The sequence below is a fragment of the Fictibacillus sp. S7 genome (assembly GCF_004127935.1).
Taxonomy (GTDB): Bacteria; Bacillota; Bacilli; order Bacillales; family Fictibacillaceae; genus Fictibacillus_C; species Fictibacillus_C enclensis.
This window is the reverse complement of sequence record NZ_QJKL01000001.1, coordinates 1,184,098-1,299,440: the sequence shown is the minus strand read 5'-3', so window position 1 is coordinate 1,299,440 and position 115,343 is coordinate 1,184,098. Positions and strand designations below refer to the sequence as shown.

At 45.6% G+C, this 115,343-nt stretch carries 118 protein-coding genes, 1 riboswitch and 1 other annotated feature (2 of these 120 only partly in view); of the genes, 115 read left to right on the top strand and 3 right to left on the bottom strand.

Annotated elements, in window-relative coordinates:
* The 47 genes from DMO16_RS06550 to DMO16_RS06320 all read left to right on the top strand — a co-directional run.
* Window positions 1-20 carry the 3' end of an acetyl-CoA carboxylase biotin carboxylase subunit gene (locus DMO16_RS06550; protein ID WP_129476098.1) on the top strand. The gene continues 1,333 nt to the left of window position 1, outside the view, so 20 of the gene's 1,353 nt are visible here — the last part of the coding sequence; its start codon lies off the left edge, out of view; its stop codon occupies window positions 18-20.
* Between the two features lie 17 nt (window positions 21-37).
* Window positions 38-250 (top strand): acetyl-CoA carboxylase biotin carboxyl carrier protein subunit, encoded by a 213-nt coding sequence (locus DMO16_RS06545; RefSeq protein WP_061969239.1) that lies wholly within the window; start codon window positions 38-40, stop codon window positions 248-250.
* A gap of 56 nt (window positions 251-306) precedes the next feature.
* Window positions 307-1,848 (top strand): acyl-CoA carboxylase subunit beta, encoded by a 1,542-nt coding sequence (locus DMO16_RS06540; protein WP_129476095.1) that lies wholly within the window; start codon window positions 307-309, stop codon window positions 1,846-1,848.
* A 144-nt stretch (window positions 1,849-1,992) separates the two neighbouring features.
* Window positions 1,993-2,895 carry a 2-dehydropantoate 2-reductase gene (locus DMO16_RS06535; RefSeq protein WP_164988869.1) on the top strand — a complete coding sequence of 301 codons (903 nt, stop codon included), beginning with the start codon at window positions 1,993-1,995 and terminating at the stop codon, window positions 2,893-2,895.
* A 146-nt stretch (window positions 2,896-3,041) separates the two neighbouring features.
* Window positions 3,042-4,670: a bacillithiol biosynthesis cysteine-adding enzyme BshC gene (gene bshC, locus DMO16_RS06530; RefSeq protein WP_129476089.1), complete on the top strand. Its 1,629-nt coding sequence runs from the start codon at window positions 3,042-3,044 to the stop codon at window positions 4,668-4,670.
* Window positions 4,671-4,815: 145 nt separating this feature from the next.
* On the top strand, window positions 4,816-5,247 hold the full coding sequence (gene mraZ, locus DMO16_RS06525) for a division/cell wall cluster transcriptional repressor MraZ (protein ID WP_090233143.1): 432 nt from the start codon (window positions 4,816-4,818) through the stop codon (window positions 5,245-5,247).
* 43 nt (window positions 5,248-5,290) lie between these two features.
* Window positions 5,291-6,223, top strand: a complete 933-nt coding sequence (rsmH, locus tag DMO16_RS06520; protein ID WP_061969249.1) for a 16S rRNA (cytosine(1402)-N(4))-methyltransferase RsmH — start codon at window positions 5,291-5,293, stop codon at window positions 6,221-6,223.
* 13 nt (window positions 6,224-6,236) lie between these two features.
* The gene (ftsL, locus tag DMO16_RS06515) at window positions 6,237-6,605 is read left to right on the top strand and encodes a cell division protein FtsL (RefSeq protein WP_061969251.1); all 369 of its coding nucleotides are present in this window, start codon (window positions 6,237-6,239) and stop codon (window positions 6,603-6,605) included.
* Window positions 6,606-6,625: 20 nt separating this feature from the next.
* The gene (locus tag DMO16_RS06510) at window positions 6,626-8,791 is read left to right on the top strand and encodes a penicillin-binding protein (protein WP_129476086.1); all 2,166 of its coding nucleotides are present in this window, start codon (window positions 6,626-6,628) and stop codon (window positions 8,789-8,791) included.
* A gap of 92 nt (window positions 8,792-8,883) precedes the next feature.
* Window positions 8,884-10,818, top strand: coding sequence for a stage V sporulation protein D (locus DMO16_RS06505; protein ID WP_061969254.1), 1,935 nt, complete (start codon window positions 8,884-8,886; stop codon window positions 10,816-10,818).
* Between the two features lie 82 nt (window positions 10,819-10,900).
* Window positions 10,901-12,367 (top strand): UDP-N-acetylmuramoyl-L-alanyl-D-glutamate--2,6-diaminopimelate ligase, encoded by a 1,467-nt coding sequence (locus tag DMO16_RS06500; protein WP_129476083.1) that lies wholly within the window; start codon window positions 10,901-10,903, stop codon window positions 12,365-12,367.
* Window positions 12,368-12,369: 2 nt separating this feature from the next.
* The gene (locus DMO16_RS06495; protein WP_129476080.1) at window positions 12,370-13,752 is read left to right on the top strand and encodes a UDP-N-acetylmuramoyl-tripeptide--D-alanyl-D-alanine ligase; all 1,383 of its coding nucleotides are present in this window, start codon (window positions 12,370-12,372) and stop codon (window positions 13,750-13,752) included.
* Window positions 13,749-14,723: a phospho-N-acetylmuramoyl-pentapeptide-transferase gene (mraY, locus tag DMO16_RS06490; protein WP_061969260.1), complete on the top strand. Its 975-nt coding sequence runs from the start codon at window positions 13,749-13,751 to the stop codon at window positions 14,721-14,723. Before DMO16_RS06495 ends, mraY begins: the two co-directional genes overlap by 4 nt.
* Before the next feature lies 1 nt (window position 14,724).
* Window positions 14,725-16,077 (top strand): UDP-N-acetylmuramoyl-L-alanine--D-glutamate ligase, encoded by a 1,353-nt coding sequence (murD, locus tag DMO16_RS06485; RefSeq protein ID WP_061969262.1) that lies wholly within the window; start codon window positions 14,725-14,727, stop codon window positions 16,075-16,077.
* Between the two features lie 56 nt (window positions 16,078-16,133).
* The gene (gene spoVE, locus DMO16_RS06480; RefSeq protein ID WP_061969264.1) at window positions 16,134-17,234 is read left to right on the top strand and encodes a stage V sporulation protein E; all 1,101 of its coding nucleotides are present in this window, start codon (window positions 16,134-16,136) and stop codon (window positions 17,232-17,234) included.
* A gap of 159 nt (window positions 17,235-17,393) precedes the next feature.
* Entirely contained in the window at window positions 17,394-18,485 is a 1,092-nt protein-coding gene (murG, locus tag DMO16_RS06475) for an undecaprenyldiphospho-muramoylpentapeptide beta-N-acetylglucosaminyltransferase (RefSeq protein ID WP_061969266.1), read from the top strand.
* A 34-nt stretch (window positions 18,486-18,519) separates the two neighbouring features.
* Window positions 18,520-19,428 carry a UDP-N-acetylmuramate dehydrogenase gene (murB, locus tag DMO16_RS06470; RefSeq protein WP_129476077.1) on the top strand — a complete coding sequence of 303 codons (909 nt, stop codon included), beginning with the start codon at window positions 18,520-18,522 and terminating at the stop codon, window positions 19,426-19,428.
* A gap of 168 nt (window positions 19,429-19,596) precedes the next feature.
* On the top strand, window positions 19,597-20,364 hold the full coding sequence (locus tag DMO16_RS06465; protein WP_164988868.1) for a cell division protein FtsQ/DivIB: 768 nt from the start codon (window positions 19,597-19,599) through the stop codon (window positions 20,362-20,364).
* Window positions 20,361-21,053 carry a DUF881 domain-containing protein gene (locus DMO16_RS06460; protein WP_241840472.1) on the top strand — a complete coding sequence of 231 codons (693 nt, stop codon included), beginning with the start codon at window positions 20,361-20,363 and terminating at the stop codon, window positions 21,051-21,053. The genes DMO16_RS06465 and DMO16_RS06460 overlap by 4 nt, the downstream gene beginning before the upstream one ends.
* 5 nt (window positions 21,054-21,058) lie before the next feature.
* Window positions 21,059-21,751: a DUF881 domain-containing protein gene (locus DMO16_RS06455; RefSeq protein WP_061969269.1), complete on the top strand. Its 693-nt coding sequence runs from the start codon at window positions 21,059-21,061 to the stop codon at window positions 21,749-21,751.
* Window positions 21,752-22,105, top strand: coding sequence for a small basic family protein (locus DMO16_RS06450; protein WP_061969271.1), 354 nt, complete (start codon window positions 21,752-21,754; stop codon window positions 22,103-22,105). It begins immediately after the preceding gene.
* A 151-nt stretch (window positions 22,106-22,256) separates the two neighbouring features.
* Complete coding sequence (gene ftsA / locus DMO16_RS06445; protein WP_061969273.1) at window positions 22,257-23,537, top strand: cell division protein FtsA; 1,281 nt, start codon at window positions 22,257-22,259, stop codon at window positions 23,535-23,537.
* Window positions 23,538-23,572: 35 nt separating this feature from the next.
* On the top strand, window positions 23,573-24,724 hold the full coding sequence (gene ftsZ / locus DMO16_RS06440) for a cell division protein FtsZ (protein ID WP_061969275.1): 1,152 nt from the start codon (window positions 23,573-23,575) through the stop codon (window positions 24,722-24,724).
* A gap of 182 nt (window positions 24,725-24,906) precedes the next feature.
* A complete protein-coding gene (spoIIGA, locus tag DMO16_RS06435) occupies window positions 24,907-25,833 on the top strand; it encodes a sigma-E processing peptidase SpoIIGA (RefSeq protein WP_061969277.1) in 927 nt (308 codons plus the stop codon).
* Between the two features lie 54 nt (window positions 25,834-25,887).
* The gene (gene sigE / locus DMO16_RS06430; RefSeq protein WP_061969279.1) at window positions 25,888-26,607 is read left to right on the top strand and encodes an RNA polymerase sporulation sigma factor SigE; all 720 of its coding nucleotides are present in this window, start codon (window positions 25,888-25,890) and stop codon (window positions 26,605-26,607) included.
* A gap of 176 nt (window positions 26,608-26,783) precedes the next feature.
* Window positions 26,784-27,566 carry an RNA polymerase sporulation sigma factor SigG gene (gene sigG, locus DMO16_RS06425; protein ID WP_061969281.1) on the top strand — a complete coding sequence of 261 codons (783 nt, stop codon included), beginning with the start codon at window positions 26,784-26,786 and terminating at the stop codon, window positions 27,564-27,566.
* An 87-nt stretch (window positions 27,567-27,653) separates the two neighbouring features.
* A complete protein-coding gene (locus tag DMO16_RS06420; protein WP_061969283.1) occupies window positions 27,654-27,941 on the top strand; it encodes a YlmC/YmxH family sporulation protein in 288 nt (95 codons plus the stop codon).
* A 100-nt stretch (window positions 27,942-28,041) separates the two neighbouring features.
* On the top strand, window positions 28,042-28,920 hold the full coding sequence (pgeF, locus tag DMO16_RS06415; RefSeq protein WP_074440474.1) for a peptidoglycan editing factor PgeF: 879 nt from the start codon (window positions 28,042-28,044) through the stop codon (window positions 28,918-28,920).
* Window positions 28,874-29,551, top strand: coding sequence for a YggS family pyridoxal phosphate-dependent enzyme (locus DMO16_RS06410; RefSeq protein WP_061969284.1), 678 nt, complete (start codon window positions 28,874-28,876; stop codon window positions 29,549-29,551). Before pgeF ends, DMO16_RS06410 begins: the two co-directional genes overlap by 47 nt.
* Before the next feature lie 13 nt (window positions 29,552-29,564).
* The gene (locus DMO16_RS06405; protein ID WP_061969286.1) at window positions 29,565-29,993 is read left to right on the top strand and encodes a cell division protein SepF; all 429 of its coding nucleotides are present in this window, start codon (window positions 29,565-29,567) and stop codon (window positions 29,991-29,993) included.
* A gap of 24 nt (window positions 29,994-30,017) precedes the next feature.
* On the top strand, window positions 30,018-30,299 hold the full coding sequence (locus tag DMO16_RS06400) for a YggT family protein (RefSeq protein WP_061969288.1): 282 nt from the start codon (window positions 30,018-30,020) through the stop codon (window positions 30,297-30,299).
* A gap of 15 nt (window positions 30,300-30,314) precedes the next feature.
* Window positions 30,315-31,088: an RNA-binding protein gene (locus DMO16_RS06395; protein ID WP_061969289.1), complete on the top strand. Its 774-nt coding sequence runs from the start codon at window positions 30,315-30,317 to the stop codon at window positions 31,086-31,088.
* A gap of 82 nt (window positions 31,089-31,170) precedes the next feature.
* Window positions 31,171-31,668, top strand: coding sequence for a DivIVA domain-containing protein (locus DMO16_RS06390; RefSeq protein ID WP_061969291.1), 498 nt, complete (start codon window positions 31,171-31,173; stop codon window positions 31,666-31,668).
* Window positions 31,669-31,722: 54 nt separating this feature from the next.
* Window positions 31,723-31,950 (top strand) — a binding site (T-box leader).
* Window positions 31,951-32,012: 62 nt separating this feature from the next.
* Window positions 32,013-34,781 carry an isoleucine--tRNA ligase gene (gene ileS, locus DMO16_RS06385; protein WP_061969293.1) on the top strand — a complete coding sequence of 923 codons (2,769 nt, stop codon included), beginning with the start codon at window positions 32,013-32,015 and terminating at the stop codon, window positions 34,779-34,781.
* A 162-nt stretch (window positions 34,782-34,943) separates the two neighbouring features.
* Window positions 34,944-35,426 carry a signal peptidase II gene (lspA, locus tag DMO16_RS06380; protein ID WP_061969295.1) on the top strand — a complete coding sequence of 161 codons (483 nt, stop codon included), beginning with the start codon at window positions 34,944-34,946 and terminating at the stop codon, window positions 35,424-35,426.
* Entirely contained in the window at window positions 35,407-36,324 is a 918-nt protein-coding gene (locus DMO16_RS06375; protein WP_061969297.1) for an RluA family pseudouridine synthase, read from the top strand. Before lspA ends, DMO16_RS06375 begins: the two co-directional genes overlap by 20 nt.
* A gap of 201 nt (window positions 36,325-36,525) precedes the next feature.
* Entirely contained in the window at window positions 36,526-37,062 is a 537-nt protein-coding gene (pyrR, locus tag DMO16_RS06370) for a bifunctional pyr operon transcriptional regulator/uracil phosphoribosyltransferase PyrR (protein WP_061969299.1), read from the top strand.
* Between the two features lie 133 nt (window positions 37,063-37,195).
* Window positions 37,196-38,539: a solute carrier family 23 protein gene (locus DMO16_RS06365; protein ID WP_061971568.1), complete on the top strand. Its 1,344-nt coding sequence runs from the start codon at window positions 37,196-37,198 to the stop codon at window positions 38,537-38,539.
* Window positions 38,540-38,685: 146 nt separating this feature from the next.
* Window positions 38,686-39,612, top strand: a complete 927-nt coding sequence (locus DMO16_RS06360; RefSeq protein ID WP_129476071.1) for an aspartate carbamoyltransferase catalytic subunit — start codon at window positions 38,686-38,688, stop codon at window positions 39,610-39,612.
* Window positions 39,587-40,873, top strand: coding sequence for a dihydroorotase (locus DMO16_RS06355; protein WP_129476068.1), 1,287 nt, complete (start codon window positions 39,587-39,589; stop codon window positions 40,871-40,873). Before DMO16_RS06360 ends, DMO16_RS06355 begins: the two co-directional genes overlap by 26 nt.
* Window positions 40,870-41,973, top strand: a complete 1,104-nt coding sequence (locus DMO16_RS06350) for a carbamoyl phosphate synthase small subunit (RefSeq protein WP_129476065.1) — start codon at window positions 40,870-40,872, stop codon at window positions 41,971-41,973. Before DMO16_RS06355 ends, DMO16_RS06350 begins: the two co-directional genes overlap by 4 nt.
* Window positions 41,958-45,161 carry a carbamoyl-phosphate synthase large subunit gene (gene carB / locus DMO16_RS06345; RefSeq protein WP_129476062.1) on the top strand — a complete coding sequence of 1,068 codons (3,204 nt, stop codon included), beginning with the start codon at window positions 41,958-41,960 and terminating at the stop codon, window positions 45,159-45,161. Before DMO16_RS06350 ends, carB begins: the two co-directional genes overlap by 16 nt.
* Complete coding sequence (locus DMO16_RS06340) at window positions 45,158-45,931, top strand: dihydroorotate dehydrogenase electron transfer subunit (RefSeq protein WP_061969310.1); 774 nt, start codon at window positions 45,158-45,160, stop codon at window positions 45,929-45,931. The genes carB and DMO16_RS06340 overlap by 4 nt, the downstream gene beginning before the upstream one ends.
* Complete coding sequence (locus DMO16_RS06335) at window positions 45,928-46,866, top strand: dihydroorotate dehydrogenase (protein WP_061969312.1); 939 nt, start codon at window positions 45,928-45,930, stop codon at window positions 46,864-46,866. The genes DMO16_RS06340 and DMO16_RS06335 overlap by 4 nt, the downstream gene beginning before the upstream one ends.
* Entirely contained in the window at window positions 46,839-47,612 is a 774-nt protein-coding gene (gene pyrF, locus DMO16_RS06330; protein ID WP_129476060.1) for an orotidine-5'-phosphate decarboxylase, read from the top strand. The genes DMO16_RS06335 and pyrF overlap by 28 nt, the downstream gene beginning before the upstream one ends.
* Window positions 47,593-48,222: an orotate phosphoribosyltransferase gene (pyrE, locus tag DMO16_RS06325; protein WP_061969316.1), complete on the top strand. Its 630-nt coding sequence runs from the start codon at window positions 47,593-47,595 to the stop codon at window positions 48,220-48,222. Before pyrF ends, pyrE begins: the two co-directional genes overlap by 20 nt.
* A gap of 35 nt (window positions 48,223-48,257) precedes the next feature.
* Complete coding sequence (locus DMO16_RS06320; protein WP_240482283.1) at window positions 48,258-48,905, top strand: class I SAM-dependent methyltransferase; 648 nt, start codon at window positions 48,258-48,260, stop codon at window positions 48,903-48,905.
* Window positions 48,906-48,925: 20 nt separating this feature from the next.
* On the opposite strand, the gene DMO16_RS06315 is transcribed toward DMO16_RS06320, so the two are convergent.
* A complete protein-coding gene (locus DMO16_RS06315) occupies window positions 48,926-50,629 on the bottom strand; it encodes an Rqc2 family fibronectin-binding protein (RefSeq protein WP_129476057.1) in 1,704 nt (567 codons plus the stop codon).
* A 95-nt stretch (window positions 50,630-50,724) separates the two neighbouring features.
* On the opposite strand from DMO16_RS06315, the gene DMO16_RS06310 reads away from it, so the two are divergent.
* From DMO16_RS06310 to spoVM, 17 genes are all read left to right on the top strand, one after another.
* Window positions 50,725-53,391, top strand: coding sequence for a calcium-translocating P-type ATPase, SERCA-type (locus tag DMO16_RS06310; protein ID WP_129476054.1), 2,667 nt, complete (start codon window positions 50,725-50,727; stop codon window positions 53,389-53,391).
* A 223-nt stretch (window positions 53,392-53,614) separates the two neighbouring features.
* Window positions 53,615-53,878, top strand: coding sequence for an extracellular matrix/biofilm regulator RemA (gene remA, locus DMO16_RS06305; protein WP_061971570.1), 264 nt, complete (start codon window positions 53,615-53,617; stop codon window positions 53,876-53,878).
* Between the two features lie 12 nt (window positions 53,879-53,890).
* Entirely contained in the window at window positions 53,891-54,505 is a 615-nt protein-coding gene (gene gmk, locus DMO16_RS06300; protein ID WP_061969324.1) for a guanylate kinase, read from the top strand.
* A 2-nt stretch (window positions 54,506-54,507) separates the two neighbouring features.
* Window positions 54,508-54,711, top strand: coding sequence for a DNA-directed RNA polymerase subunit omega (gene rpoZ, locus DMO16_RS06295; RefSeq protein WP_061969326.1), 204 nt, complete (start codon window positions 54,508-54,510; stop codon window positions 54,709-54,711).
* 109 nt (window positions 54,712-54,820) lie between these two features.
* Window positions 54,821-56,035, top strand: a complete 1,215-nt coding sequence (coaBC, locus tag DMO16_RS06290) for a bifunctional phosphopantothenoylcysteine decarboxylase/phosphopantothenate--cysteine ligase CoaBC (RefSeq protein ID WP_129476051.1) — start codon at window positions 54,821-54,823, stop codon at window positions 56,033-56,035.
* Window positions 56,032-58,449, top strand: a complete 2,418-nt coding sequence (gene priA / locus DMO16_RS06285; protein ID WP_129476049.1) for a primosomal protein N' — start codon at window positions 56,032-56,034, stop codon at window positions 58,447-58,449. The genes coaBC and priA overlap by 4 nt, the downstream gene beginning before the upstream one ends.
* Before the next feature lie 24 nt (window positions 58,450-58,473).
* Entirely contained in the window at window positions 58,474-58,947 is a 474-nt protein-coding gene (gene def, locus DMO16_RS06280; protein WP_061969332.1) for a peptide deformylase, read from the top strand.
* Window positions 58,948-58,956: 9 nt separating this feature from the next.
* Complete coding sequence (gene fmt, locus DMO16_RS06275; RefSeq protein ID WP_241840470.1) at window positions 58,957-59,892, top strand: methionyl-tRNA formyltransferase; 936 nt, start codon at window positions 58,957-58,959, stop codon at window positions 59,890-59,892.
* On the top strand, window positions 59,889-61,262 hold the full coding sequence (gene rsmB / locus DMO16_RS06270; RefSeq protein ID WP_061969336.1) for a 16S rRNA (cytosine(967)-C(5))-methyltransferase RsmB: 1,374 nt from the start codon (window positions 59,889-59,891) through the stop codon (window positions 61,260-61,262). The genes fmt and rsmB overlap by 4 nt, the downstream gene beginning before the upstream one ends.
* Window positions 61,256-62,341: a 23S rRNA (adenine(2503)-C(2))-methyltransferase RlmN gene (gene rlmN / locus DMO16_RS06265; RefSeq protein ID WP_061969338.1), complete on the top strand. Its 1,086-nt coding sequence runs from the start codon at window positions 61,256-61,258 to the stop codon at window positions 62,339-62,341. The genes rsmB and rlmN overlap by 7 nt, the downstream gene beginning before the upstream one ends.
* A 6-nt stretch (window positions 62,342-62,347) precedes the next feature.
* Window positions 62,348-63,112, top strand: a complete 765-nt coding sequence (locus DMO16_RS06260; protein WP_061969340.1) for a Stp1/IreP family PP2C-type Ser/Thr phosphatase — start codon at window positions 62,348-62,350, stop codon at window positions 63,110-63,112.
* Between the two features lies 1 nt (window position 63,113).
* On the top strand, window positions 63,114-65,150 hold the full coding sequence (gene pknB, locus DMO16_RS06255; protein ID WP_129476045.1) for a Stk1 family PASTA domain-containing Ser/Thr kinase: 2,037 nt from the start codon (window positions 63,114-63,116) through the stop codon (window positions 65,148-65,150).
* Entirely contained in the window at window positions 65,143-66,036 is an 894-nt protein-coding gene (gene rsgA, locus DMO16_RS06250) for a ribosome small subunit-dependent GTPase A (protein ID WP_061969344.1), read from the top strand. Before pknB ends, rsgA begins: the two co-directional genes overlap by 8 nt.
* A 1-nt stretch (window position 66,037) precedes the next feature.
* Window positions 66,038-66,685 carry a ribulose-phosphate 3-epimerase gene (gene rpe / locus DMO16_RS06245; protein WP_061969346.1) on the top strand — a complete coding sequence of 216 codons (648 nt, stop codon included), beginning with the start codon at window positions 66,038-66,040 and terminating at the stop codon, window positions 66,683-66,685.
* A gap of 25 nt (window positions 66,686-66,710) precedes the next feature.
* Window positions 66,711-66,818, top strand: a riboswitch (TPP riboswitch).
* 74 nt (window positions 66,819-66,892) lie between these two features.
* Complete coding sequence (gene thiT / locus DMO16_RS06240; protein ID WP_061969349.1) at window positions 66,893-67,465, top strand: energy-coupled thiamine transporter ThiT; 573 nt, start codon at window positions 66,893-66,895, stop codon at window positions 67,463-67,465.
* Window positions 67,462-68,103 carry a thiamine diphosphokinase gene (locus tag DMO16_RS06235; RefSeq protein ID WP_061969351.1) on the top strand — a complete coding sequence of 214 codons (642 nt, stop codon included), beginning with the start codon at window positions 67,462-67,464 and terminating at the stop codon, window positions 68,101-68,103. Before thiT ends, DMO16_RS06235 begins: the two co-directional genes overlap by 4 nt.
* A 98-nt stretch (window positions 68,104-68,201) precedes the next feature.
* On the top strand, window positions 68,202-68,282 hold the full coding sequence (gene spoVM / locus DMO16_RS06230) for a stage V sporulation protein SpoVM (RefSeq protein ID WP_061969353.1): 81 nt from the start codon (window positions 68,202-68,204) through the stop codon (window positions 68,280-68,282).
* 131 nt (window positions 68,283-68,413) lie between these two features.
* Here the strand turns inward: spoVM and rpmB are convergent, their stop codons facing one another.
* Window positions 68,414-68,602, bottom strand: a complete 189-nt coding sequence (gene rpmB / locus DMO16_RS06225; RefSeq protein ID WP_061969354.1) for a 50S ribosomal protein L28 — start codon at window positions 68,600-68,602, stop codon at window positions 68,414-68,416.
* Between the two features lie 233 nt (window positions 68,603-68,835).
* Between rpmB and DMO16_RS06220 the strand changes: the two genes are divergently transcribed.
* From DMO16_RS06220 to rnc, 11 genes are all read left to right on the top strand, one after another.
* Entirely contained in the window at window positions 68,836-69,198 is a 363-nt protein-coding gene (locus DMO16_RS06220; RefSeq protein WP_061969356.1) for an Asp23/Gls24 family envelope stress response protein, read from the top strand.
* A 15-nt stretch (window positions 69,199-69,213) separates the two neighbouring features.
* Complete coding sequence (locus DMO16_RS06215; RefSeq protein ID WP_129476043.1) at window positions 69,214-70,896, top strand: DAK2 domain-containing protein; 1,683 nt, start codon at window positions 69,214-69,216, stop codon at window positions 70,894-70,896.
* Between the two features lie 89 nt (window positions 70,897-70,985).
* A complete protein-coding gene (sdaAB, locus tag DMO16_RS06210) occupies window positions 70,986-71,648 on the top strand; it encodes an L-serine ammonia-lyase, iron-sulfur-dependent subunit beta (protein WP_129476040.1) in 663 nt (220 codons plus the stop codon).
* A 21-nt stretch (window positions 71,649-71,669) separates the two neighbouring features.
* A complete protein-coding gene (gene sdaAA, locus DMO16_RS06205; protein ID WP_129476037.1) occupies window positions 71,670-72,557 on the top strand; it encodes an L-serine ammonia-lyase, iron-sulfur-dependent, subunit alpha in 888 nt (295 codons plus the stop codon).
* Window positions 72,554-74,596 carry an ATP-dependent DNA helicase RecG gene (recG, locus tag DMO16_RS06200; protein ID WP_129476034.1) on the top strand — a complete coding sequence of 681 codons (2,043 nt, stop codon included), beginning with the start codon at window positions 72,554-72,556 and terminating at the stop codon, window positions 74,594-74,596. Before sdaAA ends, recG begins: the two co-directional genes overlap by 4 nt.
* A 148-nt stretch (window positions 74,597-74,744) precedes the next feature.
* Window positions 74,745-75,323 carry a transcription factor FapR gene (fapR, locus tag DMO16_RS06195; RefSeq protein WP_061969367.1) on the top strand — a complete coding sequence of 193 codons (579 nt, stop codon included), beginning with the start codon at window positions 74,745-74,747 and terminating at the stop codon, window positions 75,321-75,323.
* Complete coding sequence (gene plsX, locus DMO16_RS06190; protein ID WP_129476031.1) at window positions 75,320-76,327, top strand: phosphate acyltransferase PlsX; 1,008 nt, start codon at window positions 75,320-75,322, stop codon at window positions 76,325-76,327. The genes fapR and plsX overlap by 4 nt, the downstream gene beginning before the upstream one ends.
* Window positions 76,327-77,265 (top strand): ACP S-malonyltransferase, encoded by a 939-nt coding sequence (fabD, locus tag DMO16_RS06185; protein WP_129476028.1) that lies wholly within the window; start codon window positions 76,327-76,329, stop codon window positions 77,263-77,265. The genes plsX and fabD overlap by 1 nt, the downstream gene beginning before the upstream one ends.
* 4 nt (window positions 77,266-77,269) lie before the next feature.
* Window positions 77,270-78,010 (top strand): 3-oxoacyl-[acyl-carrier-protein] reductase, encoded by a 741-nt coding sequence (gene fabG, locus DMO16_RS06180; protein ID WP_129476025.1) that lies wholly within the window; start codon window positions 77,270-77,272, stop codon window positions 78,008-78,010.
* A gap of 69 nt (window positions 78,011-78,079) precedes the next feature.
* Window positions 78,080-78,316 (top strand): acyl carrier protein, encoded by a 237-nt coding sequence (acpP, locus tag DMO16_RS06175; protein ID WP_061969375.1) that lies wholly within the window; start codon window positions 78,080-78,082, stop codon window positions 78,314-78,316.
* 174 nt (window positions 78,317-78,490) lie between these two features.
* The gene (gene rnc, locus DMO16_RS06170; RefSeq protein ID WP_129480320.1) at window positions 78,491-79,198 is read left to right on the top strand and encodes a ribonuclease III; all 708 of its coding nucleotides are present in this window, start codon (window positions 78,491-78,493) and stop codon (window positions 79,196-79,198) included.
* 40 nt (window positions 79,199-79,238) lie between these two features.
* On the opposite strand, the gene DMO16_RS06165 is transcribed toward rnc, so the two are convergent.
* Window positions 79,239-79,463, bottom strand: coding sequence for a DUF1128 domain-containing protein (locus tag DMO16_RS06165; protein ID WP_061971574.1), 225 nt, complete (start codon window positions 79,461-79,463; stop codon window positions 79,239-79,241).
* Window positions 79,464-79,572: 109 nt separating this feature from the next.
* Here DMO16_RS06165 and smc point away from each other — a divergent pair, with 109 nt between their 5' ends.
* From smc to DMO16_RS05965, 40 genes are all read left to right on the top strand, one after another.
* Window positions 79,573-83,139: a chromosome segregation protein SMC gene (gene smc / locus DMO16_RS06160; RefSeq protein ID WP_129476022.1), complete on the top strand. Its 3,567-nt coding sequence runs from the start codon at window positions 79,573-79,575 to the stop codon at window positions 83,137-83,139.
* 25 nt (window positions 83,140-83,164) lie between these two features.
* A complete protein-coding gene (gene ftsY, locus DMO16_RS06155; protein WP_061969379.1) occupies window positions 83,165-84,154 on the top strand; it encodes a signal recognition particle-docking protein FtsY in 990 nt (329 codons plus the stop codon).
* A gap of 656 nt (window positions 84,155-84,810) precedes the next feature.
* On the top strand, window positions 84,811-85,134 hold the full coding sequence (locus DMO16_RS06150) for a putative DNA-binding protein (protein WP_061969381.1): 324 nt from the start codon (window positions 84,811-84,813) through the stop codon (window positions 85,132-85,134).
* 14 nt (window positions 85,135-85,148) lie between these two features.
* Window positions 85,149-86,492, top strand: coding sequence for a signal recognition particle protein (gene ffh / locus DMO16_RS06145; RefSeq protein ID WP_061969383.1), 1,344 nt, complete (start codon window positions 85,149-85,151; stop codon window positions 86,490-86,492).
* A gap of 88 nt (window positions 86,493-86,580) precedes the next feature.
* The gene (rpsP, locus tag DMO16_RS06140) at window positions 86,581-86,853 is read left to right on the top strand and encodes a 30S ribosomal protein S16 (RefSeq protein WP_061969385.1); all 273 of its coding nucleotides are present in this window, start codon (window positions 86,581-86,583) and stop codon (window positions 86,851-86,853) included.
* A 14-nt stretch (window positions 86,854-86,867) separates the two neighbouring features.
* Window positions 86,868-87,095, top strand: a complete 228-nt coding sequence (locus DMO16_RS06135) for a KH domain-containing protein (protein ID WP_061969387.1) — start codon at window positions 86,868-86,870, stop codon at window positions 87,093-87,095.
* Between the two features lie 146 nt (window positions 87,096-87,241).
* Window positions 87,242-87,757, top strand: a complete 516-nt coding sequence (gene rimM, locus DMO16_RS06130; protein WP_129476018.1) for a ribosome maturation factor RimM — start codon at window positions 87,242-87,244, stop codon at window positions 87,755-87,757.
* Window positions 87,758-88,492 carry a tRNA (guanosine(37)-N1)-methyltransferase TrmD gene (gene trmD / locus DMO16_RS06125; RefSeq protein WP_129476016.1) on the top strand — a complete coding sequence of 245 codons (735 nt, stop codon included), beginning with the start codon at window positions 87,758-87,760 and terminating at the stop codon, window positions 88,490-88,492.
* 131 nt (window positions 88,493-88,623) lie between these two features.
* A complete protein-coding gene (gene rplS / locus DMO16_RS06120; protein WP_061969393.1) occupies window positions 88,624-88,968 on the top strand; it encodes a 50S ribosomal protein L19 in 345 nt (114 codons plus the stop codon).
* Between the two features lie 77 nt (window positions 88,969-89,045).
* Entirely contained in the window at window positions 89,046-89,585 is a 540-nt protein-coding gene (lepB, locus tag DMO16_RS06115) for a signal peptidase I (RefSeq protein WP_061969396.1), read from the top strand.
* A 16-nt stretch (window positions 89,586-89,601) separates the two neighbouring features.
* Entirely contained in the window at window positions 89,602-90,456 is an 855-nt protein-coding gene (ylqF, locus tag DMO16_RS06110; protein WP_061969398.1) for a ribosome biogenesis GTPase YlqF, read from the top strand.
* A gap of 79 nt (window positions 90,457-90,535) precedes the next feature.
* Window positions 90,536-91,318 (top strand): ribonuclease HII, encoded by a 783-nt coding sequence (locus tag DMO16_RS06105; RefSeq protein WP_129476014.1) that lies wholly within the window; start codon window positions 90,536-90,538, stop codon window positions 91,316-91,318.
* A 60-nt stretch (window positions 91,319-91,378) separates the two neighbouring features.
* The gene (locus tag DMO16_RS06100; protein ID WP_061969402.1) at window positions 91,379-91,561 is read left to right on the top strand and encodes a hypothetical protein; all 183 of its coding nucleotides are present in this window, start codon (window positions 91,379-91,381) and stop codon (window positions 91,559-91,561) included.
* A gap of 192 nt (window positions 91,562-91,753) precedes the next feature.
* A complete protein-coding gene (sucC, locus tag DMO16_RS06095) occupies window positions 91,754-92,914 on the top strand; it encodes an ADP-forming succinate--CoA ligase subunit beta (protein WP_061969404.1) in 1,161 nt (386 codons plus the stop codon).
* A gap of 34 nt (window positions 92,915-92,948) precedes the next feature.
* The gene (gene sucD / locus DMO16_RS06090; protein ID WP_061969406.1) at window positions 92,949-93,863 is read left to right on the top strand and encodes a succinate--CoA ligase subunit alpha; all 915 of its coding nucleotides are present in this window, start codon (window positions 92,949-92,951) and stop codon (window positions 93,861-93,863) included.
* Window positions 93,864-94,015: 152 nt separating this feature from the next.
* Complete coding sequence (gene dprA, locus DMO16_RS06085) at window positions 94,016-94,891, top strand: DNA-processing protein DprA (RefSeq protein ID WP_129476011.1); 876 nt, start codon at window positions 94,016-94,018, stop codon at window positions 94,889-94,891.
* 135 nt (window positions 94,892-95,026) lie between these two features.
* A complete protein-coding gene (gene topA, locus DMO16_RS06080) occupies window positions 95,027-97,102 on the top strand; it encodes a type I DNA topoisomerase (RefSeq protein ID WP_061969410.1) in 2,076 nt (691 codons plus the stop codon).
* An 18-nt stretch (window positions 97,103-97,120) separates the two neighbouring features.
* Window positions 97,121-98,425 carry an FADH(2)-oxidizing methylenetetrahydrofolate--tRNA-(uracil(54)-C(5))-methyltransferase TrmFO gene (gene trmFO, locus DMO16_RS06075; protein WP_061969412.1) on the top strand — a complete coding sequence of 435 codons (1,305 nt, stop codon included), beginning with the start codon at window positions 97,121-97,123 and terminating at the stop codon, window positions 98,423-98,425.
* A gap of 60 nt (window positions 98,426-98,485) precedes the next feature.
* Entirely contained in the window at window positions 98,486-99,388 is a 903-nt protein-coding gene (gene xerC / locus DMO16_RS06070; protein ID WP_082635707.1) for a tyrosine recombinase XerC, read from the top strand.
* A gap of 25 nt (window positions 99,389-99,413) precedes the next feature.
* Entirely contained in the window at window positions 99,414-99,956 is a 543-nt protein-coding gene (gene hslV / locus DMO16_RS06065) for an ATP-dependent protease subunit HslV (protein WP_061969414.1), read from the top strand.
* Between the two features lie 17 nt (window positions 99,957-99,973).
* Entirely contained in the window at window positions 99,974-101,368 is a 1,395-nt protein-coding gene (hslU, locus tag DMO16_RS06060) for an HslU--HslV peptidase ATPase subunit (protein WP_061969415.1), read from the top strand.
* Window positions 101,369-101,380: 12 nt separating this feature from the next.
* Window positions 101,381-102,160 (top strand): GTP-sensing pleiotropic transcriptional regulator CodY, encoded by a 780-nt coding sequence (gene codY, locus DMO16_RS06055; RefSeq protein WP_061969417.1) that lies wholly within the window; start codon window positions 101,381-101,383, stop codon window positions 102,158-102,160.
* A gap of 332 nt (window positions 102,161-102,492) precedes the next feature.
* Window positions 102,493-102,852 carry a flagellar basal body rod protein FlgB gene (gene flgB, locus DMO16_RS06050; protein WP_425590019.1) on the top strand — a complete coding sequence of 120 codons (360 nt, stop codon included), beginning with the start codon at window positions 102,493-102,495 and terminating at the stop codon, window positions 102,850-102,852.
* Window position 102,853: 1 nt separating this feature from the next.
* Window positions 102,854-103,291: a flagellar basal body rod protein FlgC gene (gene flgC / locus DMO16_RS06045; RefSeq protein ID WP_061969421.1), complete on the top strand. Its 438-nt coding sequence runs from the start codon at window positions 102,854-102,856 to the stop codon at window positions 103,289-103,291.
* 9 nt (window positions 103,292-103,300) lie between these two features.
* Window positions 103,301-103,603, top strand: coding sequence for a flagellar hook-basal body complex protein FliE (fliE, locus tag DMO16_RS06040; RefSeq protein ID WP_061969423.1), 303 nt, complete (start codon window positions 103,301-103,303; stop codon window positions 103,601-103,603).
* 109 nt (window positions 103,604-103,712) lie between these two features.
* Complete coding sequence (fliF, locus tag DMO16_RS06035) at window positions 103,713-105,299, top strand: flagellar basal-body MS-ring/collar protein FliF (protein ID WP_129476004.1); 1,587 nt, start codon at window positions 103,713-103,715, stop codon at window positions 105,297-105,299.
* Between the two features lie 10 nt (window positions 105,300-105,309).
* Complete coding sequence (gene fliG / locus DMO16_RS06030; RefSeq protein ID WP_241840468.1) at window positions 105,310-106,323, top strand: flagellar motor switch protein FliG; 1,014 nt, start codon at window positions 105,310-105,312, stop codon at window positions 106,321-106,323.
* A complete protein-coding gene (gene fliH / locus DMO16_RS06025; protein ID WP_164988867.1) occupies window positions 106,316-107,092 on the top strand; it encodes a flagellar assembly protein FliH in 777 nt (258 codons plus the stop codon). The genes fliG and fliH overlap by 8 nt, the downstream gene beginning before the upstream one ends.
* On the top strand, window positions 107,076-108,389 hold the full coding sequence (gene fliI, locus DMO16_RS06020; RefSeq protein WP_129475996.1) for a flagellar protein export ATPase FliI: 1,314 nt from the start codon (window positions 107,076-107,078) through the stop codon (window positions 108,387-108,389). The genes fliH and fliI overlap by 17 nt, the downstream gene beginning before the upstream one ends.
* A 2-nt stretch (window positions 108,390-108,391) precedes the next feature.
* Entirely contained in the window at window positions 108,392-108,829 is a 438-nt protein-coding gene (fliJ, locus tag DMO16_RS06015; RefSeq protein ID WP_129475994.1) for a flagellar export protein FliJ, read from the top strand.
* Between the two features lie 15 nt (window positions 108,830-108,844).
* Window positions 108,845-109,441: a MotE family protein gene (locus tag DMO16_RS06010; protein WP_129475992.1), complete on the top strand. Its 597-nt coding sequence runs from the start codon at window positions 108,845-108,847 to the stop codon at window positions 109,439-109,441.
* A gap of 21 nt (window positions 109,442-109,462) precedes the next feature.
* Window positions 109,463-110,659: a flagellar hook-length control protein FliK gene (locus DMO16_RS06005; protein ID WP_241840656.1), complete on the top strand. Its 1,197-nt coding sequence runs from the start codon at window positions 109,463-109,465 to the stop codon at window positions 110,657-110,659.
* A 2-nt stretch (window positions 110,660-110,661) separates the two neighbouring features.
* Complete coding sequence (gene flgD, locus DMO16_RS06000) at window positions 110,662-111,117, top strand: flagellar hook assembly protein FlgD (protein ID WP_129475988.1); 456 nt, start codon at window positions 110,662-110,664, stop codon at window positions 111,115-111,117.
* Between the two features lie 30 nt (window positions 111,118-111,147).
* Window positions 111,148-111,912 (top strand): flagellar basal body rod protein FlgG, encoded by a 765-nt coding sequence (flgG, locus tag DMO16_RS05995; RefSeq protein WP_129475986.1) that lies wholly within the window; start codon window positions 111,148-111,150, stop codon window positions 111,910-111,912.
* 47 nt (window positions 111,913-111,959) lie between these two features.
* Entirely contained in the window at window positions 111,960-112,175 is a 216-nt protein-coding gene (locus tag DMO16_RS05990) for a flagellar FlbD family protein (protein WP_129475984.1), read from the top strand.
* A complete protein-coding gene (fliL, locus tag DMO16_RS05985; RefSeq protein ID WP_061969442.1) occupies window positions 112,176-112,616 on the top strand; it encodes a flagellar basal body-associated protein FliL in 441 nt (146 codons plus the stop codon).
* A 30-nt stretch (window positions 112,617-112,646) separates the two neighbouring features.
* On the top strand, window positions 112,647-113,630 hold the full coding sequence (fliM, locus tag DMO16_RS05980; protein WP_061969444.1) for a flagellar motor switch protein FliM: 984 nt from the start codon (window positions 112,647-112,649) through the stop codon (window positions 113,628-113,630).
* Window positions 113,631-114,746 carry a flagellar motor switch phosphatase FliY gene (gene fliY, locus DMO16_RS05975; RefSeq protein WP_129475982.1) on the top strand — a complete coding sequence of 372 codons (1,116 nt, stop codon included), beginning with the start codon at window positions 113,631-113,633 and terminating at the stop codon, window positions 114,744-114,746.
* Window positions 114,747-114,764: 18 nt separating this feature from the next.
* Window positions 114,765-115,127 carry a response regulator gene (locus DMO16_RS05970; protein ID WP_061969449.1) on the top strand — a complete coding sequence of 121 codons (363 nt, stop codon included), beginning with the start codon at window positions 114,765-114,767 and terminating at the stop codon, window positions 115,125-115,127.
* Window positions 115,128-115,145: 18 nt separating this feature from the next.
* A protein-coding gene (locus DMO16_RS05965; RefSeq protein ID WP_129475980.1) for a flagellar biosynthetic protein FliO crosses the window boundary here: on the top strand, window positions 115,146-115,343 show its beginning. 423 nt of this gene lie beyond the right edge of the window; 198 of the gene's 621 nt are visible here — the first part of the coding sequence; the start codon lies at window positions 115,146-115,148; its stop codon lies off the right edge, out of view.

Here is a 115,343-nt window from a genome sequence, read left to right as displayed (position 1 = left end):
TGATTGAACAAAACCAATAAGAGTGGAGTGTTTGAACATGAAACAGGTAACAGCATCTATGGCAGGAACAGTATGGAATATCGCGGTTTCAGAGGGGGATCAAGTCACTGCCGGGCAAAGTGTGGTTGTTCTTGAATCCATGAAAATGGAAATTCCTATTGAAGCGGAAGCAGCAGGTACGGTAGAAGAAATAAAAGTAGCCGTTGGGGATTTCGTAAATGAAGGAGATGTGCTGGTCACTCTGGCCTGATGGGTTGGATATGAACTGAACGAGCGCTCACTCTTTAATGCAAACGGAGGGATACCATGGATTCTACAAAAACAGATGTGTCGTACGAAACACTAGTCAGCAAGATTAAGGAAGGCGGGGCACAAAAGTATCACGCCAAAAATGCTTCTCAAAATAAACTATTTGCCAGAGAGCGCCTTTCGCTATTATTTGATGAAGGGGAATTTTATGAGGAAGATGGATTGTTCGCCAATAATCAGGCTGGCGATCTTCCGGCAGACGGAGTCATTACGGTAACAGGAAAAATAAACGGTCAGACCGTTTGTGCCATGGCTAACGATTCGACTGTCAAAGCGGGGTCATGGGGAGCGCGGACAGTTGAAAAAATTATCCGCATTCAGGAAACGGCACAGCGCCTGAAGGTTCCAATGCTCTATTTGGTCGACTCTGCCGGTGCACGGATTACAGACCAAATTGATATGTTTCCCAACCGCCGGGGGGCAGGAAGAATATTTTACAACCAGGTGAAAATGTCCGGCATGGTTCCGCAGGTCTGCCTGTTATTTGGACCTTCAGCAGCAGGAGGGGCTTATATCCCTGCGTTTTGTGACGTGGTCATCATGGTGGATCAAAATGCTTCCATGTATCTTGGATCACCGAGAATGGCGGAAAAAGTCATTGGAGAAAAAGTGACGCTGGAAGAAATGGGCGGAGCAAGAATGCATTGTACAGTAAGCGGGTGCGGAGATATTCTCGCAGCGGATGAAAAGGAAGCCATCGCTCATGCAAGAACCTATTTATCGTATTTTCCAGCCAATTATAAGCACAAGCCGGAAATTACGGAGGAAAAACCACCTGCGCCCGGAAGGGAAATTGGCGAGATCGTACCCAAAAACCAGAACGTTCCTTTTGATATGTACGAGTTTATCAACAGGGTAGCGGATGAAGGCAGCTTTTTTGAAATCAAGAAACTTTTTGCGGCCGAACTTGTCACCGGCTTTGCAAGGATCAAAGGTCGGCCGGTAGGATTGATCGCCAACCAGCCGAAAGTAAAAGGCGGCGTGCTGTTTGTTGACTCTGCTGATAAAGCAGCTAAATTTATCACGCTATGCGACGCGTTTAACATTCCGGTCCTCTTTCTCGCGGATGTACCAGGCTTCATGATTGGTACAAAAGTGGAGCGTGCAGGAATTATCCGCCACGGAGCGAAGCTTATTGCCGCGATGAGTGATGTGACTGTGCCTAAAATTTCCGTTATTGTGCGGAAGGCCTATGGAGCAGGCCTTTATGCGATGGCCGGCCCGGCGTTTGAACCGGACTGCTGTATTGCCCTGCCTACTGCACAGATTGCTGTAATGGGACCGGAGGCAGCTGTTAATGCCGTATACTCCAACAAGATCAATGAAATTGAAGATCCGAAAGAACGCGTGATGTATGTTCAGCAAAAGCAGCAGGAGTACAAAGAACATATTGACGTTTATAAGCTCGCATCCGAGCTGATCATCGATGATATTGTTGAGCCGTCTCATTTAAGAGAAACGCTTTATCAACGACTTGTTTTCTTTGCTTCAAAAGAAATGGTATTCAGCGAAAGAAAGCATCCTGTTTACCCTGTATAACATAAATGTTGCCCCGCTGCTGGTAAGCAGCGGGGCTTTTTTCGTTGATGGCGGGAATATCCCTTTGAAAGATTTAGCACACTAACTGAAATCTTTCTTTGTGATAAGATGAAGAATAATACAAAAAGACAGGGGTCGAACAAAATGAAGGTTGCGGTCATAGGAGGGGGGGCTATTGGACTTCTTTTTGCGTCCTTTTTCAGTCAAGAGGGATTGGACGTAACAGTATGTACAAGAACAAAAGATCAAGCAGATCTTCTAAATAAAGACGGGATTAGCGTAAAAACGGGAACAGAGGAAGAGGAGAATTACAAAATTTGTGCAGTTGTTCTGTCCGAGTACCATGAACTCCCGGATTATGCGGTTGTTTGTGTGAAGCAGAATGGATTGGAAACTGTTATTTGTGATTTGCGCCAAAGGCAGGTATTTCAGAGAAGCACCCTGGTTTTTATCCAGAACGGAATGAGTCATCTTGAAAAGCTGCAAACCTTGCCACAGGATAACATCATCGCAGCTGTAGTGGAGCACGGGGTGAGCAAAATGAGTGAAAGCAAGGTAAACCATACCGGATGGGGGAAAGTGAGGGCATCTTCCTTCAGAGGAAGCATCGAGTGGCTGTTTTGGGAAAGAATGAAAAAGTATGGCTTCGAAGTGGCACTGGCAGAGCAATTGTCTGGAATCATGCAGGAAAAGCTGGTCGTAAACAGTGTGATTAACCCGATCACTGCCTTGTTCGGCGTAAAGAATGGCGAAGTGTTGACCAACCCTCATTTAACAATACTGGCAGAAAGGCTTTTTGATGAAGCCTACATCACTCTAGGAAGAACCGATCGGCAGTCTCTCTGGTCGTATGTTCTGAAAATCTGCACAAAAACAGGAGAAAACCGGTCATCCATGCTCAGGGACATAGATAATGGACGTGAGACAGAGATAGACGCAATCAGCGGTTACCTGATGTCGCAGGGCAAAAAGCAAGGTTTTGATCTCCCGTATACCTCATTTGTTTATTACGGGATAAAAGCACTTGAGCAGAAGAACAAAGAGTAATCGGGTGATTGCTGCCCCTTCTTTTGCATACAGTGACAGTAAGAAAATAACGTGTGCTGAAAACGCGAGCATTTCATTTTGGTGGAGATACTGTAGTTTGCTATACTCTATAAGCAGTTGCATACATAGAGAAAGGACGTACTTTTATGAGGATCGATGAATTCCCTCTGCAAGATAAAAATCAAATAGCATCAACTTATTCAGCTGCTGCCCCTACAGTTGAGCACCTCTATGACTATCCTCGGTTTTCCCAGGATATCATGGAACAAAGAATGCGGGATCTCAGCAGCCGTGAGTTTGAGCGTGAAAAATTGGCGAATTATCTTTCTGATTATAATTTTCAATTTTCCTGCTCAAAACAAACTCTGCGCAATATTGATAAACTGAAAGATCCTAAAACAGTAGCGGTTATCGGCGGGCAGCAGGCCGGCCTATTGACCGGGCCTCTTCTTACTGTTCATAAGTGCATCAGTATCATCCAGTTTGCCAGATTGCAGGAACGTCAGCTCGGAGTTCCTGTTGTCCCTGTGTTCTGGATTGCGGGGGAAGATCATGATTATGATGAAATTAACCATGTGAATGTCCTGAAAAATGGGCATCCGGAAAAAATTTCATTGCCTCCTCTAAATTCGTTGAAAACGTCTGCCACATTAATGGAATGGGACAGCGGGAAAGCGGCCGAGTGGGCAGAAACGGTGTTTAGGGAATTCGGAGAGACGGCTGAAACCAAAACGCTTCTTTCAAAGGTAAAAGAAACCTTTGCCTCTTCAAAAACTGTCGTTCATTCCTTTGCTCAATTAATTTCAGAACTGTTTGGGGAGTTCGGCTTAATTGTGGTGGATTCCGGTGAACCTCATTTCAAGCGGCTTCAAACTGGCATGCTGGAAAAAATGGTGTCCCGGAACAAGGACCTTGATCAGGCATTTGTAAAAGGGATGGAAAAACTCGCTGAACAAGGGCTGCCAGCACCGGTGGAGCTTCAGGAAAATAATGCCCATCTGTTTATTTATCATAATCAGGAGAGGCAGCTGTTGTTCCGGAACGAAAACGGAGATTTTCACACGAAAAGCAATGAAGTTTCGTATAGTGCCCAGGAGCTTTTGTCCTGTACGAAAGATAAGCCAGAACTGTTCAGCAACAATGTGGTTACACGTCCCGTCATGCAGGAAAGCTTGTTTCCAACCTTGGCTTTCATAGCCGGTTCTGGTGAAATTGCCTATTGGTCGGCGCTGAAAGAAGTATTTCATCTTTTTGGCTTTAAAATGCCTCCGCTCGTTCCAAGGCTGTCCATTACACTTATTACCGAGAAAAACGAGAAACAGATGCAAGAAACGGGTTTAACGCCAAGAAAAGTTCTTCAGCAAGGAACAGATTCCAGTAAACAGGAGTGGTATGAAACCCACAAGCCGTATGAAACGGAAAAGATGTATGCGGAGACGATTGCCGAAATGGAAAGGGCGCATGAACGCATGAGATCATTGGCAACTGAGATCAGCCCTTCCCTTCAAAAGGTGTCGGAAGTCAATTTGAACCGCATTAAAAAAGAAATCGCGTATTTACACACCAAGATGGACCATGCGGTTCGAAAGCAATTTGTGGAGCCTCTCTCGGTTTTTGATCAGCTTCAAAATGACCTTGCTCCATCGGGTGTGCTTCAGGAAAGAGTTTGGAATGCCTTCCTTTATATCAACCAGTATGGGAGCGGCTGGATCGGACGGCTCGCAAACGAAAACCTTGAGTTTAACGGCATGCATAAGCTGGTGTACCTGCCATAGTTTGGCAGTTCAAAATGAAACATAATTATCCTGTAAAAAAATCCTGCTGCGACAGCAGGATTCTTTTTTTTGTCGGCGAATAATTTGGTAGTGGTGGAAAGTGGGGGGTTGTGGTAGAGTTAGGGGAGAAAGTGGGGGATGTCCTATGTTCATGGGTGAATATCAACATAACATCGATGAAAAAGGACGCATGATCATCCCTGCTAAGTTCCGTGAGAGCCTGGGCTCAACCTTTATTCTTACACGAGGTATGGATCAGTGTATCTTCGGCTACCCCCTGGAAGAATGGCAGGTTATTGAAGAAAAGCTGAAAAGTCTGCCCTTTACCAAAAAAGATGCACGAGCTTTCACCCGCTTCTTCTTTTCCGGTGCAGCAGAATGCCAGTTGGACAAACAGGGGAGAGTAAATGTAGCTCCACAGCTCAGAGAATACGCCAAACTAGAAAAAGATTGCGTAGTGATAGGTGTATCGAATAGAATTGAGATTTGGAGCAAACCAATTTGGGAGAACTATTTTGCAGCTTCCGAGGAATCTTTTGGTGAAATTGCCGAGAGCCTTATGGATTTTGACCTGTAACAGTTCCCAAGCTCTCTGACTACATACAAGGAAGGATAACAACATGTTTGACCATATAACTGTACTGAAAGAAGAAGCCGTTGACGCATTGAATGTGAAACCAGACGGAGTTTATGTTGATTGCACTCTTGGAGGAGCAGGACACAGCGCATTAATACTCTCAAAACTGACATCAGGCCACTTGTTTGCTTTCGACCAGGATGACACGGCCATTGACCATGCAAAAGCTGCACTTCAAGAATATGAAGGAAACTTCACCATCATCAAAAGCAATTTCCGCTACATTAAAGAAGAACTGAAGGAACGTGGAGTTACAAAAGTGGATGGAATTTTGTTTGATCTTGGCGTCTCTTCTCCTCAATTGGATGAAGCAGACAGGGGGTTCAGCTATCAGTATGATGCGCCGCTAGATATGAGAATGGATCAAAGCGCAGCCTTATCAGCTCATGAAGTCGTAAATGAATGGCCGTATGAAAAGCTTGTTAAGATTATTTTTCAATATGGCGAAGAGAAGTTCGCAAAGCAAATCGCAAGGAAAATTGAGGCTGCCCGCAAAAGTCATGTGATAGAGTCGACCGGTGAGCTGGTTGAATTGATTAAAGATGCAATACCTGCACCGGCCAGAAGGACTGGAGGACATCCGGCAAAGCGAACCTTTCAAGCCATACGGATAGCGGTAAATGATGAATTGAAGGCATTCGAAGAAGCACTTGAAAATTCTGTTGAACTGCTGTCGGTGGGAGGCAGGCTCAGTGTCATCACCTTCCATTCACTCGAAGACAGAGCCTGCAAAACGATTATCAAAAAACACAGCACAGGCCCAGCATTACCGCCGGGGCTACCCATCATACCGGAGGAATACCAACCGGTGTTAAAGAACATCACGAGAAAGCCGATACTACCACGTGAAGAAGAAATTGATGTCAACAGACGTTCACGTTCGGCCAAACTGCGAATCGCAGAAAAACAAAAATAAAGGAGAGTTATGGGTGAGTAATTTAGCGTATCAAACACAGAGACAACAACAAGAACCGAAACAAACTTACGTGCAACAGCCTCAGGCACAGCCGAGAGTCAGAACCTCACGTGTAACAAAAGGGGAAAAAATTCTATGGAGTTTTGCCTCCCTATTATTGATTGCCGGTGCGATCCTTATGGTTTCCAACTATGCCTCCATCTACAAAGTGAACGCCAGCATTCAATCGGTTGAACGTTCAATTTCTTACGAAAACAAAGTGGTGGACGACCTAAAGCTCCAGGTTACTGAACTCAGTGCACCAAACCGCATTCTAAAAATCGCTAAAGAAAAGCTGGGGATGACTCTTAACGATAAAAACGTAAAAGTGCTGGAAAACTAAGCGGGATTCAGGTGTTGAAAATGGAGAAAAAATTCAAATTCAATTGGGGAGCAGGGGCGATATTAGCTGTTTTTATCCTGCTCTTTTTTGTATTGATGGGAAGGTTTTTCTATATTGCCTATACAAAGAATATAGAGAATGTCGATTTGGTCGCCTATGCAGAAAAAAAGTGGACACGGTATCAGACACTGGATGCAAACCGCGGGACAATCTACGACCACCGCGGACAGCCGCTTGCTGAGGACATTCCTTCTTATACGCTCTATGCCGTTTTGGATAAAAAGTTTCAGCATATTAAAGATCCCGAAAAAACGGCGGAGCAGTTAGCTCCCATTCTGGATCGGGAGCCGGATGAAATTGAAGAAACACTTTCCAAACCGAAACGGTTTGAAGTACAGGTACCAGGAGGAAGACAGTTAAGCCACAGCAAAAAGGAGAAAATCGACAAACTGAAAATTGACGGCCTGGAGTTCAAAGAAGAAACCAAGAGATATTACCCGAATCAAACGTTTGCTCCCTTTGTCCTCGGTTATACCAATGAAACCGGTCAGAATGAGATCACAGGGGCATTGGGGCTCGAAAAGACGCTTGATAAATACTTAAAAGAAACCAATGGAAGCCTGTCGTTTAAAAGCGATACAAAAGGTGTGAAGCTTCCAGATCCGAAAGAAAAAGTGAAAAAGCCTAAAAATGGATCAAATGTATACCTGACGCTGGATGAAAAAATACAGCTTGTCCTGGAACAGGCCATGACGAAGGCTGATAAGAAATACAACCCAGAGAAGATCATCGGCATCGTGGCAGATCCAAAAACTGGGAAGATTCTTGCCATGAGCAACAGGCCTGCATTTAATCCGAACAAGCGAGATATTAAAGATTTTACAAACCGTGCCATTTCGGATCCATATGAACCCGGTTCCACAATGAAAATCTTTACACTGGCCGCAGCGATTGAAGAGGGCGTTTACAACGGTAACGAAACCTACAAATCCGGGCAATATAAAATTCCTCACAACCGCCCGATCAGTGACCATAATAAGGTGGGCTGGGGAACCATAACCTTCAATGAAGGGGTCCAAAACTCTTCCAATGTTCTGTTCTCCAAACTTGCAAGGGAGAAGCTGGGCTATGACCGGCTGTTGAACTATTTGAAAAAGTTCGGACTCGACAAGCCGACAGGAATTGATTTGCCGAACGAAAAATCCGGAAGAATTCTATATAATTATGAAATTGAAAAGTTGACAACCGCCTTCGGACAAGGTACCACGGTTACGCCAATCCAACAGATCCAGGCGGCCACTGCGATTGCCAACGGAGGCAAGATGATGAAGCCGTTTGTAATCGACAAGGTGGTAGATCCGGCAACCAAAAAAGTCCTGATGCAGCATAAACCGGAAGTTGTTGGAAATCCTATTTCGGCAGAAACAGCAAAAGAAGAAAGAGATATCCTGGAAACGGTTGTAACAAAAGGGACCGGAAAGCCCTACCAAATTAAGGGATATTCCATCGCCGGAAAAACGGGAACCGCACAGGTGGTAGATAAAGAGACGGGTCAATATGCACATGGTTGGGGACAAAACATATTCTCCTTCATGGGGATGGCCCCGAAAGATGATCCTAAATTGCTTGTTTATGTGGCGGTGGATCGGCCTCATCTTAAGCCGACGGAGCTGGGTTCCTACCCTGTTGCCGATATTTTTACGACCGTTATGAAAAACAGTCTGCAATATATGAACATTGAGCCGGAAGAAGAAAAGAAAGAGAAAAAAACGGTATCTGACAGCTCTGTCAAAATAAATGATTATACGAATAAAGCGGCATCCGCTGCTGAAAGTGAACTGAAGAGCTCAGGGATGAAACCTGTGACGCTGGGAAGTGGTTCAGAAGTGGTTTCCCAACAGCCTGCCGCAGGGGAGCGCCTGCTTCCTGGAGAGAGGGTTATTTTGCGCACGGATGGTAATGTGCAAATGCCGGATCTTACGGGCTGGTCACTCTCCGACGTTTTGAAATTTTCCAAGATGATGGATCTGGATGCATCGGTTAAAGGAACCGGCTACGCCGTTAGCCAAAGCCTGAAAAAGGGTTCAATCGTCAAAGAGAAGGATTATCTCACCGTTGATTTTCAAAAACCGGAAATGCCGTCTGTCAATTTGAGTGACGAAGAGGAAAGCGGAACATCTCAATAGCAACGATGAAGGACTGATCAGGACTTGTCCTTCGTTCTAATCGCCTATGTACAAGCATATATTGGAACGAGCCATGTGGAGGAGGTAATCATGTGCGTGTTTCAAATGTGACGGTGCGTAGGCGATTAATTTTGGTGTTAACTTTCGGTCTTTGTATCTTTTTTATCATCGGTGTCCGCCTGGGATATGTGCAATTTGTGATTGGTGACTGGCTTACGGGAAAAGCCTTGGACTCATGGAGCCGGAACATCCCGTTTGAACCGCAGCGGGGTGAAATTTTGGACAGGAATGATGTACCACTGGCGACCAATGTCAGTGCCCCCACCGTTTTTGTCATCCCCAAACAGATTTCGGAGCCTGTGGAAACATCAAAAAAACTTGCTGCTGTGCTGGATATTTCCCAGCTTGATGTATATAAAAAAATAACAAAAAAGTCTTCCATCATCCGCATGGATCAGGGTGGGAGAAAAATCAGCAATGAAAAGGCAAACCAAGTGAGGGAGCTTAACCTCTCCGGCGTCTTTATTGCAGAAGACAGCAAAAGACATTATCCTTTTGGCAGCTATCTGTCCCATGTTCTCGGATTTGCCGGGATCGACAACCAGGGGCTTATGGGGCTTGAAGCCTATTATGACAAAGAACTAAAAGGCACAAAGGGGCATGTCTCGTTTTTCTCTGATGCAAGGGGACGCCGAATGCCTTCGCTTTCCGATGATTATGAACGCCCGAAAGATGGATACAACCTTAAATTGACCATTGATTCCAAAGTACAAACGATCATTGAACGGGAGCTGGACATTGCACAGGCAAAATATAATCCAGACGGCGCTGTAGCGATTGCGATGAACCCGAATACAGGGGAAATTCTGGGCATGACGAGCCGGCCGGATTTTAATCCTGAAGAATACCGGAAAGTATCGCCGGAGGTTTATAACCGGAATTTGCCGGTTTGGGCGAACTATGAGCCAGGATCTACGTTTAAAATTATAACTTTGGCAGCGGCCATTGAAGAAAATAAGGTCGACCTTGAAAAGGATCACTTTCATGATCCCGGTTCCATTGAAGTGGGAGGCAGAAAGCTGCGCTGCTGGAAAAGAGGAGGACACGGCAGCCAGTCATTTTTAGAAGGTGTACAGAATTCATGCAACCCCGGCTTCGTCATTCTCGGTCAGCGGCTGGGCAAGGAAAAACTGTTTTCCTATATCAAAAATTTTGGCTTCGGCCAGAAAACGGGCATCGATCTTCAGGGAGAAGGAACAGGAATTTTGTTTAATTTAAAAAATGTTGGACCCCTTGAACTCGCGACCACAGCTTTTGGCCAGGGGGTGTCGGTGACACCGATTCAACAGGTCACTGCGGTATCTGCAGCCATAAATGGCGGCTTTCTGTATGAACCCTATATTGCCAAAGAACTCGTCGACCCGGCAACAGGGAAAACCGTGATGAAGCAAACGCCTAAACTGAAGAGGAGGGTTATCTCGGAAAAAACATCTGAAGAAGTCCGCCATGCACTGGAGACAGTAGTTGCCCAAGGAACTGGTGGCAATGCCTTTGTCGATGGCTACAGGGTTGGAGGCAAAACAGGAACAGCACAGAAAGCCAAAGACGGGAAATATCTTCAAAACAATCATATTGTATCGTTTATCGGTATGGCGCCGGCGGATGACCCACAGCTGGTTGTGTATGTAGCGGTCGATAACCCGAAAGACACCATACAGTTCGGTGGTACAGTGGCTGCTCCAATTGTAGGGAAAATCATCGATGACAGCCTGCGCGCCATGGGGGTTGAAAAAAGAAAGAATCAGATCGAAAAGAAAAAATCCTGGCTGGATCAGGAGCTGATCAAGGTTCCAAACCTGGTTGGAAAAACAGCCAAAGAAATAAAGGGTTCATTGTATGATTTGAAAATCCAGAGTTCGGGTAGCGGAAAGTATGTTGTTAAACAGGCACCTGCTCCTGGCGTAAAATTGAAACCCGGATCGGTTATTCGCCTGTTTATGGGTGACAAACCGGGTTCGGAGGATTAAAATAGATAAGAATGCAAAATAGCCGGGCGCAAGCCATGGCTTCTTTTTCTGATGAGAACACTTTTAGAAAGGTCTTGATAACGTGGAACTTAAAACACTAGTAAATCATTTAATAAACTATAAAACAGATGATGAAATGAACGTGGAAATTACATCGATTGAAATGGATTCAAGAACAGCAGGGCCAGGAAGTCTGTTTGTATGCATCGAGGGCTACACCGTAGATGGGCATAACTATGCCAGGCAGGCGGTTGAAAACGGTGCTTCAGCGATTCTTGCTGAAAAACCGCTTGAGGAAATTGATTCTGTGCCGGTCGTTATCGTTAATGATACCAAAAGGTCTCTGGCGGTTCTGGCCAATGTCTTCTATGATCATCCCACTACGAAACTTCATTTGATCGGCGTGACGGGCACAAATGGGAAAACAACAACCTCCCATCTGATTGAGCAGATATTTGCAGATGCGGGCAAAAGAACAGGAATGATCGGTACCATCGACATGAAAATAAACGGTGTGAGCCATAAAGTCTCCAATACCACACCCGAATCTCTTTTTCTGCAAAAGGCATTCAAAGAAATGAATGACCAGAAAGTGGAAGCCGCCGTTATGGAAGTTTCATCCCATGCTCTTGATATGGGCCGTGTGCGGGGCTGTGATTACGATATTGCGGTATTTACCAATTTAACACAGGATCACCTGGACTATCACAAGGATATGGAAACCTACTTGAGGGCAAAAGGCCTTCTGTTCGCACAGCTTGGCAATACATACGCCGGGAAGAAGGAAAAAATCGCGATTCTAAACCGAGATGACAAAGCATCCAAAGAATTTGAGAAAATGACAGCCGCTCAAATTTTAACCTACGGTATTGAACAAAAAAGTGATATTATGGCGAAGGATATTAAGGTGACCGGAAAAGGCACGACCTTTACGCTGGTTACACCTTTTGAAGAAAAACAGGTCTCACTGAAGCTTGTTGGGAAATTTTCAGTATACAATGTTCTGGCTGCTGTTTCGGCCACGCTTTTATCCGGAATTCCGATTGACTCCATCATCAGAACCATGGAAAATGTTAAGGGAGTACCGGGGCGGTTTGAAACGGTGGATGAAGGCCAATGTTTCACGGTTATTGTGGATTATGCCCATACACCCGACAGCCTGGAGAATGCTCTCGTTACCGTGAAGGAGTTTGCGGTCGGAAAAGTGATTTCAGTAGTAGGCTGCGGCGGAGACCGTGACCGCACTAAACGGCCGCTGATGGCAAAGATTGCGGCGGAGTATTCCGACATCGCCATCTTTACTTCAGATAATCCACGGACAGAAGATCCAGAAGCCATATTGCAGGATATGCAAGCCGGAGTGGAAGACAGAGAATATAAAGTCATACTGGACCGCAGAGATGCGATCAACTATGCAGTTAACCTGGCAGAAGAAAATGATATTATCTTAATTGCCGGAAAAGGACATGAAACCTACCAGATCATCGGAAAAGATGTGCTGGATTTTGATGACCGGAAAGTAGCTGCAGAAGCGATTGGAGCGAAATAGTAATGAAACTCGATTTAAAAGAATTGATAGGGATAGCTGCGTCCACACGCGGAAATATTGAGAGTACAGTGATTCAGGAAGTAACCAAGGATTCAAGGGAGAACTCCCCTCAGTCGCTGTACATTCCGATTGCAGGAGAGAAATTTGATGGGCATAACTTCTTATTACAGGCGATTGAGCAGGGAGCGGTAGCCTCACTTTGGCAGGAAGGTACGCCGATTCCCCAAGAGCTGGACCCAGCGTTTCCTCTTCTCATTGTGAAGGACACCATTGAAGCGCTTCAGCAGGCGGCCAGGGTATTTTTGAAAAAGGTCAAACCAGTTGTGATTGGTGTAACAGGCTCCAATGGGAAAACAACAACAAAAGATCTGCTTGAAGCGGTAGTTTCCACCTCCTTTAAGACACACAAAACCAAAGGCAATTATAACAATCATATTGGTCTGCCACTTACGATTTTATCCATGGACAATGATACGCAAGTGATCATTCTTGAAATGGGAATGAGCAACTTCGGGGAAATATCACTGCTCAGCAAGCTGTCACAGCCCGACTTGGCGATTGTGACCAACATCGGTGAGTCGCATATTGAATATTTGGGGAGCAGGGAAGGTATCGCAAAAGCGAAACTCGAGATTAAAGATGGTTTGAAAGAAGGCGGCCTTTTAATCGTAGATGGAGATGAGCCTTTGCTTTCCCATCTTTCCTCACCGAACGTTCTCAAATGCGGATATGATGAAGACTGCACGGTGAAAATTGTGAATCAGGAAGGCGACGAAGATGGATTCACGTTTGGCCTTGAGGGAGAATCAACGATCTATTCCTTGCCGCTTTTAGGTACACATAATGTGAAGAATGCTGCCTATGCCATTGCGGTCGGTCACTATTTGAATATCGAAGACAGCGCGATTAATGAAGGACTGAAAAATATTACCCTCACGAACATGCGTCTGGAAAAATATCGCGGGCAGCACGGAGCACTTTTAATCAATGATGCTTACAATGCGAGCCCGACCAGTATGATAGCTGCGATCCAGGCTGTTAAAGACTTGCCAAATTACAAGAAAAAAGTATTGGTGCTTGGGGACATGTATGAGCTTGGCCCTTCCGAGGAAGAGATGCACCGGAAAGTCGCTGCCCATATTGACGAAACCATTTCAGAGGTCATAACGGTAGGGGAAAAAGGCAAATGGATTGGCGAAGAGATTAAGAAAAAAAATATTCCGGGCCAGAATGTTTCTGTTTTCCTTACCAAAGAAGAAGCAGCCGGGGCCATTTCCTCTCTTTTATCAGAAGACACGGTTGTGTTGTTTAAAGCATCACGCGGTATGGCGCTTGAATCGATTGTGAAACCATTTATTGATGATGTCCAGGAGGCAGGAAAATGATTGAACAAGTATTATTATTTACACTTCTTGCTTCTTTTCTCATTGCTGTATTAAGCTCGCCATTTTTTATTCCTTTCTTGCGAAAATTGAAATTCGGGCAAAGCATTCGTGAAGAGGGGCCGAAATCGCATCAAAAAAAGTCAGGTACGCCAACAATGGGCGGCATTATTATCATTGTCGCGCTCGCGCTTGCCACTTATATCATGACATGGAAGTTCTTCGGATTGAAAACAGAAACATACCTCCTTCTGCTGGTGACCATCGGGTATGGCATTGTCGGTTTTCTTGATGATTTTATTAAAGTGGCCAAGAAAAGAAATCTGGGGCTTACCTCCAAGCAAAAGCTGGTGGGCCAGCTGGTTATTGCAGCCATCTTCTACATTGGCTTGATCAAAACCGGCTTTTCAACTGAAATTAATGTACCGGGAACCGATTTTTCTTTTGATGTCGGCTGGTTTTATCCTGTTCTCGTTGTCGTTATGCTGATTGGGGCTAGCAACGCTGTCAATTTGACCGACGGACTTGACGGGCTTCTTTCCGGTACAGCTGCAATTGCCTTTGGCGCTTTTGCAGTGCTTGCATCGAACCTTCATCATTATGAAACTGCTCTGTTTTCTGTGGCAGTGGTTGGTGGCGTTTTGGGCTTCCTTGTATTTAATGCACATCCTGCAAAAGTATTTATGGGAGACACCGGGTCGCTCGCGCTTGGCGGAGCGATTAGTGCCATCGCCATTATTTTAAAGCTGGAGCTGCTCTTAGTGATTATCGGCGGGGTATTTGTCATTGAAACCTTGTCGGTTATGCTTCAGGTTGCGTCATTTAAGACGAGAGGAAAACGAATCTTTAAAATGAGTCCTCTTCACCACCATTATGAACTTAGCGGCTGGTCGGAGTGGAGAATTGTAGTAACGTTCTGGAGCGTTGGTCTGCTGTTTGCAGCCCTTGGAATCTATTTAGAGGTGTGGGTATAAAATGAATGAAATGAATGCTTTTCAAGGGAAACATGTGCTGGTTCTCGGGTTGGCTAAAAGCGGTTTTGCTGCAGCCAAACTTCTTAAGTCCTATGGAGCTCAAGTCGTTGTTAATGACCGAACTCCATTCGAAGAAAATGAGCAGGCTAAGGTTTTGTCCAATGAAGGATATGAGGTGATTTGCGGAGAACATCCTCTTTCCTTATTGGACCGTCCTACTGATTTTGTGGTTAAGAATCCTGGAATCCCTTATAGCAATCCAATTGTGAGTGAAGCCGTAAAGCGGGAGATTCCTGTGATCACTGAGGTAGAGATCGCAGGGCTGGTGTCGCGTGCGGAAATGATCGGCATTACAGGATCAAATGGCAAAACAACGACGACAACCCTTATTGGAGAAATGCTGAAAAACAGCGGTCGAGAACCGGTTGTTGCCGGGAATATTGGCACCGTTCTTAGTGAGGTGGCCGATCGTTCCAAGGCATCGGAAATTATTGTGGCAGAGCTGTCCAGTTTTCAATTGATGGGCACCCAAGCCTTTGCACCAAAAATTGCAGTGCTTCTTAATCTGTTTGAGGCCCACCTTGACTATCATGGGTCTTTTGAAGACTATGCAGCTGCCAAAGGGAAAATTTTCGGCAACCAGCAGGAAAGCGATTTTGCCGTTTATAACCAGGACGATGAAGCGGTGTTAAATCTTGTTCTTCAGTCAAAAGGAACAAAAGTACCGTTTTCTGTGAAGTCGGAATGTCCGGAAGGGGCATACATAAAAGCAGGAAGCCTTTACTTTAAAGGTGAAGAAATCATTTCATTGAAAGAGATCGTGCTGCCAGGTCAGCACAATTTGGAGAACATTCTTGCAGCGGTTGCAGCTTCCAAGCTGGCGGGTGCGAAAAATGAGCAGATCCGAAAGACATTAAAAACCTTTACCGGAGTTAAACACCGCCTTCAATATGTGGATACCATTCAGGGACGAAAGTTCTATAACGACTCTAAGGCCACAAACATTCTGGCTACACAAAAGGCGATTTCGGCATTTGGCCAAAAAATCATCCTGCTTGCCGGCGGGCTGGACAGAGGAAATGAATTTGACGATCTCGTTCCGCAGCTGAAGCAGGTCAAGACGATCGTTTTGTTCGGCCAGACTGCTCCAAAGCTTGAGCGTGCAGCCAAAGCTGCGGGAATAGAAGACATCAAACTGGTTGATAATGTGGAGGAAGCCGTTCCTGCCGCTTATCAGAGCTCTACTGAAGGCGACGTTATCCTTCTTTCCCCGGCTTGTGCAAGCTGGGACCAGTTTAAAACTTTTGAACAAAGAGGGGACATCTTTATCAACTCTGTGCATAAACTTAAATAGAGTTTGTACATGCTGGTTTTGGAACGAGCAAATACAGTAGAGTTGAGGTGTTTCTTTTGCCTGCGACACGAAGCACACCGGATATTATTTTAATTGGCACCACCTTGCTTTTGTTATCTATAGGTATCGTAATGGTATACAGCGCCAGTGCGGACTGGGCTTTAGTAAAGTTCAATGATCCGTTCTTCTTTGCCAAACGGCAGTTGCTTTTTGCCGGGGTAGGGGTGGCTGCTATGTTTTTCATCATGAATGTCAATTATATGACCTGGCGCACCTGGGCCAAGATCCTTTTAATTATTTGTTTTGTCTTGCTCATTGGTGTGTTGATTCCCGGTGTGGGAATGGTGCGCGGAGGCGCAAGAAGCTGGATTGGCGTTGGCGCATTTTCCATTCAGCCTTCAGAATTTATGAAACTTGCAATGATCACTTTTTTGGCTAAATATTTGGCAGAACACCAGAAAAAGATTACATCCTTTAAGAAAGGGCTGATTCCAACACTTGGACTCGTCATGATTGCTTTCGCCATGATCATGCTGCAGCCTGACCTCGGAACAGGCTCGGTGATGGTCGGTACGAGCATTGTCATGATTTTTGTAGCAGGAGCAAGAATCTCCCATTTTGTTGGCTTGGGATTTGTAGGGCTGGTTGGATTTGCCGGCCTGATTATCTCAGCTCCTTACCGCATTAAAAGGATCACGTCCTTTCTGGATCCATGGAGCGATGAACTGGGCAGCGGTTTTCAGATTATCCAGTCGCTTTATTCATTGGGACCGGGCGGTTTGATGGGGCTTGGACTCGGACAAAGCCGGCAGAAGTTTGGCTATTTGCCCGAGCCGCAGACCGATTTTATTTTTGCGATTCTATCAGAAGAATTAGGCTTCATCGGCGGGGCACTCGTCCTTCTTTTGTTCAGCATTTTGCTGTGGCGTGGTGTACGTATAGCTCTTGGGGCTCCGGATTTGTTCGGCAGTTTTTTGGCGATTGGGATCATCGGAATGGTTGCCATTCAGGTAATGATCAATATAGGGGTTGTTACAGGCTTGATACCAGTAACAGGGATTACGCTCCCGCTGATCAGCTATGGAGGATCGTCGTTGACATTGATGCTTGCCTCCATCGGTGTTTTGCTGAACATCAGTCGGTACGCCAAGCATTAAATGCAACAAATAGTGCCGGAATTTTATGGACAAAGAAGTGAAACAGCTGCAGTTTCAGGGTCAACGGTGTTAGCGGCTATAACTTATTTGTCTTTCACATGCCCTGTCATTGTGATGACAGGGCTGTCTTGTTTTTATATACGGTAACGGAGGTGCTTTATGAGAATTGTATTGAGCGGCGGTGGTACAGGGGGACATATATATCCTGCACTTGCACTGGCCAAGGAAATTAAAAAAATTCATCCGGATGCGGAGATCTTATATATTGGCACGGAAAAAGGCTTGGAGAGCAAGCTTGTGCCCAGGGAGAACATCCCTTTTAATAGCATTCACATTACCGGCTTCAAGAGAAGCCTTTCAATGGAAAACGCCAAAACTGTGATGCGGTTTTTAAAAGGAGTTTCAAAGTGCAAGAAAATTATGAAGGAATTTAAGCCGGATGTGGTAGTAGGAACAGGGGGATATGTGTGCGGACCGGTTGTATATGCAGCAAGCAGTCTGAACATCCCTTCCTTGATCCACGAACAAAACAGTGTGCCGGGCCTTACGAATAAATTCTTGAGCCGTTATGTGAAGAAGATTGCGATTTCGTTCGAAGAGAGTGCATCATTCTTTCCACAGGAAAAGGTGGTATTTACCGGTAATCCTCGTGCATCTGAAGTGATGGGCACGGACGGCGCAAAAGGGAAACGGTCTTTAAACCTTGATCCCGGGAAAAAGACGGTATTGATTGTCGGAGGAAGCCGCGGGGCACGGCCGATCAACGAAGCCTTTCTTGATGTGCTCTCCGAAGCAGGCCAAAAAAGCTACCAGTTCGTTTATGTGACAGGAGATGTCCATTACGAAAATGTACTTAAAGCCGTGAACGAGTCAGGCAGTCCGGCGAACGTGACCATTGTTCCTTTCGTTCACAATATGCCGGAACTTCTTGCAGGGGTGGACCTGGTGGTGGCCCGTGCCGGCGCAACCTCCATCGCGGAATTGACGGCGCTCGGAATTCCTAGTATTTTAATACCGAGTCCTTATGTAACCAACAACCATCAGGAAAAGAACGCGCGTGCTCTGGAAAAAAATGGGGCAGCGGTTGTAGTCCTTGAAAAGGATATGAACGGTTCCCGTCTGCTTGAAGAAGTAGACCGTATTTTGGATAACCAGGAAAACTGGAGCCATATGCACCAGGCATCCAAAGAGCTTGGAATGCCACAGGCGGCAGCCAACGTGGTTAAACTTATGGAAAACATAAAACGCTAAAGCGTTGATATAAAAGAATATAGGGGGGATTTTTTTGACGACACTTGCAGAACAGCTGCGGGGCGAGAACTTGGGAAAAGTTCTGGAAAACGAACCGCTGAAACATCATACAACATTAAAAATCGGAGGACCTGCCGATCTGTTTTTTGAACCAAACAGCACAAATTCTCTGAAAAAAGGAATGACCTATATTAAGGATTCAGGTGTTCCTTTCCGGGCGATCGGGAGAGGATCTAACCTGCTCGTTTCCGATGAAGGAATCGAGGGAGTTGTCATTAAGCTCGGGGACGGGCTGGACGGACTTGAACGAAATGGGGATGAATTTACAGTTGGTGGCGGATATTCCATCGTAAAACTGGCAACGGTATTGTCCAGAGAGGGATACTCCGGTCTTGAATTTTCCGCAGGAATCCCTGGCTCAGTCGGTGGGGCGGTCTTCATGAATGCCGGTGCCCACGGCTCCGATATGTCAAAAATTCTGAAGAAAGCTCTCGTACTCTTACCTGATGGAGATTTAAAGTGGTATACGAACGAAGAAATGAAATTTTCATACCGAACCTCCATCCTTCAAAAAACAGGAGGAATCTGTGTGGAAGCGGTGCTGGTATTGGAAAAAGGCGACCGTGAAACCATTATGGCGGAGCTGAAAAAGAACAAGGATTACCGCAGAAATACACAGCCTTGGAATTACCCTTGCTGTGGAAGTGTGTTTCGAAATCCGCTCCCTAATTATGCCGGCCAGCTGATCGAATCTTCGGGATTAAAAGGAACCTCAGTGGGAGGTGCACAAATCTCGGATATGCATGCCAACTTTATTGTGAACACAGGGGATGCTAAGGCCGCAGATGTGCTGGGGCTGATTTCTCTCATTAAGAAAAAAATCAAAGAGCTCCATAATATTGATATCGAAACCGAAGTGGAGATAATCGGCAGGAAAAGCTAAAAAATGCCACATCGAGCCCTTCGAATTATGTTATAATTTAATAGACTTGACTCAAACTGGATGTTGACCTTTGAAGAAGAAGAAGAACAGCTGACAAAACGCTGTTTTTCTTCCTCTTTCCATAATAAGGAAAGTGTTCAGTTATTTGCATTTACATGGGGGAAGGACATGGACAAGCATAAGGTTGTGCCGATTGAAGACCGTATTCCCAAATTAAAGACACAACGGAAACAAAAAACGAACAGAAGAATGGTTATTTACTTGTCCCTTTTCTTTTTGCTGATCATGATTTTTGTTTATTTTCAATCCAGTTTCAGTGATGTAAAAAAAATAACGGTAACCGGAAATGAAAATATTAGCGACGAGGCGATTATCAAGGCCGGAAAAATCGAACCCCATACCAGTTTCCTGAATCTTTCGGATAAAGATATCGAAAAAAATATTGGCAAACTGCAGGAAATTTCCTCTGTTGCAGTACATAAATCGTTTTATAATCATCTCCAAATTCAAGTGAAGGAATATCATAGAGTGGCTTACCTGGAGGAGAAAAGCAAATATTATCCTGTGTTGGAAAGCGGTAAAGCACTGGCTCCCATGGGTAAGAAATTCATGCCTGTAAACGCACCGATCATTGCGGACTGGAAGGATAAAGGCCAGCTGAAATCAATGGCAAAGGAGCTGGCAAAACTATCACAGGGGGTGGCACACCGTATTTCCGAGATTCATTTGGACAGCAAGGATAAGGCTGGCAAAAAAGTCATTTTATACATGACGGATGGCTACGTGGTCCGTTCTTCCATCAGCCATTTCTCACGAAAAATGGAGGAATACCCTTCGATTGTCCAGCAGCTTGGCCCGCATCGGAAAGGGGTCATCAATATGGATATTAGTACGTACTTCCGCGAATACGGCGATGAGGAGGCACCGAAAGAGTGAGACCGACTGGCAAGTACGTTTTTTTTTCGATCATCATGCTCGTGACTGGCTTTTTTTTATCGTATTCTTACCAGACGACGAAGAAAGAAGCGGGTACACATGAGACCAGCAGCGAGTGGAAACAGGAAGACAGCTTACGCAGTGAAATCTTGAAAACCCAGAAAACGAACAGAGAGTTAAACAATGAATTAAAAAAAATCCAGCTTCAGATTCAAAACCGGGAAAACAAATTGGCCGATCAGGAGAAAAAATCGTTTAACCTTGTGGAGGATTTGAAGAAATTGAGAGAAGTAACCGGCGGAATAAAAGTTAAAGGTCCTGGAATTGAAGTGACCTTATCGGATGCTTCCTATGTTCCGGAAGGAGAAAATCCAAACAATTATATCGTTCATGAAGAACATATTCGAAGCGTCATTTATGAAATGCTCGTGTCTGGTGCCGAAGCGGTAGCGGTCAACGGGCAGAGAATATCCCATACCAGCTATATCAGCTGCATCGGACCTGTAGTCAGTGTGGACGGAAACCAGTATCCGGCACCGTTTACGATTACGGCGATTGGCGACAAAACTGTCCTTGAAAAATCCCTGAACCTTTCTGTCGTCAATGAACTGGTCAATGATGGGGTAGAGGTTCGAATCGCAAAGAAGGATGAAATTACAATGGATCCTTATTTAAGCAAAGAAGGATGAGTAAATTGAACAGAAAAAGAAGGGCAGTGTTTTCTGGTGTTGCCTGTGTGCTCGGCCTGATGCTTGCTGTTCAGTTTCAGACAACCAACAATCCGGTCACACGGGACACCAGAGACACCTGGGAGCTTCGTGCGGATTTGGAAAAGGAAAAACAGCGGCAGCAGGATTTGAATAATGAAATCAAGAAATACCAGGCCCTGCTCGACAATTATGAGCAATCACGGAAGAAAGAAAAAATAGAGGCCATGCAAAAAGCCCTCGATGATTTAAAAGAAGAAGCAGGTTTGACAGAAGTGAGCGGACAAGGAATTGTAATCACCATCGAACCCTTTAATGAGGGTGAAATGCCTAAAGTGTATCCAGAATTAATCAGAAGGTTAATCAATGAGTTGAACAGATATGATGCTAAAGATATTTCAGTCGATGGACAGCGGATCATCACGACCACGCCCATCCGGGAGGTAAATGGGGAAACGTATATTAACAACCAGCCCATTTCATCCTTCCCAATTGAGATAAAAGTGCTGTCTGATGATGCACAGAAACTTCAGAATAAGATTATTGCCTCAGAATCTGCCGAAGACTTTGTTAGGGAAAACCTCTATATTGATTCAAAGCCTGAAAACCAGCTGACACTGCCCGCTTATGACAAACCCATTCGTGTGAAATACATGAAGCAGGCAAAGGAGGAATTGTAAATGTGGCTGCCGGTCTTGGCTTTAATCATTGGTTTGGTTTTGGGGTTTTTATCAGAGATACGTATTCCCCTCGAATATTCCAATTACCTGTCCATTGCAGTACTGGCAGCGCTGGACACATTGTTCGGCGGTATCCGTGCCCATTTGCAGGGGAACTTTGAAGATAAAGTATTTATCAGCGGATTTTTCTTCAATATTTTGCTTGCTGCAGCACTGGCTTATCTTGGTGTGCATCTTGGAATAGATTTATATTTAGCTGCTATATTTGCATTTGGCGTGAGATTGTTTAATAATATAGCTGTCATTCGGCGGCTTGTTATTTCGAAATGGAGCGATTCAAGAAAAAAGAGTTAACTTTTCTTAAAAACTTAAGAAAAAAAAGAGGGAATATTCCTTGTTTGTGGAATTTATTTCTTAATTAACCCACTCGTATACCGATATAATTACATAACGGATAAACGAATATTGTATAACGGACATTTTAAACTTAGGGAGGTGCCAAAGAATGAACAGCAATGAGATTTATGTTAGTTTAGACATCGGTACATCCAATATTAAAGTTATCATTGGAGAAATGACCAGTGAATCCTTTAATGTAATTGGTGTAGGTCACTCAAAATCAGCAGGAATAAAAAAGGGATCTATTGTTGATATCGATGAAACAGTTCGTTCCATAAAAAAAGCGGTAGATCAAGCAGAGCGAATGCTTGGTATACCGATTAATGCAGTAATAGTAGGTGTAAAAGGAAACCACATCCAGCTTCAGCCATGCCATGGTGTTGTCGCCGTTTCCAGCGAGGACCGGGAGATCGGAGATGAAGACATTGCACGTGTGATTGATGCAGCGCAAGTGGTTTCAATTCCTCCTGAACGGGAAATTATTGATGTCATACCTGGCCAGTTTATTGTAGATGGTACAGATGAAATTATTGATCCACGCGGAATGCTTGGAGTCAGGCTTGAAATGGAAGGTACAATTGTAACAGGATCCAAGACCATATTACATAATTTATTAAGGTGTGTGGAAAGAGCCGGGTTGCAGGTGGCGGATATCTGCCTTGAACCGCTGGCGACTGCATCCATTGCCCTGACACGAGATGAAATGGATTTGGGTACGGCGTTAATTGATATCGGAGGCGGTTCCACTACGGTCTCGGTCTTCGATCAAGGCACCATGCAGATGACCACTGTCCTTCCTTTTGGCGGCGAATTCATTTCCAAAGATATTTCGATCGGCCTCAGGACGACGGCAGAAGATGCAGAAAAAATCAAACTGAAACATGGACATGCATTTGTGGACCATGCGTCCAAGGATGAAACGTTTTCAGTAGCTCAAATCGGATCATCATCAGAACAGGAAATCAGCCAGTATGATTTGGCTTTAATTATTGAAGCACGTATCGCTGAAATGCTTGAATTGGCGGATGAAGAGCTGATTCGGCAAGGTTATGGCGATCTTCCGGGAGGATTTGTTATCACCGGAGGCGTAGCAGCCATGCCTGGCCTGCTTGAGCTGGCACAGGAAATCTTCCAAAATAATGTCAGAGTTTCCTTGCCGGATTATATTGGGGTGAGAGAGCCGCAATATACTACAGGAATCGGTCTCATACAGTTTACGTACCGAAATATTAAGGTACAGGGTAAAGAGGTCGCTTCTGCTCTTACAGAGGGTGCAGAAATCCAGCAGCACCGCAAGAAACAGCCACAGCCCGCCAAGCAAAGCGAAAAAGCTGGAGGCGGCATGAAATCCAAAGTGAAAAACTGGTTTGGTTTATTTTTCGAATAAGAGACAGGGTTAACTAGTCATTAGGAGGAACGCTCATGTTAGAGTTTGATATGAACATGGATTCATTAGCGACAATTAAAGTAATCGGAGTTGGGGGCGGCGGAAGCAACGCTGTTAACCGTATGATTGAGCATGGAGTACAGGGTGTAGAATTTATTTGCGTCAATACGGACGCACAGGCGCTTAATCTTTCTAAAGCTCAGATCAAAATGCAAATCGGTTCCAAATTGACAAGAGGATTGGGAGCCGGGGCAAATCCTGACATCGGGAAAAAAGCGGCGGAAGAAAGCAGGGAACAGGTTGAAGAAGCCTTGCGTGGAGCCGATATGGTCTTTGTTACAGCAGGAATGGGAGGCGGAACCGGAACAGGCGCAGCTCCGGTTATTGCTGAAATCGCCAAGGAAATGGGCGCATTGACGGTAGGCGTAGTAACACGCCCGTTTACTTTTGAAGGACGCAAGCGTTCCACTCAAGCCATTGGCGGAATCAGCGTTTTTAAAGAAAAAGTAGATACATTGATTGTGATTCCAAATGACAGATTGCTAGAGATTGTGGATAAAAACACACCGATGCTTGAAGCATTTCGTGAAGCAGATAATGTATTGCGCCAAGGTGTTCAGGGGATTTCCGACCTGATTGCCGTTCCTGGACTAATCAACCTTGACTTTGCCGATGTTAAAACCATCATGACGGAAAAAGGTTCCGCACTGATGGGTATCGGGATTGCGACAGGTGAAAATCGTGCAGCTGAAGCGGCGCGTAAAGCCATTTCTTCACCATTGCTTGAGACATCGATCGACGGTGCAAAAGGCGTGCTGATGAATATTACTGGCGGGGCGAACCTCAGCCTTTATGAAGTCAACGAAGCGGCGGATATTGTTTCTACAGCATCCGATCCTGAAGTCAACATGATCTTTGGTTCCGTGATTAACGAGGAATTAAAAGATGAGATCCTGGTTACGGTAATTGCTACCGGATTTGATGAAAGAGAAAACATGCAGGCTATGCAGGCACAGGCTCAACGCCCTAAATTTCAGCAGCAGCCTCCGAAAGCACCGGCAAGCCAGAACGGCCAGCGCGAGGAAGTAACTAACGAAAGCAGACAGGCTCCGCCTTCCCAGCATGAAGCGGACACGCTTGATATTCCTACATTCCTGCGCAACCGTAACCGAAATCGCAGAAGATAACAGGAAAGTGAACGATTAAAGAACGCCTTACTCCATGAGTAAGGTGTTTTTTTTTGCTGTTATGAATAAAAAAATTGTGACAAAATCTCTTAAAATTACAAGAAATCTTGTCTCATGAATTGACAGACTTCCTGTTATGCCTGTTTTATACTAGGTTCATCTCATAGGAAAGGAGAAAACAAATGGCACTATACCTCGATGTCATTTGGTTTCTTAATTTTTGCATCGATTTTCTGCTGATTGTTCTTACTGGGATGGTGTTAAAACGAAAAATGCAAAAATGGAGACTGATTACAGGTTCCTTGATCGGTTCTTTGTATGTATTGCTGCTTTTCGTTCCAAGTGAAATCAGCATGTACCATCCATTGATTAAATTTGGTTTTTCGCTCCTCATCATGGCCGTTTCATTCGGGTTTCAAAAGTTCTCATACTTTTTTAAAAATGTTGCCATGTTTTACTTTGTAAGCTTTGTAACCGGAGGGGGATTGTTTGCCGCACATTATTTTTTGCAGAGTGATTTATCCATTATGAATGGGATGGTGGCCACGAAGGGGACTGGAATGGGGGACGTGCTAAGCTGGGCGTTTGTCTGCATTGGATTTCCGGCAGTCTGGTTGTTTTCAAAAAAGAGGGTTGATGATATCAAGGTACAAAAACTCCATTATACCGAATTGGTCCAGGTGGAGATTCGCATGGATGACACCACCATACATGCGACAGGCCTGATCGACAGCGGAAATAAACTTCATGACCCGATCACCAAGGTCCCTGTCATGATTCTGGATATGAATCAGCATGATAAGCACTTTCCAGAGGAAATCATTTCTTTCTCAAAGGATATTCATGCATTTCCTGACGGTGAAGCCTGTGCCCATCCTTGGGAAGCCCGGTTGAGAATTGTTCCGTTTCGTGCGGTGGGGAAAGACAATGAATTTCTTCCCGCCATAAAGCCTGATGAAGTGAGGATCAACAGCAGAGCAGGAGAGTTTTCATGCACAAAAGTGCTGATTGGCCTTAGCTATACAAGCCTGTCCAGTGAGAACAATTTCAGTTGTATTGTTCATCCTGAGGTGATGTCAAACGGAATGGAACAAATTGCTGCATCATAGAGCAGTCATGGTGGACAAACGCTTATGATTTTAGGGAGAGGGGAGAAGAGCAACATGAAAAAAATCCGGCTGAGACTGACACTATTGTGGTACAAACTGTTAATGAAACTGGGGATCAAAACAGAGGAAATCCACTATATTGGCGGCCACGAGGCACTTCCGCCGCCACTTAGCAAGGAAGAAGAAGCCGTTCTGCTGGAAAAGCTGCCTACTGGGGATAAAGCAGCAAAATCCTTGCTGATTGAGCGGAATTTACGGTTGGTGGTTTATATTGCAAGAAAGTTTGAAAATACAGGAATCAACATTGAAGATTTGATCAGCATAGGGACCATCGGTTTGATCAAAGCCGTCAACACGTTTAATCCCGAGAAAAAAATAAAACTGGCTACATATGCATCCCGATGCATAGAAAATGAAATTCTGATGTATTTGCGCAGAAACAATAAAACGAGGTCTGAAGTGTCATTTGATGAACCTCTGAATGTAGACTGGGACGGAAACGAGCTGTTGCTGTCCGATGTGCTTGGGACGGAAGAGGATATTATTACGAGGAGACTAGAGGCCAATGTGGATCGCAAATTGCTGCTAAAAGCCTTGTTTACTCTGAATGACCGGGAAAAACAGATCATGGAGCTCCGGTTTGGGCTTTCCGGAGGAGAAGAAAAAACTCAAAAAGACGTCGCCGATATGCTCGGAATTTCGCAATCCTATATTTCCAGACTGGAAAAGAGGATCATCAAACGGCTTCAAAAGGAATTCAACAAAATGGTTTAAAAAGGGGCAGCCGCCTCTTTTTTTATTTTGAAATATATTTCCATATTGATCCGCCTTACAGATACATGAATTGCTGCTGTTTTTTTAACTGAAGGCGATGCAGTGCCGCTGCATAAAAATTCCTGCCGGGGAGATACTGATTTTGACTTAAAAACTCCCGGTAGGAGGGAAATCCATTGACCCGAAACAAAGTAGAGATCTGCGGAGTGGACACATCCAAACTTCCAGTATTAAAGAACCCCGAGATGCGTGAACTGTTCACCAAAATGCAGAATGGGGATCCTACTGCCCGCGAAACGCTTGTAAACGGCAACCTTCGCTTAGTGCTGAGCGTTATACAGCGATTTAACAACCGCGGGGAGTTTGTAGACGATTTGTTCCAGGTAGGATGCATCGGCCTCATGAAATCCATTGATAATTTTGACCTGGGACAGAATGTAAAGTTCTCCACTTACGCTGTTCCAATGATCATCGGAGAAATTCGCAGATATTTGCGGGATAACAATCCCATTCGGGTATCCCGTTCACTTCGTGATATTGCTTATAAAGCATTGCAGGTAAGGGATCAGTTAATGAACAAGCTTTCCAGGGAACCAACAGCACAGCAGATCGCCGAGGTGCTTGATGTGCCGAAGGAGGAAGTGGTTTTTGCCCTGGATGCCATCCAGGATCCCGTTTCCCTTTTCGAACCGATCTATAATGATGGCGGAGATCCGATTTATGTAATGGATCAGATTTCTGATGATAAAGCGAAAGACTTTCAATGGATTGAGGAAATCGCACTGAAAGAGGCCATGCGCCGGCTGAATGAACGTGAAAAAATGATTCTGACCATGAGATTCTTCCAGGGCAAGACACAAATGGAAGTAGCAGATGAGATTGGAATCTCCCAAGCTCAGGTATCAAGGCTTGAAAAAGCGGCCATCTCTCAAATGAACAAAAATATTCAAAGCAGTTAATCGCAGCCCGCTTATGCAAGCGGGCTGTTTGTTGTACATGAAAAGGACTGCGCGCTCATATAGTGGTAACAGAAGGGCGGGGATATCATGATCAAAATTTCTGATTTTCAGGTCAAAGACGTTGTGAACATGTCAAACGGCAAAAAGCTTGGACACATTGCAGACTTGGAAATAAATTTAAATACAGGCAAAATAGAAGCTCTGATCATCCCGGGGCCGGGAAAGATGCTAGGCTTTTTCGCAAGGGAGAGCGACATTGTCATTCCTTGGCGAAATATCGTGAAGATTGGAACAGATGTCATACTTGTTCGCTATATGGATGCCCAGGAAGCGACAGAGTATATTAAAGAGCCATTTGACCAGCTGAAAAAATAAATAGCATTATACGCACATGGCCGTTCTATGATAAAATAAATAGCATAATAACCCAATATTCCTTGTAAAAGGAGAAAATTTTCAGAAGGAAGTGTGTGTGTTGAAAGCTGAACCATTTGTACAGCAAGATAGCTTGTTCAAACTGGATGACTGGATGAGTCAGCTGCCCGGTTTAACAGCAGGAATTACATCACGGCATGATGGTTTTAGCCAGACTCCGTATTCCTCCCTGAATATGGGGTTCCATGTTGGAGACGATCCATCAAATGTTCTGAAAAACCGACAAAGCGCGAGTAAGGCCATTCATGTCCCGCTAGAGTGTTGGGTGGGGACAGAACAGGTTCATGATTCGGTGATCCAAAAAGTGACCAAAATGGATATCGGAAAAGGCGCAAAAGACTTGGAAAGCGCAATAAAAGGCACCGATGGAATATATACAGCAGAACAAGACGTGCTATTAACTTCCTTATACGCCGACTGTGTGCCGCTTTTCTTTATGAGTCCCTCCCGACAGCTTGTCGGTCTTGCTCATGCAGGCTGGAAAGGTACAGTAGGGAGAATCGGGGCTAAAATGGTTGATTTATGGGTAAAGAATGAAGGGGTTCCGTCTGATGACATTTTTGCTGCAATGGGCCCATCCATTGGCAGCTGCTGTTACGAGGTAGATGATTATGTGATGGAAAGAGTGCAGCAAGTCCTGCCAAAAGACAAGGTGGCACTTGTCTATGAGTCAAAAGGCGGTGGTCATTACATGCTCAATCTCAGGGAAGTCAACAAGCAAATCCTGATTCAGTCCGGAATTCATGAAAGCAGAATCATCGAAACTTCCTATTGTACGAGCTGCAGCAACCATCACTTCTTTTCCCACCGCAGGGAAAATGGAAAAGCAGGCAGAATCATGAGCTACATCGGTCGTTTGAAAGGAGCAGAAAGTGAATATCCAGCAGAATCTGTCAGTCATTCAAAACAATATATCTGAAGCTTGCAAGAAAAAAAACAGAAATCCACAGGACGTTAAAATCATTGCAGTTACGAAATATGTGAGTACAGAAACAGCACAGGAGGCAGTCTCCTCCGGAGTGGAACACATTGGTGAAAACCGCCAGGAAGGGCTTTTGGAAAAGCATAATGCCCTCGGCAGAGATGCCACCTGGCACTTTATCGGTTCACTTCAGTCCAGAAAGGTGAAGGAAATCCTTCCGTATGTCGATTATATCCATTCCCTGGACAGGCTTTCCCTGGCCAAGGAAATTGAAAAAAGAGCAGACCGGACCATTAACTGTTTTATTCAGGTTAATGTATCCAAAGAAGAATCAAAACACGGATTGCCGGCTGAAGATCTTGTCAGTTTTGTCGATAAAATAAAAGAGTATCCTCACATCCGGATTGTCGGGCTGATGACCATGGCGCCGCATACCGGAAATGAAGAGATCCTTCGTTCTGTATTCTCAACACTTAAACAGCTGCAGCAGGACATCCAGTCAAAGCAATACGAGCATGCGCCATGCACGGAATTATCCATGGGAATGTCCAATGATTACGAAATAGCTGTCCAGGAAGGAGCAACCTTCGTCAGAATTGGGACCAGCCTGGTCGGCAAAGAATTTTAGGAGGTGCCAATCCATGAGTATAAAAAACAAATTCAAGAGGTTCTTCGATCTTGAAGAAGACGAATATGTATATGAAGAGGTTGTAGAAGAAAACGGGGCGGAAATGGAAGAAGGTGAAACCATGCCTGCCCACAGCAAAAAAAACAAGCAGAATGTTGTCAGTCTGCAAAGTGTTCACCAGCAGTCCAAGGTGGTGCTGCTTGAGCCGAGAGTATATGCCGAGGCGCAGGATATTGCAGATCAACTGAAAAACAGGCGTGCGGTTGTTATGAACCTGCAGCGCATTCCCCATGACCAGGCAAAGCGGATCGTTGACTTTTTAAGTGGGACCGTGTACGCGATTGGAGGAGACATTCAAAAGTTAGGTCCGAATACATTTCTATGCACACCGGAAAATGTAGATATATCCGGCTCGATTTCAGAAATGCTTGAAGGCGAATAATAAGAACGAGGACGGTGGCATTTATTGGTTGTTTACCAGATTGGAAATTTAATTACTGAACTTATCGGCATCTATCGGTATGTTATTATCGCGTACATATTAATGTCCTGGTTCCCGAGCGCAAGGGAATCATCGATCGGACAATTCATAGCAAGAATTGTAGAACCCTATCTGGCTCCCTTCAGAAGGATCATTCCGCCGCTTGGCATGATCGACATTTCGCCGATTGTGGCCTTATTCGCGTTAACGTTTGCCTCTGCCGGTGTTCGAATTGTATTTAATTGGATCGCCCAGTCCGTATATTAAAGGCAGCGTGGAAAAATGAGTATATATCAGCATTTTCGCAAAGAAGAATATCCTTTTATTGATCAGGTATTGCAATGGAAAGATGAAGCTGAGGAGCGGTATTCGGTCAAGCTGACGGATTTTCTTGATCCGAGGGAGCAGGATATCGCCCAAAGCATCATCGGAAAGGATTCAGAAGCCTCTCTTTCGTTTTGGGGAGGCTCTTCTTTTTCGGAGAGAAAAAGAGCCCTCATCTATCCTTCCTATTTCCAGCCCGAGCCCAAAGATTTTGAGGTGTCGATCCTGGAAGTCCGCTATCCATCCAAATTCGTCAGCATTGAACACCGTGATGTTCTTGGTTCTCTCATGAACCTCGGAATCAAGCGGGGGAAATTTGGTGACATCATCCAAAATGGGGACAAGCTCCAGCTCATTGCAGCGGAAGAAATCAGTGATTATGTACTGCTGAATGTGGATCGCATCGGCAAAGCGGGCGTAAAGCTTGAAAGAGTTTCAGAAGGCGATTTGATGAAATCAACAGAGTCTTATGAAATAAGGGAGGGCACCGTATCGTCCCTCAGGCTTGATGTTGTCTTGTCGGAAATCTACAATCTGTCCCGTTCCAAAGTTAACCCGCTCATTCAGAGTTCAAAAGTAAAAGTGAACTGGAGAGTGACCGAAGAGGTGTCTTTCCCGGTCGAAGCGGGTGATTATTTATCTGTGAGAGGATTCGGGCGCAGCAAGCTTATGGCCATCGAAGGAAAAACAAAAAAAGATAAATGGCGTATTCAATATGGAGTTTTACAATAATTTATTCCCAATAGAAGGAATGGCATTACGATTGTCGAAACTAGGTAGATAAGAGAAAGCATCATTAGTGGAGGTGGCTTAAATGCCTTTAACACCGTTAGATATACACAATAAAGAGTTTACAAGGGGATTTCGCGGATATAATGAAGATGAGGTAAATGATTTTCTTGATCAGGTGATTAAGGATTATGAGCTCGTGATCCGTGAGAAAAGACACCTTGAAGAGACAGTCGAAAAATTGGAAGAGAAGCTTTCCTATTTTAAAAATATCGAAGAGACACTCAACAAATCCATTCTGGTTGCTCAGGAAACAGGCGAGGAAGTTAAGCGAAGTGCAACCAAGGAAGCCAGGCTGATTGTAAAGGAAGCGGAAAAGAACGCGGACCGCATCATCAATGAATCTCTGGCAAAATCCAGAAAAGTCGCCATGGAAATTGAAGAATTGAAAAAACAGTCTTCGGTCTACCGTACACGGTTTCGCATGCTGATTGAAGCACAGCTGGAAATGCTGAAGAATGAGGACTGGGATGCCCTTCATCCGGCTGACCCGGCGGAAGAATATGAACTGGAGATGAAGTAGAACGCTTGACGTTTAAGCTTCCTGCGCATATAATTTTTAAAAGATTATCATATAGAGCAAACGATGAAGGGGAAAGTACGAACAGCACCCATTTTGAAGAAAGCGAGCCGGTGATGGTGGAAGACCGGTAAATGGCCTGTACGGAAGATCACCCCGGAGTTTCCAAGCTGAACGGATTAAAGTAAGCCTGGCGTTACTTCACGATACGACGACAAAGCGGGTTTTCAATATGGTTTGAAAACCTATTAGGGTGGTACCGCGGGTGGCCTTCTCGTCCCTTTATGTGACGAGAAGGCCTTTTTGTATGCTTGAAATGATTTTTTTATTGATACAGGAGGATGACAATGAATTACAAAGACACATTATTGATGCCAAAAACGGAATTTCCGATGCGGGGTAACCTGCCTCAAAGGGAGCCGCAGGTACAAGAGAAGTGGGAAGAACTGAACATCTACCAAAAGGTTCAGGAACATACAAAAGGGCGTCCTTCGTTTATTCTTCATGACGGACCTCCATATGCAAACGGCGATATCCACGTTGGCCATGCGGAAAATAAAATCTTAAAGGACATCATCGTCCGCTACAAATCAATGAATGGATATAATGCACCTTATGTTCCGGGCTGGGATACTCATGGACTTCCGATTGAAACGGCTTTAACTAAAAGCGGTAAAGTCAAAAGGAAAGAAATGTCGGTAGCGGAGTTCCGCAAAAAATGTGAGGAGTATGCTCTGACACAAGTTGACCGCCAGCGCGGGCAGTTTAAACGCCTTGGCGTGCGCGGTGATTGGGAAAACCCGTATATCACACTGAACAAAGCCTATGAAGCCCGCCAGATCGAGGTTTTTGGCGAGATGGTAAAGAGAGGATTTATCTACAAAGGCTTAAAACCGGTGTATTGGTCACCATCCTCAGAGTCTGCTTTGGCTGAAGCTGAGATCGAATATTACGACAAACGGTCTGCCTCCATTTATGTGGCATTTCCGGTAAAAGACGGCAAAGGCGTACTGGATCAGGATGTGAGCATCGTGATCTGGACCACAACACCGTGGACAATTCCTGCAAACCTTGGGATTTCTGTTCACCCTGATCTGGATTATGTTGTTGTAGAGGCAGCAGGAAGAAAGCTTCTTGTCGCCCAGGCACTTCTGGAACAGCTGCAAAAAGAATTGGAGTGGAACGAGGTTTCTGTTCTCCAAACGGTAAAAGGAAAAGAGCTTGAATATGTGGTGGCAAAGCATCCATTCTATGACCGTGATTCACTGGTGATGTGTGGAGAGCATGTAACCACGGATGCAGGTACCGGAGCTGTTCATACAGCACCAGGACACGGGGAGGATGACTTCCTTGTCGGAAAACGATACAACCTGGATGTCCTTTGCCCTGTGGATGACCGCGGAGTCCTGACAAAAGAAGCACCTGGTTTTGAAGGCCTGTTTTATGATGAAGCGAACAAAAACATTACTCAAAAGCTTGAAGAAGCAGGGGCACTGTTGAAATTATCGTTCATTACCCACTCCTATCCGCATGACTGGAGAACAAAGAAACCGGTTATTTTCCGGGCAACTGCTCAATGGTTTGCTTCCATCAAAGGAATGCGAGAAGATATGCTGAATGCGGTAAAAGAAGTAAACTGGATTCCGAACTGGGGAGAAACAAGACTGTTCAACATGATCAAAGACCGTGAAGACTGGTGTATCTCCAGACAGCGTGCATGGGGCGTTCCGATTCCTGTGTTTTACGGTGAAGACGGCGAACCGATTATGACCGAAGAAACGATCAATCATGTGGTGGGCTTGTTCCGTGAGCATGGTTCCAATGTGTGGTTTGAGCGAGAAGCAAAAGATCTTCTGCCGGAAGGCTTTACTTCTCCGCACAGTCCGAATGGCCGATTTACGAAAGAAACAGATATTATGGATGTATGGTTTGATTCTGGTTCCTCTCATTGGAGCGTACTTGAGGAACGCAGCGATCTTACCCGTCCTGCTGATCTTTACCTTGAAGGATCTGACCAATATCGCGGATGGTTTAACTCATCCCTTTCCACCTCAGTGGCGATTACTGGCAAGGCACCGTATAAATCGGTATTGAGCCATGGATTTGTACTCGATGGTGAAGGACGGAAAATGAGTAAGTCCATCGGTAATGTAATGGATCCGATCAAAGTGATGAACCAGCTGGGTGCGGATATTCTCCGTCTTTGGGTTTCATCCGTTGATTACCAGGCAGATGTCAGGGTATCCGACGAAATTCTGAAGCAAGTGGCGGAAGTCTACAGAAAAATCCGTAACACACTGCGCTTCCTGCTTGGCAACCTTAATGGTTTTGATCCAAAAACCAACTCGCTTCCATTTGAAGAGCTGGGACAAATTGATCAGTACATGCTTGTGAAGCTAAACAAACTGATCGACCGCGTCAAAAAATCGTATGATGAGTATCAGTTCCTGGCCGTATACAATGCGATCCATAACTTCTGTACCATCGATCTTTCATCATTCTATCTGGATATTGCAAAAGACACCTTGTACATCCAGGCTGAAGATGACATCAAACGCAGAAGCATTCAAACGGTTCTGTATGAAGCTCTAATGGCCATCACGAAGCTTACGGCTCCAATCCTTACTCACACAGCAGATGAAGTTTGGAAATATATCCCGGGTGTAACAGAGGAAAGCGTACAATTAACAAGTATGCCGGAATCAGTTTCCTATCCTGGTGAAGAAGAGCTCGTCAAGGAGTGGGATCGTTTCATGGATCTTCGGGATGAAGTGCTAAAAGCCCTTGAAGTAGCACGTAATGAGAAAGTGATCGGTAAATCGTTGACCGCTTCGATTACCCTTTATCCATCAGCAGACGTGAAATCCTGGCTTGAGAACGTGGAAGACCTCAATAAATTATTCATCGTTTCAGAAGCGCGCATTGGAGGAACAAAGGACGCAGCACCAGAAGAAGCGGTTCAGTATGATCAGCTTGCTGTCTCCGTTAAGCCCGCTGAAGGCGAAACATGTGAACGCTGCTGGGTCGTATCTCCAGAAGTCGGCACAAATGAAAAGTATCCTACACTTTGCCCGTCTTGTGCAGAGATTGTAGCGAACCATTACGATAAAGAATAGTTTGAACAGAAGCTCCTTCCTTGCGGCCGTGCTTGCGGCTTTGGAGGGAGTTTTTTCTTTTGGCTTCAGCGAAGCTTGCAGATTTTTGTCCTTTACATTGTGCGGATCCTTCTGCATGTGCTAAAATTTGAAAGAACATACTAAGGAATCGGAGGAAATCGAGTGTTCTATTATATACTGGCCCTTTTCGTACTTGGCCTGGATCAGGTTACAAAATGGATGATCGTGAAGAACATGCATTTTGGAGAAAGCATCACTGTGATTGAAAATGTTTTTTACATTACCTCCCACCGGAACAGAGGGGCAGCCTTCGGTATCCTGCAAAATCAGATGTGGTTTTTTATTATCATTACCATCGCCGTGATTTTTGCAGTGATCTACTACATGCAAAAGCATGCCAAACACCAGCCGCTCTTGCGTCTCGCTTTGGGATTGGTCCTTGGCGGAGCCACAGGGAACTTTTTGGACCGCATCATCCGCAAGGAAGTGGTGGACTTTCTGGATGTTAAAATAGGCAGCTATAACTATCCGATTTTTAATGTAGCAGATTCCGCCCTCGTCATTGGGGTGATTCTGATATTTATACAAACCCTAATGGAAAGCAAGAGTAAAAAGGAGAACATGAATGGAGCACATAGAAGTTAACATTGAAGAAGAGCATCAATCCGAGCGAATTGACAAAGTCATTGCGTCCGTTGATCCGGGCTGGTCGCGTTCACAGGTTCAGAACTGGGTAAAAGACGGAAATGTCACCGTCAACGGTAAGCAAATCAAAACCAATTACAAGGTCAGCACAGGAGATGTGGTTTCCATTACGATTCCCGATCCATCGCCACTTGATGTGGTACCGGAAGAAATGGATCTTGATATTGTATATGAAGATCACGATGTACTCGTCGTGAACAAACCAAGAGGAATGGTTGTCCATCCGGCCGCCGGGAACTATACAGGTACGCTCGTAAACGGTCTTATGGCTCACTGCAAAGACCTCTCGGGTATTAATGGCGTACTCCGTCCTGGAATCGTTCACCGTATTGATAAGGATACGACAGGACTCCTTATGGTCGCCAAAAACGATATGGCCCATGAATCACTGGTAAACCAGTTGAAAGCAAAAACAACGAAAAGGAAATATAAAGCGATTGTACATGGTGTCATGCCTCATGATCGCGGAACCATTGATGCACCAATTGGCCGCGATAAGACCGATCGTCAGAAAATGACCGTTACAGATGAAAACAGCAGAGACGCCGTCACTCATTTTAACGTCCTGGAACGGTATGACGGATTTACCCTTGTTGAATGTCAACTGGAAACGGGAAGAACCCATCAAATCCGTGTGCATATGAAATATATCGGTTTTCCTTTGGCAGGAGATCCGAAATACGGCCCAAAAAAAACACTGGACATCAACGGTCAGGCTCTTCATGCCGGAGTTCTCGGTTTCCAGCATCCAAGACGTGACACTTATATGGAATTTGAAGCACCACTTCCAAAAGACATGGAAGCCCTGCTCGACAAGCTTCGACGAAAAATGGGTTGACAGGACCCATTGGGTCTGCAATAATATAAACAACTGAATGATCCTTTAACCACAGTCCCGTGAGGCTGAGAAGGAAAACGGAATTAGGCTATAGGCCTAACTATATCCTCTCGTCTATACGGCGAGAGGACTTTTTTGTGTAAACAAAAGGACATTCGCGCAAGATAAGCCATAACCAATTACAGAGTAGGTGAGGAGAACATGCAAAAAGCCGTCATTATGGACGATCAGGCCATCCGCAGGGGATTAACGAGGATCGCCCACGAGATTATCGAAAGGAATAAAGGAATCGATGATGTCGTATTGGTCGGAATCAAAACGCGGGGAGAGTTTTTGGCCAAGCGGCTGGCCGAACGGATCGAGAACATCGAAGGCAAGGCCGTAAAGGTTGGGGACATTGATATCACATTGTATCGTGATGACCTGAAAGTAAAGACGGAAAATCTTGAACCGGAACTAAAAGGAACAGACATCCCGGATATAACCAATCAGAAAGTCATCCTGGTGGATGATGTTCTTTATACGGGCAGAACCGTGAGAGCAGCTATGGATGCCGTTATGGACCTTGGCCGGCCAGCTTCCATTCAACTGGCTGTCCTTATCGACAGAGGGCACAGGGAGCTGCCGATACGGGCAGACTTTATCGGAAAAAATGTTCCAACTTCTAATACTGAAATCATCACCGCTTCATTGGCGGAAGTGGATGGCACGGACGAAGTATCCATCCACGAAAAATAAAACATGCACATCCCTTTAAAAACGAGTCCAGAGAGACCAGCAAGGGAGGACCGAAACACAGGTGATTCTTCATGACTGTGTCTTCAACCCACCTCCTTATCTGGCATAGGAGGTATTTTTTATGCAAAAAAACATGCACAAACAACGAGAGAACCATGAAAAAAATAACCAAACAGCTGTGCTTGATGTCCGGGATGTCCCGAAGATTCATCAGTGGCTGACCTTGAGCCTGCAGCATTTGTTTGCAATGTTCGGGGCCACAGTGCTTGTGCCTTTCCTTGTAAAGCTCGATCCGGGGGTTGCTCTGGTATCGAGCGGATTGGCAACACTGGCCTACCTTCTCGTAACGAAAGGCCAAATACCGGCGTACTTGGGGTCATCCTTTGCCTTTATCTCCCCGATCATCGCTGTAAAAGCACTCGGAGGCCCGGAAGCTGCAATGCTCGGCAGCTTTCTTGCGGGTCTGGTTTACGGAGCGGTTGCTTTGATTATCAAGACGAGCGGGCTGAAATGGCTTATGAGGATTATGCCGCCAGTCGTTGTTGGGCCAGTAATCATCGTCATTGGGCTGGGACTTGCGAACACAGCGGTGGGCATGGCCATGAATGATCCGGCAACTAAAGCATACAGCCTGTCACACTTTACGGTGGCATTGTTTACTCTCGCAGTAACCATCGTATGTTCCATGTACTTTAAAGGGATTCTGGGAATTATCCCGATCCTCATCGGCATCATCTCAGGCTATCTGTTTGCTCTATCCAGAGGAATGGTGGACCTTTCCGGTGTCAAAGCCGCAAGCTGGTTTGATACGCCGGAATTCATGTTCCCATTTGTCTCCTACACACCGCATTTTACTTGGTCCATCGCACTGATCATGATGCCGGTGGCAACCGTAACGATTGCCGAGCATATCGGCCACCAGCTTGTTCTGAGCAAAGTGGTAGGGCGGAACTTTTTGGAGAAGCCGGGTCTGCATCGTTCCATCCTGGGAGACGGTATCGGGGTCATGATTGGTTCCCTGATCGGAGGGCCTCCGGTTACAACGTACGGGGAAAACATCGGAGTACTGGCCATTACAAGGGTATTCTCGGTGTTTGTTATAGGCGGTGCGGCTGTGGCTGCCATCTGCTTCGGTTTCTCCGGTAAGGTGACAGCGCTAATCAGCTCAGTGCCATCCCCGGTCATGGGCGGAGTATCCATCCTGCTGTTTGGGATTATCGCTTCCAGCGGTTTGAGAATGCTGATTGACAATCAGATTGATTTTGGAAACAAGCGAAATCTGATCATTGCATCCGTTATCCTGGTAACCGGAATCGGCGGAGCTGTCCTGCAGTTCACCGAAACTCTTCAGCTTGCCGGCATGGCGCTTGCGACGCTGATTGGAGTGTTTTTGAACCTGGTGCTGCCAGGCAGGGAAAACGACTCAGAACTGCTTAATAAAATGTTTGGCGTTTCAGATAACGATCCAGCTGCATAATGGTCACCTTTTAACTAAGTACGAGAGACTTGAAAGGGTGAATCCGGTTTGGAAGAGGCAATGTAAGCTTCTTTCTGTCCGGCTGCACCCTGACAACTCAAGTCAGGGTGTTTTTTTATAAAAAAATGAAGATTGGAGCTGATCTCATGAAACATTTGCTTACAATAAATGACCTTTCTTTAATGGAAATTGAACAAATATTGCATGATGCCCAAGGTTTTTCCAAGGGCGAAAAATGGAACCCTGCTGAAAAAACCTTTGCCGCTAACTTGTTTTTTGAACCGAGCACAAGAACGCGAATGAGCTTTGAAGTGGCACAAAAGAAATTGGGATTTGAGGTATTAAACCTCGACTGCGGCTTTTCCAGCACTCAAAAAGGTGAAACCTTGTATGACACGGTCAGGACAATGGAGGAAATAGGAGCAAAGGCTGCCGTGATCCGCCACAGCAAAGACCGGTATTTTGAGGAACTGGCTGGAAAAGTAAACATTCCGATCATTAATGCAGGAGACGGATGTGGGAACCATCCGACACAGTCGTTACTTGATTTGCTAACCATCCAACAGGAATTTATCGTTCTTCAGGGATTGAAAGTAGTCATCGTTGGCGACATCCGGCACAGCCGGGTGGCAAGGTCCAACGCAGAAATCCTGCATAGGCTTGGCGCAAAGGTCTATTTTTCAGGGCCAAGAGAGTGGTACGATACATCGCTTGCAGAAGACCAGTACCTCTCAATGGATGAAGCTTGCGAGATGGCAGATGTGCTGATGATGCTCCGTATCCAGCATGAAAGACACGAATGTAAAAGCGGAATGACATCCGGGCAGTATCATGAGGCCTATGGTTTAACTCCAGCTCGTGAAAAAAGAATGAAGGATCAGGCAATCATCATGCATCCAGCCCCTGTGAACCGGGGCGTAGAGATTGCAGACGAACTGGTTGAATGCGAGAGATCAAGAATCTTCAAGCAGATGAACAATGGTGTAAACGTAAGAATGGCCGTTTTGAAATGGGCGCTTGAAACAAATTTAAAGGGGGAAACAGCAAATGGGTATCTTGTTAAAGGGTGGTAAGGTTTTAACCGGTGCAAATGAACAGAAGGACCTTGATATTTTGATAGAAGGCACAAACATTGCAGAGTTGGGGAACGGCCTGCGGGAAGAAGGCCATACCGTCATCGATGTGGCTGGCAAACTCATTACTCCTGGACTTGTTGATCTACATATTCATTTGCGGGAGCCTGGTGGTGAACAAAAGGAAACGATTGAAACAGGAACCAAAGCAGCCGCAAGAGGCGGGTTTACAACAGTCGCAGCAATGCCCAATACGAAGCCGGTGCCCGATAACGTTGAACAGCTTCAATGGGTCAACGAGCGGATCAAGGAAACTGGAGATGTCCGGGTGCTTCCGTATGCTTCGATTACTGTAAGACAGGCTGGAAAAGAAATGACAGACTTTGAAGGATTAAAAAATGCAGGAGCTTTTGCGTTTACTGATGATGGAGTGGGCGTACAGTCAGCAGATATGATGCTGCAGGCCATGCATCTGGCAAAGCAGAATGATGCGGTCATTGTGGCTCACTGTGAGGAAAATACACTCATCCATAAAGGCGCTGTGCATGAAGGTGTCTTTTCAGAAAAGCACGGTTTAAATGGCATCCCGTCGATATGTGAGGCGGTCCAGATTGCGCGTGATGTGCTTCTGGCAGAAGCGGCAGGCGCACGATATCATGTCTGCCATGTCAGCACCAAGGAATCGGTACGTGTGATAAAAGATGCAAAAGCGGCGGGTATCAAAGTGACAGCAGAAGTTACGCCCCATCATCTGTTGCTTTGTGATGAAGACATTCCCGGGCTCGATACCAATTACAAAATGAATCCTCCGCTCAGAAGCAAAGAGGACCGGCAGGCATTGATTGAGGCCTACCGAACCGGTGTCATAGATTTCCTGGCAACGGATCATGCACCACACACAAAGGAGGATAAAGACCAGGGGATGGAATTTGCGCCGTTTGGCATCGTGGGACTTGAAACAGCATTCCCGCTTCTGTACACCCACCTTGTTCAAAAAGGAGTTTTAACCCTGCAGGAATTGGTAGACGGATTTACAAGCAAACCGTCTGAAGCCTTTGAACTTTCCTTTGGAAAAATTGAAATTGGCGGAATTGCCGATCTGACCGTCATTGATCTAGAGCATGAAGAAAAAATCAATCCTGATAACTTCCTTTCAAAAGGAAAAAATACCCCGTTTGGCGGTTGGAACTGCAAAGGCTGGCCGGTTCTTACAATAGTGGAAGGCAGCATCAAGTATGAGAAGGAGAGTGTTCACGCATGAAAAGGAATCTTGTTTTAGAAGACGGTACTGTATTTGCCGGGACAGGCTTTGGCAGTCAAGAAGAAAGAGATGGCGAGGTTGTATTCAATACCGGAATGACAGGCTATCAGGAAATTTTATCCGACCCGTCTTACTGCGGCCAAATCGTAACTCTGACCTATCCCCTCATCGGTAACTATGGCGTAAACCGCCAGGATTTTGAATCGATTTCTCCCGCTGTCCACGGATTGATTGTGCATGAGGCGTGCTCAATGCCAAGCCACTATCAGTCGCTCGGAACGCTGGATGAACTGCTGAAAGCAAAGAACATTCCCGGACTCAAAGGGATTGATACAAGAAAACTGACACGTCTCATCCGTAAGCATGGAACACTGAAGGGCAAGCTGGTCGCAGGAGATGCTGACATTACAGCTGTAGTAGAAGAACTAAAGTCTTCACCGCTACGAACGGACCAGGTGAAAACAGTATCCACTCAAACGCCATATCATTTGCCGAATACAGGAAAACGAGTGGTGGTTGTAGATTATGGCGCAAAAAGCGGCATTTTGCGGGAATTGTCCCGCCGGAACTGCGATGTCATTGTGGTACCCCACAACACCACAGCTTCGGAAATTCTGCTTTTAAATCCGGATGGCATCTTGTTAAGCAATGGACCTGGGGACCCAAAGGATGTTCCCGAAGCACTTCCAATGATCAAAACTATTCTGGAGGAAAATATTCCGCTGTTTGGAATCTGCCTGGGGCACCAGCTGTTTGCACTGGCACACGGTGCGAATACGGAAAAACTCAAGTTCGGACACAGGGGGTCCAACCACCCGGTAAAGGATCTTGCAACCGGAAAAATAACAATGACGGCACAGAACCATGGGTATACCGTGCGGACGGAATCTCTTGCGCATACAGAGCTTGAACTGACACATGTTGCTGTAAATGACGGAACGGCTGAAGGGCTCGGGCATAAAACAAAGCCTGCGTTCTCTGTCCAATACCATCCGGAAGCATCACCTGGGCCAATGGATGCAAATCCGCTGTTTGAAAAGTTCATGAATATGATGGAAACTGCCAAGGAAAAGGGGAATCAACTATGCCTAAACGCTTAGATATTAAAAAAATACTAGTTATCGGATCCGGTCCTATCGTGATCGGACAAGCAGCAGAATTTGATTATGCCGGTACTCAGGCATGCCAGGCACTGAAGGAAGAAGGCTATGAGGTGATTCTGGTCAACTCCAACCCCGCTACTATCATGACGGATACTACGATGGCTGATAAAGTGTTTATCGAACCGCTTACGGTACCATTTGTCAGCCGAATCATCCGCCAGGAGCGCCCGGACGGTGTTCTTGCCACGCTTGGCGGGCAGACAGGACTTAACCTTGCCGTGGAACTATCCGAAAGCGGCATTCTTGAAGAATGCGGCGTGGAATTGTTGGGAACCACACTTGCCAGCATACAGCAGGCAGAGGATCGTGAACTTTTCAGAGGGCTGATGAATGAATTGAATGAGCCGGTTCCTGAAAGTGAAATCATTCGTAACCTGGATGAAGCAAAAGCCTTTACCGCAGAAATCGGATATCCAGTCATCATTCGACCGGCGTTCACTCTTGGTGGAACGGGCGGAGGAATTGCCAGCAATGAAGAAGAGCTGAACGAAATCGTTACAAGCGGTTTGCATGCAAGCCCGGTGCACCAAGTGCTGCTGGAAAAGAGCATTGCCGGTTTTAAAGAAATTGAATATGAAGTGATGCGTGACAGCAATGACACTTCCATCGTGGTTTGTAACATGGAAAACATCGATCCAGTTGGCATCCATACCGGTGATTCGATTGTCGTGGCACCAAGCCAGACACTGAGCGACAGAGATTATCAGCTTCTGAGAAACGCTTCCCTTAAAATCATCCGCGCCCTGAAGATTGAAGGTGGCTGTAACGTTCAATTGGCGCTAGATCCGGACAGCAGCAATTATTACATCATTGAAGTAAATCCAAGGGTGAGCCGGTCATCTGCGCTTGCTTCCAAAGCAACCGGGTATCCAATCGCCAAGATTGCCGCAAAAATTGCGGTGGGCTATACCCTGGATGAAATTAAAAATCCGGTAACAGGTTCCACTTATGCTAGCTTTGAACCGGCGCTTGATTATATCGTAACCAAAATTCCGCGCTGGCCATTTGACAAATTCGAAGGAGCCAACCGCAAACTTGGCACGCAAATGAAAGCCACAGGCGAAGTGATGGCGATTGGACGAAATCTGGAAGAATCCCTTTTAAAGGCGGTCCGGTCACTTGAAACCAAATGCTATCATCTTGAACTTGACCGGCCAAAGCAATCACGAGAAGAGCTGATTCCAGCTCTCACGGATGCCGATGATGAAAGAATCTTTCATGTGGCACAGGCGTTCAGAATGGGAATGACCGTACAGGAAATCTGGGAACTAACCAAAATTGATGTATTCTTCCTTGAAAAGATCAAGGGCATTATCGATCTCGAACAAAATCTGCGCAACAATGTAGGAGACATGAAGCTTCTCAAAACTGCAAAAGAAAAAGGGTTCAGCGATATTTGGCTTGCCAAGGCGTGGAACATGTCCGAGAAAGAAATGTATACCCTTCGTACAAATGAAGGAATCCGGCCGGTTTATAAAATGGTGGACACGTGCGCTGCCGAGTTTGAATCGGAAACACCATACTACTACGGCACCTATGCCGAGGAAAATGAATCCCTTCAGACGGAAAGAGAAAGTGTGCTGGTACTCGGTTCCGGCCCGATCCGCATCGGACAGGGAATTGAGTTTGACTATGCAACGGTGCATACGGTATGGGCGATTAAAGAAGCAGGCTATGAAGCGATTATTATCAACAATAACCCGGAAACCGTTTCTACGGATTTTAGCACATCAGACAAACTGTATTTTGAACCGCTGACGGTTGAAGATGTCATGCATGTGATTGACCAGGAAAAACCTAAAGGGGTCATCGTGCAATTTGGCGGGCAAACGGCGATTAACCTGGCAGAAGCTCTTCATGACCGCGGAGTGGCCATTTTAGGAACATCCCTCGACAGCATGGACCGTGCAGAAGACCGTGACCGGTTTGAACAGGCGATGCAGTCGCTGAATATTCCTCAGCCAGACGGAGCTACGGCCTTCTCGGTGAAAGAGGCCAAGCTGATTGCAGAAAGGATCGGCTATCCGGTTCTGGTGCGTCCTTCGTATGTACTGGGTGGAAGAGCCATGGAAATCGTTTATAAAGAAAAGGAACTTCTTCAGTACATGGAAAATGCTGTCAGGGTGAATCCGGAGCATCCGGTACTGATCGACCGGTATCTAGAAGGAAAAGAAGTGGAAGTTGACGCGATTTCTGATGGTAAAGATGTGTTTATTCCTGGCATCATGGAGCACATTGAGCGAGCTGGCGTCCACTCCGGCGACTCGATTGCCGTCTATCCGCCACAGCGTCTTACACCCGGGCAAAAAGAAAAGATCATTGACCGTACCATTTCAATGGCACGCGGACTGGGCATTGTCGGATTGTTGAACATTCAGTTTGTTCTGCACAAAGATGAAGTGTACGTATTAGAAGTAAACCCGCGTTCGAGCCGAACTGTGCCATTCTTAAGCAAAATCACAGGAATTCCGATGGCTAATCTTGCGACTAAAGTGATCCTGGGAACTCCACTGAGTGAAATGGGCTATTCTACTGGATATGCACCAGAACAAGAGGAAGTATTCGTTAAGGTGCCGGTTTTCTCCTTTGCGAAGCTGCGCAGAGTGGATACCTACCTGAGCCCGGAAATGAAATCAACCGGAGAGGTAATGGGAAGAGATACAACGCTGCAAAAAGCGCTTTACAAGGGCCTTGTAGCTTCGGGAATGAAAATACCAACCTATGGAACGGTGTTGTTCACAGTTGCTGACAAGGACAAGCCGGAGGCGCTGCGTCTCATGAAGCGTTTCTATGAGATTGGCTATACGATTATGGCCACGGAAGGTACTGCCAACTACCTGAAAGAACAACAGATCCCGGTCACAGTCGTTCATAAGATTGGCAGCAAGGAACGAAACCTCCTGGATGTCATCCGCCAGGGAGAAGCACAATTTGTGGTAAACACATTAACAAAAGGAAAAGTACCGGCGCGCGACGGTTTCCGCATCCGAAGGGAATCCTCTGAAAACGGAGTTGTTTGCCTGACAAGTCTTGACACAGCTGAAGCACTGCTTGGGGTGCTGGAGTCTCTTACCTTTACAGCGAGACAAATGCCGGCTTTTGAAAAGGATCGTGTTCTTGTATGAAAAAAGAATTCGTACAGGTGATTTCTCAAAAGGAAATCGCACATCAAATTTTTGAACTGAAAGTGCAGGGGGAAGTCATTGCCGAAATGACCTCTCCCGGTCAGTTTGTCCACCTACGGGTCAGTGACAGTTTTCAGCCGCTCCTGCGAAGGCCGATTTCCATCTGTGACGTTGATGTGGAAAGCAAGACATTAACGATGCTGTATCGCAAAGAAGGGGCTGGTACAGCGCTGCTCAGCCAAAAAAGAGAGGGAGAAACGGTCGATCTTCTCGGACCGCTTGGAAACGGTTTTCCTCTGGATACATTGTCTTCTGGACAAACGGCACTGCTTGTTGGCGGAGGAATCGGCGTTCCTCCGTTGTACTATCTGGCAAAACAGCTTAAGAGACGCGGTATGAATATTGTATCGGTATTAGGATTTCAGTCGGAGCAAGACGCGTTCTACAATGAAAAGTTCGCTGAGCAGGGGGAAGTTTTTATTTCCACAGTCGATGGATCGCTTGGAACCAAAGGGTTTGTCACTGATGTACTGAAAAATGAGGATATAAATTATGACCTGCTGTACTCGTGTGGGCCGACGGTTATGCTAAAAGCCCTGGAAGCGCAGATTCCGGATGCGAACGGATTCTTTTCTCTAGAAGAACGAATGGGCTGTGGCATTGGGGCATGTTTTGCCTGCGTCTGCCATGTAAATGGCGGAGCACCTTCGGACTATGTGAAAATCTGCAGCAATGGACCGGTATTTCCGATCGGGAGGGTGGCACTATGAAAAAACTGTCTGTAAGCTTGCCGGGATTAGAGATGAAAAATCCAATCATGCCCGCATCCGGCTGTTTCGGTTTTGGAAAAGAATATGCTGAGTTTTATGATCTGTCAGTGCTCGGGGCAGCGGCTATCAAAGCGGCAACACGGGAACCCAGGTTTGGCAATCCCACACCAAGGGTGGCAGAAACACACAGCGGAATGCTCAACGCCATCGGTCTGCAAAATCCTGGTGTGGACCAGATCATGGAAAACGAACTTCCGCATCTTCAATCGTATGACCTGCCCATTGTCGCCAATATCGCAGGATCAACCGAAGAAGATTATTGTGAAGTCGCCCGCAAGATTTCTCTGCATCCCCAGGTTTCAGTTCTGGAGCTGAACATCTCTTGTCCGAACGTAAAAGAAGGCGGAATTCAGTTTGGAACAGACGCGGCGACGGCAGCTGCGCTTACAAAGAAAGTAAAAGCTGTTTCAGCCAAGCCGGTTTATGTAAAGCTGTCACCAAACGTTTCAAATATTACGGAGATGGCGCTTGCCGTAGAAGAGGCTGGTGCAGATGGCCTTTCCATGATTAATACATTGCTCGGCATGCGAATTGACTTAAAAACACGCAAACCGGTGATTGCCAATAAAACCGGCGGCCTGTCCGGCCCTGCCATCAAACCGGTAGCCATCCGCATGATCCATGAAGTCAGCCAGGCGGTGTCCATTCCCATCATTGGCATGGGGGGAGTAAGCTCGGCTGAAGATGTGATTGAATTTATGCTTGCCGGCGCTTCTGCAGTGGCCATCGGTACTGCAAACTTTGTTGACCCTTATATTTGTCCGGAAATCATTTCCCAGTTGCCTGAGTTATTGGAAAAAATGAACGTTAACCATATCACTGAACTTATTGGAGGGAGCTGGAAGGAATGCGGAACCCCGTCATTATCGCGCTAGATTTTCCCGGAAAAAAGGAAGTCGAAGCATTTATTGATCCTTTTGTAAAACAAAAGGTTGATCCTTTTGTAAAACAAAAGGTCGATCCGGAAGAACAACAACAAATATGGGTTAAAGTTGGAATGGAATTGTACTACCAGGAAGGCCCCCAGCTCATCTCCTTTTTAAAAGAAAAAGGTTTCCGTATTTTCCTTGATCTAAAGCTTCATGACATCCCGACGACTGTTCAAAAAGCGATGAACCGCATTGCAGGGCTTGGTGTGGATATGGTCAATGTGCATGCGGCAGGAGGCACCGAAATGATGAAACGGGCCATTGAGGGGCTTAATTCGGGAAGCCCTGGGGCTAGGCGGCCATTGTGCATCGCGGTCACTCAGTTGACCAGCACCTCACAGGAAATGCTGCAAAGTGAGCTTTTGATCAAGGAATCGATGGAATCCACGGTAAGCCATTATGCTAATCTGGCTAAAGAAAGCGGGCTTGACGGAGTCGTTTGTTCGCCGCTGGAAGTGCCTCACATGAAGGCTGTCTGTGGTGAAGACTTTTTAGCGGTAACACCGGGAATCCGTCTCTCAGGCGACAATAAGAATGATCAGATCAGAACAGCTGATCCTGCTGGGGCAAAAAAGCTGGGATCAGATTTTATTGTGGTCGGCAGAAGCATTACCGGATCAGTCGATCCATTAGAAACTTACATGACGATACAAAAAGAATGGGGGATTTTTCATGAAACAACAAATTGCTAAAGACTTGCTTTCCATCAAAGCGGTCACACTTTCTGTCGAAGAGCCGTATACCTGGTCGTCAGGACTTCGGTCTCCCATTTATTGTGATAACCGTTTAACCTTGTCTCACCCGGAAGTCCGCAATCATATTGCAGAAGGACTGGAAAACCTCGTACTTGAACACTTTCCACAGGCGGAAATGATTTCTGGAACGGCAACCGCTGGCATTCCGCATGCGGCATTGCTTGCAGACAGGCTGAATCTTCCGATGAGCTATGTAAGAAGCAGTGCAAAATCCCATGGTAAAGGCAAACAAATTGAAGGAAAAGCGGAGCCGGGAATGAATGTGGTAGTTGTGGAAGATTTGATTTCAACGGGTGGAAGCGTCATTACGGCGGTAAACGCGTTAAGAGAAGCAGGCTGCAACGTCCTCGGAGTGGTCGCCGTGTTCTCCTATGAACTTTCAAAAGGCGCCGCCAATCTGAAAGAGCATGAAATAAGGGTGCAAACTCTAACCGATTTTAGTACATTAATAGAAACGGCCTCACAAGAAGGCTATATTACAAAGGATAACCTATCGCACTTGCTGCAGTGGAAAGAAGATCCGGAAAACTGGCTGCAGAAGGCGTAACGGTAAAATGGAAGGAGCGCTTCTGATTGAGAAAAATGAATGGGGAAGAATTTGATGAACTGGTTTCTTTTTTTGACAGTATGGCCAGAACGGAGTGGCTTTCAGGGGTTCACGATACACTTAAAGAAAAAACAGGTTCCTGGGAGAGCAAAAACGTGCTAGATGTGGGCTGCGGGACGGGAAGACTGCTGCTCCGGGGAGCAGATGAAGCCGCAAAGCTGACGGGAATCGACCTTTCCTCCGAAATGGTAAAAGCCAGTATTCAGAATTTCTTTTTTCACAATCGAAGCGAAAAGAGCGAATTTGTGGTGGGGGATGCCTGTGATCTGCCCTTTGATGATGCATCCTTCGATTTGACGCTATCGACGTGTGTCATGTTTTTGCTTCCTGAACCTGAACTGGGAATCAAAGAAATGATTCGTGTTTTGAAGTCCGGTGGGACGATCGGGATGCTGAATCCGTCAGAAAAGATGAACCAAAAAGAAGCGTTCCAGTATTGCAAAGACCACCAGATCTGCGGGTTTGAACAAACGGCCATGCTGAAATGGGCCAATGTATCAACAAGAAGGCACCGTTACTCCTCCCGTGAGCTCACTGCTCTCCTGGAGAAGAATGGCCTTTCTGATGTGGAGCATCATGAAGTGCTGGCCGGTCTGGCTATCGTCACCATCGCAAAAAAATAGCCGGGAGCTTATGCTCCCGGCTATTTTTTTAATTTCATGAGTTGATCCTGATCCGGTGTCACATATAACGTTTGCTGCTGATCATAAATGACAAAGCCCGGCTTGGCACCTGACGGCTTTTTCACATGCCGTATGAGCGTGTAATCAACTGGGACAGAACCGGAATTTTTGGCTTTGCTGAAATAAGCAGCGAGTCCGGCAGCTTCAAGAAGAGTCGTCTCACTTACATCCTCAGCCTTTATGACCACATGGGATCCTGGAATATCCTTCGTGTGGAGCCATGTTTCATTCTGGCGGGAGGCTTTAAATGTCAAATAATCATTTTGCTTATTATTCTTGCCAACAAGAATGGTTGTTCCATCCGAGGATTGATAAGTTTCAAGGACTGGCTTGTCGTTTTTTTTGGATTTTTGAACTTTTCTTCTTCTAACATATCCCTGTTCCTCAAGTTCCTCACGAATGCCGGCCACGTCCCTTACGGAGGCTGATTCCATTTGCTGGATCAGACTTTCAAAATAGGCCAGCTCATCATACGTCTTCTCCAACTGCTCCTCAATATAAGCTACAGAGCTTTTGAGTTTGTTATATTTTTTAAAATACTGTTGAGCATTTTCCGACGGGCCTTTTTGCGGATCCAGCGGAATGGTAATCATCGGCTGATCTTCTTCGTAATAGTTTGCGACTTCAATCTCCTTTTGGCCTTTTTTTACCATATAAAGATGGGCGGTCAACAGTTCACCCAGAACCTTGAACCTGTCCGCTTTCTCGGTATCCGCAAGCGATGCGTTGAGCTTCTTCACCTTTTTGCCGAGCTTGTTATATTCGTTGTGCAGAAGCTTTTCAAGATCGGCAGCCTGTTGTTTCACTCTGTCCCGCTCTGCTTTGCCATAATAAAAACGGTCGAGCAGCTCTCCTGTGGATGAAAACTCCTTTTTCTCGCCATCTAGATGGGTAAGGGCCACCACGGAAAAATACTCTTTTCCCAGTGATACAACCATTTGCGGGTAGTAGTTGTGGTGATTCACTTCCTCCATCATCTTGATAAAGGCATCGGAAAGAGCTTCTTTTGTTGATAATCCCGCACGGTGAATGATTTCCTTGCCAAGAAGGGGGGACAGTCCGCTGTACAGCTGGACGATCTGCCGGTCAATTTTGCCTTCGTTCCACTGGATTTTCCGGGTGAAACCCTCGGATGTTTCCGTGAGAGGAGAATGTTTTTCCTGTGGGGGCGGGGCAATATATTTCTGCCCGGGCAGCAGAGTGCGGTACCGGTTCAGAGAAGGCGGTATATGCTTGATGCAGTCCGAAATCAATCCTGTTTTGTCATCTACAAGAATGACGTTGCTGTGCCTGCCCATGATTTCGATAATGAGCGTTTTATAGGCGATATCACCAATTTCGTCCCTGTTTTTTACTTTAATATGAATAATCCGTTCCAGATCCACCTGTTCGATCGATTCGATCACTGATCCTTCCATATGCTTTCTAAGCAGCATGCAGAACATAGGAGGGATGGCGGGATTGTCATAGGATTGTTCCGTCAATTGAACCCTGCTGAAGGAGGGATTGGCGGAGACCAGCAGCTTATGATTTCTTCCGCCGGCTCTTACGGTAAACAGCAAATCGGTTTTATCAGGCTGATAGATTTTTGTGATTTTACCGGATTGAAGTTTATTCTTGATTTCGTGGGAAACTGCGCGTGTTGCAATTCCGTCAAAACTCATAATCTCACCTCTGTTTCTCTCCATAATAGTATAGCATTATTGCGGACATGCCTGCATATAAATGGCTATATACGTTACAAGGCAGAGGTGGAGAAATGAATTGGTATGAACTTTCGAAGGAAGAGGTTGAACGGTTGACCGGGAGCAATCTGGAAACCGGGCTGAGCGAAAAGGATAGTCAGAGGAAGCTCAAGACGGCAGGCTATAACCAGTTGCAGGAAGGGAAAAAGCCGTCCGCACTTCTCGTTTTCTTTGCTCAGTTTAAAGATTTTATGGTTCTTGTGCTGCTGGCAGCCACGCTCCTTTCAGGATTGCTTGGGGAGTATTTGGATGCCATCGCGATTATCCTCATTGTTATCATGAACGGGATTTTGGGATTCATTCAGGAACGGAAGGCGGAAAAGTCGCTCAGTGCTCTTCGGGAATTATCGGCACCTTCCGCCATGGTTATGAGGAACGGCAGTTGGAGCCCAATTTCGGCGAAAGAACTGGTGCCTGGAGATCTCGTGAGATTGTCAGCGGGAGACAGGGTGGGTGCGGACATCCGGATGATTTCAGCCAAAGGATTATATATTGAGGAATCGGCGCTGACAGGTGAGTCTATTCCAGTTCAAAAAAAACCGGAAGCCATCCAGGGCACCGGTCTCGCGCTTGGCGACCAAAGCAATATGGCTTTTATGGGCACCATGGCTACACGCGGCAGCGGGACAGGCATTGTGATTGCAACAGGCATGAACACGGAAATGGGGAAAATTGCCCATTTGATTCAAAATGCAGATGCGCTTGCCACCCCTTTGCAATTGAAGCTCGAGCAGCTTGGAAAAGTTTTGATCGGACTTGCCCTGCTTCTGACAGTTCTGGTTGTCTTGACCGGTGTTTACAGAGGACATGATTTATACAGCATGGTGCTTGCAGGAGTATCACTGGCCGTTGCCGCTATTCCCGAAGGCTTGCCAGCCATCGTCACGATTGCGCTTGCCCTTGGCGTACAGAAAATGATCAAGCGGAGAGCCATTGTCCGCAAGCTTCCATCCGTGGAAACATTGGGCTGCGCAACGGTAATCTGCTCGGATAAGACCGGTACACTTACACAAAACAAGATGACAGTTACTCATTTGTGGAGTGAGGGTATAACATGGAACGTAACAGGAAGCGGCTATGATACAGAAGGAGATTTTTTAAGAAACGGACAAAAAACAAAAGTGGATCAGCATGATGGGCTGCTTCAGCTGCTTTCATACGGGGTCATCTGCAACAACGCGGAGCTACAGGACAGCGGGAGAATCATGGGTGACCCAACAGAAGCTGCTTTACTGATCAGTGCGGCCAAGGCCGGATTGGCCAAAGAAACGATGCTCGATGCACTTGAAATAATAGACGAAGTTCCCTTTGATTCCACAAGAAAAATGATGAGTGTAATTGTGAGGAATACTAACGGGGAAACGTTTTTAATCGCTAAAGGAGCACCTGATGTATTGCTCGAGAAAAGTGACTATGTGCTTTGGGATGGCCGGCGCCAGCTACTGAAACAAAATCATACCGAACAGGTTAAAGAAGCGATCATGGGCCTTGGCAGCCAGGCGCTCCGGACCATCGCGGTTGCTTATAAACCGATCCTGGGCAAGGACGGCCCCGTGTCCGGTTCATCCTATGAAAATCATCTGACATTTGTCGGGCTGCAAGGAATGATTGACCCGCCGAGAGAGGAAGTGAAAGAGAGCATTGAACGGTGCCATGAGGCGGGTATCAAGACGGTCATGATTACAGGAGATCACGCGGTGACGGCGAGTGCCATTGCAAGACAGCTTAACATTCTTCCCTCCGGAGGAAAAGTCGTTGACGGTGCGGCACTGTCGCTCATGTCTGAGGATGATCTCGTCCGGGAAGCAGAAAACATTTATGTTTACGCCCGCGTTTCTCCGGAACACAAGCTCAAAATCGTGAAAGCACTCCAAAAAAGAGGGCACATTGTGGCAATGACCGGCGATGGAGTCAATGATGCACCTGCGATTAAATCTGCCAATATCGGCATCGCGATGGGAATCACCGGAACGGACGTCGCCAAAGAAGCATCCTCTCTTGTATTGAGCGATGACAATTTTGCAACGATCCGTGCAGCGATCGAAGAAGGCAGAAACATCTATGAAAATATCAGGAAGTTCATCCGCTACCTCCTGGCTTCCAATGTCGGAGAAATTCTTGTGATGCTGTTTGCCATGATACTTTCCATGCCAATGCCGCTCGTTCCCATTCAGATTCTTTGGGTCAATCTCGTGACAGACGGCTTGCCTGCGATGGCACTCGGCATTGATCCGGCGGAGGATAATGTCATGAAGCGGGCGCCAAGAAAACCAAACGAAGGGGTTTTTTCAAGGGGCTTGGGCTGGAAGATTATTTCCCGTGGGTTCATGATTGGCGCAGTCACCATACTGGCATTTTGGACGGCGTTGAACGAGCATCCGGATCAGCTTATGAAAGCCCAGACCGTGGCTTTTTGTACGCTCGTTATGGCCCAGCTCATTCATGTGTTTGACTGCCGGAGCGAGCGGTCGGTGCTTCACCGGAATCCGTTTGGCAACATGGCCCTTGTGCTGGCTGTGCTGTCCTCTGTCGCCCTTCTTCTTGTCGTCATGTATATCGGGCCGCTACAGGGGATTTTTCACACGGTACCATTGTCGTTCCGTGATTGGCTTCTTGTCATGGGAATGGCGGCCATACCCACTTTTGCCCTTACAGGGTTTCAAGCTTTCAAAAAACTGTAGGCAAAGAGCTGAAAGTGATAAGAACAGTAAACCTGTTTTTATCACTTTTTTTGGTTCTGGCTTGTGTACAAAGCTAAAATTGTTTAGAATAACGAAGGAATATGCTAAAATGATATAAATGTGCTGGGTACGGACATATCCATACATGTAATTAATTTGTACATAAATGATTATGATCTTGCTCGTTCTGGCTAGAATAGAACTACCAACGTTAGGAGCGGTTATATACATGAAGTTAATAAATATTGGTTATGGAAACATTGTTGCAGCACACCGAATCATATCCGTTGTCAGTCCGGAATCAGCACCGATCAAGCGCCTTATTACGATGGCGAGGGACGGAAACATGCTTATTGACGCCACTTACGGCAGGCGGACGAGAGCAGTTATCATTACCGACAGTGATCACGTTGTCCTTTCTGCTGTCCAGCCTGAAACAGTGGCACAGCGGCTGCTCTCAATTGAAGAGGGAACGGAAGAAAATTAGGTGGAGGTAAGTATGGATACAGAACGGGGCATTTTGTTTGTGCTCTCAGGACCTTCCGGTGTCGGCAAGGGAACTGTTTGCAAAGCATTGCGTGCGCAAAAACTGGATATCCAATATTCGGTTTCAGCGACTACCCGCACTCCGCGCGCCGGAGAAGTTCACGGGGTAGATTATTTTTTCAAAACTAAAGAAGAATTTCAACACATGATTGAAAATAATGAGCTTCTTGAGTGGGCAGAATATGTTGGCAATTTTTACGGTACACCAATCGAGTATGTGAATCAGACACTTGATGAGGGCCGGGATGTTATTTTGGAAATTGAAGTCCAGGGGGCACTGCAGGTGAGAAAGACGTTCCCTGAGGGTGTATTTATCTTCCTGACACCGCCAAGCCTTGAAGAATTGCGAAGCCGCATTGTGGGCAGGGGCACAGAAACCGAGGACCTAATTAACAACCGGATGACCGTTGCAAGGGAAGAAATCGAAATGATGCAGCACTACGATTATTCGGTAGTCAATGATGAAATCAGCAGTGCCTGCAGCAGGATCCGGTCCATCATTACGTCAGAACACTGTAAAGTGGACCGGGTCACGAACCGCTATAAAAAATTACTGGGAGATGAATAACTATGCTTTATCCTTCAATTGATGCCCTCATGGACAAAATCGATTCAAAATACTCACTGGTCACTCTTTCTTCGAAACGGGCAAGAGAGATCCAAAGAAGCAATAACGGAATTGTTGAAAAGCCGGTTTCCCATAAATATGTTGGAAAAGCGCTTGAAGAAATTTACGCTGGTTATCTAACGTCCAAAAAGACTGACTCGGAATGAGAACAATAACAACCTATGAGAATAGGTTGTTATTTTTTTCAGTTTTTGCAGAATAACAAATAGATTGATTATAAATATATTATGTAAACAAAGACGGGAGGAACAAACCTTGACTCCATCTCAAAAAAATGTACTCCTTTGTGTGACAGGCGGAATTGCGGCTTATAAGGCAGCGACAATTGCGAGCCAACTGTTTCAAAAAGGGTTTCATGTCAAAGTGATTATGTCAGATTCCGCTCAAAAATTTATTACCCCGCTGACCCTGCAGACCTTGTCCAGAAATGTAGTATACACCGACACGTTTGAAGAACGCGATCCACATGTAGTTGCCCATATTGACCTTGCTGACTGGGCAGATCTTGTTGTGGTGGCACCTGCAACGGCCAACTTCATTGGCAAGCTGGCCAATGGCATTGCGGATGATATGATCACAACGACATTATTGGCTGCACAGGCACCCATAATGATTGCCCCGGCCATGAATGTGCATATGTATCAGCATCCGGCTGTATTGCAAAACATGCAAAAGCTTGCAGACTTTGGCTATCGATTTGTGGAGCCGGGGGAGGGCTTGCTTGCCTGCGGGTATGTCGGGAAAGGAAGGCTTGCCGAACCCGAAGAAATCATCGCCTGTATAGAGGAACATTTTTCGGGAGCGGAACACGTTGCAGATTTGCCTCTTCAGGGGAGAAATGTGCTGGTAACCGCAGGCCCGACAAGGGAACAGGTCGACCCTGTGCGTTATTTTACCAATTATTCTTCGGGAAAGATGGGGTATGCCATTGCAGAAGCGGCAGCCAGAATGGGTGCGTCCGTAACGCTGGTCAGCGGTCCGACAGCTCTGGAAAAACCAGCAGGTGTACATGTTATCGAAGTCATATCTACCGAGGATATGTATCAGGCGGTTATGAAGGAATATCCAAAGCAGGATCTTGTCATTAAGTCGGCAGCAGTCGCCGACTATACCCCGCGTATTAAATATGATGAAAAAATGAAGAAAAACAAGGAAAACTGGTCGGTGGAAATGGAAAAAACAACAGATATTCTTTCCGTGCTCGGCCAGAAAAAGGAACGGCAAATTCTTGTAGGGTTCGCCGCGGAAACCGGCAATTTGGAGAAGTACGCACTTGATAAGCTGAAGCGTAAAAATCTCGATATGATTGTCGCCAACAACGTGGCACAGGAAGACGCAGGGTTTAGTGTGGACACCAACCGAGTCATTATTTATAAGAAGGATGGGTCGTCGATTGAATATCCGCTGCAGTCGAAAGAAAAAGTTGCCGAGGAAGTGCTTCTTCAGGCGATGGAATTGATGGCTTTATGATAGCCAAAGTGATCGTGGATGTGCCGGCCAGCAATGTGAACCGCACCTTCGATTACCTTGTTCCCCAAGAGCTGGAGGATACGGTAAAACCGGGAATGAGGGTTTCTGTTCCGTTTGGCCCCCGTAAGCTTCAGGGGTTTGTCATGGGACTGGCTGACGAGCCATCCGTAAAAAAGCTGAAAAAAATCAATGAACTGCTTGATCCTGTACCCGTATTAACAGAGGAGCTTTTACAGCTCGGCCAGTGGGTTTCCCAAAAGACGTTGTGCTTTTTGATTACCGCCTATCAGGCGATGATCCCTGCTGCGTTGAAAGCGACCTATAATAAAGAATTCAAAATGGTGGATGGCATTTCTTTGGAAGATTTGCCAGTCGAGGCAGCGGAATGGTTCAGGCATCGTGACCGCATACCCATGGAGGATTTATTGAAGATCACACCCACACCGCTAGGCTTGTTTCAGCGGTTGGTTCAAAAAAATCATCTGGAAGTCATCTATCAGATGTCAGATAAGGTTACCAAGAAAAAAATCAAGCTTGTGCATGCCTCAGGAACGGAAGAAGAGATCCTGGAACACATGGCGTCCCTTTCCAAACAGGCGGTAAAACAACGCGAAATCCTTTCGTTTTTACTGGAGTCCGGGGAACCGGTTGTGCAAAAGGATCTGCTTGAGATCCTGGAGACCACACGTTCGGCGATACAGTCGCTGGAACAAAAAGGGTATGTACAAACAATCGAAAAAGAAATTTACCGTGATCCATATGCCAACCGGGATATCAAGCCAACAGAGCCACTGCCGCTTACCATGCAGCAGGAGCAATGTATCCGGCCGGTATTGTCAGCGCTTGAGGAACAACGGCATGAAACAATTTTGATTCACGGTGTAACAGGAAGCGGCAAAACAGAAATTTATCTTCAATCCATCGACAAGGTGATAAAAAAAGGACAGGAGGCGATTGTCCTTGTTCCTGAAATATCGTTGACACCTCAGATGGTTAACCGGTTTAAAGCACGATTTGGCTCGCGCGTTGCTGTGCTGCATAGCGCCTTGTCCGCGGGAGAAAAATATGATGAATGGCGGAAAATTCAACGGAAAGAGGTATCTGTAGTTGTCGGAGCCCGTTCCGCAGTGTTTGCCCCTTTTGAAAACCTCGGTTTGATCATAATAGACGAGGAGCATGAATCCAGTTATAAGCAGGAGGAAAATCCCCGCTATCACGCCAGAGAGGTAGCCGTTCATCGGGGAGAATACCACCGGTGTCCTGTCATACTGGGAAGTGCAACTCCTTCGCTTGAATCGTATGCCAGAGCACAAAAAGGGGTTTACACCCTTTGTGAATTGAGCGACAGGGTCAATCAGCGCGAACTCCCATCCGTGTCGGTTGTTGATATGAGAGAGGAGCTGCGTGCCGGTAACCGCTCCATGTTTTCACGGGATTTGTTCACCAAGCTCAAGGAAGTGCTCAGCCGGAAGGAGCAGGCGGTACTCTTTTTAAACCGCAGAGGCTATTCATCATTTATTCTGTGCCGTGACTGCGGCTATGTTGGTGAGTGTCCGCATTGCGATATCTCGCTAACGTACCATAAGCGGCAGCATTTGCTGAAATGCCATTATTGCGGGCATCAGGAGCCGATGCCTTCGCGCTGTCCGATGTGCGAGAGCCCATACATCCGCTTTTTCGGTACCGGTACACAAAAGGTGGAGGAAGAGCTTGCCAGACTTCTCCCGGAGGCCAGGGTGATCCGGATGGATGTTGACACAACAGGTAGGAAAGGAAGCCATGAGAGGTTGCTGAATGAATTCGGACAGGGAAAGGCAGATATCTTGCTGGGCACACAAATGATCGCCAAGGGATTGGATTTTCCAAAAGTTACGCTTGTCGGTGTTCTTGCCGCGGATACGATGCTTCATCTTCCGGATTTCAGAGCGTCCGAAAAAACCTTTCAGCTTCTGACCCAGGTGAGCGGAAGAGCCGGCAGGCATGAGTTAACCGGAGAAGTGGTGGTCCAGAGCTATACGATCGGTCATTACAGCATCGATCTTGCCTCTCAGCACGATTATCATGCATTTTATGACGATGAGATGAAAATCAGAAGGGACCATAAATATCCCCCTTATTATTATTTGACGCTGCTGTCCTTCTCGCATCCGGAATTGATGAAGGTGGTGGATGCAAGTGAGAAATCAGCATCGTACCTTTCACAGAGGGTTTCACGGGGAACTATCATTCTTGGGCCGGTCGTATCGCCGATCGCCCGCATCAAAGATAGATATCGCTACCAGGTCATGATAAAATACAAAAATGAACCTGGATTGAGCGAAATGATCTCTGAATTACTTCAGCATTTTCAGCCTGAAATGGACGTCAACGGCCTCCAGATCTCGGTGGATATGAATGCTCAAAATATAATGTAAGTTGTACAGAAGGAGAGAAAGAAGATGGGAGTTAGGGAGATTGTCTGCTACCCTGATGCAATTCTTGAAAAAAATTGTGAACCAGTCACATCTTTTCATCATGAACTTCACCAGCTGATCGACGATATGTTCGACACCATGTATGAAGCAGAAGGTGTTGGGCTTGCCGCACCACAGATTGGTATCGATCTGCGGGTTGCTGTTGTAGATGTAGGTGATGAAACCGGCAAGATAGAATTGGTGAACCCAATCATCGAGCATGGCGAAGGCGAACAGGATGGACCGGAAGGCTGTCTTAGCTTTCCCGGTATCTTCGGTGATGTGAAACGATACCAAAAAGTAACCGTACGGGCACAGGACAGAAACGGAAGAACATTTACCATAGTGGCGGAAGACTTTCTTGCGCGCGCCTTGCAGCATGAAATTGACCACCTGAACGGCATATTGTTCACCTCCAAGGTCAGTTCGTACTACGAACCTGGAGAGTTTGAAAGGTAGGAGTTACAGATGAAAATTGTTTTTATGGGAACCCCGGATTTTTCGGTCGGTGTTTTAAGAAGACTTGTAGAAGATGGCTATGAGGTTGCCGCAGTGGTAACGCAGCCGGACAAGCCTCAAGGCAGAAAAAAAGAAATTAAGCCGACTCCGGTAAAAGAAGAGGCCATGAAACACGGAATCCCCGTGCTGCAGCCGAAAAAACTGAGAGCTGAATATGAAGAAGTACTAGAGTATAAGCCGGACTTGATTGTTACGGCTGCTTATGGACAAATTCTTCCTTCTGAAATTTTGCAGGCACCTCAATACGGCTGTGTTAATGTCCATGCTTCGCTTTTGCCTGAATACCGAGGTGGAGCACCGATTCACCAAAGTATCATTGATGGAAAAACAGAAACCGGTGTTACCATTATGTACATGGTCGATAAGCTTGACGCAGGAGATATCCTGACACAGGTCAAGGTTCCGATCGAAGAAGAGGACCATGTGGATAGCATGTTCCGAAAATTAAGCAATGCCGGTGCCGATCTGCTTACCAAAACCTTGCCTGATTTGATTGAGGGCAGACTGACACCCATCAAGCAGGACGAATCAAAAGTAACGTATGCTTATAATATTTCAAGAGAGCAGGAAGAGATTGACTGGTCCAAAAGTGGTGAAGCCATTTACAACCAGATCAGGGGCATGCATCCCTGGCCGGTCGCCTTTACGAAACTAAACGGACAACCGTTGAAAGTATGGTGGGGAAAAAAAGTAAGAACAGGTGCAGAAGCTGAACCCGGTACAGTTCTTGAAACGAACAAAGAAGGGTTCGTTGTCAACACCGGGGATTCCACAGGGATACTCATTACTGACCTACAGCCTGCCGGAAAAAAACGCATGGCTGCCACCCAGTTTTTACAGGGTGCGAAGCTTAAGCCCGGGATAAGGCTGGGTGAAGACGCTTGAAACAAAATGTGAGGAATACAGCAGTGGATGTGCTGTTAAAGATTGAACAGAACCAGGCTTACAGCAATCTTCTGCTCAACCAGTCGATCCAGAAAGCAAAACTGAGTCAGCAGGATACAGGCCTTTTAACCGAACTGGTATACGGAACCGTTCAACGGAAAAACACGCTGGATTATCTATTGGCGCCTTTTGTGGCAAAAGGCCTTCAAAAACTGGACAAATGGGTGCTTGTTCTTCTCCGCATGTCCCTGTATCAGATGGTGTATCTTGACCGGATTCCGGATCATGCCATTATCAATGAAGCCGTGGAAATCGCAAAAGCGCGGGGCCATAAAGGGATCTCTGGCATGGTTAACGGTGTATTGAGAAAAATACAGCGGGAGGGAACAAGAGATATCTCAGTCATTGAAAACGATGAGGAACGGCTGTCCCTTCAATACAGCATGCCCCAGTGGCTTGTTCACCGGTGGATTGAACAATACGGACTTCATGAAACAGAGAAAATGTGTATGGCCAATACAAAGCCATCTCCTGTTACAGGAAGAGTCAATGTGATGAAGACGAACCGTGACCAGGTGCTTAAGTCCCTTGAAAAGGAAGGCATTGCGGGAAGCAAGGGGGAACTTTCTCCTGATGCCGTCCGGATAAATAAAGGCGGCCTTTCACATTCTTCTTTATTTAAGGAAGGATATGTTACAATACAAGACGAAAGCTCAATGCTTGTGGCACGGGCCCTTGGTCCGTTGCCAGGCGAAAAAATACTGGATGCCTGTGCGGCTCCTGGAGGAAAAACAACGCATATCGCCGAACTGTTAAACAATACGGGCGCGGTGACGGCGCTTGACCTCCATCCGCACAAGGTAAAACTGATCGACGAGCAGGCGAGGCGCCTTCATTTGGGCAACATAGCAACAGAGGCGCTGGACAGCCGTAAAGCAGGAGAAAAATTTGCTTCCTGTTCGTTTGACAGAATACTCGTAGATGCACCGTGCAGCGGATTTGGTGTCATCCGGAAAAAACCGGACATTAAATGGTCCAAAAAAGAAGAAGATATACATCGAATTGCTGAGATACAGCAGCAAATTTTAGCTAAAGTAGCAAAACTGTTAAAACCAGGCGGGACCTTGCTTTACAGTACATGTACCGTCGATAAAGAGGAAAATCATGAGATTGCCGAAGCGTTCCTGGATAAGCATCCCGATTTTGAATGGGACAGCCAGTTCAGTGAGAGGCTGCCTGAAGCATTAAAACCATTTGTGATGCCTGCACAAGCCCAAGTACAGATCCTTCCTCAATATTTTAACAGTGATGGTTTTTACCTTGCTTGCTTTAAGAAAAAGACTACAACTGGTGGTGAAACCCAATGTTAAAACCGTTAAGTGAAAAACAGCAGAACCCGGCGATTATGCCTTCCATCTTTTCACTTGAGTTAAGTGATCTGGAAAACTGGCTATCTGAAATTAAAGAACCGAAATTCCGTGCAGCACAGATTTACAATTGGCTTTATGAGAAACGAGTAACAAGCTTTGAAGAAATGACAAACCTGCCAAAAGGGCTTCGTGAGAAATTGGAAGAAACCTATCATATTCATCCGATGAAAGAAGTGGCCCGCCAGGAATCCTCCGATGGCACAATCAAATTTTTGTTTGAGCTGCAGGATGGCTATTCCATCGAAACTGTTTTGATGCGCCATGATTATGGCAACAGCGTCTGTGTGACCACACAGGTAGGCTGTCGTCTGGGATGTACGTTCTGTGCGTCAACGCTCGGCGGGTTAAAACGGAACCTGCTGGCTGGAGAAATTGTCTCTCAGGTGCTTCAGGTTCAGCGTGCCCTTGATGGCACAGAGGAGCGGGTAAGCTCGATTGTCATCATGGGAATCGGCGAACCTTTTGATAACTATGACGGCCTTATTAAATTTTTGAAAGTCGTCAACCATGATAAGGGCCTCAATATCGGAGCCCGTCATATTACGGTTTCAACCAGTGGAATCGTGCCTTATATTTATAAATTTGCCGATGAAGGCATGCAGATCAATTTTGCCGTGTCACTGCATGCTCCAAATACGGAAATCAGAAGCAAACTCATGCCTGTGAACCGGATGTATCCGATGAATGAGCTCATGGATTCCATCCGTTATTACATTAAAAAAACCGGACGCAGGGTTTCATTTGAATATGGATTATTCGGCGGCGTGAATGACCAGGTAGAACATGCCGAGGAACTGGCAGACCTCATTAAAAGTGTAAAATGCCATGTAAACTTGATTCCAGTGAATTATGTACCGGAGCGTGATTATGTCCGCACGCCAAAGAACCAGATCTTTAAGTTTTTGGAAACCTTAAAAAAACGTGGTGTCAATGCGACTCTTCGAAGAGAGCAGGGGCATGATATTGACGCAGCTTGCGGGCAGTTACGGGCAAAGGAGCGTCAGGAAGAGACGAGGTGACGTATTTTGCAGTACGCATTTAAGACAGATACAGGTAAAGTTCGTCAGCATAATGAAGACAGCGGGGGAGTGTTCACAAAAGGTGAACACTTTCTTGCCCTTATTGCCGATGGGATGGGTGGCCATAAGGCCGGAGATGTGGCAAGTTCCAAAACGATTCAGCTTTTTGAAAAGGCGTGGAATTCGATCACAGAAGATGAAATTGAAACCCCGGTAAAAGCAGAAGAATGGCTTTTAAAGACGGTAACCAATACGAATTTAGAGCTTTTTCAGTATGCCAACAGCAATGCCGATTGCAATGGAATGGGTACGACTCTTGTCGGAACGCTGTGCACCCCTTCTTATTTAACGATATTACATATAGGCGACAGCCGTGTTTATTATTTTTCCGAAAACAAGCTTATTCAAAAAACGGAGGACCATACGCTTGTCAATGAACTCGTCCGTTCAGGACAATTGTCCGAAACGGAAGCAGAAAACCATCCCAGAAAAAACGTCATCCTCCGGGCATTGGGAACCGACGATGTCATTGAGGTGGATATCCAGACCATTTCATGGGGCGAAGGCGACCTCGTGCTTCTATGTTCGGACGGATTATCGAATAAAGTATCCCGGGATATGATGGAATCCATTGTAAGTGATGACAGCCTCTCGCTGGATCAAAAAGTGGACCGCCTCGTAAACCTGGCAAATGAAGCCGGAGGAGAAGACAATATTACGATTGGGCTTGTCCGTTACCCTCCCGATGAACAGCAAAAGGGAGTAAATTAGCATGATTGGCAAACGAATCAGCGGCCGCTATAAACTGCTCGAAGTCATAGGAGATGGCGGAATGGCCATTGTTTACCGGGCCAAAGATCTTATTTTGGACCGTGATGTGGCCGTGAAAATCCTTCGATCGGAATTTTCGGACGACGAGGAGTTTATCAAGCGGTTTAAAAGAGAGGCAGAAGCTGCAACCAGCCTGGATCACCCCCATATTGTGAGCATCTTTGATGTGGGTGAAGAAAACAATGTCTATTTCATTGTGATGGAGTACGTAAAGGGGAAAACGTTAAAGCAATATATACGTGAAAAAGGGCGGCTGTCTGTAGAGGAGTCCATCCAGATTATCAAGCAGATCGCTTCGGGTATGGTTGCTGCCCATGAACATGGAATCATTCACAGAGACATTAAACCACATAATATTCTCATTGATGAAAACGGAGTGGCCAAGGTTACCGATTTTGGCATCGCACTTGCCATCACATCGGCGACCATCACACACACCAATTCGGTTTTGGGCTCGGTTCACTATTTTTCACCCGAACAGGCCCGCGGAGGCGTAGCCAACGCAAAATCGGATATTTATTCACTGGGAGTCGTACTATTTGAAATGCTGACCGGCCGAGTCCCGTTTACTGGAGAGTCGCCTGTATCTGTCGCATTAAAACATTTGCAGGAAGATGTTCCGGAACCGAGGAAAATTAATCCGGAAATTCCGCAAAGTGTGGAAAACATTATCCTTAAAGCCCTGACCAAAAACCCGGTCTACCGGTATGACAGTGCCCTTGAGATGATGGATGACCTTGACACGGCGTTGTCACCTCACCGGCTGAATGAGGACCGGTGGAGTGATTTTGATGAATCTGCTGATGCGACAAGGATTATGGCTCCGGTCTCCATGACAAAAGAGGCGGAGGCAAAAGCACCTGAGCCTAAACCGGAATATCCTCCGGCACCAAAGAAAAAGAAGAAAAAGTGGCGAATGATTCTGCTCATTCTTATACTTTTGCTTGCTGTTGCGGGGGTTGCCGCTTTTGTCATGCCAGGGATGTTTAAAGTTAAAGACGTGTCAGTCCCCAATGTAGTTCATAAAGACTACGCCGACGGCTATGACAAGCTTGTTAACCTGAAACTTAAAGTGGAGCGCAAAGACCTGTATGACGATGAAGTTGAACAAGGCAAAATCATCAAACAGGACCCTGAAGCCCAGTCCATGGTAAAAGAGGGGAGCTCGGTCACACTCTATGTCTCTAAAGGCTTTAAAAAGGTAGACATGGAAGATTTGACTGGCATGAAGGAAGAAGAAGCAAGAGATTTGCTGAATGAAAAAGGATATAATACGAAAAATATTGAAACGATACCAGTAGAGTCAGAAGAAACACCAGAAGGGGAAGTAGTATCCCAGAGTCCCGAAAAAGGCGAAAAGGTCAATCCGAGTGAAATTCAGGTCATCCTTCGGGTAAGCACAGGACCGCCAACCGTTCAGCTTGAAAATTTGGCGAATTCATCCAAAGAAGATGTGCAAAATTACATCTCCCAGGAAGGACTAAATGTTGATTTCTCAGAAGAATATTCGGATTCGGTCGAGGAAGGAAAAGTCATTTCACAAAAGCCTTCTCCGTATACCACTGTAAAAAAGGGATCAACAGTAAATGTCGTCATTTCCAAGGGGAAGAAGCCTGAACCTAAACCGCCTGAAGAGAAGCCAGAAAAGCCGGAAGATAAACCGGAAAAGCCAGATTCGGGCGAAGAACCACAGGACCAGGAAATCACGTTTAACAACAAAATTACCGTGGAAGTGTCCAAAGAAGATGAGAACCAACAATTTCGGGTAAGAATTGTTTACAGTGATGCCAAAAAGGATAATGCTGTATTTGTGGAAGAACAAATTTCGAAAACGAAAGAATATATGGTGCCGCTCACGGTTTCACCAGAAAAGGATGCGTCCTATACGGTATATTTAAACGGAAAAGAGCAAGCAGCCAAAACGTTTAACTATAAAGATGCAAAGGAAGGAAATTTCAAAGGAGAGAATAATGAATAATAAGACTGAAGGAAGAATTATAAAATCAGTCGCTGGTTTTTATTATGTGCTTTTCAATGACGAGGTCTTTCAATGCAGAGGACGGGGGAATTTCAGAAAGAAAAAAATTACTCCTGTGGTGGGGGACTGGGTTGTGTTTGAATCTACCAACCCTACGGATGGCTATATACTCGATGTGAAAGAGAGAAAGAATGAATTGAACCGGCCGCCCATCTCGAATGTCGATCAGGCTATTTTAGTGTTTTCTGCAGTGCGGCCGGAATTTTCTACAGCGTTGCTCGACCGTTTTCTTGTCCACATCGAGGATAATGGCATACAGCCGGTTATATGCATTACAAAGATGGATTTGATCGAGAGTAACGAGTACCAGCAGGAAATTGAAAATTATATCACAGCCTACCGCAAGCTGGGATATGATGTCCTTCCAACCTCTGCCATGTCGCTCGCTGGAATGGAAGCGATCAAACCCATTTTTAAAGGCAAAACCAGTGTGTTTGCCGGACAGTCGGGAGTTGGAAAGTCGTCTCTATTGAATGCACTGATGCCCGAGCTTATGCTGGAGACCAATGATATTTCCGACCATTTGGGCAGGGGAAAGCATACGACCAGGCATGTAGAACTCCTTCCATATGGTGAAGGACTGATTGCCGATACACCGGGATTCAGTTCGCTGGATTTTGTTGAAATTGAAACCGAAGAGCTCTCTTATAATTTTCCGGAGATGAAAGAAAGAGTATCGGATTGCAAGTTTCGGGGCTGCACACACAGCTCGGAGCCGAAATGTGCGGTAAAAGAAGCCGTGGAAGAAGGGGAGATTCCCCGCTTCCGCTATGACCATTACTTGGAATTTTTACAGGAAATCAAGGAACAAAAACGGAGGTACTAACATGATAAAAGTTGCGCCATCCATACTGTCCGCTGACTTTTCGAAGCTGGGCGAAGAAGTCAGGGCAGCTGATGAGAGCGGGGCCGATTACATCCATATAGATGTGATGGACGGTCATTTCGTACCAAACATTACGATGGGCCCGCTTGTGGTAAACGCGATTCGCCCGTTGACAGATCTGACATTTGATGTCCATTTGATGATTGAAAATCCGGATCAATATATTCCTAATTTTGCAGAGGCAGGAGCCGACATCATTACGGTTCATGTAGAAGCGTGCCCGCATCTGCACCGGACCATCCAGCTGATTAAAGAGCATGGAAAAAAAGCGGGGGTTGTACTGAACCCTGCCACTCCGATCGATACGATTAAGCATGTTCTTCCTGAATTGGACCTTGTTTTAATCATGTCGGTCAATCCGGGCTTTGGAGGACAGTCTTTTATCCAAGAATCTTTATCAAAAATCAAGGAACTCAGAACCCTGATCGACGAAAAGGGTCTTGATGTCGAGATCGAGGTTGACGGGGGCGTAAATGCAGAAACCGCACGCCTTTGTGAAAAAGCGGGAGCGACTGTCCTTGTTGCGGGATCGGCCATTTATGGGAAAAAGGACATAAAAGGTGCAATTCAGGCCATTCGTGGTGTATAATAGATGGGTATAAAGAACTGAGAGAAGTAACCACAGGGGGAGTCCCATAAAGGGGCTGAGAGGGGAGTAAGTTCCCGACCCTTAGAACCTGAAGCAAGATCATGCTTGCGTAGGAATGTGGAGTCGCTGTTGTTTCATTAAAAAGCAACCGTCATTCACATGCCGGTTGCTTTTTTCTTTTCTTAACTATGTTAGGGGGAGAACAATATGACAAAACGGATTGGGTTTTTAACCGAAATCGCAATGATGTCCGCACTGGCCATCATTTTAAGCTTTGTACAATTTAAAGGGATTTGGGCCTATGGGGGATCGGTTTCTCTGGAAATGCTGCCGATTTTTCTAATGGCGTTCCGCAGAGGAGTATCCGGGGGGGTCGCCACAGGCCTGATCGTAGGAATGGTCAAAATGCTGATTGACGGAACAGCGGGCATTCATCCGGCTTCCTTGATTCTTGATTATCCGCTGGCCTTTTTGCTTGCTGGTTTTGCAGGAGTTTTCAGAGTCAATGCCGTATCTTCGCCAAAAAGAAGAATGTCAGCCATTGTGGCTGGAATCTTGTTTGGAAGCGTGCTCCGTCTTGCTTCTCACGTGGTTTCAGGTGTCATTTTCTTTGCAGCATACGCTCCGAAAGGAATGAATCCTTTTGTGTATTCAGTAATCTATAATGTTTCCTACATGATTCCGGTTGCTCTTATCACCATTGTGGCGTTCCTTTTCTTAACGAAAACCGCGCCTCGCCTTCTTCATCACACGGGCCGCGGAGTAACACAGGCAGCATGAATATCATCATTGTAGCAGGAGGTCCGGAAGAGAAGCATCCGGACTTTTCTTGTTTTCCTGTAAATGACTCCGTCTGGGTAGGAGTTGATCGTGGGGTGTACCATCTGCTGAAAAAAGGCATCAAGCCTCATTATGCCTTTGGTGATTTTGACTCACTGGACAGCAGGGAAAGGGAATGGATGTCCTCTTATGAACTCCCGGTATTTGAATATGACAGCGAAAAGGACAAAACCGACCTGGAACTGGCCCTCGAATGGGCGGTTGACGAACAGCCGGAAGGAATCATATTGCTTGGCGCGACTGGCGGCAGGCTCGATCATGAACTGGCCAATATCCAGCTTCTGCTTTTGGGCCTTGAACAGAGTGTGCCGATCGAGATCCGCGACAGTCAAAATTCAATCAGCCTGAAAGCACCCGGGACATATGAGGCCGTGAATGAACCGGAGTACCCCTATCATTCCTTTCTTCCCTTTAACGGGCCGGTGAATGGCCTCTCGCTTTCCGGATTTAAATACCCATTGAAACAGCAATATTTGCCAATGGGTTCCACCCTTTGCATATCCAATGAGCTTGTAAATAAAAATGGTACTTATTCCTTCTCTGGCGGCATATTAATGTTCATAAAGAGCCATGATTAAATTAATCTTTAACGGCAGGCCGCATGGTACTATTTTTTATATGATGAATATATTTACAAGGAATGTCTTATTTTTTAAGGGCCTGGAGGAGGGGTATGATGAAATTTTACACCATTAAACTGCCTAGGTTTTTAGGAGGATTTGTACGTGCGGTTTTAGGTTCGTTTAGAAAAGGATAAAAGAGGACGACCGGCACCTTATTTTATGTACAACATCTATTAAAAAAGGAAAGGCACCCTGTCAAAGAGGGTGCCTTTCCTTTTTTTTTGCAAAATAAAAAACAACGGGGAACCCGTTGTTTTATGAGCATTTACACACGTTCGATTTTTCCGGATTTAAGGGCACGTGCAGAAACATATACACGTTTCGGCTTGCCGTCAACCAAAATGCGGACTTTTTGAACGTTAACTCCCCAGCTCTTTTTGGTTTTGTTCAAGGCGTGTGAACGCTTGTTTCCTGTTTTAGGGCCTTTTCCAGTAACGTAGCATTTGCGTGACATATTGTGTACCTCCTTTATAACAGTAAAACTGTATCATATCAGTCGTATGTTAAATACTAACCTATAGTAGCATGACCACTAAAGAAAAGCAACAAATGAATTTATGCATTTCAAGTAAAAATGCTTGACATAACTTTGATGCTGTTGTCAAATGGAGATGTCCTTTTAAAAAACATAGTTATATAGTAAAATGAGGGTTAGCCATAATTGATTCATAAAAAGGGGGATTCATCGTGTCCATTGAAATGAAGAACAAATACGGCCAGATTGACATTTCTACGGAAGTCATCGCAACCATTGCTGGAGGAGCCGCAATTGACTGTTACGGAATTATTGGCATGGCGTCAAGAAAGCAGCTGAAGGATGGCATTACCGAGCTTTTAGGGCGTGACAACTTCTCTCGGGGAATTGTGGTTCGACAGGAAGAAGAAGAAGTACATATTGATATGTACATTATCGTAAGCTACGGAACGAAGATTTCAGAAGTAGCCCATAATGTTCAAACCAAAGTGAAGTATACACTTGATCAAATGCTGGGTCTGTCTGTGGATTCGGTTAACATCTTTGTTCAAGGTGTCAGGGTTACAACCCCTTAGTTAGGAGGAAAGTTTGTGTCTTTAACAGTTTTAGACGGTAAAAAGTTTGCGGCCATGGTTGCACTCGGTGCCGCAAACTTATCAAAAAATGCAGCAATGATTGATGCACTTAATGTCTTTCCTGTTCCAGATGGAGATACAGGGACCAATATGAACCTTACCATCACTTCCGGGGCAAAAGAAGTTCAGCAAAATACCAGCGCCGATATCGGAAAGGTTGCTCAAGTCTTTTCACGCGGCCTGCTGATGGGAGCAAGAGGCAACTCTGGGGTAATACTATCCCAGCTTTTCCGTGGTTTTTCAAAATCAATCGAAGGGAAGGCAAAGATTACTTCGGTTGACTTTGCAAAAGCATTTGAGAACGGAGTGGAAACAGCATACAAAGCTGTGATGAAACCGATCGAAGGAACCATTTTGACAGTGGCGAAAGACGCGGCCAGGCGAGCCGTAAAGTCAGCAAAGAAAAATGATGATCTTCTTCTCGTCATGTATGAGATTGTTGAAGAAGCCAAAGTTTCTCTTGATCGCACACCTGATTTGCTTCCTGTACTGAAGGAAGTAGGGGTGGTGGACTCCGGCGGACAGGGGCTTCTGACGGTGTATGAAGGATTTCTTTCTGCCCTTGAAGGAAAGGAACTGTCTGAAATTTCCCCGCAGGCACCTTCCATGAAGGATATGGTCAATGCCGAGCATCATAAAGCTCAGCTCCATATGAAGACCGAAGATATTCATTACGGATACTGCACCGAATTTATGGTGAGATTCGAAGATGATAAAATAAAAAAAGCACCATTCAGTGAAGAGGAATTTCGAAACGAGCTGAATCGGCACGGCGACTCATTGCTTGTTGTTGCTGATGAGGAGCTCGTGAAGGTTCATATTCATACCGAACAGCCTGGAGACATGCTGTCACTGGCACAGCGCTTCGGAAGCCTGATTAACATAAAAATTGAAAACATGAGAGAACAGCATTCAGCCATCCTGGAATCCGACCGGGCGATGCACGAACCGGCCGCCAGCCCGGCCGCCAAAAGCGAGAAAAAGGAATATGGAATCGTAACGGTTGCCATGGGAAGCGGAATTAAAGAGCTCTTTACTTCGCTTGGAGCAGGTTATGTCATTGAAGGCGGACAGACCATGAACCCGAGTACGGAAGACATCGTGAAAGCCATTGAGGTAGTGAACGCAGAGAAGGTCATCGTTCTTCCGAATAACGGCAATATTGTCATGGCCGCCGAACAGGCAGCCACGGTCGCCGACCAGGATGTTGCCATTGTCCGCTCGAAAAACGTTCCTCAGGGAATGGCCGCCTTGCTTGCTTTCAACCCGGCAGTAAATCTGGAGGAAAACCAGGGCAGGATGACAGAGGCACTGAACCATGTAACATCCGGACAATTGACCCATGCTGTCAGGGACACATCCATTGACGGAATAGAGATCAAAAAAGGTGATTTTATGGGAATTATGAACGGAAAAATCGTGGCTTCCATGCCTGATCAAACAGAAGCTCTTCATCAGCTCATCAAAGAAATGGTTGATGAGGATTCAGAGATTCTTACGTTGATCACCGGAGAAGATGCAACTGAGGAAGAAACAAAATCACTGGTACAGTACATTGAAGAAACATACCCCTCTGTTGAAGTGGAAGTTCATCTCGGAAATCAGCCTATTTATCCGTATATTATCTCGGTTGAGTAAGAAAGATGTTCTCTTCATTATTGTTCAGATATGATACAGTAATGAAGGGAATATTTTTATGTGTAATATTCTTTTTCGGAGGGACAAAGATGAAGTACAAAAGTGTTTTTGATATTATTGGTCCTGTAATGATAGGACCTTCAAGCTCTCATACAGCGGGTGCCGCACGAATCGGAAGAGTAGCCCGCGACTTGTTCGGACGGAAACCGGACTATGCGCATATTTCTTTTTATGGATCGTTCGCCAAAACATACCGGGGTCATGGAACCGATGTTGCGATCGTGGGAGGCATCCTGGATTTTGATACTTTTGACACTCGGATTGTGGATGCGCTTTCATTGGCGAAGGAGCAGAACATTGAGATCAAAATGACGGAAGAAGATGCGATTACCGATCACCCGAATACAGCCAGGATTGTTCTCGGAGATGAGCATGGTAAAATTGAGCTGGTTGGAATTTCGATCGGCGGTGGAAAAATAGAAATAACAGAACTGAATGGATTCGATCTGCAGCTGAGCGGTGAACACCCCGCCCTTCTTATTGTCCATAATGACCGTTATGGCGCCATTGCAGGTGTGGCAAATGTTCTGGCCAAGCATCAGATCAATATTGGACATATGCGTGTCTCGCGAAAGGAAAAGGGGCAGGAAGCGCTAATGATTATTGAAGTGGACCAGAACGTGCATCAAGTACTTGTTGAAGAGATCGAAGCTCTTCCCATTGTTCAGCAAGTAGTAAAAATAAACGAGTAACCTTGAAAGGAAGAACGTCGTATGTTTCGAAATGTAGCCGAGTTAGTGGAACTTGCCGAAGCGAAAAACTGCAAAATCTCGGATATTATGATAGAACAGGAAATGGAAATTACGGGACGGACAAAAGATGAAATCATCAGTCAGATGGACCGTAATCTTAAAGTGATGGAGGAAGCAGTAGAGCGGGGTATCACCCAGGATGTTAAATCACACTCCGGTTTGACAGGGGGAGATGCTCTTCTCCTTCAAAACTATATGAAAAGCGGTAAAAGCCTGTCCGGTGAATTTATGCTCGATGCTGTAAGTAAAGCCATTGCCACCAATGAAGTGAATGCGGCGATGGGAACCATCTGCGCCACTCCAACTGCAGGCTCGGCAGGTGTCGTGCCAGGAGTACTTTTTGCCTTAAAGGAAAAATTAAATCCTACAAGAGAACAGATGGTTGCCTTTTTGTTTGCATCAGGAGCCTTTGGTTTTGTAGTAGCCAACAATGCCTCCATTTCAGGAGCAGCCGGGGGCTGTCAGGCGGAAGTAGGTTCTGCCACAGGTATGGCCGCTGCCGCGGTTGTTGAACTGGCAGGGGGCACGCCTTCCCAGTCGGCTGACGCCATGGCCATTGCCTTAAAGAACATGCTTGGTCTTGTTTGCGATCCCGTGGCCGGACTTGTGGAAGTTCCTTGTGTGAAGCGTAACGCAATGGGTGCAAGCAATGCGATTGTTGCAGCGGATATGGCACTCGCCGGAATAAAAAGCAGAATTCCCTGCGACGAAGTGATTGATGCCATGTATAAAATTGGACAAACCATGCCCACGGCCTTAAAAGAAACGGCACAAGGAGGGCTGGCGGCTACACCAACAGGCAGGGAGCTTGAAGCTAAGATTTTTGGTATAGCCCTTAACAAAAAATGAATCTGAATCAGCTGAACGTAACAGAAGTCAGCGGAATCGGGGAGAGCAAGCGTGAGGTTTTGCAGGAGCTCGGCATCGTCTCAGTTATGGACCTGCTTGAATACTTGCCGTTCCGTTATGATAATCACCAGCTTAAGGATCTGGCGGACGTTAAACATGAAGAAAGAGCGACCATTGAAGGGAAGGTTCACAGTGAACCTTCTCTCCGTTATTTTCCAAGGAAAAAATCAAAACTGAGTATCCGTGTGCTGATCGGCCGTTATTTGATCACAGCGGTCTTTTTTAATCAGCCATATTTAAAAAAACAGCTGACACCGGGCCAGACGGTAACACTTACGGGAAAATGGGATGCTCATAAAATGACGTTGACGGTGAATGACATCAAGTTTGGTATACAGCCTCAGGACGAAAGCATTGATCCGGTGTATCCGGTAAAAGGAGAAATGAGCGTCAAACAGGTTAGAAGGCTCATTAAAATGGGATTCAGCCAATATGGCGATCAAGTGGAAGAAGTGCTGCCGGCATCCACACGGGAAGCCTACAAATTGTGGGCGCGGGGCAAAGCACTGTATAGCCTCCATTTTCCGCAAACTTTTGAACATCTAAAGCAGGCAAGAAGACGGATGGTGTATGAGGAATTTCTGCTTTTTCAGCTGAAGATGCAAATGTTCCGAAAGATTAACAGGGAACAATCTGCCGGAGAAACTTTGCATTTCAAGGAGGAAGATGTGCAGAAGTTTATCTCCTCTTTACCCTTTCCGCTGACAGGAGCTCAAGGCAGGGTAACCCAGGAAATACTGAACGACATGTCCTCTCCCTATAGAATGAACCGGCTGTTGCAAGGAGATGTGGGCTCCGGGAAAACAGTTGTGGCAGCAATCGCACTGTATGCAGCTATAGCATCGGGCACACAGGGAGCACTGATGGTGCCGACCGAGATACTGGCCGAACAACATTTTCAATCCCTCGGTGAGTTGCTTGGCCCCCATGATCTGACCGTTGAAATGCTGACCAGCTCGGTAAAAGGCAAAAGAAGAGCGGATATCCTCTCAAGACTTGCTTCAGGAGAGGTTGATGTGTTAATCGGCACTCATGCATTGATACAGGATGAAGTGGAATTTTTGAAGCTGGGATTGGTAATTACTGATGAACAGCACCGGTTTGGAGTCAAACAGCGCCGGGTGCTGCGGGAAAAGGGACAAAGCCCCGATGTCCTGTTCATGACGGCTACCCCGATTCCCAGAACATTGGCCATTTCCGTGTTCGGAGATATGGATGTATCGGTCATTGATGAAATGCCTGCCGGCAGAAAAGCCATTGAAACGTATTGGGCAAAACACCACATGCTGGACCGTGTGCTTGGGTTTGTACAAAAAGAGCTCGATGAGGGGAGACAGGCTTATGTCATTTGCCCTTTAATCGAGGAATCGGACAAACTGGATGTTCAAAATGCCATCGATGTACATGCCCAGCTGCAGCAGTATTTTCAACAATATAACGTCGGCTTAATGCACGGAAGGCTTCACTCATCGGAAAAAGAAGAAGTGATGAGGGAATTTGCGGAGAATCGCTGCCATGTGCTCGTATCCACAACAGTGGTGGAAGTAGGGGTTAATGTACCCAATGCGACCATTATGGTCATCTATGACGCGGAGCGTTTTGGCCTCTCGCAGCTTCATCAGCTCAGGGGCAGGGTAGGGCGTGGGAGCGACCAATCCTACTGCATACTGATTGCTGACCCGAAATCGGAAGAAGGAAAAGAAAGAATGAGAATCATGACGGAAACATCCGATGGCTTTGTTTTATCAGAAAAGGACCTTGAACTTCGGGGGCCAGGCGATTTTTTCGGAAACAAACAAAGCGGGCTTCCTGATTTCAAAATTGCCGATATCGTTCATGATTACCGGGTGCTTGAAGTGGCGAGAAACGATGCTTCCAAGCTCGTAAACTCCAATGCTTTCTATACAGAGGAAACCTATGCACCGCTAAGGGATTATCTGAAACAGACCGGAGCCTTTTCTTCCGAACGCCTGGACTGACCCGCTTTTGCGCAAGGAAGCTAGCGGCTTCCCTTTTATCCTTTCTTGAAATGGTATAGCTGCTATTATATACTACTATTAGTACCAGCTCTTAAAAAATGGATAGCCGTGCTGATGCTCAACTGGCATATCTGGATGGTGTGGATACATGAAGAGAACAAAAAAGGAAAGACAGGCATTGCTGAAAAGCACAATTGAGGCTACGCCCTTCATAACTGATGAAGAACTGGCCGAAAAATTCCTGGTCAGTGTGCAGACGATCCGGCTGGACCGGTTGGAACTTTCCATTCCCGAACTCAGGGAACGGATAAAAAATGTAGCGCAGCAGCAGCTTGATACGGTCAAAGCGCTTCCGCTGGAAGAAGTGATTGGGGAAATTATTGATCTTCAGCTGGATGAAGCGGCCATTTCCATATTGGATATTAAAAGTGAACATGTGTTTTCCCGAACAAAAATAGCGAGGGGGCACCATCTTTTTGCGCAGGCGAATTCGCTCGCTGTAGCGATCATCAATGATGAACTGGCGCTCACCTCAAAAGCCAATATCCGTTTTACCCGGCAGGTAAAAGAAGGGGAACGGGTGGTGGCAAAAGCGAAAGTAAACAGAATAGAAGGCTACCGTACTACGGTTGAGGTTACGAGCTACGTAGAAAAGGAAGCGGTCTTCTCCGGTCAATTCATTATGTTCCGTTCGACTGGAGAAGGAAAGGAAGGAAGTGCAACATGAGAATTGCGATCGATGCAATGGGCGGAGACAATGCTCCTGAAGCTCAAGTGAAGGGAGCATTAAAGGCACTCTCTGCATTTGAGGATTTGAACATTGTTTTAATTGGGGATGAAAATAAAATCTCACCCTATCTGACTTCTTCAGATAGGGTGGAGGTCATGCATACCGAGGAGAAAATTGGAAGCGATGAAGAGCCGGTTCGTGCCGTGCGAAAGAAAAAGAATTCTTCCATGGTTCTCGCCGCCAAAGAAGTGAAGGAGGGGCGGGCAGATGCCTGCATTTCAGCGGGAAATACGGGGGCGCTTATGGCATCCGGTCTGTTCAATGTCGGCAGGATCAGTGGAATTGACCGCCCGGCACTGTCTCCGACATTGCCCACCATGGATGGCAAAGGGTTTTTGCTCCTGGATGTTGGCGCCAATATGGACGCTAAGCCGGAGCATCTGCTTCAATATGCCATTATGGGCAGCACCTATGCGGAGCAGGTCCGCGGAATCAAACATCCAAAAGTGGGACTGTTGAACGTAGGCACAGAGGATGAAAAAGGAAATGCCTTAAGTAAGGCTGCTTTTTCCCTCCTGAAGGACGCGCCCGTTCACTTTATTGGAAATGTGGAAGCGCGAGATCTGCTGAACGGAGCAGCGGATGTGGTGGTGTGTGACGGCTTTTCAGGAAATGTCGTCCTCAAAACGATCGAAGGCACGGCATTGATGATGTTTTCCATGCTCAAGCAGGAACTGACGGCCACAACGGTCAGCAAACTGGCAGCGGGTCTCTTGAAGCCAAGGCTGAAAGGCCTGAAAAGCAAACTTGATTATTCGGAGTATGGCGGCGCGGGACTGTTTGGTCTTGCTGCTCCTGTCGTGAAAGCACACGGATCATCCGATGAGAACGCCATTTTTAATGCCGTCAGGCAAACACGAACCATGGTGGAGAAAAAGGTCGTTTCCATCATCGCCGAAAAAATGAAAGAAGTAGAAAACGAGAAAAAGGGGGAAGAATAATGAGTAAAATTGCTTTTTTATTCCCTGGCCAGGGATCCCAAAGCGTGGGAATGGCACAGGAACTGGCACAAAACTTCGAGGAAGCCCGAACTATTTTTGAATTAGCGGACAACAGGCTCGGCTTTTCCCTCTCTTCTGTGATCTTTGAAGGACCGGAAGAGGACTTGAAACGTACGGAAAATACGCAGCCTGCATTGCTTACAGCAAGCACAGCTGTGCTTGCGGTATTTAAAAAGCAAGGCATCAAGGCAGATTACACTGCGGGCCACAGCCTGGGTGAGTATTCGGCATTAGTTGCAGCGGGAAGCCTGTCCTTCGAGGATGCTGTGTATGCAGTAAGACAGCGGGGGCTTTTTATGGAAGAAGCCGTACCCGCCGGTGTTGGCGCCATGTCTGCAGTACTGGGAATGAAACAGGCTGATTTGGAGGATATTACGCAAAAAGTATCTCAAAATGGCCATCCGGTTCAAGTGGCGAATTTAAACTGCCCAGGTCAGATTGTGATTTCTGGAACGGCACAAGGAGTGGCAGATGCCGCCAGTCTTGCCAAGGAAAATGGAGCCAAGGTCATTCCACTGCAAGTAAGCGGTCCGTTCCATTCATCGCTGATGGAACCTGCTGCTCAAAAAATGAAGAAAGTGCTTGATACGATTGAGATTCGCAATGCTGAAGTTCCGGTCATTGCCAACGTTTCTGCCAAGCCTGTAGAAGAAGCATCGGTCATTAAAGAAAACTTGGTAAAACAAATATACTCTCCTGTCCGCTGGGAAGAAACAGTGAATGAATTGATGGCGCTCGGAGTGGATACATTCATTGAAATCGGGCCGGGAAAAGTTCTTTCAGGGCTTGTGAAAAAGGTCAACCGCAGGGCAACAACCATCGCGATCAGTGACGAAGCAAGTATGAATGCCGCAATTGAAAAGCTGAAGGGGGAGTAACTCCATGCTAAACGGAAAAACAGCTCTGGTTACAGGAGCATCAAGAGGAATCGGAAGAGCCATCGCACTTGAATTGGCGAAAAACGGAGCAAAAGTCGCTGTCAATTATGCCGGCAATGAAGCGAAGGCAAAAGAAGTCGTGGAAGAAATTATCGCCATGGGGCAGGAAGCCATTGCTGTTCAGGCGAATGTTGCTGACAGTGAATCCGTAACCGGAATGGTCAAACGGGTAATCGAAGAGTTTGGTTCACTTGATATTCTAGTTAACAATGCAGGGATTACCAAGGATAATCTGCTCATGCGCATGAAGGAGGAAGAATGGGATTCTGTGCTCAATACGAACTTAAAAGGTGTGTTTTTGTGCACAAAAGCGGTCACCCGCCAGATGATGAAGCAGAGAAAAGGAAGAATCATTAACATTTCATCCATTGTTGGTGTTTCAGGAAATCCTGGACAGGCCAACTATGTTGCAGCCAAAGCTGGTGTGATCGGACTGACAAAAACGACGGCAAAGGAACTGGCGAGCCGCAACATTACGGTCAATGCCATTGCACCAGGTTTCATTGATACGGAAATGACTGAAGTGCTTGAGGAAAATGTTAAAGGTGAAATGCTGAAAGCTATTCCGCTAGCGCGTTTTGGCAGCACAGATGATATTGCTTCGCTTGTGACGTTTTTAGCAGGCGACAGCAGTTCTTATATTACCGGACAGACCATCAACGTGGACGGCGGAATGGTAATGTAACTGAACCGCTTATTCTATCTAGTTTTTTTTTCTTAAATGGTATATAGTATTGAAAGGAGGTGAATACACATGGCAGACGTAATTGAAAGAGTTTCGAAGATTATCGTAGATCGTCTTGGTGTAGACGCTGCAGAGGTTAAGCCTGAGGCTTCTTTTAAAGAAGATCTTGGTGCGGATTCCTTGGATGTTGTTGAACTAGTAATGGAACTAGAGGACGAATTTGATTTGGAAATTTCTGACGAAGATGCTGAAAAAATTACAACGGTTGGAGACGTTGTTAATTACATAAACAGCAACAACAACTAATCATGTTTTAAAAAGTCCCGTAACGACTCGTGCGGGACTTTAACCTATTCGCAGACAATGAGCAGGTACCCTCTAAGTGTTATGCAGGAGGCAATGATGAAAGGTTCAAAGAAACAAACGCCAAACAATAAAAAAGGTTCACGACAACGGTTTAAACACCCGTCGAGAAAATTAATGGACGAAAAAGTACGAAAACAAAAGGTAGCTCCTTTGCAGGAACGAATTAATCTTTTTTTTGACAATGAAAAACTGCTGGTACAGGCATTTACACATTCATCATATGTGAATGAGCATCGGGGACGTCCGTATGAAGACAACGAACGGCTTGAGTTTCTAGGGGACGCCGTGCTGGAATTAACCATTTCTCAGTTTCTTTACTCCAAATTTTCCACCATGAGTGAAGGTGAACTGACAAAACTGAGAGCAGCAATCGTATGTGAGCCTTCTCTTGTTATTTTGGCCAATGAGCTTCATTTTGGGGATTATGTGCAGCTCGGCAAGGGTGAGGAAAATACTGGCGGGCGTACAAGGCCTGCACTGCTCGCTGATGTCTTTGAAGCCTTTATTGGTGCACTGTATCTGGATAAAGGACTCGAAGCCGTCAGGGAATTTTTGGAAATTCACGTATTTCCCCGAATCAATGAAGGTGCTTTTTCTCATGTGATGGATTTTAAGAGCCAGCTTCAGGAGTATGTACAGCGGGAAGGCCTTGGTACGATCGATTATAAGATCATTCAGGAAAAAGGGCCGGCGCATAACCGTGAATTTGTTTCAGAGGTCAAGCTGAACGATGACCCTTTTGGCGTAGGCTATGGCCGCTCAAAAAAGGAAGCGGAGCAGCATGCTGCACAGGAAGCGCTGGAGAAAATAATGAAACATTAAAAAACACCCTGCATGAGGGTGTTTTTTCATTATGTAGTCATTATTTCTTTTTCAGTGAACCAAGCTCGGACACAATGCCTTCCATATCACGAACACTAAAACCGGGCATTTTCATGACCATTTCATAGAGATCTTTAATGTCTTCATATTGGTCAACGGTGTAATCGTCACCCTGAATCAAGCCGGAATTTACGAGCTGCAGCTTTCTTTTTACGGCTTCAATCATGAACTCTATATTTTCCTGGCTGGGAGTGGTTAAATTCATCATAGCACCCTTTCTTTCCTCTTTCTTGTTAATTGTAGCATAAATGAATCTATTTGTATGTTGATCTATGGTAAAATAAATTAGTTAAGAATACATAAGGGGGATTAAGATGTTCCTCAAACGATTAGATGTTGTAGGTTTTAAGTCTTTTGCGGATCGAATCAATATTGAATTTGTGCCGGGAGTGACGGCAGTGGTTGGCCCGAACGGCAGCGGGAAAAGCAATATTTCAGATGCTGTCCGCTGGGTGCTCGGGGAGCAGTCGGCCAAATCACTTCGCGGATCGAAAATGGAAGATATCATCTTTGCGGGAAGCGACAACCGAAAGCCGCTCAATGTGGCTGAGGTGACCCTCACGCTGGACAATGAGGATCAGCACCTTCCGCTTGAATATAATGAAATCAGTGTAACCCGAAGAGTTTACCGTTCAGGTGACAGTGAATACCTGCTGAATAAACAGCAATGCCGGCTGAAGGACATTGTGGATTTGTTTATGGATTCGGGACTCGGCCGTGAAGCATATTCCATTATCGGCCAGGGGAAAATTGAAGAAATTTTAAGCAGCAAGGCAGAGGACCGGCGGAAGATTTTTGAAGAAGCGGCCGGTGTTTTGAAATATAAAACACGAAAACAAAAAGCAGAAGCCAAGCTGTATGAAACACAAGAGAACCTGAATCGCGTTGAAGACATTATTTATGAATTGGAAGGACAGGTTGAGCCGCTCGAGATCCAGGCTTCCATTGCCAAGGATTTTCTGGAGAAGAAAGAGGAACTCGAGCAAATTGAAGTCGCATTAACGGTGTATGAGATTGAAGAACTGCACGGGAAATGGGAAAAACAGTCCCAACTTGTGGATGAGCTGAAAACAAAGGATTCTGCACTTGCGGCCAAGGTGAAAAATGAAGAGGCATCGCTTGAACGCATGCGTTCGGATATCCAGGCGCTTGACGAATCGATCGACGAGCTGCAGCAGTCTTTGCTGGTGGCGAGCGAGGAACTGGAAAAGCTCGAAGGAAAACGTGAGGTTTTAAAGGAAAGAAAGAAAAACTATCATCAGAATAAAGAATCCCTGAAACAGCAGATTCAGAACCTCAAGAAAAAAAAGGAGGAGCTGGAGCATGCTTCAGCGGAAGGGGAACGTTTATTCGGCGAGCAAAAGAAAGAACTCCGAACACTTAGGAATCAGCTTAAAGAAGAAGAAAGCCGGTTGTCTGTTATGGAGCTGGATCTTGAAGCTGAGATCGAACGGCTGAAAAGTGAATACTTTGAGGCTCTGAACAGCTCAGCATCGATCAAAAATGAGATGCGGTATTTAACAGACCAGAAGAGTCAGCAGCAGTTTAAATCCACCCGTCTGGACAAAGAACATGAAGGTTATATTGAACAGCGGGAAAACGTCCACACGGAAAAGCTTGCGCTGCTTGAACAGGTCAAAGCGGCCGAGACAAAAATATCGGGCCACCTCGAGCAGTATGCCAAACTGAAAAAACAACTCGAACAAAAAGAAAATGAAAATGAGGAAAAACAAAATAAACTGTATCAAGCGTATCAGTTTATTCAGCAGTTCAAATCGAAAAAAGAATGGCTTGAATCCATGCAGGACGAATACCAGGGCTTTATGCAGGGCGTAAAAGAGGTGCTAAAGGCCAAAAGCAACCTTACCGGCATTGAAGGAGCGGTTGCTGAATTAATCAGTGTACCGGCCAAAGTGGAAACCGCTATTGAAACGGCGCTCGGCGGGTCCATGCAGCACATCGTGACACAGAGTGAAAAGGATGCCGTCGCCGCCATTTCATTCCTGAAGAAGAAAAGGTATGGGCGGGCAACCTTTTTGCCGATGTCGGTGATCAAAGGACGGTATATTCAGCCTTCTGATCTCAGTCTTGCTGCGTCCCACCCCGCTTTTGTTGGTGTGGCGAGCCAATTGGTGGCTGCCGATTCCAGCTATGAAAAAATTATCGCCAACCTTTTGGGGAACATTGTGATTGCCAAAACAATAGAAGGCGCCAATGAAATCGCGAAAATCTTTAGGTACAAGTATCGTATTGTCACGCTCGAAGGAGATGTCGTAAGTGCCGGCGGCTCGATGACAGGAGGAAGTGTTAAACAAAAGAACTCCTCACTTCTGGGACGGCAGCGTGAACTGGACCAGGTGACCGAAAAGCTGGAAAAGATGGAACACCAGACGGCTTTTGCCGAGGCCCAGGTGAAAGATTCCAAAGCGGCGATTCTCCAATTGCGTGAACAGCTGGATGCGTTCAGGCAGGAAGGGGAAAACAGCCGCCTGGAAGAACAATCGCTCAAAAGCAAATTGCGGGAAATTGAGATAGAAGAGAAAAATCTGAATGACAGGCTATCTCTTTATGACCGCGAAAAAAATAGCTATCATACGGAGCAAAATTCCATTGCTGAACGAATTACCGAGCTTGAAGCCTCCCTTGAAGACAACAAGATAGAGGCTGAAATTCTCGAGCAGAAAATCGAGGAGCTTACGATTCGCAAAAAAGATCAGCAAACATCCAAGGAAGAAATTCAGCAGTCTGCCACCGCAATAAAAATCAAAATTGCCGAAAAGGAGCAGCAGACCGCCAATCAGCAGGAAAAGCTGGTCCGACTCCGGTCGGAATTAAAGGATGTAACGGCCCAGCTTGAGGAAACCGATCAGGACTTCTGGATGCTTGAGGAAGAAATGAACAGTAATTCATCCGGTGAAGAAGTACTGGACGGGCATATTGCGTCCAAACGGCAGGATAAAAACGCGGTTCTCCATTTGATCTCACAGCGCAGGCAGGAGAGGCTTGAACTTTACCAGAAGTCGGAGGACCGTGACAGGGAGCTTAAAGAATCGAAACGAATTCTTAAACAGCTCAATGATGCACTCCGCACCGAAGAAGTAAGCATAAACCGGCTGGATGTTGAACTTGATAACCGCCTCACCCATTTGCGCGAAGAATATGAACTGTCATTTGAAGGCGCCAAGGAAAAGTTTGCGCTTTCCATAGAAGCAGACGAAGCAAGGAAAAAAGTAAAATTGATCAAATTGGCCATTGAAGAACTGGGTCTGGTCAACCTTGGAGCCATTGAAGAATATGAACGTGTGTCCCAGCGGTTCAATTTTCTTACCGAACAAAAACAGGATTTGGTGGAAGCGAAGGAAACCCTACATGGGGTCATTGATGAAATGGACATCGAAATGAAAAAAAGATTTGAAGAAACGTTTACCGGCATACGCTCTCATTTTGGACTGATTTTCAAGGAGCTGTTCGGGGGAGGCAGAGCCGATCTCTCTCTAACCAATCCGGAAAACCTGCTGACAACAGGAGTGGACATTCTAGCCCAGCCTCCAGGAAAAAAACTGCAGCATCTTGCGTTGTTGTCTGGAGGAGAGCGGGCGCTGACAGCGATCGCCCTGCTGTTTGCCATCCTGAAAGTGCGTCCCGTCCCTTTTTGCATTCTTGACGAGGTAGAGGCTGCACTTGATGATGCCAACGTTGGCCGGTATGCCAGCTATTTAAGAACATTCAGCAAAGGGACGCAATTTATCGTGGTAACCCACAGAAAGGGTACGATGGAAGAAGCAGATGTTCTGTACGGTGTGACCATGCAGGAATCTGGTGTATCCAAGCTGGTTTCTGTGAAACTTGAGGAATCAAAGGAACTTGTCGGTGCAAACTGACAAATAGAGAACATAGGAGGAAAGCATGAGCTTTTTAAAACGATTAAAAGAAAAATTTACGACACAATCCGATTCGGTATCCGAAAAATTCAAAAGCGGGCTGGAAAAAACAAGAACTTCATTTTCAACACGAGTCAATGACCTGGTAAAACGCTACAGAAAAGTAGATGAGGAATTTTTTGAAGAACTGGAGGAAATCTTGATTTCTGCTGATGTTGGTGTTCATACGGTCATGGAACTCATTGATCAGCTCAAAGATGTTTCCAGAACAAGAAACATCCAAAATACGGAGGATTTAAAATCGGCGATTTCCGAGACGCTCGCCGGTATGCTGCACAAAGGTGATCAGGAGGGTAAACTGAATCTGCAAACCGAAGGGATGTCCGTCATCCTGTTTGTCGGTGTTAATGGTGTCGGAAAAACGACCACCATCGGAAAGCTCGCCCACCAGTTGAAGCAGGAGGGGAAATCGGTTCTGCTTGCAGCGGGAGATACGTTTAGGGCAGGAGCGATCGAGCAGCTAGAGGTCTGGGGGCAGCGTGCTGGTGTAGATGTAATCAAGCACCAGGAAGGTTCTGATCCTGCGGCGGTGATCTATGACAGTTTAAAGGCAGCAAAATCGAGAAATGCCGACGTTCTTCTCTGCGATACGGCAGGGAGGCTCCAAAACAAAGTAAACCTGATGAACGAACTTGAAAAAGTAAAACGCGTCATCGAACGTGAAGTGCCGGGAGCACCACATGAAGTCTTGCTTGTTGTGGATGCAACCACCGGACAAAATGCCATGAACCAGGCGAAAACGTTCAGCCAGTCGACTAATGTGACAGGGCTTGTCCTAACCAAGCTGGACGGCACGGCGAAGGGTGGAATTGTTCTGGGCATCCGGAATGAACTGGATATTCCTGTGAAATTTGTCGGCTTGGGAGAAAAAATTGATGATCTGCAGGTGTTTGATCCCGATCAATTTGTTTACGGCTTGTTTTCCGGCCTGGAGGATGAAGAAAAAGCGGAGTAATTCCGCTCTTTTTGTGTGCAAAATGTCCAAAACGAACGAAGTAAACCACTTTGTTATGGGTTAATCACAGCTTTTCGTAGTGATCCAGCTTCGGCGCCCAGGGACTCGATCATTTCGGTCTTTGTCAGAAAACAAAAAGCGTTTTATGTCAAAGCCCTCCAATGCTTTTCGTCCCTGAACAGGGCACCTCAGCTTTTCGTAGTGATCCAGCTTCGGCGCCCAGGGACTCGATCATTTCGGTCTTTGTCAGAAAACAAAAAGCGTTTTATGTCAAAGCCCTCCAATGCTTTTCGTCCCTTAACAGGGCACCTCAGCTTTTCGTAGTGATCCAGCTTCGGCGCCCAGGAACTCGATCATTTCGGTCTTTGTCAGAAAACAAAAAGCGTTTTATGCCAAAGCCCTCCAATGCTTTTCGTCCCTTAACGGGGCACCTCAGCTTTTCGTAGTGATCCAGCTTCGGGGACCAGAGACTCTGTCGTTTCACCTTACCACCCCAACACAAAGAGCGTGTTGCTGTGTTAAAGTTCCAACGCCTTTCGTCTCTAAACGGTCCCCTTCAGCTTTTCTTTGCTATCAAGAAAAAAACTTGACATTGGGCAATGACCAGTGTACTATAATTTAACGTAAAGGCTTTTCACTTAACAAGGGGTGTTGAAATGCTGGATAAGACAACGAGAATTAATTATTTGTTTGATTTTTATCAGTCATTGCTGACCCCGAAGCAAAAGAATTACATGGCTCTTTATTATCTGGATGACTTTTCTCTTGGAGAAATCGCTGAACAATATAATGTAAGCCGCCAGGCCGTTTATGATAATATTAAACGGACAGAGGCGATGCTTGAAGAGTACGAGGAAAAGCTCGGTTTATTTGCGAAATTTCAGGAACGCGATCAGTTACTTTCCAGATTAAAAGAACTGCTCGGAAATTCGTCTGATAAAGTTCTTGAGATCATTGATCGCCTTGAAAACATGGAATAGGAGGCGACAATACTATGGCATTTGAAGGATTGGCCGACCGGCTTCAGAACACCCTGCAGAAAATCAGGGGCAAGGGCAAAGTGACGGAAGCAGATGTAAAAGAAATGATGCGCGAAGTCCGTCTAGCGCTCCTTGAAGCCGATGTTAACTTCCGGGTTGTCAAAGATTTTATTAAACGGGTGACCGAACGCTCTGTGGGGCAGGAAGTGCTGAAGAGCCTGACTCCCGGGCAGCAGGTTGTGAAAGTTGTTCATGATGAGCTTACCACCTTGTTGGGCGGCGAGCAAAGCAAGATTGCAGTGAACAACCGGCCGCCGACCGTCATTATGATGGTGGGTCTGCAAGGAGCGGGTAAAACGACCACAACCGGAAAGCTTGCGAACCATCTTCGCAAGAAGCATAACCGCAACCCGCTTTTGGTCGCTGCCGATATTTATCGTCCAGCTGCGATTAAACAGCTGGAAACCGTGGGCGGGCAGCTGAATCTTCCTGTTTTTTCACTTGGGGATCAGGTAAGCCCTGTGGAGATTGCCAAACAGGCCATCGCCAAGGCGAAGGAAGAGCATCATGATTATGTAATCATAGATACGGCAGGACGCCTGCATATCGATGAAGAACTGATGGATGAGCTTCAAAAGGTCAAAGAAATTTCAAACCCGAATGAAATTTTCCTGGTGGTGGATGCCATGACAGGGCAAGACGCAGTGAACGTAGCCGAGAGCTTTAACGAGCAGCTTGGGCTGACGGGCGTTGTGCTGACCAAACTCGATGGCGATACCCGGGGCGGTGCCGCACTTTCCATTAAAGCGGTTACTGACCTTCCGATTAAATTTGTCGGTATGGGAGAAAAAATGGACGCTCTCGAACCGTTTCATCCAGACAGAATGTCGTCGAGAATCCTCGGCATGGGTGATGTGCTGACGCTGATTGAAAAAGCACAAACGAATGTGGATGAGGAAAAGGCAAAAGAACTGCAGAAAAAAATGCGGGACATGTCCTTTACCTTTGATGATTTTCTTGATCAGATGGGGCAGGTCAAAAGCCTGGGTCCACTTGATGAGCTGCTCAGCATGATGCCGGGCGCCAACAAGATGAAGGGCTTAAAGAATGTTTCGATCGATGATAAACAAATCGGCCATGTCGAAGCGATTATCAAATCGATGACCAAGCTTGAAAGAGAGCAGCCAGAAATCATTAACGCTTCAAGAAGAAGAAGGATTGCCAAGGGCAGCGGTCGCACTGTACAGGAGGTCAACCGGCTGATCAAGCAGTTCGATGAAATGAAAAAGATGATGAAGCAGATGTCCGGCATGATGAAAGGCAAGAAGAAAGGCGGAATGAAATTTCCGTTTATGTAAGATTGGATGAATTTTCTGGTTTACAAAGCTGGAAATTTATTATATTATATTGATTTGTGTGAACAATTTTCGGAGGTGTATTTTTACAATGGCAGTAAAAATTCGTTTAAAACGCATGGGGCAAAAGAAAGCTCCATTTTATCGTGTAGTAGTAGCAGATTCCCGCGCACCGCGTGATGGCCGCTTTATTGAAGAGATTGGTACCTACAATCCGGTTGCAAACCCTGCAGAAGTTAAAATCAACGAAGAGCAGGCTCTTAAATGGATGCTTGATGGCGCGAAGCCTTCAGACACTGTACGCAACCTTTTCTCTAACGCTGGACTAATGGAAAAGTATCACAACGCTAAACTACAAAAATAATGGGTGATGATATGATGACAGAGTTGATCGAAACGATTGTTAAGGCTCTTGTTGATCATCCAGAAGAAGTCAGCGTAAAAGAAGTAGAAGACGGGGAAAAGCTCGTTTACCAATTGACCGTCCACAGCTCAGACATGGGCAAGGTCATCGGTAAACAGGGCAGGGTGGCAAAAGCCATCCGAACTGTTGTCAACGCTGCAGGAACGAGTCAGAACAAGCGCATTTCACTTGAAATCGTATAGATTTGGGAATGCAGTATAAACTTCTTAAGCTAAAAAGGGATGGGGGCAGCCTCACCCTTTTTTTCACTTTCAAAAAAAATGATTATAGATTGCGATCATTCAGCCCACACTGTTAAAAAAGAGAAGGGCGGCAAGGGTGGATAGAGATGACGAAATGGTTAAATGTCGGAAAAATCGTCAATACGCATGGAATACGCGGTGAAGTCCGGGTCATTTCCAGGACGGACTTCCCGGAAGAACGGTACAAATTAGGCAACACACTTTATGTGGAACAAGGGGACGGCGACATGGTACCTGTGACCATTGCGGCTCACCGTGTTCACAAGCAGTTTGATCTCCTGCAATTTGAAGGTCACTCGAATATCAATGATGTGGAAAAATATAAAGGACACCTTTTAAAGGCATCTGCGGACGATTCCGTAGAAATGGAAGAAGGCGAGTTTTTCTATCGTGATATCATCGGTTGTACCGTGATTACGGATGATGGAAAAGAACTCGGCAAGGTGAAAGAAATTCTTTCTCCGGGAGCAAATGATGTCTGGGTCATCAAACAGAAGGATTTTGGTCCGGACCTCTTGATTCCGTATATCCCTCCGGTGGTTAAATCGGTGGACGTTGAAAACAAGCAGGTCATCATTCATCTGATGGAAGGCTTGATTTAGATGAGAATTGATGTGTTGTCGCTTTTTCCTGAAATGTTTGCCGGTGTGTTTGGTTCGTCCATTTTAAAAAAGACACAGGAAAAAGGGCTTGTGGAATACCATGTTACCGATTTCAGGGAGTACACGGAAAATAAGCACCGCCGGGTCGATGATTATCCGTATGGCGGCGGAGCAGGCATGGTGCTGACTCCCCAGCCGCTTTTTGACGCGGTGGAAGATCTGACCCACAAAAGCGAGGCCAAGCCAAGGGTTGTCCTTCTCTGTCCTCAGGGAGAACGCTTTACGCAAAAAAAAGCCGAAGAACTTTCCGAAGAACAGCACTTGATTTTCGTTTGCGGCCATTATGAAGGCTATGATGAACGCATTCGGGAGAACCTGGTCACCGACGAGATCTCCATCGGCGATTTTGTACTCACCGGTGGTGAACTGGGGGCGATGGTCATCATTGACAGCGTGATCCGCCTTTTACCCGGCGCGCTCGGAAATGAAGAGTCGTCCGTACGAGACTCGTACAGTTCGGGATTGCTTGAACACCCGCATTATACCCGGCCTGCCGACTTCAGAGGCATGAAGGTTCCGGATGTCCTTCTTTCAGGCAACCATAAGCATATTGAAGATTGGCGGACAAAGGAATCGCTGCGCCGTACATGGAAACGAAGACCTGATCTCCTGGAGTCTGCAGACCTGACAGAACAGGAAAAAAAGTGGCTGGAAGAGGTTAAAAAAGAGAAGTGAATTTTAGCATAACCACTTGCTTTTCATTTCTTTCATGTGATAAGATATATTTCGTGGCTTAGGCCAGTATTAAGGTGTTCCGCTGCTGATGAAAGCGCGGCAAGAACATCTGTCGGAAGGAGGCAATAACTATGCAACAGATTATTGCAGATCTAGCTAAAGAACAACTAAAATCGGATCTTCCTAAGTTCCGTTCTGGTGATACTGTTCGTGTACACGTAAAAGTTGTCGAGGGAACTCGTGAACGTATCCAGCTTTTTGAAGGTGTTGTAATCAAGAAGCGCGGAACTGGAATCAGCGAAACTTTCACTGTTCGTAAAATTTCTTACGGTGTGGGTGTAGAGCGTGTATTCCCTTTACATTCTCCTAAGATCGCGAACCTTGAAGTCGTTCGACGCGGTAAAGTTCGTCGTGCTAAGCTTTACTACTTGCGTGCACTTCGCGGTAAAGCAGCGCGTATCAAAGAGATTCGCTAATTGCACTAAAAAGGAGCTTGACTCATCTCAAGCTCCTTTTTATATATCTAAATAAAACCTGAATGTGAGGATGAAGTATGGCAAGTAACAAAAAAGAATCTTGGGAATGGGTAAAAGCGCTGGTCGTGGCTTTGCTTCTTGCCGGCGTCGTCCGTTATTTTCTGTTTGCTCCCATTGTTGTCGATGGCGAGTCCATGATGCCTACGCTACATAACCGGGACAGGCTGGTAGTAAACAAGCTTGATAAACCGGAACGCTTTGACATTGTGGTGTTTAAGGCGACAGAAACAAAAGATTACATTAAGCGTGTGATTGGGTTGCCGGGAGATACGATTGAGTATAAGCATGACACGCTGTATGTCAACGGCAAGCCGATGAACGAAAAGTACCTCAAACCGTATAAAGAGCAAACAAAAGACGGAGACTTAACCTATGATTTCACTTTGTTTGAAGTAACAGGCAAGCAAACCGTTCCTAAAGGCCAGGTTTTCGTATTGGGCGACAATCGCCGGCACAGCAGTGACAGCCGGAATATCGGCACTGTAGATATGGATAATATCATCGGAAAAGCCACGGTGCGATTTTGGCCGCTTAACGATATCGGTGTTGTAAAGTAGTAAAGTAGGTGTAGCAATGACCATTCAATGGTTTCCGGGCCATATGGCAAAAGCCAGGCGCGAAATAACAGAAAAACTAAAACTGATTGATGTTGTATTTGAATTGGTGGATGCACGGGTGCCTCTGGCCTCGCGTAATCCAATGATCGATGAAATTACTGCCGGGAAACCACGTCTTTTGCTGCTCAATAAAGCAGACATGGCGGATCCTGAAGTAACCAGGCTTTGGGTTGAATATTTTCAAGGGAAAGGCCTTCCTGTCCTTGTGCTCAACTCCAAAACCGGACAGGGCATTAACAAGATTGAAGCCGCGGCAAAAGAGCTGGTGAAAGAAAAGTTTGATAAAATGAAGGCAAAAGGTATTATTAAGCCGAGAGCTGTGCGGGCATTAATTCTGGGGATTCCGAACGTAGGGAAATCCACCCTGATCAACCGCATGGCAGGAAAGAATATTGCCGTAACAGGGGATAAACCCGGTGTGACAAAAAAACAGCAGTGGATCAAGGTAGGTTCTTCCCTGGAGCTGCTGGATACGCCAGGTATTCTTTGGCCAAAATTTGAAGATCAGTCGATCGGACTTAAATTGGCGGTTACCGGAGCGATAAAAGAAACGCTGCTCGACTTTTCGGAGATTGTCTTATTCGCTTTGAATTATTATAAGGATCACTATCCGGAAAGACTTCAGGAACGATATAACCTCGAGGATATTCCGGACGAAGCTATCCAGCTTTTTGATGCAATCGGCAAGAAGCGTGGTTGTTTGATGAGCGGCGGATTCATTGATTATGAAAAAACGGCGGAAATCGTCCTGCGCGATATCCGGGCCGAGAAATTGGGAAGGCTCTCCTACGAGCGGCCTGATCAAGTTTAATGGTAAAGGTGCGCATCCGCGTGCCTTTTTTTGTAATGAGAACCAGCGCGGCGTTCAACTACATAGAAAGTGAAGGTTGATGATGAAGCTTACAATAAAACAGATCGAAAATAAGCTGCTCGAACTTAAGGACAGCGGGGAACGATTGCAGGAATTTTTGGAGGAACTCGGAAAAGACGGCAGGGCAGGTGTGCAGAGGATCATTAGCAGGCACGAAAAAGAGTTGAAGTCTGCGCGTTTACTTAAAGAGAAATATGAGGAGATGCTCATCTTTGAACGCGAATGGACCAATCAGGGTAAATCCTTAATCGCCGGTATAGATGAAGTCGGCAGGGGGCCGCTTGCCGGTCCTGTCGTTGCCGCTGCCGTTATTCTCGCTCCCGGAACCTACATACCAGGAATCAATGATTCCAAAATGCTTAGTGAACAGCGACGTGAAGAGTTGTACGAAAAGATATTGAATCAGGCGGTTGCAGTTGGATTGGGGCTGGTATCGGCGCCTGAAATCGATCGAATCAACATTTATCAGGCTTCAAAAAAAGCAATGGTGAAAGCAGTAAGGGCATTAAAGAAGGAGCCTGACCACCTGCTCATCGATGCCATGGAGCTTCCCCTTCCTATCACTCAATCGAAAATAATCAAGGGAGATGCCAAAAGTGTATCCATTGCTGCAGCGTCGATTGTGGCTAAAGTAACCAGAGATCGGTACATGAAAGAGTTGCATGACAAGTATCCGCAGTATCTGTTTCATAAGAATATGGGCTACGGTACGAAGGACCATTTGCAAGCACTTGACGAACATGGCCCGGTGGAGGAACACCGGCGCTCCTTTTCGCCTGTTCAGCAGGGTACGTTGCTATAGAGGCGCAATTGCCTATTTTTTGAAGGAATGGATATCCTACAAGAAAAGGAGGCGATTGTGATGCCAAGAAGAAAATTGCTTGTTTCCGGGGTAGAATCGATGCTTGATCAATACCGCGAGGAAATCGGTGAAGAATTTGGAATCTACCGTCCCGTTTCTGAGCGTGATGCAATGGTGAAAGAGTCGGGGAAAAAAAGCAAAACGGATGATAATGACACAAAGGAAAAAAGCAGGCGTAAATAGCCTGCTTTTTGCGTGCCGTAAAATTTTCTTAAATGTCGGAAATAGTACATATTGTGTAGGAAATTGTGCGGTTTTCTGTCGGAATTAGGTGAATACGTTTGCATTTCTTTCGAAGAAGAGTGGACAGTTCGGCTTCTATTATATAAAATGGTAAACGGTAGTTTAGTTTTAAAGATGATAGGAGGATGGAGAATGAATATCCACGAGTATCAAGGTAAAGAGGTACTAAGAAAGTACGGTGTGGCTGTTCCAAACGGTAAAGTAGCGTATTCCGTAGAAGAAGCAGTAGAAGCTGCGAAAGAATTAGGAAGCGCTGTAACTGTTGTTAAAGCACAAATCCATGCTGGCGGACGAGGAAAAGCTGGCGGTGTTAAAGTAGCTAAAAACCTTGATGAAGTTCGTACATATGCGGATGAAATTTTGGGGAAAGTGCTTGTTACACACCAAACTGGTCCTGAAGGCAAAGAAGTTAAGCGCTTGCTTATCGAAGAAGGCTGCGATATTAAAAAAGAATATTACATCGGCCTTGTTCTTGACCGCGCAACTTCAAGCGTTGTTATGATGGGTTCTGAAGAGGGCGGTACTGAAATTGAAGAGGTAGCTGAAAAGACACCTGAGAAAATTTTCAAGGAAGTCATTGACCCGGCAATCGGTCTTCAAGCTTTCCAGGCACGCCGCTTGGCATTCAACATCAATATTCCGAAAGAGCTTGTAAACAAGGCTGCAAAGTTCATGCTTGGCCTTTATAAGGCTTTTGTTGAAAAAGACTGCTCTATTGCAGAAATCAACCCGCTTGTCGTAACTGGCGACGGTAATGTAATGGCGCTTGATGCGAAATTAAACTTTGATTCCAATGCGCTATACCGCCAAAAAGACATTCTGGCATACCGCGACCTGGAAGAAGAAGATCAAAAAGAAATCGAAGCTTCCAAATATGACTTGAGCTACATTTCCCTTGATGGAAATATTGGCTGCATGGTTAACGGTGCAGGACTTGCGATGGCAACCATGGACATCATCAAGCACTACAATGGTGATCCTGCCAACTTCCTTGACGTTGGGGGCGGCGCAACAACTGAAAAAGTAACAGAAGCGTTCAAGATTATCCTTTCCGACAAAAATGTAAAAGGTATTTTCGTTAACATTTTTGGCGGCATCATGAAGTGTGATGTTATTGCCAACGGTGTTGTAGAAGCAACCAAGCAAGTAGGATTGAACCTTCCGCTTGTTGTTCGTCTTGAAGGAACAAACGTAGATCTAGGAAAGAAAATCCTTAACGAATCAGGATTGAATATTACATCTGCAGATTCCATGGCAGACGGTGCAGAAAAAATCGTTTCACTAGTAAAATAATTCCCGGAAATAAAGAAGAAGGGTGGAGAATTAGATGAGTATTTTTATCAATAAAGACACAAAGGTCATCGTGCAGGGGATTACAGGATCTGTAGGCCTATTCCATACCCAGCAAATGCTTGAGTATGGAACCAAAATTGTCGGCGGTGTAACACCAGGAAAAGGCGGTACTGAGGTAGAAGGACTCCCAGTATTCAACACAGTGGCAGAAGCTGTTGAAGCTACTGGAGCAACCGCTTCTGTAATTTACGTTCCACCGGCATTCGCTGCTGATTCTATTATCGAAGCGGTAGATGCAGAACTTGACCTTGCTATCTGTATCACAGAAGGTATTCCTGTTCTTGACATGGTAAATGTAAAGCGCTACATGCAAGGCAAGAAAACACGTCTTGTTGGCCCGAACTGCCCGGGTGTTATTACACCGGAAGAATGCAAAATCGGTATTATGCCAGGATACATTCATAAAAAAGGACATGTTGGTGTAGTATCCCGTTCCGGAACATTGACATACGAAGCTGTGCATCAGTTAACTCAGCGCGGAATCGGCCAGTCAACAGCTGTTGGTATCGGCGGAGACCCGGTTAACGGTACTGATTTCATCGATGTTCTTAAGGCATTTAACGAAGATGAAGATACGTATGCAGTTATCATGATTGGTGAAATTGGCGGAACAGCTGAAGAAGAAGCAGCTGAATGGGTAAAAGCCAACATGACAAAACCAGTTGTCGGATTCATTGGCGGACAAACAGCGCCTCCAGGAAAGCGTATGGGCCATGCTGGAGCAATTATTTCCGGCGGGAAAGGCACAGCTGCCGAAAAGATCAAAACAATGCAGGAGTGCGGTATTAAAGTCGCTGAAACACCATCTGTTATGGGTGAGACACTTGTTTCCGTTCTTGAAGAAAAAGGTCTCCTCGAATCCTGCACAACACACAAAGCGAATGTTTAATCAAAAAAGCTCCCTGATTTCAGGGAGCTTTTTTTAAAAAATACTTTATTAAAAGGGCTCACCGCACGCCCTGCGGAAAGCGAGCACCCTGAAACGGAAATCAACCACTCCCAAGAGCAACGATATAAAAAAACAGTTATTGGAGGAGACGTATGGACAGAGAACGGTTAATTCTTCTTCATCATTGCCGCGGCGCCGGATGGAAGACCATCCAGTCAATTTTAGCAGTCGATCCCGACTTAAAAAGCATTTTTCAGCTGACAAAGGCTGAACTCCGGGAGCAGTTACGGATGAACCAGCGGAACAGCAATGATTTTTGGGAGGATATCCGAAATCTGTCGTATCGTTCAATCAAACAAACATACGAGAAGCATAATATAAAAATACTTACATATTTTGATAGTCATTATCCCGGTGCTCTCCGGTATATTTTTGATTCGCCCTGGGTGTTATACAGCAAAGGGAACATGGAAGCATTATCGATGCCTCTTTCCATAAGTATAGTAGGAACCCGGCACCCCACAGGCGGCGGATTAAAAAGTCTTGAAAAGATCTTGAATCCGCTGCTTCAAAAGGGATGGATGACCGTCAGCGGGCTGGCGGCCGGGATTGACACACATGCCCATGAATTGACATTAACGCACTCAGGAAGTACCATTGCAGTACTTGGCTCAGGAATCGGTCAGGTCTATCCTAAGTCCAATATGGCTCTCGCCCGCCGGATTACCAAAAGCGGACTGCTTTTGTCAGAATATCCATATGAGACTCCACCGAGAAGGTGGCAGTTTCCAGAACGAAACCGGATTATAAGCGGGCTTACAAGGGGAACACTTGTGGTGGAAGCCCGAGAGAGAAGCGGTTCGCTCATTACTGCTGATCAGGCCATGGAACAGGGCAGAGAGGTATTTGCCGTACCCGGGTCCATTCTGGATGAGTGTGCGGCAGGCACAAACCGCCTGATTCAGCAAGGCGCCAAACTTGTGATGGAGGCTGAAGACATCCTTCATGAATTAAGTTTGGTTTATTAGGTCAGAATGAAATATTAATCCCTGTTTATTGAATGAGTTTCAATGGCAATAACTGAAAACCGTTTGACAAATGATGAAAGTCTATTTAATAATAGGGAAGATTTGAATATACCCTTAAAGGGGGATGCACTGTAAATGGAAGAGTATTTAGTAATCGTTGAATCTCCCGCCAAAGCAAAGACGATAAAAAAATATTTGGGAAGCAAATATATCGTAAAGGCTTCGATGGGACATGTGAGGGATTTACCCCGCAGCCAAATGGGAGTAGAGATAAATGATAATTTTAATCCAAAATATATAACCATCCGGGGCAAAGGACCGGTTTTAAAAGAATTGAAGACTGCGGCCAAAAAGGTAAAAAAAATCTTTCTCGCGTCTGACCCCGACAGAGAAGGAGAAGCAATTGCCTGGCATCTGGCCCACAGCCTCGACATTGATCTGAATTCAGAGTGCCGTGTGGTATTTAACGAAATTACGAAGAATGCGATAAAAGACTCTTTTAAACGGCCTAGAAAGATTAATATGGATCTGGTGGATGCTCAGCAGGCCCGCCGCGTTTTGGACCGTCTTGTCGGTTACAAAATCAGCCCTTTATTATGGAAGAAAGTCAAAAAAGGCTTAAGCGCCGGCCGTGTCCAAACGGTAGCACTGCGGCTCATTGTGGAACGCGAAAAAGAAATCAAAGCGTTTGTTCCTGAGGAATACTGGAAAATCAAGGCATCATTTTCTTATGGTAAAGAAGAATTCGAAGCCGGTTTTTATGGAGTTGACGGCAAGAAAAGGGAACTGGCGAATGAAGAGGAAGTAAAGGAAGTTCTCAGCAAGTTGAAAGGAAATACGTTTTCCATTGCTTCTGTTCAAAAGAAGGAACGAAAACGGAACCCTGCTCCTCCTTTCATCACGTCATCCCTGCAGCAGGAAGCTGCCCGAAAACTGAATTTCAGGGCGAAGAAAACGATGATGCTCGCACAGCAGCTCTATGAGGGAATCGACCTTGGCAAGGAAGGCACTGTAGGTTTGATCACTTACATGAGAACGGATTCCACCCGTATTTCCGATCTGGCAAAAGAAGAAGCACAAGCCTTCATTACCGAAGAATATGGCAAGGAATTTGTTAACCAGGTGAACCGCGGGGAAAAGAAGCCGGGGAAAAATACCCAGGATGCCCATGAAGCCATCCGGCCATCTTCTGCCTCGAAACATCCGAAAGAGCTGAAGGAATACTTGAGCCGTGACCAGCTTCGCTTGTACCGTTTAATATGGGAGCGTTTTATCGCAAGTCAAATGTCCTCCGCTGTTCTTGATACGATGACAGTGGACCTTGAAAATGAAGGTGTAATCTTCCGTGCAAACGGATCTAAAGTAAAGTTTCCGGGATTCATGAAAGTGTACATCGAAGGAAACGATGACGGAAAGAAAGATGAAGATCGTCTGCTGCCAGACCTGGAGGAAGGCAAAACCGCTAAAAAGAAAGAAATAGAGCCTACCCAGCATTTTACGCAGCCGCCTCCAAGATACAGTGAGGCGAGGCTTGTCCGGACGATGGAGGAACTCGGAATCGGGCGTCCGTCCACTTATGCACCGACACTCGATACCATTCAAAAACGTGGATATGTCATGCTCGACGACAAGAAGTTCCAGCCGACAGAACTTGGTGAAGTAGTTCTTGAGCTGACGCTTGAGTTCTTTTCGCAAGTCTTTAACGTCGAATTTACTGCGCAAATGGAAAACGATCTGGATGAAATCGAAGACGGGGAAAAGCATTGGAACGAAGTAATCGATGAATTTTATAAAAGCTTTGAAAAACAGCTTGTTGTTGCAGAAGAGGAAATGAAGGAAGTAGAAATAAAAGATGAGCCAGCCGGTGAGGACTGTGAAGTGTGCGGACATGAAATGGTCTATAAAATGGGCCGGTATGGTAAATTTATGGCTTGTTCCAACTTTCCGGAATGCCGAAATACCAAGCCGATTGTAAAAGATACGGGTGTCGAATGCCCGGAATGCCACAAGGGAACAATCGTGGAGAGAAAAAGCAAGAAACGCCGTATTTTTTACGGATGCAGCCGCTATCCGGATTGCGAATTTGTATCATGGGATAAACCGGTGGGAAGAACGTGTCCGAAATGCGGCAAGATGCTTGTGGAAAAGAAAACAAAAAAAGGAAAAGTGGTACAGTGTATTTCTTGTGATTACGCTGAGGAGCAAGGTTAAAGGGGAGTATTAAGCAGTATGAAAGATTATGTGAACGTAATCGGCGCCGGGCTTGCAGGAAGTGAAGCAGCCTGGCAGATCGCCAAGCGGGGAATAAAGGTTCATCTGTATGAGATGAGACCCAAAAAACAAACCCCGGCACATCATACGGATAAATTTGCGGAACTGGTGTGCAGCAATTCACTCCGTTCCAACACATTGACCAATGCGGTAGGTGTGCTGAAGGAAGAGATGAGAAAACTGGACTCGGTCATCATTGCGTCAGCTGATGACTGTTCGGTACCGGCAGGCGGTGCTCTTGCTGTTGACCGCCATGAATTCGCGGCTCTTGTTACAGAACGGGTAAAAAATCATCCGAACGTAACGGTCTTTGAAGAGGAAGTAACAAACATTCCAGATGGTCCGACCATCATTGCCACAGGCCCTCTGACTTCGAAAGGACTTTCGGATTCCCTGAAAGCACTGACCTCGGAAGATTACCTGTATTTTTATGATGCAGCTGCTCCTATCCTTGATGTGGAAAGCATAGACATGGACAAGGTTTATTTAAAGTCCCGCTATGACAAAGGGGAGGCGGCTTACCTGAACTGTCCGATGACAGAAGAAGAGTTTGACCGTTTTTATGAAGCGCTCATTGCTGCTGAAACGGTGCCTCTCAAGGAATTTGAGAAGGAAATTTTCTTTGAGGGCTGCATGCCGATTGAGGTCATGGCATCGAGAGGGAAAAAAACCATGTTGTTTGGCCCGCTCAAACCGGTAGGTCTTGAAGACCCGAAAAACGGAAAACAGCCATATGCAGTTGTCCAGCTGAGACAGGATAACAGTGCGGGTACGTTATATAATATAGTAGGTTTTCAAACGCATTTGAAATGGGGACCGCAAAAAGAAGTGATTCAGCTTATTCCGGGGCTGGAAAAAGCAGAAATCGTCCGGTATGGAGTGATGCACAGAAATACGTTCATCAACTCTCCAAATCTCCTGAAAAAGACGTATCAGTTTAAAGACAGAGAAGACTTGTTCTTTGCCGGTCAAATGACTGGTGTGGAAGGGTATGTGGAAAGTGCGGCCTCCGGTCTGATTGCAGGGATTAATGCTTCCCGGCTGATGGAAGACAAGGAACTGCTGGAGTTTCCTCAGGAAACGGCGATTGGAAGCATGGCACACTACATTACGACCGCCAATTCAAAGAACTTCCAGCCGATGAATGCCAACTTTGGCCTGCTGCCTGCGCTTGAAACGCGAATTAGGAATAAAAAGGAACGTTATGAAGCATTAGCTGGCAGAGCGCTGGAAACAATTCAGAATTTTATAACAAAATTGTGAACTTGCTTGTTATTGCCCCTGATCTGTGATAAGATTTAGGGGCTTTGTGAGGTGTGATAAGTGGATTTAAATGACCGCTATTTGAAGATGTTTATCGAGTATTTGCAAATAGAAAAAAATAGTTCACATCATACAACGGAAAACTACGAAAAAGCTATTTTGCATTTTAAGTCGTTTATGAAACAGCAAGCAATCGAAGGATTCGCTGCTGTTTCTTATCTTTTGGTGAGACATTATTTGACCTGGCTTCATGAACAGTCGTACTCCAGGAGGACTGTTGCCAAGAAAATTTCGTCTCTCCGAAGCTTTTATCGTTTTCTAAACCGGGAAAAGATTGTTGAACATAACCCGTTTGCTTTGGCTTCCCTCCCAAAAAAGGGCCAGAGCATTCCGCATTTTATCTACGAAGAAGAGTTGGCGGAGCTTTTTCATGTGAGCGATCTGTCCACTCCGCTTGGCCAGCGAAACCAGGCGATACTGGAACTCTTGTATGGCACAGGAATCCGGGTCAGCGAATGCTGCCAGATCCAGCTTGAGGACATTGATTTTTATATTGAAACGGTTCTTATTAAAGGAAAAGGCAGAAAAGAACGGTATGTACCGCTGGGCAGTTATGCGATTGAAGCACTCAGCCGATATATAGAAGAAGGCAGAAAGGAATTGTCAGAGAAAGCGGGCCATCCCGAAAAAACGCTTTTTCTTAACTATAAAGGCGGCCCCTTAACCCCCCGTGGTGTAAGAACGATTTTAAACCGCCTGATTGAGCAGACCACACTGACCGTACATATCAGCCCCCATGTACTCCGCCATACGTTTGCCACCCACCTGCTGAACGAAGGCGCCGATATGAGGGCCGTCCAGGAGCTGCTTGGGCATTCGCATCTGTCATCCACACAGATTTATACTCATGTCACAAAAGATCATTTAAAAAAAATTTATAATAACACGCATCCTCGTGCATAAATGAGAATAAGGAGGGATTTTTCTTATGACACAAACATTCCATGCAACGACGATTTTTGCCGTCCATCACAATGGGAAATTTGCCATGTCGGGAGACGGGCAGGTAACAATGGGAAATGCAGTAGTGATGAAGCATACTGCTAAAAAGGTCCGCAGGCTTTTCGGGGGAAAAGTGCTCGCCGGATTTGCCGGATCGGTGGCGGATGCTTTTACATTATACGAAAAATTCGAAGCTAAGCTGGAGGAATTCAGCGGAAACCTGGCACGGGCCAGTGTTGAGCTTGCCAAAGAATGGCGCACGGATCAGGTATTAAGAAAACTTGAAGCCATGCTGATTGTGATGAACAACGAAAGCCTCCTGCTCATTTCAGGAACAGGCGAAGTGATTGAGCCGGATGATGGCATTCTGGCTATCGGTTCGGGCGGAAATTATGCGCTTGCTGCAGGAAGAGCGCTAAAAAGGAATGCTCCCCATCTTTCCGCTGCTGAAATTGCCAGAGCCGCTCTGGAAATTGCCGGAGAGATCTGTGTTTATACCAATAACCAAATTATTCTTGAAGAGCTGTAGAAGGGGCGTGGGAAGAGATGAATACTCAGTTAACTCCAAGGCAAATCGTCGAAAAGCTGGATCAATACATTGTGGGTCAGAAGGATGCCAAAAAGGCGGTCGCCGTTGCGCTTAGAAACCGGTACCGCAGAGCGCTGCTTGACGAAAAACTGAGAGATGAAATTTCACCTAAAAATATTCTCATGATCGGGCCAACCGGTGTTGGGAAAACCGAAATTGCCCGCAGACTCGCAAAGCTTGTGAATGCACCGTTCATCAAGGTGGAGGCCACCAAGTTCACCGAAGTAGGATATGTGGGCAGGGATGTTGAATCCATGGTCAGGGATCTGGTTGAAACATCCATCCGCCTCGTTAAAGAACAAAGAATGCATGAAGTGAAAGACAAAGCCGAGGAAAACGCCAATAAAAGGCTAGTTGAACTGCTCGTTCCCGGCAAGCAAAAAGAAAGCAGCTACAAAAATCCGCTTGAAATGTTTTTTGGTTCAGGAAATGGCCCATCACAAACATCCAATGATAGCGAAGACGACCAATCCATTACCCAGCAGCGGCGGCAAATGGCCCATAAGCTGGCGATGGGCGAACTCGAAAATCATCTGGTAACCGTAGAGGTTGAGGAACAAAATCATTCCATGATGGATATGTTCCAGGGGGCAGGACTTGACCAGCTCGGTTTGAACATGCAGGATATGCTGGGCGGCCTTGTGCCAAAGAAAAAGAAAAAGCGCAAGCTGCCAGTTTCAGAGGCCAGAAAGGTTCTTACCCAGGATGAAGCGGCAAAATTGATTGATATGGATGAAGTAACAAGTGATGCTGTTTACAAAACGGAGCAAACAGGTATTATATTCATAGATGAGATTGATAAAATCGCAGGGAAAAATCAAAATACTGCCGATGTATCCAGGGAAGGTGTGCAGCGTGACATCCTTCCCATTGTGGAAGGGTCAACTGTGATGACCAAATATGGTTCCATCAAAACGGATCATATTCTTTTCATCTCAGCAGGTGCGTTTCATATGGCGAAACCATCTGATCTGATCCCCGAGCTGCAGGGCCGTTTTCCCATTCGGGTAGAACTCGAGAAACTTTCGGTAGAAGATTTTACGAGAATCCTTATTGAACCGGATAACGCCCTTTTAAAACAATATAAGGCGTTGCTTGCGACAGAAGGTATAAATCTTGAATTTTCTGACGAAGCTATTTCTAAGATTGCAAGTATAGCCTTTCAGGTCAACCAGGAAACGGATAACATTGGAGCACGGAGACTTCACACCATCTTAGAGCGCTTGCTTGAAGACTTGTCCTTTGAGGCACCGGATGTTACGATGAATGCGATAAAAATCACACCAGAGTATGTAGAAGAAAAACTTGCGTCTATCGCAAAGAATAAGGATTTAAGCCAGTACATTCTGTAGGAGGAAAATGAAATGAACTTATTAGAAAAAACAAGAAAGCTGAACGCGATGCTGCAACAATCTGGCGGAAAGCCCGTGAACTTTAAAGAAATGGCAGAAACGCTAAGAGATGTGATTGAAGCAAATATTTTTGTTGTCAGCAGAAGAGGTAAGCTTCTTGGTATTTCCTTGAAACAGGAAATAGAAAACGAGCGTATGAAAAAAATGCTGGAGGAACGACAATTTCCTTCCGAGTATACCAAAGGACTATTTAATGTGACTGAAACGTCGTCCAATCTGGATATTGCCAGTGAATATACAGCATTTCCAGTTGAAAACAAAGAATTGTTTTCTTCTGGCCTGACAACTATCGTACCGATCATAGGAGGGGGAGAACGTCTTGGGACTTTAATTCTTTCCCGCCTTACGGACTCGTTCAACGATGATGATCTTCTGTTGGCCGAATACGGTGCAACGGTTGTAGGAATGGAAATTCTGCGTGAAAAAGCGGAAGAGATTGAAGAAGAAGCGAGAAATAAAGCCGTCGTGCAAATGGCGATCAGCTCCCTTTCTTACAGTGAGCTTGAAGCGATCGAGCATATTTTTGAAGAACTCGAGGGGAATGAAGGCCTGCTGGTAGCAAGTAAAATCGCGGACAGAGTAGGGATTACCCGTTCAGTAATCGTCAATGCTCTCCGTAAGCTTGAAAGTGCCGGTGTCATCGAATCCCGCTCACTTGGTATGAAGGGTACGTATATTAAAGTGCTTAACGATAAATTCCTGCTTGAACTATCCAAATTAAAAACGAGCTAATAAGCTCAAACGAATAGGTCATTCTGCCTGATAGGCAGGATGGCCTTTTTTTGTGGATAATAAAGGATTTTGTCGAATTTTGAAGAATGATAACAGGTAAAAAGGTATAGTCCATTCACTCTACGTAACGGTTTTAGTAAAAAAACATCAGGAATAAAGACCTATTATTTAATTAGGCCTTTTTATCGAAAAAAGTCGATTTAGGAAAAAATACATAGACACTTTTTGGTTTTATCCCTTAGAATATGTAAGAACGGTAAGATTTGGCACTCTTTTAAAATAATAGTAGTAAAAAAGAGGGGATTTAAATGTTTTCAAGTCCTGTTTTTCAAATGCTGGAACGAAGCCTGGATGGAACAGCATTAAAGCAAAAAGCGATTTCAGATAATATAGCCAATATCAACACACCCAACTATAAAGCGAAAAATGTCGAATTTCATTCCAAGCTCCAGGAGAGCTTGCTGGCCTATCGTACCGAAAGCAGACATCTCGACTTCGGTTCAGGACCGATGTCCGGTTATTCTGTGACAACAAGCAATAGTACCAAGATCAATAACAATGGCAATAATGTGGATTTAGATGAACAAATGTCCGAACTTGCAAAAAATCAAATCATGAATCAGGCGCTTGTACAGCAGCTGAACGGGAAATTCAATTCAATTCAAATGGTGATTAAAGGAGGAAGAGCGTAAGATGGGGATGTTTACGGCATTAAATAGTTCAGCCTCAGCCTTGACCGCACAGCGCTTGAAAATGGATGTGACGTCTTCGAATATCGCGAATGCGGATTCTACACACGGAACCCTGGTAAACGGCAAGTGGGAGCCGTACCGAAGAAAAATGGTGGTTACCAGCCCGAATGAAAACTCATTCAACTCCCTGTTTCAATCGGCAAAAGGGGTTGGGGGGGTGAAGGTTATTGGCATCGTCGAAGATAAAACTCCGTTTAAAACGGTCTACCAGCCGGATCATCCAGATGCCGATGCCGATGGGTATGTTCGGCTGCCAAACGTGGACCCTTTAAAAGAAATGGTCGACTTGGTCAGCACCACGCGCTCTTATGAAGCGAATGTGACCGCTCTTAATGCGGCAAAAGGAATCTATTTAAAATCACTGGAAATTGGAAGATAGGAGATACATATGAGCTCATTTACTATTTCTTCAGCTGCCCATTTGGCAAAAGCCGCCTATCCGGCACAAAAACAGAGCCCCTCAGCAGCAGAGCAGTCGTTTTCATCGATGCTCGGGAAAATGATTAAGAATGTTAATGATTCACAGCATGCCTCAAACCAGGCAACAGAGCAGCTGGTAACAGGAAAAACCACCGACCTGCATCAAGTAATGATTGCTGCAGAAAAAGCCAGTCTTACCTTGCAAACGACATTGGAAATCAGAAACAAAGTAGTTGAAGCTTATCAGGAAGTGATGAGAACGCAACTATAGCATTCATTATTAAACTATTTCGAAAAGCTATCCTTGTTTGTAGGGGTAGGTTGATCGTTTTATTTGAAAAGCATAGAGGGTCCTTCATAGAAGTTAATCGGGGGAAAGTATGATTGATAAATTGAAACACGCCATGATGAGCATATATACAACGTTTAAAGAGAAACAGAAAAAACAAAAAGTGATTCTTATTGGTTCGATAGTGTTTGTTATTCTAGTAGCTTCATTTTTAGCCACCTTTCTGTTAAAGCCACGGCTGGTTCCTTTGTATTCGAATCTTTCCCCAGAAGAAGCGGGGCAGATAAAAGAAAGTCTGGATTCGAAAGGAATCACTTCTGAGCTTTCCAACGGGGGCCAGGTCATTTCTGTGCCAGAGGGTGTGGTGGATCAGTTGAAAGTGGACCTTGCCGCTGAAGGTATTCCGAAAAGCGGAAGCATCGATTACTCCTATTTCGGTGAAAATAAAGGCTTTGGCATGACAGACAATGAGTTTAATGTGATCGAAAAAGAAGCTACACAAACCGAAATTGAGAAGCTGATCAAAAGCATCAACGGCATCCAAGAGGCAAGCGTAATGATTACCACTCCTGACAAAAGCATATGGGTAGCAGATGAAAAAGCCTCCTCTTCTGCATCAGTCGTTCTTTCCCTTAAGCCGGGCTATAAACTGGACCAAAGCCAAGTGCAGTCCCTTTATCATTTGGTTTCCAAAAGTGTGCCTGATCTGCCGGTTGAAAATATTGTGATTTCCGACCAGTACTCGAATACTTTTTCTTTGGACCAGGCGGGGACAAATTCAAACATGACCGCCTATGAAGAGCAGCGACAAATCAAGCAGGATATAGAAAAAGACCTGCAGCAGAGGGTCCAGCAAATGCTGGGCGCAATCGTGGGACCTGACAAAGTGGTATCCACCGTGACCGCTGATATTGATTTTACAAAAGTAAAATCAGAAGAAAAACTTGTCGAGCCGGTGGACAAAGAAAAAATGGAAGGCATCAAGATAAGTGCTGAAAAGGTAAAAGAGACGTATAGCGGAAATGGTGCCCAGGCCGGCGGTGTGGATAATACTGGAGAAAGTGATATCCCAACGTATCAGGGCAGCGATGGGAATGGCCATGGTGACTATGAAAAAACGGAAGACCGGATTAATTACGAGGTCAACAGAATCAAAAATGAAATTGTAAAAAGTCCGTATGAAGTAAAAGACCTCGGCATTCAAGTGATGGTTGAACCTCCAAAACCGGATGATCCTTCTTCTCTTCCGCAGGGAACGCTGGACGATATAGAAAAGATGCTTGGAAATATCGTGCGCACAAGCATTTCGAAAGAGACTCCGAATCTTACTCAGCAGCAGATTGACAACAAAATTTTTGTTTCCGCCAAGCCGTTCAATGGAAAGCAGCAAACCACAGCACCGGCAAAGGATGGCCTTCCAATGTGGATCTATATAGCCGGCGGATTATTGGTCGCGGTGATTCTTGTTCTGGCCATCCAACTCATGCGGAGAAGAAATACGAATGATCAGTTGGATGCGGGGGATTACCTCACCGATGAAACATTCTATAATGTGCCGGAAGTGAAAATGGCTCTCGAAGCTGAAGAGAATACAAGAAAAGAGCAAATCGAAAAAATGGCAAAAGACAAGCCGGAGGAATTTGCAAAACTGCTCCGCACATGGCTTTCAGAAGAATAGGAGGATGGCTGTGGCTAAAAGTGTTAAAGAATTAAGTGGAAAAGAAAAAGCGGCCATGCTGATGATTTCTATGGGGCCAGATGCAGCAGCGCAAATTTATAAACACCTGCATGAAGAAGAAATTGAGCGTCTGACTCTTCAAATCTCTCAGATCAGAAAAGTGGATGCAGAGGTGAAGGAAGTCATCCTGGAACAGTTTCATCACCTGGCTCTTGCTCAGAATTATATTTCACAGGGCGGGATCGGCTATGCCAAAACAGTATTGGAAAAAGCGGTGGGAAAATCAGAAGCGATGGATATTATTAACAGGCTCACCTCCACTCTTCAAGTCAGGCCCTTTGACTTTGCACGAAGAGCCGATCCGGGCCAGATTTTAAATTTTATTCAAAATGAACATCCGCAAACGATCGCTCTGATCCTTTCTTACCTTGACGCAGGTCAGGCAGGACAAATTCTTTCCGAATTGCCTCAGGCCATGCAGGGCGATGTCGCAAGAAGGATTGCGGTGATGGACCGCACATCTCCGGAGATTATCAGCGAGGTGGAGCAAATCCTCGAACAAAAGCTGTCGGCAACCGTAAGCAATGATTTCACACAGGCTGGCGGGGTGGAATCGGTGGTTGATGTGCTTAACGGCGTGGACAGGGCAACAGAGAAAACCATCCTCGATGCCCTCGAAATACAGGATCCAGAACTGGCTGAGGAAATCAAGAAACGAATGTTTGTGTTTGAAGATGTCGTCAGTCTCGACAATCGGGCCATTCAGCGAATCATCAGAGAAGTGCCTAATGAAGACATGCTGCTTGCCTTGAAAGCGGCCAGTGAAGAAGTGAAAGAAGTCCTATTTAACAATATGTCGCAGAGAATGGCTGAAAATTATAAAGAAGAAATGGAATTTATGGGGCCAGTGAGGCTTCGTGATGTGGAAGACGCCCAGTCGAGAATTGTCGGTCTGATCCGCAAACTTGAAGATGCGGGTGAGATTGTGATCGCAAGAGGTGGGGGAGATGATATCGTTGTCTAGGATCATAAAGTCTTCCCTTGCTTTACAAGAGGATATCAACCGCAAAATAGAAATTCAACGTGTGATGCCAAAAACAGGCAAGCTTGATGACCGTTCTTGCCAGCCTGATGCCCGCAGCGAAGCCGATGCTCTTTTACAAGAAATTGAAAGAGAGTATCAGGAAGCCAAGCAAAAAATGGAGCAGGAACGGCTTCAGCATGAAGAATTTCTTTTAAGAAGTAAAGAGGAATGGCAGCAGCAGGTAATTGCAGAGAGGGAAAACGCCCGTCAAACAGGGTATCAGGAAGGATTTTCGGCCGGTGAAATTGAAGGCCGGACAACTTATGAAAATTTGTTGACCATGGCAAAAACAACGGTCGATCGATCCAAAGAGGACTATCTCCGCTATTTGGAAAGTGCGGAACCGATGATTATTGAATTAGCTAGCAAAATGGCTAGGAAACTCGTGGGAGATGTGCTGACAGAAAATCCTGAAGCCTGGAAAGAACTCGTCAGGAGATTGCTGAATGAAGTAAGGGAACATCCAGACGTTAAACTTTATGTCCACCCTAAATGGTATGAAACCACGCAAAATGCCAAACAAGAAATTCAGCAGGTTTTGATGCATTCAGCCACTTTGTTCATTTATCCTGACTTTAAGCTAAACGAAAATAATTGTGTTGTGGAATTTCCGTTCGGCAAAATAGAAGCCGGACTGGACAGCCAATTGAATGAACTAAAGAAAAAACTGATCGAAACGTTGGGTGAGCATCATGCTGAACATGAATAAACTGCACCAGGCGATCGACCGGCTGGATACCTATAAACGATATGGAAAAGTAACACAGGTGGTTGGACTGATGATTGAATCCAGGGGACCGCAGGCATCGATTGGAGACATGTGCTATATCCATTCAGGAAACGGCCAGAAGATCAAAGCCGAAGTCGTGGGATTCAAGGAAGAAAACGTACTGTTAATGCCCTTCACGGCAATACAATCGATTTGTGCAGGGAGCCTGGTGGAAGCCACCCACCGGCCAATGCAGATTAAAGCCGGACACGCTCTTATTGGCCAGGTGCTTGATGGATTGGGCAATCCGCTTGACGGCAGTCCCGCTCCAAAGGGGCTGAGCCATTTTCCGATAGAAAATGAACCGCCCAATCCCATGAAACGGCCGAGAATCAAGGAAAGCATCGACCTTGGCATCCGCTCGATTGACAGTCTGATGACTGTAGGAAAAGGACAGAGAGTAGGGATTTTTGCCGGAAGCGGTGTGGGCAAATCCACCCTGATGGGCATGGTCGCGCGAAACTCAACAGCAGATTTAAACGTTATTGCTTTGATTGGTGAGCGGGGCCGTGAGGTGATGGACTTTATTGAAAAGGACCTGGGAGAAGAGGGATTGAGAAAATCGGTTGTTGTGGTCGCGACCTCGGACCAGCCAGCCCTGATGCGGATCAAAGGGGCGCTCACCGCCACTGCGATCGCCGAATATTTCAGAAACCAGGGGAAAGATGTCATGCTGATGATGGATTCTGTTACCCGTTTTGCGATGGCCCAGCGTGAAATCGGCCTGGCTGTCGGTGAACCGCCGACCACAAAAGGCTATACGCCTTCCGTTTTTGCACTATTGCCCAAATTGCTTGAACGGTCGGGCACCGATGTGCAAGGTTCGATTACGGCTTTCTACACTGTGCTAGTGGATGGTGATGATATGAATGAACCTATATCCGACACTGTACGGGGGATTTTGGATGGTCATTTTGTTCTTGACCGGAATCTTGCAAACAAAGGCCAATTTCCCGCCATCAATGTGCTGAAAAGTGTTAGCCGGGTCATGAATGACATCGTGGATGACAGCCATAAAAAGGCAGCCCAAAAGTTTCGGGATCTGCTCGCTGTTTATACCGATGCAGAAGATCTTATAGCCATCGGTGCCTATAAGCGGGGTTCTTCAAGGAAAATTGATGAGGCGATTGATTTCCATCCTGGCATCCTGTCCTTTTTAAAACAGGATGTAGATGAAAAGGTTTCTTTTTATGATTCGATCTACAGACTGATGAGCGAGTTTGGAGGAGAACAGTAACTATGGCATTTCAATTTAAAATGGAAAAATTATTATCCATTAAAACAAAGGAAAAAGAAGTTGTCCAATCCGAGTACGGAGAAAGTGTAAAAAAGTTTGAACAGCTGGCTCAGTCGCTTTACGAATTGCTGAAAAAAAAGGAAGAAATCGAGCAGCATTCCGGCAATCAGTTTAAAACAAAAATGGTTATTAATGAGATTCAGCAAACTCAGCGGTTCCTGCTTTCTCTTACACAGCAGATCGGCAGTATCCAAACACAAGTGCAAAGAGCGAGAGAGAAGATGAATCATGTGCATATTCAGCTGCTCGAAAAAACAATGGAAGTCAAAAAATTTGAAAAGATGAAGGAACGGCAGTTTTCCGTCTATCAGCAAACGCTGACAGCCATCGAAAACAAGCAGAATGATGAATACTCTGTTTTGCGCTATATAAACCATTGAAATTAGGTGGAGAGGTTGGAAGGAAAAGAAAAAACGAAAAAGTTTTCCTGGTTTTTGTTTGTGATCGTCATGCCGGCCCTTTTCGTTGTCGTCATCATGGGAATGATCCTTATGTTTCTTGGCGTTGACATTGCTGGAAAGGCAAAGGAAATTGGCAGCCATCTTCCTGGCCTGTCGTCATTGGCGCAACAGGATCGAAATTCTGCATCCGTTAACGAAAATACCGTTCAATCAGAAAAGACATACTGGGAAAAGAAAGTTAAGGAACGCGATCAAATGATCAAGCTTCTTCAAAGCGATGTGGACAAAAAAGAGAAAGAAGTGCAGAGCCTGAAAGCAGATTTGACCGCAGCACAAAACCAGCCGGAAGAAAATACAACCGAAACCGACGGCTCTGTCACAAAAGACGATGGACATGAGAAGCAAAAGAAAATTACCGCCTGGTATAATGCGATGTCTCCTAAAAATGCCGCGGCCATCTTGTCTAAAATGGATATAAAAGATGCGGCCGACATCATGAAAGAGCTGGATGAAGAAGTGACGAGCAGCATCCTGGCCAAGATGGATCCCGGCAAGGCGGCAGATCTGACGTTAAAAATGCAATCAAACTAACGGAGGGAAAGCAGAGTGAAAATGGCTGAAATGGCAGGGATGGATCGCTTACCGGTTATGGTACAAAGGTCTGCTTTACCTGGCTGCGCGTCTCCCGGTTCTTCCCTTTTTTCCGAAGAGCTTGCACAGTCCCAAAAAAATATACAATCGCCTAAACATGCCGAATTACCTTCCGGGACAATCAGTGAGGAGCTCAAAGGGCTGATTAAAGGATGGGTCGCATTACTGGGAGAACAAGGTCAAACTCAAAAAGAAGAAGTGCTGGATATGACGGAGGTCAAAAGTCTGTTGCAGCATTTGCCTGCTGCATGGATCTCCGAAATTACCAATCTCGTACAAAATGTTCAATTCCCTGTTTCCTTCGAAAAGGAACGGTCATCGCCACCTGCACAAATGATCACGGCATTCATTCTTCTGGAGTCGGCAGTAGAAGGAAAGCATTCAACGCTCACTGCTACAAAAGCAACGGATGACGTCATATCCGGCATTCATAAAGGAATCAAACAATTGTTTCCCTTTTTAAAAGAGCAGCAACATGTCTCTATGAAGATGCTGGCCGAACAGCTGGAGCAGCGATTGGCAGGTTATGAAACAAAACCTGGTGCAACTTTGAACGCTAAACCTTTTCTTGAACCAGTTGTCATAGCAAATAACCAGAAAAACATAGTACCTGCAATATCTCAAAAGACAAGTGAGACGGATGTTCATCAGCATACCAACCGGCCGGTATCTTTTATGGGGCAGGGCGGCTTTATTCCAGTGCTGAAGCAATTTGAACTTCATGTTCAACCCGAAAAAGAAGGAAACAGTACAAAAACATTTGTCCAAGAGATTGAAAAAATTATTCTTGGCGGCAAATTTTCAGCAAGTACAAATGGAATGGCAAAACTAAACATCCGGCTGACGCCTGAACATCTTGGAACTTTGAATATTGAACTGATCTCCAAAAATGGTGAACTGTCAGCAAAAATCATGACAAGCTCACTGGGTGCAAAGGAAATGATGGAGTCCCATATTCATTTTCTGAAGAATAACTTGAGCACCAGCCATATTCAGCTTGACCGTGTGGTTGTTGTAGACCAGTCACCTGAACAGGGGTTCACGCAGCAGGGATCAAATTCCGGAAACCAGCAGGACCGTGGCCGGCCGCCACTGCAGGAGAGGCGGACAGAAGAGGAATTTTACGACTTGCTTCAAGACATGGTGAAGGAGGGATAAAGATGTCTTCAACGATAAACAATGATTTGTATTTATCCTCGCTTCAAAAAAGAGACACACAGTCTGGTGGATCATCTATTTTGGGCAAAGACGATTTTTTGAAAATATTGATGACCCAGCTGCAAAACCAGGACCCGGCAAGCCCCATGGAAGATAAAGAATTTATCTCCCAGATGGCAACTTTCTCTTCCTTGGAGCAATTGACCAATATGAACAGCAGCATCGATCAAATGATTTCAAAACAATCGGCACAGACGTTCATGCTGCAGAGCGGAATGATCGGCAAAAGCGTGTCCTATACAGTGGAAACGACAGATGCTGATGGAACACAACAAGAGAGAAAAACAGGCACAGTTAAAGCGGTTTTATTTGAAAATGGTGCCTCCAAATTCCTATTGGAGGATGGAAATGTGGTTGATCCGTCATCCATTACAAAGCTCGAAAACAAGAACAGTTAATATTCACTTAACAAAATAGGGGGATTTCAAATGCTACGTTCAATGTATTCTGGAATCAGCGGGATGAAGAATTTTCAAACCAAGCTGGATGTGATTGGAAACAATATTGCCAATGTGAACACCTATGGCTTTAAAAAAGGGAGAGCAACGTTTAAGGATCTTGTCAGCCAGCAAGTTGCCGGTGCATCCAACAGAACGAATCCTAAACAGATTGGACTTGGCTCCCAACTGGCAACCATCGATACAATCGATACTCAGGGAAGCACTCAGACCACAGGAAGAGCCCTCGACCTAGCGATTTCAGGTGACGGGTATTTCAAGGTGAGAACTTCAAATGGAGATCTGCTCACACGTGCAGGGAATTTTTATTTAAACGATGACGGTACGATCGTAAATGGAGACGGATACGAGCTGCTCGATACAGGAAACAACCCGATTAACATACCGCAAAACGCCAGCAGCTTCAGCGTTGGACCGGACGGAAAGATTACGGTCGTGGGTGCTGCCAGTCCGGGTGCACCTATAGGGATTACGAAGGTAACGAATCCCGGGGGACTTGAAAAGGCAGGAAGCAATCTTTACCGTCCAACCGCCAATTCACAGATTGTCTCCAATAATTCTCCTGGTACAGGTGGGGCTGGAGATTTGGTATCCGGCGCTCTGGAAATGTCCAATGTCGACCTCTCTGAAGAATTTACCGACATGATTGTGGCGCAAAGAGGGTTTCAAGCCAACACGAAAATCATTACAACCTCGGATGAAATATTGCAGGAGCTTGTGAATCTTAAACGATAGGCAAGAATGGAGGAAAAATAAGGGGAGCCTTATTAATAAACCATAATATGATTATGTTAACTAAATTAAACGGTGACACCTTTACCCTGAATGCGATTTATATTGAACAGGTTCAATCCTTTCCGGATACAACGGTTACGCTGACTTCGGGAACGAAATTTGTTGTTAAAGAAGCAGAATGTGAAGTTGTCCAAAAAGCAGCAGCCTTTTATCAGAGTATTTCCCTTTTTTCTCTATCACCAACAGAAAGTGAGGAGGATTGAATGGAAAACGAAGTTAAAAAATCTCCGAAGAACTGGGCGATCCTTATTATTTTCTCTGTCCTGGTCGTTTGCGGAATTGCAGCCTACTTTGTTATTAAAGAGCCGGCTCCTAAAACGGAGGCCGCAGAACCTTCGGCGGAAGAGCTGGAAAAAATAACAGTAGAAACCGAGGAAATTACAACTAATCTGGCAGATCGATCGTTTATCAAGATCAAATTTAAAATCCAGGCCGACGGAGATGACGGCAAGGCCGAACTCGAAAAGAGGCTGTTTCAAGTCAATAATATTATTATCTATGAATTGTCCGGCATGAAAACCGGGGATTTGCAAGGCCAAAAAGGCATCCGCCATCTGGAAGACCTTTTAAAAGGAAGGATCAATAAACTGATGCAGGAAGGAAGCATCAAAAAAGTTTATACGACCGAGAAAATTATTCAATAAGGAATTCATCATATATAAAGGGTGAGGCGATTGTCGGAAGTACTTTCCCAGAATGAAATAGACGCGCTCCTCTCTGCCATTTCCACGGGGGAAATGGATGCTGAAGAATTGAGAAGAGAAGAAAAAGAACAAAGAATAAAAACCTATGATTTTAAACGGGCTCTGCGGTTTTCGAAAGATCAGATCAGAAGTCTTACAAGGGTACATGAGAATTTCGCACGCTTGTTAACCACTTTTTTTGCGGCACAGTTGAGAACATATGTGGAAATTTCCGTCGTATCGGTTGACCAGCTGCCATATGAGGAATTCATACGCTCCATACCGCGAATGACCATTTTGAACATTGTAGATGCAAAGCCGCTTGATGGGAGCCTTCTCGTTGAAGTCAATCCAAATATCGCCTATTCCATGATGGACCGGCTGATGGGAGGATGGGGAGCAAGTGTAAACAAGGTGACTCATTTAACCGAAATCGAAACGAGAATCCTTTCCCGTCTGTTTAAAAATGCATTATCCACCTACAAGGAAGCCTGGAGCAATGTGGTTGAACTCGATTTTGCGGTAATAGATTTTGAGGTGAATCCCCAATTTCTGCAAATGGTGTCGCCAAATGAAACAGTGGTTGTTATCTCACTTTCCACAACGGTCGGTGAAACGAGCGGCATGATGAACGTTTGTCTTCCGCAGGTTCTGTTGGATCCGATCATTTCCAAGCTTTCGGTGCATAATTGGATGCAAAACAGCCAAAAGGAATTGTTGCCCGAAGAAGCGGCACTGATCGAACAAAAGATCCGGAAAACCCCGCTTCCCGTGTCCGTTCAGCTGGGTTCGGCCAGTATGAATGTAGAAGAGTTTCTGCAGTTGAATGCGGGCGATATCATTCAGTTGAACAAAAAGATCAATCAGCCGTTGGCTGTGTATGTGGAGAACAATAAAAAATTTATGGCCCAGCCTGGAAAAGCAAAAAACAGAATGGCAGTCCAGATTTTAGAACAAATAGAGGGGGACGAGTAAATGAATAGCGGAAATATGCTCTCTCAGGATGAGATTGATGCGTTGCTGAGTGGAGGCAGCGTGACATCTGATGGTGATCCAATTATCGAAGATTTTCTGAATTCAATGGAACAAGACGCACTTGGAGAAGTCGGCAACATTTCATTCGGCAGTGCCTCAACCGCTTTATCAACCTTGCTGAATCAAAAAGTCCAGATTACAACGCCGACGGTCTCGGTAATCAAAAAAGAAGAATTGCAGGGTGAGTTTCCCATTCCGCATGTAGCAGTAAAAGTGGAATATGTAGAAGGGATACAAGGCACAAACCTGCTTGTGATTAAAACAACCGATGCCCAGATTATTGCTGATTTGATGCTCGGCGGTGACGGAACGAGCCCTTCTGCAGATTTTGGAGAAATGCAGCTCAGTGCCGTTGGAGAAGCGATGAATCAGATGATGGGCTCTGCCTCAACCTCTCTTTCTTCCATATTTAATAAACGAGTGGATATTTCGCCACCTGTTATTGATGTGCTGGATTTTAATGACTCTTCAGACATGATTACCGATCAGGATATTCTTATCAAAGTGTCCTTCCGGCTCAAGGTCGGGGAACTGATTGACTCCAGCATCATGCAGCTGATGCAAACGGATTTTTCTCAAAACCTGGTTTCCGAGCTTATGGCCCCTCCCGTGGTGCAGGCTGCTGCAACTTATGAAGATCAATTACAGAGCGAAATCACTGCACTCAAAGAACCATTGGTGTTGGATGACATTCCTTCAAACGCAGCTCGCCCGCAAAGTTTGGAACCTGATACCGCTGTATCTGTTCAGCCTGCTGTATTTTCCGATTTTGAAGAAAGCTCTGGTGTGTATCAGGAAACAAAGAACCTTGATATGCTTCTGGATATTCCGCTTCAGGTAACGGTTGAACTTGGACGGACGAAAAAGAGCATTAAAGAGATTTTGGAATTGTCGCCGGGGTCGATTTTGGAACTGGACAAGCTGGCAGGAGAACCGGTGGATATTCTGGTGAATGAAAGACTGATTGCCAAAGGGGAAGTTGTTGTTATCGATGAAAATTTTGGTGTCAGAGTAACAGAGATTGTAAGCAGAAAAGACAGACTGAAAAATTTATAAATGAAAGAGTGAGAACAAATGGCTAAACGTATTTTAGTAGTAGATGATGCAGCATTTATGAGAATGATGGTAAAAGATATTCTGACCAAAAACGGATTTGAGGTCTGCGGAGAAGCGGGAGACGGAGAACAGGCGGTTGAAATGTATAAGGAACTTTCACCGGACCTTGTTACCCTCGACATCACAATGCCGGAGATGGACGGAATCACTGCTTTAAAAGAAATTAAAAAGGTGGATTCCGGTGCAAAGGTCATCATGTGTTCTGCAATGGGACAACAAGGAATGGTTATTGATGCGATCCAGGCTGGAGCTAAAGATTTTATTGTAAAACCATTTCAGGCTGACCGCGTCATTGATGCGATCAATAAAGCGTTGAATTAATAACAGGTGGTGCAGCAATTGAGGAAGTTTACTAGATGCATCGCTGTTCTTATTGTCGCTTTCCTCCTCAATTGTTTTGTACAAACTGAGGCAGCGGCAGCAAAGAACAAGGAGACCCAAGCGCCTGCAGCATGCAAAACGGTATTTGAGTGTCTGGATACAAAAGCAGGGAAAGAAGACCAGGCGAAGCAGCAGCAGGAAACCAAAGCGGAGAGT

Bases quoted from the DNA above. Each gene is read 5' to 3' on its own strand.
- DMO16_RS05970 (WP_061969449.1), top strand. From the start codon at position 114,765: ATGGCTAAACGTATTTTAGTAGTAGATGATGCAGCATTTATGAGAATG.
- DMO16_RS06395 (WP_061969289.1), top strand. From the start codon at position 30,315: ATGAGTATATATCAGCATTTTCGCAAAGAAGAATATCCTTTTATTGAT.
- fliJ (WP_129475994.1), top strand. From the start codon at position 108,392: ATGGCATTTCAATTTAAAATGGAAAAATTATTATCCATTAAAACAAAG.
- DMO16_RS06235 (WP_061969351.1), top strand. From the start codon at position 67,462: ATGAATATCATCATTGTAGCAGGAGGTCCGGAAGAGAAGCATCCGGAC.
- codY (WP_061969417.1), top strand. From the start codon at position 101,381: ATGAACTTATTAGAAAAAACAAGAAAGCTGAACGCGATGCTGCAACAA.
- mraZ (WP_090233143.1), top strand. From the start codon at position 4,816: ATGTTCATGGGTGAATATCAACATAACATCGATGAAAAAGGACGCATG.
- DMO16_RS06540 (WP_129476095.1), top strand. From the start codon at position 307: ATGGATTCTACAAAAACAGATGTGTCGTACGAAACACTAGTCAGCAAG.
- flgC (WP_061969421.1), top strand. From the start codon at position 102,854: ATGGGGATGTTTACGGCATTAAATAGTTCAGCCTCAGCCTTGACCGCA.
- rsmH (WP_061969249.1), top strand. From the start codon at position 5,291: ATGTTTGACCATATAACTGTACTGAAAGAAGAAGCCGTTGACGCATTG.
- trmD (WP_129476016.1), top strand. From the start codon at position 87,758: ATGAGAATTGATGTGTTGTCGCTTTTTCCTGAAATGTTTGCCGGTGTG.
- hslV (WP_061969414.1), top strand. From the start codon at position 99,414: ATGACACAAACATTCCATGCAACGACGATTTTTGCCGTCCATCACAAT.
- plsX (WP_129476031.1), top strand. From the start codon at position 75,320: ATGAGAATTGCGATCGATGCAATGGGCGGAGACAATGCTCCTGAAGCT.
- ftsZ (WP_061969275.1), top strand. From the start codon at position 23,573: ATGTTAGAGTTTGATATGAACATGGATTCATTAGCGACAATTAAAGTA.
- DMO16_RS06005 (WP_241840656.1), top strand. From the start codon at position 109,463: ATGGCTGAAATGGCAGGGATGGATCGCTTACCGGTTATGGTACAAAGG.
- flgG (WP_129475986.1), top strand. From the start codon at position 111,148: ATGCTACGTTCAATGTATTCTGGAATCAGCGGGATGAAGAATTTTCAA.
- pyrR (WP_061969299.1), top strand. From the start codon at position 36,526: ATGCAAAAAGCCGTCATTATGGACGATCAGGCCATCCGCAGGGGATTA.
- acpP (WP_061969375.1), top strand. From the start codon at position 78,080: ATGGCAGACGTAATTGAAAGAGTTTCGAAGATTATCGTAGATCGTCTT.
- rplS (WP_061969393.1), top strand. From the start codon at position 88,624: ATGCAACAGATTATTGCAGATCTAGCTAAAGAACAACTAAAATCGGAT.
- DMO16_RS06510 (WP_129476086.1), top strand. From the start codon at position 6,626: ATGGAGAAAAAATTCAAATTCAATTGGGGAGCAGGGGCGATATTAGCT.
- DMO16_RS06465 (WP_164988868.1), top strand. From the start codon at position 19,597: ATGGACAAGCATAAGGTTGTGCCGATTGAAGACCGTATTCCCAAATTA.
- rpoZ (WP_061969326.1), top strand. From the start codon at position 54,508: ATGCTTTATCCTTCAATTGATGCCCTCATGGACAAAATCGATTCAAAA.
- fliF (WP_129476004.1), top strand. From the start codon at position 103,713: ATGATTGATAAATTGAAACACGCCATGATGAGCATATATACAACGTTT.
- fliL (WP_061969442.1), top strand. From the start codon at position 112,176: ATGGAAAACGAAGTTAAAAAATCTCCGAAGAACTGGGCGATCCTTATT.
- trmFO (WP_061969412.1), top strand. From the start codon at position 97,121: ATGAAAGATTATGTGAACGTAATCGGCGCCGGGCTTGCAGGAAGTGAA.
- recG (WP_129476034.1), top strand. From the start codon at position 72,554: ATGAATCTGAATCAGCTGAACGTAACAGAAGTCAGCGGAATCGGGGAG.
- ftsY (WP_061969379.1), top strand. From the start codon at position 83,165: ATGAGCTTTTTAAAACGATTAAAAGAAAAATTTACGACACAATCCGAT.
- spoVM (WP_061969353.1), top strand. From the start codon at position 68,202: ATGAAATTTTACACCATTAAACTGCCTAGGTTTTTAGGAGGATTTGTA.
- def (WP_061969332.1), top strand. From the start codon at position 58,474: ATGGGAGTTAGGGAGATTGTCTGCTACCCTGATGCAATTCTTGAAAAA.
- rnc (WP_129480320.1), top strand. From the start codon at position 78,491: ATGGACGAAAAAGTACGAAAACAAAAGGTAGCTCCTTTGCAGGAACGA.
- rlmN (WP_061969338.1), top strand. From the start codon at position 61,256: ATGTTAAAACCGTTAAGTGAAAAACAGCAGAACCCGGCGATTATGCCT.
- fliE (WP_061969423.1), top strand. From the start codon at position 103,301: ATGAGCTCATTTACTATTTCTTCAGCTGCCCATTTGGCAAAAGCCGCC.
- fliI (WP_129475996.1), top strand. From the start codon at position 107,076: ATGCTGAACATGAATAAACTGCACCAGGCGATCGACCGGCTGGATACC.
- DMO16_RS06150 (WP_061969381.1), top strand. From the start codon at position 84,811: ATGCTGGATAAGACAACGAGAATTAATTATTTGTTTGATTTTTATCAG.
- fliY (WP_129475982.1), top strand. From the start codon at position 113,631: ATGAATAGCGGAAATATGCTCTCTCAGGATGAGATTGATGCGTTGCTG.
- fmt (WP_241840470.1), top strand. From the start codon at position 58,957: ATGAAAATTGTTTTTATGGGAACCCCGGATTTTTCGGTCGGTGTTTTA.
- topA (WP_061969410.1), top strand. From the start codon at position 95,027: ATGGAAGAGTATTTAGTAATCGTTGAATCTCCCGCCAAAGCAAAGACG.
- DMO16_RS06335 (WP_061969312.1), top strand. From the start codon at position 45,928: ATGAAAAAACTGTCTGTAAGCTTGCCGGGATTAGAGATGAAAAATCCA.
- DMO16_RS06405 (WP_061969286.1), top strand. From the start codon at position 29,565: ATGAGTATAAAAAACAAATTCAAGAGGTTCTTCGATCTTGAAGAAGAC.
- sucC (WP_061969404.1), top strand. From the start codon at position 91,754: ATGAATATCCACGAGTATCAAGGTAAAGAGGTACTAAGAAAGTACGGT.
- DMO16_RS06535 (WP_164988869.1), top strand. From the start codon at position 1,993: ATGAAGGTTGCGGTCATAGGAGGGGGGGCTATTGGACTTCTTTTTGCG.
- DMO16_RS06450 (WP_061969271.1), top strand. From the start codon at position 21,752: ATGTGGCTGCCGGTCTTGGCTTTAATCATTGGTTTGGTTTTGGGGTTT.
- DMO16_RS06375 (WP_061969297.1), top strand. From the start codon at position 35,407: ATGGAGCACATAGAAGTTAACATTGAAGAAGAGCATCAATCCGAGCGA.
- sigE (WP_061969279.1), top strand. From the start codon at position 25,888: ATGAAAAAAATCCGGCTGAGACTGACACTATTGTGGTACAAACTGTTA.
- DMO16_RS06320 (WP_240482283.1), top strand. From the start codon at position 48,258: ATGAATGGGGAAGAATTTGATGAACTGGTTTCTTTTTTTGACAGTATG.
- fapR (WP_061969367.1), top strand. From the start codon at position 74,745: ATGAAGAGAACAAAAAAGGAAAGACAGGCATTGCTGAAAAGCACAATT.
- hslU (WP_061969415.1), top strand. From the start codon at position 99,974: ATGAATACTCAGTTAACTCCAAGGCAAATCGTCGAAAAGCTGGATCAA.
- carB (WP_129476062.1), top strand. From the start codon at position 41,958: ATGCCTAAACGCTTAGATATTAAAAAAATACTAGTTATCGGATCCGGT.
- fabG (WP_129476025.1), top strand. From the start codon at position 77,270: ATGCTAAACGGAAAAACAGCTCTGGTTACAGGAGCATCAAGAGGAATC.
- pyrF (WP_129476060.1), top strand. From the start codon at position 46,839: ATGCGGAACCCCGTCATTATCGCGCTAGATTTTCCCGGAAAAAAGGAA.
- DMO16_RS06165 (WP_061971574.1), bottom strand. From the start codon at position 79,463: ATGAATTTAACCACTCCCAGCCAGGAAAATATAGAGTTCATGATTGAA.
- rpmB (WP_061969354.1), bottom strand. From the start codon at position 68,602: ATGTCACGCAAATGCTACGTTACTGGAAAAGGCCCTAAAACAGGAAAC.
- DMO16_RS06360 (WP_129476071.1), top strand. From the start codon at position 38,686: ATGAAACATTTGCTTACAATAAATGACCTTTCTTTAATGGAAATTGAA.
- DMO16_RS06315 (WP_129476057.1), bottom strand. From the start codon at position 50,629: ATGAGTTTTGACGGAATTGCAACACGCGCAGTTTCCCACGAAATCAAG.
- DMO16_RS06390 (WP_061969291.1), top strand. From the start codon at position 31,171: ATGCCTTTAACACCGTTAGATATACACAATAAAGAGTTTACAAGGGGA.
- smc (WP_129476022.1), top strand. From the start codon at position 79,573: ATGTTCCTCAAACGATTAGATGTTGTAGGTTTTAAGTCTTTTGCGGAT.
- priA (WP_129476049.1), top strand. From the start codon at position 56,032: ATGATAGCCAAAGTGATCGTGGATGTGCCGGCCAGCAATGTGAACCGC.
- spoIIGA (WP_061969277.1), top strand. From the start codon at position 24,907: ATGGCACTATACCTCGATGTCATTTGGTTTCTTAATTTTTGCATCGAT.
- rsgA (WP_061969344.1), top strand. From the start codon at position 65,143: ATGAATAATAAGACTGAAGGAAGAATTATAAAATCAGTCGCTGGTTTT.
- dprA (WP_129476011.1), top strand. From the start codon at position 94,016: ATGGACAGAGAACGGTTAATTCTTCTTCATCATTGCCGCGGCGCCGGA.
- pyrE (WP_061969316.1), top strand. From the start codon at position 47,593: ATGAAACAACAAATTGCTAAAGACTTGCTTTCCATCAAAGCGGTCACA.
- murD (WP_061969262.1), top strand. From the start codon at position 14,725: ATGAATGAAATGAATGCTTTTCAAGGGAAACATGTGCTGGTTCTCGGG.
- thiT (WP_061969349.1), top strand. From the start codon at position 66,893: ATGACAAAACGGATTGGGTTTTTAACCGAAATCGCAATGATGTCCGCA.
- DMO16_RS06100 (WP_061969402.1), top strand. From the start codon at position 91,379: ATGCCAAGAAGAAAATTGCTTGTTTCCGGGGTAGAATCGATGCTTGAT.
- gmk (WP_061969324.1), top strand. From the start codon at position 53,891: ATGGATACAGAACGGGGCATTTTGTTTGTGCTCTCAGGACCTTCCGGT.
- DMO16_RS06350 (WP_129476065.1), top strand. From the start codon at position 40,870: ATGAAAAGGAATCTTGTTTTAGAAGACGGTACTGTATTTGCCGGGACA.
- murG (WP_061969266.1), top strand. From the start codon at position 17,394: ATGAGAATTGTATTGAGCGGCGGTGGTACAGGGGGACATATATATCCT.
- DMO16_RS06105 (WP_129476014.1), top strand. From the start codon at position 90,536: ATGATGAAGCTTACAATAAAACAGATCGAAAATAAGCTGCTCGAACTT.
- rpsP (WP_061969385.1), top strand. From the start codon at position 86,581: ATGGCAGTAAAAATTCGTTTAAAACGCATGGGGCAAAAGAAAGCTCCA.
- DMO16_RS05990 (WP_129475984.1), top strand. From the start codon at position 111,960: ATGATTATGTTAACTAAATTAAACGGTGACACCTTTACCCTGAATGCG.
- ffh (WP_061969383.1), top strand. From the start codon at position 85,149: ATGGCATTTGAAGGATTGGCCGACCGGCTTCAGAACACCCTGCAGAAA.
- lepB (WP_061969396.1), top strand. From the start codon at position 89,046: ATGGCAAGTAACAAAAAAGAATCTTGGGAATGGGTAAAAGCGCTGGTC.
- rimM (WP_129476018.1), top strand. From the start codon at position 87,242: ATGACGAAATGGTTAAATGTCGGAAAAATCGTCAATACGCATGGAATA.
- ileS (WP_061969293.1), top strand. From the start codon at position 32,013: ATGAATTACAAAGACACATTATTGATGCCAAAAACGGAATTTCCGATG.
- fabD (WP_129476028.1), top strand. From the start codon at position 76,327: ATGAGTAAAATTGCTTTTTTATTCCCTGGCCAGGGATCCCAAAGCGTG.
- DMO16_RS06355 (WP_129476068.1), top strand. From the start codon at position 39,587: ATGGGTATCTTGTTAAAGGGTGGTAAGGTTTTAACCGGTGCAAATGAA.
- sucD (WP_061969406.1), top strand. From the start codon at position 92,949: ATGAGTATTTTTATCAATAAAGACACAAAGGTCATCGTGCAGGGGATT.
- DMO16_RS06365 (WP_061971568.1), top strand. From the start codon at position 37,196: ATGCACAAACAACGAGAGAACCATGAAAAAAATAACCAAACAGCTGTG.
- DMO16_RS06420 (WP_061969283.1), top strand. From the start codon at position 27,654: ATGATCAAAATTTCTGATTTTCAGGTCAAAGACGTTGTGAACATGTCA.
- ylqF (WP_061969398.1), top strand. From the start codon at position 89,602: ATGACCATTCAATGGTTTCCGGGCCATATGGCAAAAGCCAGGCGCGAA.
- ftsA (WP_061969273.1), top strand. From the start codon at position 22,257: ATGAACAGCAATGAGATTTATGTTAGTTTAGACATCGGTACATCCAAT.
- pknB (WP_129476045.1), top strand. From the start codon at position 63,114: ATGATTGGCAAACGAATCAGCGGCCGCTATAAACTGCTCGAAGTCATA.
- DMO16_RS06545 (WP_061969239.1), top strand. From the start codon at position 38: ATGAAACAGGTAACAGCATCTATGGCAGGAACAGTATGGAATATCGCG.
- DMO16_RS06135 (WP_061969387.1), top strand. From the start codon at position 86,868: ATGACAGAGTTGATCGAAACGATTGTTAAGGCTCTTGTTGATCATCCA.
- flgB (WP_425590019.1), top strand. From the start codon at position 102,493: ATGCTGGAACGAAGCCTGGATGGAACAGCATTAAAGCAAAAAGCGATT.
- bshC (WP_129476089.1), top strand. From the start codon at position 3,042: ATGAGGATCGATGAATTCCCTCTGCAAGATAAAAATCAAATAGCATCA.
- mraY (WP_061969260.1), top strand. From the start codon at position 13,749: ATGATTGAACAAGTATTATTATTTACACTTCTTGCTTCTTTTCTCATT.
- DMO16_RS06310 (WP_129476054.1), top strand. From the start codon at position 50,725: ATGAATTGGTATGAACTTTCGAAGGAAGAGGTTGAACGGTTGACCGGG.
- rpe (WP_061969346.1), top strand. From the start codon at position 66,038: ATGATAAAAGTTGCGCCATCCATACTGTCCGCTGACTTTTCGAAGCTG.
- sdaAA (WP_129476037.1), top strand. From the start codon at position 71,670: ATGTTTCGAAATGTAGCCGAGTTAGTGGAACTTGCCGAAGCGAAAAAC.
- DMO16_RS06495 (WP_129476080.1), top strand. From the start codon at position 12,370: ATGAAACTCGATTTAAAAGAATTGATAGGGATAGCTGCGTCCACACGC.
- DMO16_RS06340 (WP_061969310.1), top strand. From the start codon at position 45,158: ATGAAAAAAGAATTCGTACAGGTGATTTCTCAAAAGGAAATCGCACAT.
- sdaAB (WP_129476040.1), top strand. From the start codon at position 70,986: ATGAAGTACAAAAGTGTTTTTGATATTATTGGTCCTGTAATGATAGGA.
- flgD (WP_129475988.1), top strand. From the start codon at position 110,662: ATGTCTTCAACGATAAACAATGATTTGTATTTATCCTCGCTTCAAAAA.